Raw genomic sequence first — 113,114 nt, 5'->3', positions numbered from 1 at the left:
GCAGCGCCCGTTCCCCGCGCACGATCCCGACGCGCGTGGCGGGCGACGACCGTACGCCGGAGCGCTCCTTCACCCTCCCCGCGACCGACTACGGCGCCCACATGCTGAACACGCTGTACGAGGTGCTCACCGAGTACGGGCCCGTCGACGAGGTGTGGTTCGACGGCGCCCAGGGACACATCCCGCCCGACAAGGTGGAGAGCTACGACTGGGACAGCTGGTACACCCTGGTTCGGGCCCTCGCCCCGGACGCGGCGATCGCCGTCACCGGCCCCGACCTGCGCTGGGTCGGCAACGAGAGCGGCATCGCGCGTGAGGACGAGTGGAGCGTGATCCCGGTCAAGGAGAACCAGTACGGCCGCACCGACTGGGCGCTGTCGTACGACACCCCGGACGAGGGCAGCCGCGCGGCCCTGATGAAGGCGCGGCCGGCGACGGACTACCTCCAGTGGTGGCCCGCCGAGTGCGATGTCTCCATCCGGGACGGGTGGTTCTACCACGCCGACCAACAGCCCAAGTCCGTCGACTACTTGACGGAGATCTTCTTCGGGTCGGTGGGCCGCAACGCGGTACTGCTGCTCAACGTCCCGCCGGACACGGACGGCCTGCTGCACGACACGGACGTCGTCCGGCTGCGCGAGTTCCGTGAGCGCCTCGAACGTGAACTGCCTCGCGATCTGGCCCAGGGTGCCCCGAGGACCGTGACGCCGGACCGCGTCACGCTGGACCTGGGCCGTGAGCAGGAGGTGGACCGGATCCGCCTCGCGGAGGACATCCGGCACGGCCAACAGGTGGAAAGCTTCGTCGTCGAGGCCTTCCGCGACGGCGCCTGGACGCAGATCACGGCCGCGGGCACGATCGGCGCGAGCCGCATCCTCCTGCTCCCGGCTCCGGTACGGGCCCGGAGATGGCGGCTGCTGGTGACCCGGTCCCGAAGCGCCGTACGGGTGGCGGAGTTCGGGTTGTACCGGTCGCAAGTCTGAGGGGGCCGGGGCCCTGCCGTCGGTGAAGGGGACCGTGGCCGTCGTCGCGATCTTCGCCTTCATGGGCGCCTGGGACGATTTCCTGTGGCCGCTGGTCGTGCTGAGCGACCCGTCGAAGTTCACACTGACCATCGGCCTCAACTATCTGCACGGCACCTTCGCAGGCGACGAACGGCTCGTCGCCGCGGGCACGGTCATCGCCGTGGCCCCGCTGATCGCCCTCTTCGCCGGCCTCCAGCGGTACTTCTTCCGCGGGGTGGGCGAGGGGGCGGTGAAGGGCTGAATCCCCGCCCCGCGTCTGACAAGGACTCCGCATGTCCGCTGCCGTGCGCTTCGGCGTCAACTACACCCCGAGCGTCGGATGGTTCCACCACTGGCTCGACTTCGACCTGGACGCCGTCCGCGCCGACCTCGACTCGATCGCCGCCCTGGGCCTCGACCACATCCGGGTCTTCCCGCTGTGGCCGTACTTCCAGCCGAACCGCACCCTGATCCGGGAGCGTGCCGTCACGGATCTCGTACGGCTCGTCGACGCCGCCGCCGAGCGCGGTCTGGACGTCACCGCACGCGGCGCCGTCCGCCACTACACCCTGCACCGGCTCCTGCCCGACGGCACCCGGCGCTTCCTCGGCGGCACCTGCCAGCGGGCCTGGTTCGCCGCGGGCCTCCGGCCCGAACAGGGCGAGCGGCAGGCACGGTTGGAGCCGCGTGCCGTGGGGGAGCTGTACACGTCGTCGGACCCTGTGACCGTCACCCACCCCTGGTGACCCCGTGACCCACCCCTGGTAACCCCCGGACCCTTGGAGAGCACCCCGCATGCATGACGACCGCAGCCTGGTCGAAGCCCGCCTCAAGCGTGTCCTCGACGAGCGCATCCGCCCCGCCGTCTACCCCGAGTCCGTGCCGCTGGACGTGGCCGTGTGGCACGCGCCCGACGAGCCGGTGCCCGTCGCCGAGGGCCTGGCCGCCGAGCCGGGGCCCATCGCCGTGGGCGCCCGCTGGGGTGCTCCCTGGGGCACCAGCTGGTTCCGCGTCACCGGGACCGTCCCCGAGGAGTGGGCCGGGAGGACCGTGGAGGCACTCCTGGACCTCGGCTTCGACGAGAACATGCCCGGCTTCCAGTGCGAGGGCCTGGTCTACCGGCCCGACGGCACCCCGGTGAAGGGCCTCAACCCGCGCAACCAGTGGGTGCGGATCGGCGCGCCCGTCGGGGGCGGCGAGGAGGTGCGTCTGCACATCGAGGCCGCCTCCAACCCCGTCATCCTCGACTACCACCCCTTCCTGCCCACGCGGTTGGGCGACAAGGAGACCGCGGGCAGCGAACCGCAGTACCGGCTGGCACGCATGGACCTCGCCGTCCTGGACGAGACGGTGTGGCAGCTGGTGATCGACCTGGAAGTGCTCGGCGAGCTGATGGCCGAACTGCCGGTGGAGTCGGCGCGCCGCTGGGAGATCCTGCGGGCGGTGGAGAAGGCGCTGGACGCCCTGGACCTCCAGGACGTGGGCGGCACGGCGGCGCAGGCACGCGTACGGCTGGAGACGGTCCTGTCGGAGCCCGCCGTCCCCTCCGCCCACCGCATCAGTGCCGTGGGCCACGCGCACATCGACTCGGCGTGGCTGTGGCCGCTGCGCGAGACGGTCCGCAAGGTCGCCAGGACCACCTCCAACATGACCGCGCTGCTCGACGACGAGCCGGAGTTCGTGTTCGCCATGTCCCAGGCCCAGCAGTGGGCCTGGGTGCGCGACCACCGGCCCGAGGTGTGGGCGCGGGTGAAGAAGGCCGTCGCCGACGGGCGGTTCGTGCCCGCCGGCGGCATGTGGGTGGAGTCGGACACCAACATGCCCGGCTCGGAGGCGATGGCCCGCCAGTTCGTGCACGGCAAGCGGTTCTTCCTCGACGAGTTCGGCATCGAGAACGAGGAGGCGTGGCTGCCCGACACGTTCGGCTTCGCGGCCGGACTGCCCCAGATCATCAAGGCGGCGGGCTCCAAGTGGCTGCTGACGCAGAAGATCTCCTGGTCGCAGACGAACAAGTTCCCGCACCACACCTTCCGGTGGGAGGGCATCGACGGAACGCGGATCTTCACCCACTTCCCGCCCGTCGACACCTACAACTGCTCCATGAAGGGCAGCGAAATCGCCCACGCGGCAAGGAACTTCAAGGACAAGGGAGCCGCCCGGCACTCCCTCGCCCCCACCGGCTGGGGTGACGGGGGCGGCGGCACCACCCGGGAGATGATCGCCAAGGCGGCCCGGCTGCGCGACCTCGAAGGGTCGGCGACCGTGGCCTGGGAGACCCCGGCGGAGTTCTTCGCCAAGGCAGAGGCCGAGTACCCCGAACCGCCCGTCTGGGTCGGCGAGCTGTACCTCGAACTCCACCGCGCCACCCTCACCAGCCAGGCGAGGACCAAGCAGGGCAACCGCCGCAGCGAACACCTCCTGCGCGAGGCCGAGCTGTGGGCGGCGACGGCGGCCGTACGGACCGGATTCCCCTACCCGTACGAGGAGTTGGACCGCATCTGGAAGACCGTCCTGCTGCACCAGTTCCTGCTCGGCGACGCCGCCCACACCACCCACTACTCGGTCGGCGCCGGAACCACCCTCGCCCTGGAGGACGCCATCGCGCTGGCCGACGCCCTGCACGCGCACGGCGGGCTTCCGCAGGCACTCGCCCGCTACGAGCGCCGGCGCAAGTCGGAGCTGCTCTCCGTCCAGAGCGCGGCCCGCTACAGCGCCCAGGTCCTCCATCGCCTGGGTGCACCGGGAGGCGCGGCGCACGTACGAGCGGCTCGCGGACGAGCTGAACGGCATCATCGACGGGGCCCAGCGCGCGCTGGCGGGGGAGGGGACACGGGAACTGCTCTTCAACTCCGCACCCCACGGCCGGGGCGGAGTCGCGGCGGGCGGCGCCGGAACCGCGGTCGCCGAGGGTCGGACGACGGTGGCCGGGCGCCCCGGCGGCGGCCACGTCCTGGACAACGGCGTCCTGCGGGTCGAGATCGACGCGCGGGGCCTGGTCGTCTCCGCGTACGACATCGAGGCCGACCGGGAGACCATCGCACCGGGGCAGGCGGCCAACCTCCTCCAACTCCACCCGGACTTCCCGAACATGTGGGACGCCTGGGACGTGGACGAGTTCTACCGCAACACCGTCACGGATCTCACCGACGTGGACGAGATCGCCCCCGAGGGGCACGGGGTGCGGATCACTAGGACCTTCGGCGCCTCCCGCGTCAGCCAGCTGCTGTCGCTGGCGCCGGGGGAGCGGCGGTTGCTGGTGGACACGGAGGTCGACTGGCATGAGACGGAGAAGTTCCTGAAGCTCGCCTTCCCGCTCGACGTGCACGCCGAACGGTACGCGTCGGAGACGCAGTTCGGGCACTTCCACCGGCCCACGCACACCAACACGTCCTGGGAGGCGGCGAAGTTCGAGGCCTGCAACCACCGCTTCCTGCACCTGGAGGAACCCGGCTGGGGCGTGGCGATCGTCAACGACTCGACGTACGGCCACGACGTGACCCGAACCGTGCGCACGGACGGGGACCGGGGCACGACCACCACGGTCCGGGCGTCGCTGCTGCGCGCCCCGCGGTTCCCCGACCCGGAGACCGACCAGGGCGTCCACCGCTTCCGGCACGCGCTGGTGCCGGGGGCCGGCATCGCGGACGCGGTGCGCGAAGGCTGGCGGATCAACCTGCCTGAGCGCCGGGCGACCGGTGCGGGGGAGGTGGCGCCACTGGTGGGCGTCGACCGGGACGCGGTCGTCGTCACGGCGGTCAAGCTGGCCGACGACGGCAGCGGCGATGTGGTCGTGCGCCTGCACGAGGCCCACGGGTCCCGCACCAGGGCGACGCTCACCGCCGGTTTCCCGCTGGGCGATGTCACGGTGACCGACCTGCTGGAGCGCCCGCAGGCCGACGCGGCCGCACCGGAGCGGGACGGCTCGGCGATCCGTCTGGCCCTGCGTCCCTTCGAGCTGGTCACGCTCCGGCTGGCCAGGGCCTGACCCGGCGCAGTACACCGGTAGGACCAGAGCCGAGGAGGTGCGGTCCCGTGGGTGAAGTGCATGTGTCGGCGCAGGACGGCGAAGTACGGGTGGCGCTCGGCGACGACGTCGTGGTGCGCCTGCCCGAGAACGCCACGACCGGCTACCGGTGGCATGTCGAGGAGCTGCACGGCGCCCTGCGCGTAGTGGCCGGCAACTACGCCCCGCCGGGCAGGCTCCTGCCCGGTGCCGGCGGCACCCGCGAGCTGCGGCTGCGGCCTACCGGCACCGGTGAGGGGCGGCTGGAACTGGCACTCAGGCAGCCGTGGGGCGACGACGTGGCGGAGCGCTACGCCCTGCGTGTCACTGTCGAGTGACACAGAAGGGGGCCGTGCCCGGAGCACCGGGCACGGCCCCTCGCTCCCCCGGCAGGCGTCAGAACAGGTAGATCTCGTGGACCATGCCGTCGGCCTCCTCGCGGAAGGAGATCGGCTTGGCCGTCTGGCGGGCCTGGGAGGCCAGCGTCGTCAGCGCGGTGAACGCGTAGTCGCTGCCGTTGTAGATCTTCTTCCAGGCACCGCCCTTGACGTGCAGGAAGGCGTTTCGGGTCTGGTTGATGGACCACATGGCGTCGACGATCGCGTTCTGCGTCCAGGTGCCGGTGATCGCCCCGGCGGACTGGGCGGCCGCGAACGCCTGGAGGTCGCCGTGGAGTTCGGGCGTGATGGTCGGCCGGGCCTCGCCGGCCGCCGTCTGCTCGAAGCGGGCCACCATCACGTCACTGGACGGCTTGGCACCACCGAGGGCGCCGGCGCTCAGGCCGACGTCCACGCCCGGCGGCAGCAGGACGGGCCGGCCGGCCTCGTCCTGGTCGGCCGAGGAGCGGACCTTGTCCGTGCTGGGTGGCTGCTGCTGGGGCTGGTCCTTGGGACCGCTGCTCTTCTGCGGGCTCATCTCCTGCTCTCCTCTCCCCGGTCTCACCAGGCGTAGATCTGCTGGACGGTGCCGTTGTCCTCGTAGAGGCCGACCTTGGCCCCCGCCGACTTGGACGCGGCGAGTTCGGCGAGCATGGCCGCGTCGGTGGCGCCGACGGTGCCGTTCAGGCTGAGCCAGCCGCGCAGTTCGCCGTACGCCCAGACGTTGGCGTCGGCCTCGTTGCTCCACAGCGCGGTGATGCGCTGGTCGGGCAGCCAGTCGTGGATGACCGTGCCGAGCGCGGCCACGTTGTGCCAGGTCTCGATGCCGCACTCGCCGTAGCCGATGCGGAAGAAGCCCTGTTCGCCCCAGCCGGGGCCCCAGCTGTTCTTGGCGATCCAGCACTGCTGGGCGTCGTCGTAGCCGACGAGGTTGACGCAGTGGCCGCCCGCCAGGTCGCCCGCCCGGTGCCGGTAGACGCCGCTGGAGTAGCTGAAGAAGTCCTGGTAGACCAGGAAGCAGGCGGTGATGGAGCCGTAGGTGGCGATGTTCTCCTTCATCGCCGCGGGGTTGTTGGTGACCGACTGCCAACTGCGGATCTTCACCAGGCGGTTGGGCCAGTCGGCGTTGAGCTTCGAGGCGTCCTGGTCGCCCGCCGTGTAGGGGAAGTAGGCGTCGATGGTGATGCCGCTGTCGCGGGCCCTGTCGGCCAGCGGCTCGGGCAGCCAGCCGCTGCCGCAACTCGCCCCGGCCTGGCGGCCGTAGAGGTAGAACGCCTGGGCCTCGGACAGGTCGACGGGGAGCTGGGGCGCTCGGTAGCCGAAGCGCGTGACGTGCTCCATCATGCCGACGGTGCCGAAGGCCACGCAGGATCCGCACGCCCCCTGGTCCTTGACCGGGGTCGTGTAGTTGACACCGCCGATGTTGCGCAGGTCGAACGCGGCGGGCGCGCCCACCGAGTCGGCGGTCGCCGCGAGTGCGGCCGCGACACTGCTCTGACGCGCGTTCTCGATCGCGGTGCGGTCGCGCTCCTCGACGGGTACGCCGAGACGTACGACGCGCTGGTCCTCGGTGAGCGTGGTCATGCTGGTCGTGGTCATGTGCCACGGATTGCCCGCCTGGTCGAGTACCGACCTGAGGTGGTCGAGGTCGAGCGGGTCGTGGACAGGCATGTCGAACCCTTCTTCGTGCATGGTGCGTCGGGGAGCCCGGGCCGTCGGCCGCGGCGGGCGGCAGGGCGGGGCGGAGCGCCGTCGTGGCCCGGTGGGGCGCGGGCGCGTCCGTGACACCGTGCGGGCATGTCTCGCCGCACGGCGGGATCGGGTGAAGTGAGGCCGTCGAACCGTCAGGGGCGGGGCCTGAGTTGGGCTACGCGCCGGTGGCCGGACGAGTCGTCGGCGGGGTCACGCTCTCTGAGAGGCTTTCACAGCCGTACCCCCATAGCCGAGTGACAGCGGGGCACCTTTCGATGCTCCGCGGCTGTCGTGGGCAGCTAAGCAGAAAACCGGGGGGCCGGGAATAGGACGGAATGGGGGTGCCGCAAGGAGAAGACCCCCCTCCACTTGTCCACTTGCGCGTCGCGTGCGGCGCCCGGGCTCACGGGCCCAGTTGGGTCCTCAGCCATTGCTCGACCTCGCCCACATGCGCGGCGGCCGCCGCCCGGGCCGCCTCCGGGTCGTGCGCGAGCAGGGCCCGGTGGATCGCCGCGTGCTCGCGCCGGGTGCGCTCGAAGGCGCCCTCCTCCTGATAGCCGCGCCAGACCCGGGCCCGGAAGGTGCGGGAGGACAGGCCCTCCAGGATCGCCGCCATCGTCTCGTTGCCGGCGGCCCCCGCGATCTCCCGGTGGAAGGCCAGGTCGTGGGCGAGGATCACCTCCGGGTCGTCGGTGGCGTTCATCGCCGTGAGGTGTTTCTCCACCTCGGCCAGCTGGTCGGGGGTGATGCGGGCGGCGGCCAGCGCGGTCGCCGTCGACTCCAGGATGCGGCGCACCTCCAGAAGCTCCACCAGCCGCGGACCCCGGGACAGGTCGGCGACCACGCCGAAGGTCTCCAGCAGGTCGCCTGCCTCCAGCTGGGTGACGTAGATGCCCGAGCCGTGCCGCGCCTCCAGTACGCCGAGGACGGTCAGCGCGCGGATCGCCTCCCGCATCGAACTGCGGGAGATGCCCAGCTGCACCGCCAGATCACGCTCGGTCGGCAGCCGCTGGCCGGGCTCCAGCCGGCCCTCGCCGATCATCGCCTTGATCTGCTCGATGGCGCGCTGCGGCACGGTTCCCTTCTGCGGGGCTGTCTCGTCCACGCCACTCCTCCACATCACCGGGTGCGCCGCAGTCTAACCGTCGAGGTGGTCGGACCACTATGGCCGGAAGCCGGGAAAATCTGCCGTCAGAGGGTATTGCCAAGGCTGATTGGTCTGATAAATATGCCGTCATCTGCTCGAACACGCTCGTGCTCGATCATGCGAGAAGACGCTCAACGAGGAGCCACCAGATGCCCGGCAGGACAGTGGGGAAGCGGAACAGGATTCGGATCGTCGGTGCGGTGGCCGCGGCCGCGAGCGCCTCGCTCGTGCTCGCCGCGTGCGGCAGCACCAAGGACACCGGCAGCGCCGGAAGCGCGGGAGGTGACGGGACCGGCAAGGTGGGCGTGATCCTGCCGCTGCTGACCTCGCCCTTCTGGCAGTCGTACAACGACTACGTGCCCAGGATGGCCAAGTCCGAGGGGGTGGACACGCTGAAGACGGTCAACTCCAACAGCGATCCCTCCCAGCAGATCACCGACATCAACAACGAGCTCAACCAGGGCGTCAAGGGCCTGGTCGTCGCCCCGCTGGACAGCGCCGCCATCGAGGCCGGCCTCGACCAGGCCGAACGCAAGGGCGTCCCGGTCGTCGCGGTCGACGTGGCCCCCGACAAGGGCAAGGTCGCCATGGTCGTACGGGCGAACAACGTGTCGTACGGCGAGAAGGCATGCCAGTACCTCGGGGAGCAGATCCCCTCCGGCAAGGTCGTGCAGATCATGGGCGACCTGGCCTCCGTCAACGGCCGCGACCGCTCCGAGGCCTTCCGGGCCTGCGTGAAGAAGAACTTCCCGAAGCTGAAGGTGCTGGAGATCCCTGCCAAGTGGGAGTCCGACACGGCCGCCTCGCAGCTGAGCACCCTCCTGAACGCCAACCCCGACCTCAAGGGCATCTACATGCAGGCCGGCGGCGTCTACCTCGCGCCGACCCTGCAGACCCTGAAGTCCAAGGGGATGCTGAAGAAGGCCGGGCAGGCGGGCCACATCAGGATCGTCTCCAACGACGGCATCCCGCAGGAGTACGACGCCATCCGCAAGGGCGAGATCGACGCCACCGTCTCCCAGCCCGCCGACCTGTACGCCAAGTACGGCATGTACTACATCAAGGCGGCGATGGAGGGGAAGACCTTCAAGCCCGGACCGACGAACCACGACTCGACGATCGTCAAGCTGTCGAGCGGCATCCTGGAGGACCAGCTGCCCGCCCCCCTGGTCACCAAGGACAACGTCGACGACCCCAAGCTGTGGGGCAACACGGTCAAATGAGCACCCCACTGGTTGAAGCTCAGGGGGTCGTCAAGCGGTACGGCCCCACGACCGCCCTCGCCGACGGCCGCCTCACCGTCCTGCCCGGCGAGTCCCACGCGCTCGTCGGGCGCAACGGCGCGGGCAAGTCCACCCTGGTCACCGTTCTCACCGGCCTCCAGGCCCCCGACGAGGGCACCGTCCGCTTCGACGGCGAGCCGGCGCCCCCGCTCACCGACCGGGACGCCTGGCGCGGCAAGGTCGCCTGCGTCTACCAGAAGCCCACCGTCGTCCCCGAGTTGACGGTCGCCGAGAACCTCTTCATCAACCGGCAGCCGCTCCGGCGCGGGTTCATCAGCTGGCGCAGGCTGCAGAAGGAGGCCGCCGAACTCCTCGACACCTGGGACGTGAGCGTCGACCCGGAGGCGCGCACCGCCGACCTCAAGGTCGAGGACCGCCAAATGGTGGAGATCGCACGCGCGTTGAGTTTCGGCGCCCGCTTCATCGTCCTCGACGAGCCGACCGCACAGCTCGACAAGCGGGAGATCGAGCGGCTCTTCAGCAGGATGCGCGCGCTCCAGGACTCCGGTGTCACCTTCCTGTTCATCTCGCACCATCTCCAGGAGGTGTACGAGGTGTGCCAGACGGTGACGGTCCTCAGGGACGCCCGCTGGATCACCACCGCCCCGGTCGCCGACATGCCCCGGGCCGCCCTGATCGAGGCCATGGCCGGCGAGACCGTCGCCGAACAGGGACACGCCGTGCGTGCCGCAGAGGTGGACGCCCCCGTCCTCCTCGACGCCCGCGGCCTCACCTCCGACGCCTACGAGGACGTCGACCTCACCGTGCGCCGCGGTGAGGTCGTCGGACTCGCCGGCATCAGCGGCAGCGGCAAGACCGAGCTCGCCGAGACGTTCACGGGACTGCACACCCCGACAAACGGCACGGCACGGCTCGACGGCAGGCCGCTGCCGTTCGGCGACGTACAGGCCAGTCTGAAGGCGGGCGTCGGCTTCGTGCCGCGCGACCGGCACGCCCAGGGCCTGGTCTTCGGCATGACCATCGGCGACAACGCCACCCTCAGCGTCCTGGACCGGCTCGGCCGCCACGGCTTCGTCGGCACCGACCGCAGACGCGGCTTCGCCACCGAGCTGATCGACCGCCTCGACATCCACACCGAGGGCCCCGACCAGCCCGTCTCCGACCTCTCCGGAGGCAACGCGCAGAAAGTCGTCATGGCCCGCGCCCTCGCCTCCGACCCCCGTCTGCTGGTCCTCATCAACCCCACCGCGGGCGTCGACGTGAAGTCCAAGGAGTCCCTGCTCTCCCGCGTCGACACCGCCCGCGAGGACGGCACCGCGGTCCTCGTCGTCTCCGACGAACTCGACGACCTGCGCCGCTGCGACCGCGTCCTCGTCCTCTTCCACGGCCGCGTGGTCGCCGAGCACCCGGCCGGCTGGCGCGACCACGAGCTGATCGCCTCCATAGAAGGAGTGGACCATGGCTGACACCAAGGCCCGCCCGCTCGCGCCCGCCCGCGCCCGCACCCCGGGTTCGGCCCGGACGGTCCTGCTGCGCCGCGCCCGCGAACTCGCCCTCGTGCCCGCCCTGTTGCTGCTCATGGTGCTCGGCGCGTTCGTCAACGACTCGTTCCTCACCGAACGCAACCTGATCTCGATCCTCGGCGCCTCGGCCGCCCTCGCGATGGTGGTCCTTGCCGAGTCCCTCGTCCTGATCACCGGCAAGTTCGACCTCTCCCTGGAGTCGGTCGTCGGCATCGCGCCCGCGCCGTGGGAGCCCTCCTCGTCCTGCCCGCCGCCCAGTCCGGCTGGGGCACCGAACTCCCGGCCGTGCTCGCCCTGCTGGCGGTCCTCGCGGTCGGCGCGGTGGTCGGCGCCTTCAACGGCCTCCTGGTCGTGAAGTTCAAGCTCAACGCGTTCATCGTGACGCTCGCGATGCTGATCGTGCTGCGCGGACTGCTCGTCGGCGCGACCAAGGGCAAGACCCTCTTCGGCATGCCGGACAGCTTCTACTCCCTGGCCACCACGACCTTCCTGAACATCCCGATGTCCGTGTGGCTCGCCGCGGTCGCCTTCGCCGTCACCGGCTTCGTGCTGAAGTACCACCGCGTCGGCCGCTCCCTGTACGCCATCGGCGGCAACGCCGACGCGGCCCGCGCCGCCGGCATTCGCGTCGAACGCGTGATGCTCGGCGTGTTCGTCGTCGCCGGTGTCCTCGCCTCGGTCGGCGGCATCATGCAGACCGGCTACGTCGGCGCGATCAGCGCCAACCAGGGCCAGAACATGATCTTCACGGTGTTCGCGGCGGCGGTGATCGGCGGCATCAGCCTCGACGGCGGCAAGGGCACCATGTTCGGCGCCCTGACCGGTGTCCTGCTGCTGGGCGTCGTACAGAACCTGCTCACGCTCGCCCAGGTGCCGTCCTTCTGGATCCAGGCCATCTACGGCGGAATCATCCTGGTCGCCCTCATGATCGCCCGTGTCACCACGGGCCGCGCCCAGGACTGACCCCCGCCACCGACCGAAAGGCACTCCGTGTCCTCCACCCCCGCCCGTGTCACCGCGGTAGACACCTACGACATCCGCTTCCCCACCTCGCGCGAGCTCGACGGCTCCGACGCGATGAACCCGGACCCCGACTACTCGGCGGCCTACGTCGTGCTGCGCACGGACGCGGCCGACGGGCACGAGGGGCACGGTTTCACCTTCACCATCGGGCGGGGCAACGAGGTCCAGGTCGCCGCGATAGAGGCGCTGCGCGGGCATGTGGTCGGCCGGTCCGTCGACGAACTGTGCGCGGACCCGGGGACGCTGAACCGCGACCTGATCGGCGACAGCCAACTGCGCTGGCTCGGCCCCGAGAAGGGCGTGATGCACATGGCGATCGGCGCGGTCGTCAACGCCGTGTGGGACCTGGCCGCCAAGCGCGCCGACAAGCCGCTGTGGCGGCTGCTGGCCGAGGCCGACCCCGAGTGGCTGGTCGCGCAGATCGACTTCCGCTACCTCACGGACGCGCTCACCCCCGAGGAGGCGCTGGAGATCCTGCGCCGGGGACGGGAGGGGGCCGACGACCGGGCCGCGCGGCTCCTCGCGACCGGCTACCCGGCGTACACCACCTCCGCCGGCTGGCTCGGCTACGACGACGAGAAGCTCACCCGGCTCGCCGCCGAGGCCGTCGCCGACGGCTTCCGGCAGATCAAGCTCAAGGTCGGCGCCGATCTGGCGGACGACATACGGCGCTGCCGCGTCGCCCGCCAGGTCGTCGGCCCCGGCATCCGCATGGCGATCGACGCCAACCAGCGCTGGGACGTCGACGAGGCCATCCGCTGGACCAAGGCGCTCGCCGAGTTCGACCCGTACTGGATCGAGGAGCCCACCAGCCCCGACGACATCCTCGGCCACGCGGCGATCCGCACGGCGGTCGCCCCGGTGAAGGTGGCCACCGGTGAGCACGTCCAGAACCGGGTCGTCTTCAAGCAGCTTCTCCAGGCAGGCGCCCTCGACGTCGTCCAGATCGACGCGGCCCGCGTCGGCGGCGTCAACGAGAACCTCGCCATCCTCCTGCTCGCCGCCAAGTTCGGCGTGCCGGTCTGCCCGCACGCGGGCGGGGTCGGCCTGTGCGAACTCGTCCAGCACCTCTCGATGTTCGACTACGTGGCCGTCACCGGCACGACCGAGAACCGGGTCATCGAGTACGTCGACCATCTGCACGATCACTTCCTCGATCCCGTGGTGATCCGGGAAGGCCACTACCAGGCACCCGGCGGGCCGGGGTTCTCGGCCGCCATGCGCCCGGAGTCCATCGCGCGGTACACGTTCCCTGACGGCGCCTTCTGGGCAGAAGACCTCGCCGACGACACACGGAAGAAGGGGCAGGCGGCATGAGCGACTTCGAGGGCCTGAGGGCCCTGGTGACCGGCGGCGCCTCCGGTATCGGCCGGGCCACCGCGGAACTCCTCGCCGCGCGCGGCGCCCGGGTCGCCGTCCTCGACCTGGACCCGTCCTCGGTGGACAAGCCCCTGCTCGCCTACCGCGCCGACATCCGCGACGACGCCTCGGTGCGTGCGGCCGTCGCCGCGGCCGCCGCCGACCTCGGTGGACTGGACGTGCTGATCAACAACGCCGGCATCGGTGCCCAGGGCACCGTCGCGGACAACGACGACGAGGAATGGCACCGCGTCCTCGACGTCAACGTCGTCGGCATGGTCCGGGTGACCCGCGCCGCCCTGCCCCACCTGCGCGAGTCCGCGCACGCGGCGATCGTGAACACCTCGTCGATCGGGGCAACCGCCGGGCTTCCGCAGCGGGCGCTGTACTGCGCGAGCAAGGGCGCGGTGTACTCCCTGACCCTCGCCATGGCCGCCGACCACGTCCGCGAGGGCATCCGCGTGAACTGCGTCAACCCCGGCACCGCGGACACTCCGTGGATCGGCCGGCTCCTCGCGAAGGCCTCCGACCCGGCCGCCGAACGCGCTGCCCTGGAGGCCCGCCAGCCCACCGGCCGCCTCGTCTCGGCCGACGAGGTCGCGGGCGCCATCGCCTACTTGGCGAGCCCGCTCTCCGGCGCCACCACCGGCACCTCCCTCGCCGTCGACGGCGGCATGCAGGGCCTGCGCCTCAGGCCGGTGGGCCAGTGAACAACACCCTCGGCAGCAGCGGCGTCCGGGTCAGCGGACTGGCCTTCGGCGGCGCCGTCATCGGCAACCTCTTCACGGAGGTGACCGACGAACAGGCCCACGAGGCGGTCACCGCCGCCTGGCAGAGCGGCATCCGCTACTTCGACACCGCCCCCCACTACGGCCTCGGACTGTCGGAACGCCGGCTGGGCGAGGCCCTGAGCGCCTGTCCGCGCCCGGAGTTCACGGTCTCCACGAAGGTCGGCCGCCGGCTGGAGCCGTCCACGGACGGTGGCGACGACCTCGCCAACGGCTTCGCGGTTCCCGCCACCCGGCGCCGGGTCTGGGACTTCAGCGCGGACGGCGTACGACGCACCCTCGAAGCCAGCCTCGAACGGCTCGGTCTCGACCGCGTGGACGTCGTCTACCTCCACGACCCCGACGACCACGCCGAAGAAGCCTTCCGCGAGGGCTATCCGGCCCTGGAGAAGCTCCGCTCGGAGGGGGTCGTCGGGGCGATCGGCGCCGGCATGAACCAGGCCGGGATGCTCACCCGCTTCGTCCGCGAGACCGACGTCGACGTGGTGCTGTGCGCGGGGCGCTACACCCTGCTCGACCAGAGCGCGCTCACCGAACTGCTGCCCGCCGCCGTGGAGCGGGGCGTCTCCGTGGTGGTCGGCGGCGCCTTCAACTCCGGTCTGCTGGCGGACCCGAGGCCGGGGGTGACGTTCAACTACGCGCAGGCCCCGGGGGATCTGCTGGACCGAGCCCTGCGCATGCGGGAGGTCGCCGAACGGCACGGCATCAGCCTGCGGGCCGCCGCCCTCGCCTTCTGCGCCGCCCACCCGGCCGTCGCGAGCGTCCTGGTGGGCGCCCGCTCTGCGGCCGAAGTCCGGGACGCCGCCGAGCAGTTCGCGACGCCGGTACCCCCTGCCTTCTGGCAGGAGCTGCGCGACACCGGCCTCCTGACCACCGAGGAGCCGTCATGAGAGTCGCCCTGCACACCAAGGTCCGCGCGGACCGCGTCGAGGAGTACGAGGCCGCCCACCGCGAGGTGCCCGTCGAACTCACCGACGCGATCCGCGCCGCCGGGGCCACCTCCTGGACGATCTGGCGGTGGGGGTCCCCCCGCGCGAGCGCAGTCGAGCGTGGGGGAGGCACGCACCTCTTCCACGTCCTGGAGTGCGAGGACTACGGCCGCCTCCTCGCCGAACTGGAGAAGCTCCCGGTGAACGTCACCTGGCAGGCCCGCATGGCCGAACTCCTCGACGTGGTGCACGACTACTCCGGCGAGGGAGCCGACGCCGGCCTGCCCGTCGTGTGGGAGCTGCCGTGACGGTCGTGGACGCGCACCACCACGTGTGGGACCTGTCGGTGCGGGACCAGGACTGGATCGCCCCGGGCAGTCCGCTGCGCCGGACCTTCACGACGGCGGACCTCGCACCGCGGGCCCGCGCGGCGGGAGTCGACCGCACGGTCCTCGTCCAGACGGTCACCGTGCCCGAGGAGACCCCCGAGTTCCTCGCCCTCGCGGCCGGGCACGAGCTGATCGCGGGCGTGGTCGGCTGGACCGACCTGACCCGGCCCGACGTCGGCGACGAGCTGGCCCGCCTGCGTGAACTGCCCGGCGGTTCCTACCTCAAGGGCATCCGCCACCAGGTCCAGGGCGAGCCCGACCCCGAATGGCTGCTGCGGCCGGACGTGCACCGGGGCCTGACCGCCGTGGCCGACGCCGGCCTCGTCTACGACCTGGTGGTCCTCCCGCACCAACTGCCCGCCTGCGTCAGGGCGGCCCAGTCGTTGCCTCAACTCACCTTCGTCCTGGACCACCTGGGCAAGCCGCCCATCGCGTCCGGCACCCTGGAACCCTGGACGACCGACGTCCGCACCCTCGCCGGCCTCCCCAACACCGTCTGCAAGCTCTCCGGACTGGTCACCGAGGCGGACCTCGCGAGCTGGACGACCGACGACCTGCGCCCGTACGCCGACACCGTCCTGGACGCCTTCGGCCCGGACCGTCTGATGTTCGGCTCCGACTGGCCGGTGTGCACGCTGGCCGCGACCTACGGCGAGGTCCTGGACGTGGCGCGCGAATTGGTCGGTGCCTACGACAGCGGCCGGATCTTCGAGGGCACCGCCGTCCGCGTCTACGACCTCTGAACCGTCCCTGTCAGCCGTGTCGGTGGCAGATACTCCCGCACATATGTCCGCTCCCAGCACGCCCCCGTCTCCCGCAGCTCCCGCCAGGTCGTGTACCGGTACCGGAAGAGAACGGCGCGGACATAGCGGGGCGGCTCGTCCGCCGGGAACGGGGAGCGGCGCAACAGCCTCAGGGTGGCGGGATCGTTCTCCAGGAGCCGTTCGACCATCGCGCCGAACCACGCCCCGGCATAGGTGGGGGACAGCGCGGCGAACCACATCATCCAGTCCAGACGCAGATGGTAGGGCGCGAACTGGCGCGGCCAGCGCCGTGGATCACCCGGCTTGCCCTTGAACTCGTACTCCTTCCACTCGGACTCCCGGCGGGGCACGTCGTCCGCGGTGCCCTCGACCACCACCTCGTAGCGGATCCGGCTGACGCTGCCGAACGCGCCGTAGGTGTTGACGAGATGGAGCGGGTCGAAGGAACGGTTCATGATCTGGCTTCGGGAGATCATGTTGCGGACCGGGTGGTAGCTCAGGGCGAGGAGGAGCGCGGCGACGGCGAGGACCGTCACCTCGTACCAGAGCGGGGCGGCGGACGGGCCCGGCGTGTCGGCCGGGAGGCGCAGGGCCGACGCCGCCAGCACGATGGTGATCCAGTTCAGCCAGGCGAAGTTGCCGGAGAGCACCAGCCACAGCTGGGTCACGATCATCAGGGACGCGGCGGCCGTGGCGATCGGCTGCGGGGCGAACAGGAGGAAGGGAACCGCGAGTTGGGTGACGTGGTTGGCGGCCACCTCCACCCGGTGCACCGGCCGCGGCAGATGGTGGAAGAACCAGCTCAGCGGACCCGGCATCGGCTGGGTCTCGTGGTGGTGGTCCAGGCACGTGAGCTTGCGCCAGCAGGCGTCGCCGCGCATCTTGATGAGCCCCGCGCCGAACTCGACCCGGAACAGGACCCAGCGCAGCAGGAACAGCACCACGACCGGCGGGGCCACTTGGTCGTTGCCGAGGAACACCGCGAGGAAGCCGACCTCCAGCAGCAGGGACTCCCAGCCGAAGCCGTACCAGGTCTGGCCCACGTTGACGATCGACAGATACAGCAGCCACGGCACCAGCCACAGCAGCATCCCGCCCCACAGCGGCAGCAGGGAGTCCAGGCCCGCCGCCAGCGCGACCGCCACAGCGCAGCCCGTCCAGGCGCACAGGGCGAAGAACCGGTCCGAGTAGTGGAGGTGGAAGAGGCTCGGCGCCCGCCGGAAGGGCACCCGCGCCACGAAACGCGGGACCGGCAGCATCCCGCGCTCTCCGAGCAGCGCCCGGAACTGCAGGGCCGCCGCCAGGAACGCGACGAAGTACAGTCCCGCCAGAGCCCGCTGGAAGACCAGCCGGCTCAGCCAGTAGTCGGGTGCGGTGAACCAGTCCACGGCCGTGCTCTCCTGCCTCCAGTGTCCAGCCGGTCCTGTGTGACTCTCCGTGTACCTCTCTTCCGCTTGCGTAACCCAAGTGAGTGAAGCAGACAATAGTGGCGAATTGCTCGGAACGGACGGGAGAACGCGGTGCGGAGACCCACCAGAACCCTCGTCACGGCCTGCGCGCTCGCCGCGGCACTCCTCGTCGCCGGCTGCGGTGGTGCCGGGGACGAGAACAGCGCCGAGGCGACGGGTGAGCTCTTCCTCCAGTCGGCGCGGGCCCAGGGGCCGAGCCCCTTCACCCGCTCGGCGGCGATCGCGGCGGCACCCCTCACCCGGACGCCCCGACTCGACCCGACCGCCCCACGGACCCTCTCCGGCGGGACGCCCGGCCTCTACGGCGGCACCGAGCGCGTCGGCAGCTGCGACGTGCCACGGCAGATCGACGACCTGACCGCCGACCCGTCCAGGACGCGGGCGTTCGCGCAGGTCGCGGGCGTCTCCCCGGCCGCGGTCCCGGACTATCTGCGCGGACTCGCCCCGGTCGTCCTGCGCGCCGACACCCGGGTCACCGACCACGGCTACCGCGGCGGCAGGGCGAGCGGCTTCCAGTCGGTCCTCCAGGCGGGCACCGCCGTCCTCGTCGACAACCGAGGCGTCCCGCGCGTCCGCTGCGCCTGCGGCAACCCCCTGACGCCACCGGTGGCGATGCGGGGCGGCGCGGTCATCAGCGGGCAGCCGTGGTCCGGATACCGGCCCACCCAGGTGATCGTGGTGGCCCCCAGCGAACAGCTCGTCACCGACATCACGATCATCGACCTCGCCGACCACTCCTGGATCGAACGCCGGATCGACCACGACTGCCGGCACGACCACGCCGTGCCCCCGCCGACGCCGGAACCGCTGACCCCGACGGCGCCCCCGGGCGACAGCGCGTCCCCGGACACGCCCTTCGGCGCCGACCCGCAGCGGCCCGCGCCCGACTGCCCGACCCGGACCGCCACCGCCACGCCCGGCGCCACCGTCACGCCCGGCCCCACCGCGACGCCCACCGCGAAGCCGTACGACGAGGCCTGCCCCGCGCCCACCGGCACCCCACCTGCCCCGAAACGGCCCGGGACCCCCGTCCTCCCGCCGGACGGCACCCGGACGACCGTCCCCGTGGACCCCGGGACCGGGATCGGCCCCGAGACCGTCCCGGACACCCCCGATCTCCCCGACGGCGGCGGGCTGATCCCCGACGAGCCCGCCGCCCCGACCGGCACCGGCACCGTCTTCGGCAGCCCCACCGACGTCTTCGGCGCCTGACGGCCGCCGAAAGTACCCGCCTCCCGGTCGAAGAATCGGGCAAATCCTGGCAAGGTGGCTCCATGGTTGATCGGGGAGCGAGCGCCCTGTCACTCCCGGACGACTGGCCCGCCCACCCGGACCCGATCCTGGCGCTCAACCGCATGGGCAGTTTCGACTGGGACCTCGACAGCGGTCTGTTCCACATGGACGCCCAGGCCCACGAGGTCTTCGACCTGCGCCCCGACGAATACGACGACAACCCGATGAGCCTCGGCGTCCGGATCCCGAGGGCCGAGGCGCACCGGCTGGACGCCCTGGTCGCCCAGGCCATCAAGGACGGCAGCGAGAACTACGGCACCTACTTCCGGCTGCGCTGCCGTGACGGCACCCTGCGCTGGACCCACACCCAGGGCTACATCCGGCGCGACGAGACGGGCCGCCCCCGCCGGATCATCGGGATCCTCCGTGACGCCACCCAGGAGATGGACGAGCTGGAGGACCGCCGGGAGCAGGCCGCCCAGGACGAGGCCCGGCGCCAGCAGACCAACGTCGTCCAGCTCACCACGGCCGCCCTCGCCCACGCCCGGACCGTCCAGGACGTCATCGACGTCCTCAAGGACACCCACGGACTCACCCACCTCGGCGCCACCAGCCTGGTCATGGGCCTGGTCGAGGCGGGCCGCATCCGGCTGATCGCCGAGGGCCCCGCGGGCAGCTTCGTACCCGGTACCGACATCACCCGGATCGACGAGCCCTACCCGATGAGCGAGGCCGTGCGCACGCTCACCCCCCGGTTCATCGAGTCGCCGGAGGAGTTCGCGGACCGCTACCCCATCCTGTGGCCGCACATCACGGGCCTCAACATCACCTCCGCGGCCTACCTCCCGCTGATCGCCGAGGCCCGCCCGATCGGCGCCATGGGCCTGCTCTACAGCGACCGGCGCGGTTTCACCCCGGAGGACCGCAACGTCCTCATCGCCCTCGGCAGCAGCATCGCCCAGAGCCTCCAGCGGGCCATGCTCTACGAGCAGCAGAAGGACCTCGCCACCGGTCTCCAGCAGGCCATGCTGCCGCGCACCATCCCGAGCGTCCCCGGCGCCGACGTCGCCGTCCGCTACCGGGCCGCCGGCGCCGAGGGTTCGCTGCGCCGGGACATCGGCGGCGACTGGTACGACCTGATCCCGCTGCCCGGAGGTAACCCCTCCGGGGGAGGCCGCGTCGGTGCCGTCATCGGCGACGTCCAGGGCCACGACACCCACGCCGCCGCCGTCATGGGCCAGTTGCGGATCGTGCTGCGGGCCTACGCCGCCGAGGGCCACACCCCGGCCACCGTGATGGCCCGGGCCTCCGTCTTCCTCCACGAGCTCGACACCGACCGCTTCGCGACCTGCCTGTACGCCGAGGCGGACCTGGCCACCGGAGTCGTCCAGGTGGTCCGCGCGGGCCACATCGACCCGCTGGTCCGGCACCTCGACGGCAGCTGCCGCCGGGTGACCGTCGAGGGGGGACTGCCGCTCGGGCTGTCCGCCGAGTTCGGGCAGCTCGACTATCCGGTCGCCACTCTGGAGCTCGACCCCGGGGGGACTCTGCTGCTGTGCACCGACGGGCTGGTCGAACAGCCCGGTGTCGACCTCGACGAGGGCATGCAGACCCTCACGAGCCTCATCGCCGTGGGCCCCGCCGATGTGTGGGAGCTCGCCGACCGGCTCATCGACGTGGCCGAGGAACGCGCCGGCGACGACGACGTGGCACTGCTCCTGCTGCGCCGCCGCGCTCTGGACAGCCCGCAGTCCGGCGGCCGCCTCCAGCAGCACGTGGCGCCCGGCGACCCCGAGGCCCTCACCGGGGCCCGGCACATGATCCGGGCCGCGGTCGGCGCCTGGGGCGCGCGGGAGCGCTCCGACGAGATCGAACTGGTCGCCGACGAGCTGATCACCAACGCCCTGATGCACACCGAGGGCTCCGCGATCGTCACCCTGCGGGTCCTGACCGGCTCCGACCGGCGGATGCGCGTCGAGGTGGAGGACTCCTCCAGCGCCCTGCCCCGCCGCCGGGAGGCGGGCGAGTCGGGGGTCTCGGGCCGGGGCCTGCTCCTGGTGGACCTGCTGAGCGATGTGTGGGGCGTGGAGGCGCGGGGCGGCGGGAAGTGCGTGTGGTGCGAGTTCGTCGTGGGGGAGCGGACCTGAGCTGACCACAGCGGCCCCCGGTGGCACTCTGGACGTATGCCGGAACTGCCCGAGGTGGAAGCGCTCAAGGACTTCCTGACCGAGAACCTGGTCGGCCACGAGATGGTGCGGGTGCTGCCGGTGGCCATCAGCGTGCTGAAGACGTACGACCCTCCGCTCGGCGCCGTCGAGGGCCGCGAGGTGGTCGCCGTGCACCGCCACGGCAAGTTCCTCGACCTGGAGACGGACGGCGGCCCGCACCTCGTCACCCATCTGGCCCGCGCGGGCTGGCTGCACTGGAAGGACCGCCTCCCCGACGGCCCGCCCCGCCCCGGCAAGGGCCCGCTCGCCCTCCGGGTGGCGCTGGAGACCGGCGCCGGTTTCGACCTCACGGAGGCGGGTACGCAAAAGCGCCTCGCGGTGTACGTGGTGGCGGACCCCCAGGAGGTTCCCGGCGTCGCCCGCCTGGGGCCCGACCCGCTGGCCGAGGACTTCGACGGGGCGCGCTTCGCGGCCCTGCTGAAGGACGAACGCCGACAGCTGAAGGGCGCCCTGCGCGACCAGACCCTCATCGCCGGTGTGGGCAACGCCTACAGCGACGAGATCCTGCACGCGGCGCGCATGTCCCCCTTCAAACTGGCCGCGTCGCTGACCCCCGAGGAGACGGAGACCCTCTACCGGGCGCTGCGCACGACCCTCACCGAAGCGGTGGAACGCTCAAGGGGGGTGGCGGCGGGCCGCCTGAAGTCGGAGAAGAAGTCCGGCCTGCGGGTCCACGGCCGCACCGGCGAACCCTGCCCGGTCTGCGGCGACACCATCAGGGAGGTCTCCTTCAGCGACTCCTCCCTCCAGTACTGCCCCACCTGTCAGACGGGCGGCAAGCTTCTGGCGGACCGGCGGTTGTCGCGACTGCTCAAGTGACGGACGTCGTCAGCTCGGCTCCAGCGTCACCAGATGCTCCCCGCCGGACGTCCTGACCTCGTAGCGGTCGATCTGGTCGGCGTGGAAGGTGGAGCTGCCCATCATGGTGTTGTCGCCGGTGGCGTGCCCGGTGGCGTTCCAGCCGGTGACGGTCTCCTCCTTGCCGTCCTGGCTGATCGCGACGAGGTGACAGGCGCGGGGGCCGGACTCGTCCTTGACCTTGAGCTCCACCTGGGTGCCCCAGTCCTCGTCCTCGGTGGTGACCTGGGCCCACACGCCGGAGCGGGCGTCGGTGGCCTCGATGCTGCTGGTCCGAGCCGCGTCGCCGCCCGCCGTCATGGCGAGGCTGGAACCGCCCACGGTCAGGACCACCGAGGCGGCCACCGCGTACAACAGCCGCCTGCGGCGTGCCCGGTGGCGGGTGGCGACCTCGCCGAGAAGGCGGTTCAGGAGCTGGGGGCCCGGCTGCGCCATCGGGTGCACCACCCGCGGTGTCGCCCGGCGGTACAGCATCATCTGACGGGTCACTGGACCGAACTCGGTCACGTGTGCCGCGCACTTGGGGCACTCCATGAGGTGGTCCTCGAAGCGGAAGGCCTCCGCCTCGTCCAGCACGCCGAGCGCGTACGCGCCGACGTCGCGATGCCTCTCCAAGGACCTCATGCCGAAACCTCGTGCCGTTGGGTGTGGGTGGGGTTACTCCTTGCTCCCACCGGTACGCACCAGCCCGCCGAATCACTCAAGGCCTAGACAGAATCGTGACCAAGGGATTCGGAGCGGCCGGCCCCGCGGATTGGTCCGAATCGAAAGGAATCTAGAACAGGTGGATGGCGAGGTGGCCGAGCGGCAGACCGAGCTGCCAGGCCGGTGTCCACACCTTCGGCCCCTCGTCCTCCCCGGCCCCCGCCCCACCGCCCGGCACGGCGTTCAGGTCGGGTGCGAGCAGCTCCGTCTCCTCCAGCCAGCGCCAGGCGGCGGCCGCGAGTTCGAGGTCCGCGGCGGGCTCGCCGGTGGCGACCGCCTCCGCGGTCAGCGCGGCCATCCGCTCGCACACCCAGTCCTGCCACGGCTGGTCGTACGCCGTCAGGGACAGCCAGTTCTCCAGCTGCGAGACGACCTGGATGCCGGAGAGCTCTCCCTCGGTGTCGGCGAGGAAGACGGTGAGCGCCAGCGCGTCCCGTCCGGCACGGAACTCGAAGGACGTCGGCGGCATCAGATCGCCGGAACGCAGCAGCTCGTCGGCGATGTACTCGGCGTACAACCAGGCCATGGGGACGACGAGTTCGCCGCCACCGGTGCCCTCCGTGCTCTCTTGACCTCTGTGCAGCATCCCTTCCTGCCTTCCTCCGGTGCGTGCGCGTCGCCCGACCCCGGGCTCCCAGTCCGGAACACGGATAGGGACAGCCGATTACTCAACCGGGGTCCTCAGCAAGGCGCTTTACGGAGGTTTGACTTTCCCATTGGTTTCACCGCAGGTCGGCCGCGTATCCCGGAAGCACCCGGCGCAGGGCGCGCAGCGCGTAGTACGCGCGGGACTTCACGGTACCGGGCGGAATCCCCAGGATTTCGGCGGCCTCCGCCACACTCGCCCCCTGGAAATACACCAGCACCAGGACTTCACGGTGCTCCGGAGTGAGTGTCTTCACAGCCTCGCGTACGTCGAGGGCGGCGGCCGCCCGCTCGGCGTGGTCGGCGCACACCCGGGCGTTCTCCAGCACCGCGTCGCCGACCTCGGCGGGACGCGCCTGCCGGGCCCGCCGTGCGTCGATCGCGAGCCGCCGCCCCACGGTCAGCAGCCATGGCCGTACGGACTCGAAGTCGTCGGCACGCAGCGCCTCGGGATGCTGCCAGGCGCGAACGAGGGTCTCCTGCACGAGGTCCTCGGCGCGTTGCCGGTCGCCGTCGCTGAGCCGGAGGAGGAGCGCGAAGAGGGGCCGGCCGTGCTCCCGCTGCAGTGCGGCGAGCTCGTGCTCGGCGGTCGTCCCGTTCGTGAGGGTGGTTCCGGCCGTCATGGCCGTATGGCACCCCAGCGCGGGGCCGGGGGACAGGGCGCGCACAAGGATCTGCGGCGGACGGTCGATCGCGTCGACGAACGGTTCGGTGAACGGTCCCTTCCGCCCCGGACGGGTCAAGTAGTCGTCCGGACCGTTTGCGGACACGGACAAGCTCATACCTATTCGTCAGTAAATATGACCTCAGTGGGGTGAGCTGATGATTGCACGCAGACAGCAGGTTGCACTGGCCCTCACGGTCCTTCTCGCCGGAGGAGCGGCCTGCCAGGCGCACGACCACGCGACACCCGGGCGTCCCGCCCCGTCCGCCGCCGCACCGCGCGGTTTCACGCTCGTCGCCTCCGGTGACGTCCTGCCGCACAGTTCGATCATCGACCGGGCCCGCTTCGACGCGGGCGGGAGCGGCTACGACTTCCGTCCGATGCTGGCCGGAATCCGTTCCGTCGTCTCCCGCGCCGATCTGGCGCTGTGTCACATGGAGACCGTCTACGGCGCGAACGGCGACTACACCGGCTACCCGACCTTCAAGTCGCCGCCCGAGGTGGCCCAGGCCCTCGCCGTCACCGGCTACGACGGCTGCTCCACCGCCTCCAACCACAGCCTCGACGACGGCGGCGAAGGCATCCGCCGCACACTCGACGCCCTGGACCGCGCGGGCGTACGGCACGCCGGCTCGGCCCGCACCGAGGGCGAGGCACGCACGGTCACCGTCCTGCGCGCGGGCCCGGCGAAGGTCGCCCACCTCGCCTACACCTATGACACCAACGGCTTCCCGCTGCCCCAGGGGCAGCCCTGGGCGGTGAACCTGATGGACGAGACCAAGATCCTCGCGGACGCGCGGGCCGCCCGGAAGGCGGGCGCCGACGTGGTGGTCGTGTCGCTGCACTGGGGCACCGAATGGCAGGACGCGCCCGACGAGCAGCAGTTGGCCCTGGCCCGCGACCTGACCGCCGCCCGCACCGGCGGGCGTCCCGACGTCGACCTGATCCTCGGCACCCACGCCCATGTCCCGCAGGCGTACGAGAAGGTCAACGGCACCTGGGTGGTCTACGGCATGGGCGACCAGATCGCCGGCGAGATGTTCAACCACGAGGGCGCCCAGGACCCGCGCGGCAACCAGTCCACCCTCGGTCGCTTCACGTTCGCCCCGCCCGCCCGGCCGGGGGAGCGCTGGCGGGTCGCGAAGGCGGAGTTCGTGCCGCAGATGTTCGATGTGGACGCCGGCCGGGTGGTCAACCTCAACCAGGCGATCGCGCGGGGCGCCGACGTCGAGGGTGTCCGCGACCGGATCCGTGAGGTGGTGCTGAGCCGGGGCGCGGCCAAGGACGGGCTCACCATGGGTCAGTAGGTCAGTCCACGTCCACGTGGTCGAAGGTCCGCAGCATCTCCTTCAACACGCGTACGCACGCCCGGAGTTCGGCCTCGGTCAGCTCGCCGCCGCCCACTTGCCGGTTCAGGGCGTGCTCGCGCGCGAGGATCGCGGTGATGACGGCCACGCCCTCGTCCGTGATCCGGATCAGCGAGGACCGCTGGTGTGCGGGGTTGGGTGTGGCCTCGGCCCAGTCCCGGTCCATCGCCTCGTTGGTCATGCGCTGCACGAACTGGCGGGTCAGCGCCATGATCCGGGCCATCTGAGGAACCGTCATGGGCCCGTACCTGTGCAGCAGGACGAGGACGGAACGCACGCCGACGGACACCCCTCCGGCCGCCTCGTCCTGCTCCAGCTTGCGCAGTCCGCGCCGGTAGAGCGCGCCGACCAGGTCGAACACCTCGGACACGCGGTGGCCGAGTTCGTCGGGGGGAAGTGGCTTGTCCATGTCGCTCACCCGGCCATCATGACACCCCGGTTGTCAAAAACGGGAAATGATGACACCTTGGTTGTCATGACGACAGCAGTGACAGCTTCGGATCTGCGTTTCTTCACCTCCGCCGATGGGGACCTCGCCTATCGCGACACCGGAACCGGGGACCTCGTGGTCCTCGTGCACCCCGGCTACGTCGACCACCGGGTCTTCGACCACCAGATACCGGCACTGGTCTCCGCCGGTTACCGCGTGGTCGCGCCCGACGTGCGGGGCCACGGGTTCTCCGCCAACGCGAGCAGGCCGTTCCGCTGGGCCGACGACCTCGGCGACCTGCTGCGCCACCTCGACGCGGGGCCCGCGGTCCTCGTCGGTCTGTGCATGGGCGCCGCCGTCGCCACCGACACGGCGCTGGAACACCCCGGGCTGGTCCGCGCGCTGGCCGTCTGCGGGGGCGGGACCAGCGCGTTCGAGTACACCGACCCGTGGACGGTGGAACGCGCCGCCGAGTCGGCCCGCATGCTGGCCGCCGGTGATGTCACCGACTGGATCGAGGCCTTCGCCAAGAACGTGGCCGGACCGCACCGCACCGTGGACGACCTCGACCCCGACGTCGTACGGCATGTCCGGGAGATGGCGACGCACACCATCTCCAAGCACACCCTCGGCGAGACGAACTGGCACGTCCCGCTCGACGATCCCTGGAGCCGGGTGCCGAAGATCGACGTACCGGTTCTCGCCGTCCACGGTGCCCTCGACGCAGCCGACGGCATCGACATGCCCGAGCGGCTCGCGCGGACGGTCCAGGACGGGCGCTCGGTGACGATCGAGGAGGCCGGGCACTTTCCCAACCTGGAGAAGCCCGCGGAGTTCAACGCGATCGTGCTGGACTTCCTGCGCTCGCTCTGACGCTCCGCCAGTTCGAGAATCCGCTACGGCACCACGGTCACCGGCCACCGCCCCGCCTTGACCAGTCGCACCGCGACGGAACCGACGATCCGGTGGCCGGCCTGCTCCGAGGCGCCGACGACCACCGCGTCGGCCTTGAGCTCGTCCGCCGCCTTCGTCAGCCCGCCGTAGGGGTCGCCGCGAAAGGTGTGGAACTCCCAGCGCACATCGAATATCCCCTTGTTCTGCTCGGTGGCGCGCCGGATCTGGGCGACCAGGTCCTCGGCGATCTCGTCCGTGGTCTCGGCGACCGGAGCGCCGAGCGCGGCACCCGAGGCGATCACCGGCTGGACGTACACCACGGCGAGCAGGGCGTGCTGGCGCCGGGCCAGGCCTCCGGCGTAGGCCGCGGCGCGGAGCGAGGAGTCGGAGCCGTCCACGCCGACGACGATGACCTTGGGCCCGTCCGTGCCCCGCTCGAACTGGTGCGCATGCTGTTCCGTCACGGCTGCGAGGCTATCGGAAGCCGCAGGTCCGGGCGGCATTCGGGGACCTGTCGACCGGGGTGCGCAAACTTTGCGGAAATGGGGCACCCGTTGGGCGGGCCGTGAACGGGCAGCCACCGAAGCCCGCCGCGGCTCTCGGCACCCCGGCCTCGACGGAGGGGACGAGGCCGGGGCAGAAGCCGACCGACCCCGCACGGCGTCCTTCTGACGCCCCGCCAGGCCGCCCGGGCCCCTCCGCTGGGCCGGGCGGGTGCATTCGTGCCGCCGCCCCGGTGTTGCTGAGGTGCGTCGGCGCTCTGCCGGGCGACTGATGAGTCATGACGAAGGATCAGTTGCTCACACGGCTGTCGTCCAAGGCGGCGGTGATGCTCACGCGACGCAGGGCGTTGCTGGCCGGTGCCGCCGCGGTCGGGGCCGCCGGCACGGCCGGAGTGCTCGCGGCCCTCACGGGCGAGGACCCGGTCCGGCCGGCCCTCCCCGCCGCCGGCCCCCCGGCCCACCGCGCGGTCAGGCCCTCGGCCTACCGCCTCCAGCCCCTGACCGGATACGGCCCACCGCCCACCGCCCCCAGGAAGACGCTCGTACGCCACGAGCCGTTTCTGAAGGTGTCCGGACGCGGCCGGACCATGGTGCTGACCTTCGACGACGGACCCGATCCCCGCTACACCCCGCACATCCTGGACACCCTGGCCGAGTACGACGTCCGCGCGATGTTCTTCGTGTGCGGGGAGATGGCGGTCGACAACCAGGACCTGCTCGCCCGGATGGCCGACGAGGGACACGTCGTCGGCAACCACACCTGGTCCCACCCGCTGCTCACCCGGCTCAGCCGCTCCCGCATCCGCTCCGAGATGGAACGCACCAGCGACGTCATCGAGGACGCCTACGGCGAGCGTCCCGCATGGTTCCGCGCTCCCTACGGCGCCTGGAACCGGGCCGCGTTCCAGCTCGGCGCCGAACTCGGCATGGACCCCCTCGCCTGGAGCGTCGACACCCTCGACTGGACCACCCCGGGCACCCGACGCATCGTCGGCGCCGTGGAGCACGGCGCCGCCCCCGGCGTCGTGGTGCTCTCGCACGACGCCGGGGGCGACCGCTCCCAGAGTGTCCGGGCATTGCGCGACTATCTGCCGCACCTCATCGATTCCGGCTATCACATCACCGTCCCGCGACGGCAGTACGTATAGCCGGAATGCGTCCGCCGGGTCGGGGAACGCTCAGCGGACCTCGACCAGGCGGGCGAAGGCGACGACGTTTCCCGCGTAGCCGCTCTGCTTGGAGAAACCGCCCCCGCAGGTGATGACCCGCAATTCGGGGGTTCCCTTGGAGCCGTAGACACGGTCGCCGGGGAAATTGCTCTTCTCGAAGACCTCGATGCCGTAGATCTCGAAGACCGCGGTCTTTCCGTCCTTGCGCCTGACCTCGACGCGATTTCCCTTCTTCAGGGCCCCGAGTCCGTAGAACACCGCGGGGCCCTGTTTGTTGTCGACATGGCCGACGACGACCGCGGTGCCCTTCTCGCCGGGGGACACCGCGCCGGTGAACCAGCCGGCCAGGTTCGGATCCTCCGGCGGCGGCGCGCCGACCCAGCCGTCCGGGTCGAGCCCGACCGGCACCATCGGCGCGTCGACCCGGATCGCCGGGATGGAGACCCGGTCGGGCACCGCGAACGGCAGGGGAGCGGGGGCGTGGCCGAAGGCGGTGCCGTGCACCCGGCTGTCCGCGGCGGCCGCCGACGCGGGCTGCGGCGGCCCGACGTCGAACTCCCCCGAACCGTTCCGGATGAGCGCGAGACCGGTCAGCAGAACAAGCGCTATCACGCCCCAGGGAGCGCGCTTCTTCCGCTGCTCCTCCTCTTCGGCCAGCCCGGCCAGCTCGGACGCAGACATTGACTTCCCCTCTCGACGCGGCCGTCGCCGCGTCATTCGCGCATACGAGAACGCTAAGTCCCGAGCACGCAACCGGCGACGGGTCAGCGGCGAACGGGTGGCCCCCGAGCGCGGGTGGTGCGCCATCCGAGTTGCCGTGAACAGGAATTTTCTGACGGTCCGTGACCTGCGAAGATATCGGATTGTGTGCTTTTCGTTCGGCGTGTCCTCTCACCAGGACGGACCATTGTCGAAATGCGGGCCCGTGCAAGCCGTCTGAGGGTATTTCTGGGAGGCGTTTCCTCGCCGATCCACCGGGGACCGTTCCCGGGGCGTCTCCCGCGGAGGATTCACATGCGTACTACTCGTGCCCTGGCGGCCGCCGGCGCCGCGGTCGCCGTGCTCCAACTCGCCGCCCCCGCGGCCGTCGCGCGGGACGGTATGAACCTGAGCCCGAGCAATGTCGTCGCCCTTCCCAATGTCATCGCCCGGGGCGGCCAGCTGACCATCACCGTCAACAACTGCAACAGCAACGGCACCGCGAGCTCGGACGCGTTCCGGACGATCAGGCTGACGACGGGGTCCAACGGCCTGGCGACGGGGCGCGCCACGGTCAACCGGAACGCGGCCACGGGGTCGCACAGCATCAACGTGGTCTGCAGCAACGGCACCGTGATCAACCCCACGGCCTTCACGGTCATCGGCGGGGTCCGCGGAGGTCTCGGCGGCAGCAGCTCCAGCGGGGCCACTCCGGCCGACATGGCCATCGGCGGCGGTCTGGTGGCCCTGGCCGTCATCGGCGGCGGGGTGTTCTGGATGCGCCGACGGACCGAGAAGCACATCTGATCTCCGCCCCTTCGGAGACGCACCGCCCCACCTGACGCGGACCTCCGCCCCGGACTCCGAGAGGAACCGGGACGGAGGTCCGCGTCACGTAAGACCGCAAGCGCCGTCAGGCGCCGTCCTGGCGGGCGCGCCGACGGGAGAAGTAGTACGCCGCCCCGACCGAGCCCGTGATCAGCAGCGCGCCCATGCCGAGCTCCTTGACGTCGAACCCGGCGAGGCTGCCGCCCTCACCGGCCCGCACCCCCCGGTCGGGGTTGAGCGGCACCGGTGTGGGACCGACCGGGCGGCCGCCGGCGATGGTCAGGCCCGTCGAGCCGCTCACGCCGTCGCAGCTGAACGTCACCCGGTAGACCGCACCGGGTCTGGCGTCCCGGTCGACCACGACCGTCGCCTGGCTCTTGCGCGGCGGGATGGTGATGGTGTCGAACACCCCCGAGGTGACGGTCGCCGAGCCCGTGCAGCCGCCGTGGTCCCGTTCCAGCAGCAGCGCCACCTGTCCGCCCGGGGCGATGGTCGAGGGCAGGACGCTGAAGCCGAACGGCGTGATGTCGTTGTCGCCCTTCGCCACGGCGGCCGGTGCGGACAAGGCCAGGGCGGTCACGCCCAGCAGTGCGGCCGAAGCGACGCGTATCGCGCGCATGATGGTTCCTCCGGTCCCCGAGGAGCAGCTGCGGACCTGTTCCGCCTACGCGGGAAATGCACCTCGATGACCGAAACGCTAGGAACAGGTGTACGTCTGCGCGATCTCTGTCACTCCGAATGGGTCACGCGTGTGGGCCGCTCAGGGGACACCGGCGGCGTGTCGGACACCGGGCGTCCCCCTTGAGCGGTATCCGCGGTGAGCGGCCGTCAGCCCTTGACGCCCGGGAAGAGGGCGAGGAACGGCTCCGCCGACGCCGTGATGCCACGGCTGTAGGGGGCGTCGAAGTCCCAGATCAGGAAGAGCAGGAAGGCGATCAGCGCGGAGAACAGGCCGGCCAGGACCAGCTCGCGGGTCGTACGCCGGATCTGCAGCGCGAAGACCATCCCGATGGTGACGACGCCGCCGCCCAGCAGACCGAACCAGACCACCCCGGGCATGGTGGGCTCGACCGAGTCCGCGCGGGCGTTGCGGGCCTGGTCCACGGCGGCCACCTGGTCGACGAGCGGCTGGTAGGCCTGGGCCTCGAAGTCGTCCTTCGGTTCGTAGGAGGTGACGTCCGTGCGGATCCGGTCGAGGAGTTCGGTGCCTTTCTCGGTCATGCGGCGGTGGTCGGCCATCTCCTTCCACTCGGTCGTGACGACGTGTCCGACGTAGGCGTTGACATCGGCCCGAATGCGGTCACGGGCGTCGGCCGGGTAGACCTGGACCCGCTCCGAGATCTCGTGCAGCGCCTGGGCCTCCGCCTGGACGTGATCCTGGGCCGCGCTGCGGGCCTCCCACACGCCCGCGATGGCCAGACCCAGGACGATGGCGTACACGACCCCGATCCACATGGTCATGTACTCGATGACGTCCGGGGTCTCGCTGGGATCCTCGTCCACGGGCGCCGCCTTGTGGCGGATGAGAGTGATGGCGACCACCACCGCGCACGCGGCCAGCATCGCGAGGATGAGAACAAGCCATTCCGGCAAGGGATGCCTCCAGCATCGGCACTAGCGGGGCCGCAGGGCGGCCACGGCGACCACCGCGGGCGCGGTGATGAGCAGGACGTAGATCACGGGCGAGGTCGTGCTGTGGGTGCGCCGGTCGGGCGCCTTCGCGTGGTGGTAGGCCGGGTAGACCACCGGAGGTGCGGAGGGGGCCGGGGCGGGCTTGGGCGGCGGAGTCCGTGTCGGGGTCGGGGTGGGAGTAGGGGTAGGGGGCGGTGCGGGTGCGGGAGGGGGTGCCGGCCGCGCCCGCGGTGGCGCCGGCCGGGGTGCCGGTGCGGGCGGCGGGGGTCCGGGAGCCGGTGGCTTCGGCGTCGGGGTGGGCCTGGGCTTCGGCGGCTTGTGCGTCGGAGGCGGCTTCGGGGTCGGGTCGGGTGAGGGCGTCGGCGTGCAAGGGGGCTCTGGGGGAGTGGGGGTCGGTGTGGGCGTGGGTGTCGGCTTCGGGCAGGGCGGGAGAGTGGGCCACGTGAGGTTTCCGGCGACCGCCACCACCTCGGCGCCGCCGGGACCGACCGAGGCGTAGGCGCAGGCATCCGCCTCGGCCGCCCCCGCCGTGGGACCGATGAGCGCCCACGTCAAGGCCAGCAGGGCCAACGCGCGTATGGCGGTGGCGGATTGGGGTGATTCGGGTCGATGCACGACGGAGATCATGAGGCCTGTCGCGCCGTATCACGCGCGGGCGCGAAGAGATTGCTCCGAAGGAGGGATAAAAGGTCGCCCAGTGTTTGAATCCTGAGCGATCGCCCGTCCGGTGAGGCGTACCTCTGTGCGGTTTGAGGCGGGTGTGGTCACAGCCTCCGAAAAGAAATTTGCGGGACGGGTGAACACAACCCCTGGTCCGGTGCGTACTCATGGTCGTGCGGCGGCGCAGCAGGGCGCTGCAACACCCTTTTGAGTTATGGGGAGTTGACGATGAAGACCTCCTGGCGGAGCGCCTCACTCGTGGCAAGCGCCGCGGCGGTGCTGGCACTGACGACGGCGTGCGGTCAGGAAGGCGGCACCTCGTCGGTGGGCAGCCAGAACGTCGGCGCCACGGCGGCGGCGGGCGGTTACGGCGGTGTCGGCTCCGGTCTCGGCACCGATACCAGCCCCAGCCCCACCGCGAGCTCGACCGCGATCGGCCAGGGAAATCTGGGAGCCCAGTCCGCCTCGGCCGGCAAGTTGCAGGTGTCCGCGAACCCCGAGCTCGGGGACGTGCTGACCGATGCCACCGGTCTCAGCCTCTACCGCTTCGACGAGGACACCGCCGAGCCGCCGAAGTCGAACTGCAACGGCGACTGTGCGACGGCCTGGCCGCCGGTGCCCGCGGACGACGCCTCGGCCGGGGCCGGTATCGACAAGGCGCTGCTCGGTGAGGTGACCCGGGCCGACGGCACCAAGCAGCTGACCATCGGCGGCTGGCCGGCCTACCGCTACGCCAAGGACACCAAGGCCGGCGACCTGACCGGCCAGGGCGTGGGCGGCAAGTGGTACGCGCTGGCGCCCAACGGGAAGAAGGCGTCGGTCGCCAGCCTGCCGGGACTGTCGACGCGCAACGACCCCAAGCTGGGCGAGATCGTCGTCGACAAGAACGGCATGACGGTCTACCGCTTCGCCAAGGACAAGGCCTGGCCCAAGCCCGTCTCCAACTGCACCGGTGCCTGCCTGGAGAAGTGGCCGGCCGTCGCGCCCGTCTCGGCGAACGACACCAAGGGCGTCCAGAAGAAGGGCCTGATGAGCTTCACCCGTTCCGACGGCGTCGCGCAGCAGACGGTCAACTGCTCGCCCATCTACACCTTCGCGGCCGACAAGCAGCCCGGCGACACCAACGGCCAGGGCGTCGGCGGCACCTGGTACGCCGTCCGTCCCAACGGAGAGATGGTCGGCGTCTCCGACAAGTGACACCGGCCTCACCGCTCCACCGGTCCGACCCCTCCGCGCCGCACGGAGGGGTCGGACCGGTTTGCCGTCATTCCCCGCAACTCCCCGCGATTCGGCGCCCGTTCCGGAACTCTCCGGAGTGCGGCGCCTACGCTTCGTAGGCGATCCGCGGCAACCTCCCAGCGGCACGTGCCGAAGGCAGTGACCGGGAACGGATGGTCAATTTCCGTTTCTGCTCGCTCCATTGGCGGGCGATCAGTAGCCTCAGCTCGAACACCGGATCGCCTACGCCTTGGAGAGATACATGGAGCGTCCCGCCTGGGCTCCCCGGAGCATCGACATCTCGGTGCCGAGCGTCGCGCGCATCTACGACTTCTACCTGGGCGGTTCGCACAACTTCGAGGCCGACCGGGAGGCGGCCCGCAAGGCCATGGAGCACGTCCCGGGACTGCCGAAGATCATGCAGGCGAACCGGGCGTTCATGCGCCGTGCGGTGCGCTTCGCGGTCGGCCAGGGCATCACGCAGTTCCTCGACATCGGTTCCGGCATCCCCACCTTCGGCAACGTCCACGAGGTCGCCCAGAGCGCCGGCCCCGGCGCCCGTGTCGTCTACGTCGACCACGATCCGGTGGCGGTCGCGCACAGCCAGGCGGTCATCGCGGACAACCCGGACGTGGGCGTCGTCGCGGCCGACCTCCGCAAGCCCCGGGAGATCCTGGAGAGTTCCGAGGTCCGGCGGCTGATCGACCCGAACCGTCCGGTGGCGGTGCTTCTCGTTGCCATACTGCACTTCGTGGAAGACGCAGACGACCCCTACGATGCGGTGGCCGAGCTGCGCGACGCGTTCGCGCCCGGCAGCCTGCTGGTGCTCACGCATGCCGCCTTCGAGGGGATCCCGTTGTCGCAGGAGCAGGTCCAGGGCGCGATGGACGTGTACGAGGACATCCGCAACCCGCTGATCATGCGCTCGCGCAACCAGATCGCACGGTTCTTCGAGGGGTACGACATGGTGGAACCCGGACTGGTACCGATGCCGCGGTGGCGGCCGGAGTCGGAGAACTGGGACCCCGACGACGAGGACCCCTGGGCCTTCTCCCAGTTCGGCGGCGTGGGGCGTTCCGCGTGATCGCCGAGCCGGACGGGCCGGAGGACAGACTGCGCCGGTTCGCGACGATCTGGAGCCGGGCCGTGTTCCCGGTGACGTCGACGTCCGCGACCCGGCCGGAGTTCGAGGAGCAACTGCTGCCGCTGGCCCGCCGGTTGAGCGAGGCACTCGCGGCCAGGACCGTCGACACGGACGAGGGCCGGGCGGTGGGCGCCGCCCTCGTCGACGCGCACTGCACGGATCCGGAGGCGCTGTCCCGTTCCCTGGACTGCGTCGACGCCTATCTGGTGCTCTACTGCGGCGGCGACGGCGACCGCGAGGACCTGCGGTCCCGGTCCTCCCGTCTGCAGCACGCCATGGCCGCCGGGTTCGCCCACGCGCTGCGCGAGCGGACACTGACCGAGCAGGAGGCCATAGCGCAGGCCGCCCTGCAGGCGCAGGGCGTGGTGGCACAGGCGCTGCACGCGACCGAGGCGCGCTTCCGGGCGGTGTTCGAGGGCGCGGCCATAGGGATCGGCATCGCCGACCTGGACGGCAACGTCCTCCAGGTCAACGGCGCGCTGCTGCGCATGTTCGGCATCACCGACCAGACGATGCGCGGCCGCAAGGTCCAGGAGTGGACCCACGCCGAGGACGCGCCGCAGACCTGGACGCTCTACGACGAACTCGTCCGCGGCGAGCGCGAGCACTACCACCTCGAAAAGGCATTCTCCCGACCGGACGGCACGGTCCTGTGGACCAACCTGACGGTTTCCCTGCTGCGTGACGCCGACGGTGCGCCGCAGTACCAGCTGGCCCTCATGGAGGACACCACCGAGCGCCGGCTGCTCAACCTCCGGCTGCGCTACGAGGCCACCCACGACGCCCTCACCGGGCTGCCCAACCGCACCTTGTTCTTCGAGCGCCTGGAGAAGGCGCTCAGCGCGGGCGAGGGCCAGCGGTTCGGGCTGTGCTACCTCGACCTCGACGGCTTCAAGACCATCAACGACAGCCTCGGCCACGCGGCCGGCGACCGGCTGCTCGTCGAGGTCGCCGACCGGCTCCAGTCCTGCGCAACCGCGCCGGGCGAGATGGTCGCCCGCCTCGGCGGTGACGAGTTCGTGGCGCTGACCACCGGCCCCGACACCGAGAGCGAGGTCGACGACCTCGCGGCGCGCATCATGAACGTGCTGCTCGCCCCGGTCCGTATCGACGGCCGGGAGCTGACCGTGCGCGGCAGCATCGGCATCGTCGAGGGCCCGGCGGGGGAGCGGGGGCCCGCGGAGGTGCTGCGCAGCGCCGACATCACGATGTACCGGGCCAAGTCGGCGGGCGGCAACCGCTTCGAGCTGGCCGATCCGGAGGCCGACGCCCGCGCCATCACCCGGCACGGGCTGACCACCCAGCTGCCCGCGGCCCTGGACCGGGGCGAGTTCTTCATCGAGTACCAGCCGCTGGTGCACCTCGGGGACGGCAGCGTGCGGGGCGCCGAGGCGCTGGTGCGCTGGCTGCACCCGCAGCACGGCGTCCTCGGCCCCGACCGGTTCATTCCGCTCGCCGAGCACACCGGGCTGATCGTGCCGCTCGGCCGCTGGGTCCTGGAGCAGTCGGTGCGCCAGGCCCGCGAGTGGCGAGAACGCTACGGGCAGGACGTGGCGGGCGACCCGCTCCGCATCAACGTCAACCTCTCGCCCTGCCAGCTCACCCACCCCGGTCTGGTCCAGGACACGGTGGACATCCTGGAGCGCGCCGGCGTCGAACCGGACGCGCTCTGCCTCGAAGTCACGGAGTCGGCCCTCATCGGCGCCGACGACGACCTGCTCAAACCACTGCGCCGGCTCGCCGAGATGGGCGTGGACATCGCCCTGGACGACTTCGGCACCGGCTACTCGAACCTGGCGAACCTGCGCCGTCTCCCGGTCAGCGTCCTCAAGCTGGACCGCTCGTTCACGCAGAGCATGCAGCAGTTCCCCGCCGACCCGGTCGACCTCAAGATCGTCGAGGGGATCGTCTCGCTCGCCCACGGCCTGAACCTGGCGGTGACGGTCGAGGGCGTCGAAACCGGGGCCCAGGCCGAGCAGTTGCGGATACTGGGCTGCGACACGGCCCAGGGCTGGTACTACGCCCGCCCGGGCCCGCCGGACCGGCTCCACCAGCTGGCGCTGGTGGACGCGACGGGCTGAACGCCCCGCCCCCTCAGGGCAGCGGAAGCGACCGCAGCGAACCATGGGTACGGGCCATGACGACGACGTGGCCCGTGTCCCCGGCCGGCACGACGAGCGCGGGGTGTTCGCCGTCCCTGGTCTGCGAGTACGCCGCGGACATGCGGGGCGCGGCGGTTCCGGTCCCCTGCGGACCGGCGTGCAGGTCGATCGTGATCACGCGGCCCCGCCTGGCGCGGTCATTGCCGGGGGTGAAGCTCACGAACCGGCCGCCGGCCACGGTGGCGTCCGCCTCGGTGGCGTAAGTGCTCCACAGCCTGCGGTCGTTCTCCAGGTCGTACGCGTACCAGTCGCCCGCGCTGGTGTCTTCGGCGCCGGCCTCGTACAGCACCAGGATCCCGTCGTCGGAAATCACACCGTGCACGGGCTTGTTGATCGTGTTCCGCGGGGTCGGCAGCGGCCTCAGCGTCGCCGGATCCAGGCGGCGCATGGGCGGGAAGGCGTCCCCGGCGGAGAACGGGCTGCCGGTGCAGACCAGGTAGTGGCCGCCGGTGACGAGGTGCGGGCACTCTACGCCCGTCGGGCTGGTCGCCATGGTGGCGCCGGTGCGGGCGTCGCGGGCGGTGACCCGGGTGCCGTCGGCCGTGTAGACGCGGCCCCGGAAGGCGGCCAGGGGTTCGCCCGTGCTCCAGCCGACGGACCGGTGCCAGAGGGGCGTGCCGTCGGACGCGCGCACGGCGTCGAGGACGGCGGCGGTGCCGGTGAAGGGATCCGGCGCGTGGAGAGCGTAGACGATCCCGTCCGCGGCGCCGAGGGCCAAGTAGGCGCGGCCGGTGGGCAGTCGACGGGTCCACGCCTGCGCACCCGTGCGCAGGTTCGCCGCGCGGAGCCTGCCCGCGACCCCGGTCACGGCCCGTTCGTCGGCCGCGTCGACGAGCAGTCCGGCGCTTCTCCCGCGGTCGCCCGCGGGCACGCTCCAGGTGACACGGCCGTCGGCCCGCGAACGCCCCACGAATCCACCGGAGCCGGTCGCGCACACCACCTGGTGCGCCGTCGCGCCGCAACTGCCGTGGGCCTCCCGGCTGGAGAGGGACGCCGTCCACGCCCGCCACGGGCCCGAGACGGACGTCGAGGTCATCTCCACCGTCGGCCCCGACGCGCCGGACGGCGACGAGACCGCCGGGCTCTTCGGTCCGCCGGACCCGGTGTTCCCCGCGCACCCCACCAGTGCCAGCAGTGCCGCGCCGACCGAAAGGATCCGCCGCTTCATCCCCGCCCACCCCCGTCCGAGAAAACCTCATGCTACGACCGCTCAGCGCTCCAGCAGCATCCGCTGCAACTCCCGTGCCGCCCGCGGCGGAGCCACATCGCTGCGGTGCGCCAACGCGATCGTCCGGTGCAGTCCGGGCCGGGCCAGCGGGGTGACCCGCAGCCCCCGTCCCGAGCGCGTGGCGACCATCCGCGGTACGACGGCCACGCCAAGGCCCGCCCGCACGAAGCCGAGGACCGCGTCCATCTCCCCGCCCTCCACCGCGAAGTCCGGCTCGAACCCCTCTGCACGGCACGCGGCCACGGTCAGTTCGCGCAGGTCGTAGCCGTGCCGGAACATCACCAGCGGCTCGCTCTCCAGGTCGGCGACGCGTACCGTACGGCGGCCCGGACCGCCGGGGGCGGGCACGTCCGGCGAGGAGACGACGACCAGGTCCTCGCGCAGCAGCTCCACCGTCGTCAGCGCCGGGGACGGCGACGGCAGCGGGAGGACCACCAGGGCCAGGTCGAGGGCGCCGCGCGCGAGCAGCCGTACGAGATCGTGGGAGCCGCCCTCCTCGATCATCAGCCGGATGCCGGGATAGCGGTCGTGGAAGGCGCGCAGCACGTCCGGCAGGAGACCGGTGCACAGGCTCGGGGTCGCGCCCAGCCGGACCCGGCCGCTGCGCAGCTGCACCAGCTCCTGCACCTCGTGCCGGGCCGTGTCCGCGTCGGCCAGGATGCGACGGGCCAGCGGCAGCAGGGCCTCGCCCGCGTCGGTGAGGGTGATGTTGCCGCGCGCCCGCAGGAAGAGGTCCGCTCCGAGCTCCCGCTCCAGCGCCTTGATCTGCTGGGACAGGGACGGCTGCGCCACGTGGACCAGGTCGGCGGCGCGGGTGAAGTGCCGGGTCTCGGCGACCGCCACGAAGTACTGGAGCTGCTGGAACTGCATCCTCGTACGATAGCCGTTCCCTATGGAATCAAACCGGACCATGTCTTGGACCGATCGGGGGCCCGGGCTCTAGCGTCTTGACCCATGGCTCTGGCAACGCGGACGGACCGACGGCCGTCCCTCGCACGCACGGTCTGGGACAGCTCCGTCGGCAAGAAGACCGTGATGGCCGTCAGCGGACTGATCATGCTGCTGTACCTGGTCGTCCATATGATCGGCAACCTGAAGATCTTCTTCGGGGCGGGCGAGTTCAACCACTACGCGCACTGGCTGCGCATGGTCGGCGAACCCTTCATGCACTACGAGTGGACGCTCTGGCTCATCCGGATCGTGCTGGTGGTCGCCGTCGTCGCGCACGCCGTCTCAGCGTACCAGCTCAGCCGCCGCGACATCCGGGCGCGCCCCAGCAAGTACGTCCACAAGAAGCCGCGGGCGAGCTACGCGACCCGCACCATGCGCTGGGGCGGCATCGTCCTCGGCCTGTTCATCGTCTGGCACCTCCTCGACCTGACGACCGGGACCGTGCACTCCGGCGGCTTCCAGGAGGGCCACCCGTACCAGAACGTCGTGGACACCTTCTCCACCTGGTACGGCAACGTCATCTACATCGTCGCGATGCTCGCCCTCGGCCTGCACGTCCGGCACGGCTTCTGGAGCGCCGCGCAGACCCTCGGCGTCGGCAGCCGCACCCGCGACCGCGCCCTCAAGGCCGTCGCCAATGTCCTCGCACTGCTGCTCACGGCCGGCTTCATCGCCGTACCCGTGGGTGTCATGACCGGAGTGGTGAGCTGAACATGACCTACGTCGACTACACGACCGGTGCGCCGCTGACCGACGACAAGGCGCCCTCCGGACCCGTCAACGAGCGGTGGGACACCCGCAGGTTCGAGGCCAAGCTGGTCAACCCCGCCAACCGCCGCAAGCACACGGTGATCGTCGTGGGTACCGGCCTCGCGGGCGGTTCCGCGGGCGCCACGCTCGCCGAACAGGGCTACCACGTCGTCCAGTTCTGCTACCAGGACTCCCCGCGCCGCGCCCACTCCATCGCCGCGCAGGGCGGCATCAACGCGGCCAAGAACTACCGCAACGACGGCGACTCGATCCACCGCCTCTTCTACGACACCGTCAAGGGCGGCGACTTCAGGGCGCGCGAGTCCAACGTGCACCGCCTGGCGCAGATCTCGGTCGAGATCATCGACCAGTGCGTGGCGCAGGGCGTGCCCTTCGCGCGGGAGTACGGAGGCCTGCTCGACACCCGCTCCTTCGGCGGTGTGCAGGTCTCCCGGACCTTCTACGCCCGCGGACAGACGGGCCAGCAGCTGCTGCTCGGCGCCTACCAGGCCCTCAGCAGGCAGATCGCCGCCGGGAACATCGAGATGCACCCGCGCACCGAGATGCTCGACCTGATCGTCGTCGACGGACGGGCGCGCGGGATCGTGGCCCGGGACCTCGTCACCGGGCGCATCGACACCTACTTCGCGGACGCGGTGGTGCTGGCCTCGGGCGGCTACGGCAACGTCTTCTACCTGTCGACGAACGCAATGAACTCCAACGCGACGGCCATCTGGCGGGCCCATCGACGCGGTGCCCACTTCGCGAATCCCTGCTTCACCCAGATCCACCCGACCTGCATCCCGCGCACCGGCGACCACCAGTCCAAGCTCACGCTGATGAGCGAGTCACTGCGCAACGACGGCCGGATCTGGGTGCCGAAGGCCAAGGGCGACACCCGTCCGCCGAACCGGATCCCCGAGGACGAGCGCGACTACTACCTGGAGCGCATCTACCCGTCCTTCGGCAACCTGGTCCCGCGCGACATCGCCTCCCGCGCCGCGAAGAACGTCTGCGACGAGGGGCGCGGGGTCGGTCCCGGCGGACAGGGCGTCTACCTCGACTTCGCTGACGCCATCCAGCGCATGGGGCGGGGGGCCGTCGAGGCGAAGTACGGCAACCTCTTCGACATGTACCAGCGGATCACCGACGAGGATCCGTACGAGGTGCCTATGCGGATCTACCCCGCCGTGCACTACACGATGGGCGGACTGTGGGTCGACTACGACCTCCAGACCACCGTTCCCGGCCTGTTCGCGATCGGCGAGGCCAACTTCTCCGACCACGGGGCCAACCGGCTCGGCGCGTCCGCGCTGATGCAGGGCCTGGCCGACGGCTACTTCGTGCTGCCGGCAACCATCAACGACTACCTCGCCCGCAACCCGCACCAGGACGCGGTGACCGACGAACACCCCGCAGTCCAGGAGGTGCTGGCGGAGACCGAGGACCGGCTCCACCTGCTCCTCTCCGTCGACGGCGACCGTACGCCCGACTCCTTCCACCGTGAACTCGGCGAACTCATGTGGGAGTTCTGCGGGATGGCCCGCACCGACTCGGGACTGCGCAAGGCGCTGGAGCGCATCCCGCAGATCCGTGAGGAGTTCTGGCGGCGCATCAAGGTGCCGGGCACCGGCGAGGAGTTCAACCAGTCGCTGGAGAAGGCGAACCGCATCGTCGACTACCTGGAGCTCGCCGAGCTGATGTGCCTCGACGCGCTGCACCGCGCCGAGTCCTGCGGCGGCCACTTCCGCGAGGAGTCCCAGACCCCTGACGGTGAGGCCGCCCGCCGGGACGAGGAGTTCGCCTACGCGGCGGCCTGGGAGTTCACCGGCACCGGCGAGGCTCCCGTCCTGCACAAGGAAGACCTGGTCTTCGAGTACGTCCACCCCACTCAGCGGAGCTACGCATGAAGCTCACCCTGCGCGTCTGGCGGCAGAAGAACGCCGACGCCGACGGCGCCATGTCCACGTACGAGGTGGACGGCATCTCGGCCGACATGTCCTTCCTGGAGATGCTGGACACCCTCAACGAGGAGCTCATCCTGCGCGGCGAGGACCCGGTCGCCTTCGACCACGACTGCCGTGAGGGCATCTGCGGCGCGTGCTCGCTGGTCATCAACGGCGACGCGCACGGACCCGAGCGGACGACCACCTGTCAGCTGCACATGCGGTCCTTCTCGGACGGCGACACGATAGACATCGAGCCGTGGCGGGCCTCCGCCTTCCCGGTGATCAAGGACCTGGTCGTGGACCGGTCGGCCTTCGACCGGATCATCCAGGCCGGCGGGTACATCACGGCGCCCACGGGTGCGGCTCCCGAGGCCCACGCCACGCCGGTGCCCAAGCCCGACGCCGACTACGCCTTCGAGCACGCCGAGTGCATCGGCTGCGGGGCGTGTGTGGCCGCCTGCCCCAACGGGGCGGCGATGCTCTTCACCTCGGCCAAGGTGAACCACCTGAACGTGCTGCCGCAGGGCGCGCCCGAACGGGAGACCCGGGTGCTGGACATGGTGGAGCAGATGGACGAGGAGGGCTTCGGCGGCTGCACGCTGGCCGGTGAATGCGCGACCGCCTGTCCCAAGGGGATCCCGCTGGTCTCCATCACCAGCATGAACAAGGAGTGGCTGCGGGCGACCCGGAAGGCCGCCAGGCGCTGAGAGACGTTCGCCGACAAGGTGCGGACGGGTGGGGTCGGACGTGGTGCTCAGGTCCGGCCCCATCAGGGTTGCGTGAGGGTGTCCGCTCCCTCCGGCCACCGGCCCGACACCGGCCGGTCGGCGGAGTCGGAGGCCCCGGACACCTTGCCCGAGCCGTTCAGCCAGCGCACATCCGCACTCTGGGAACCGGTCACGTACACGCCAACCGGCGTCGGGAGAACAGGGACAGCGGCACCGCTCGCCGCCTCCGCCTGTGACCTGGAGAGTGCCATGACCGGCGTTTCCACCCTCGACCGCCCCCCGCAGAGCGTCGCCCCCACCCGGTACACCGTCACCCTGGCCCGCGACGAGGACGACGTACGGGCCGCGCAGCGGCTGCGGCACGACGTGTTCGCCGGCGAGATGGGTGCCCTCCTGTCCACCCCGGAACCCGGCCTCGACGTGGACGGCTTCGACGACCACTGCGACCACCTGCTCGTCCGCGACACCGTCACCGGCCAGGTCGTCGGCACCTACCGGCTGCTGCCCCCGGAGCGCGCCGCGGTGGCCGGACGCCTGTACTCCGAGGGCGAGTTCGACCTCACGCCGCTCGACGCGATCCGCCTGGGGCTCGTCGAGGTCGGCCGTTCCTGCGTGCACCCCGACCACCGCGACGGGGCCGTCATCGGGCTCATCTGGGCCGGGATCGCCCGCTACATGGTGGACCGCGGCCACGACTGGCTGGCCGGCTGCTGCTCCGTCCCGCTCGCCGACGGCGGCGCGCTCGCGGCCGGCACCTGGGACCGGGTGCGCACCAAGTACCTGGCTCCCGAGGAGTTCCGGGTACGGCCCCTGCTGCCCTGGGAGCCCGCGGAGGCGACGCCCGCCGCGCACACCGAACTCCCCCCGCTGCTGCGCGGCTACCTCCGCCTCGGCGCCTGGGTGTGCGGACAGCCCGCCCACGACCCGGACTTCGGGGTGGCCGACATGTACGTGCTGCTGTCGATGCGCCGGGTCAACGCCCGTTATCTGCGGCACTTCCTCTCGCTCGTCCCGGCCTGATGAGCGTCTGGCTGCCCACCGCGCCCTGCACCCCGGGGGCGTGCGTGGAGCGGGCGGGATCCGCCATGGCCGTACCCCGTGCCGTGCTGCGGTTCCTCGCGGTCGCGGCGGTCCTGCTCGCCGGGATCGCGCTGCTGCCGGCCGGTCGGCTGATCCCGGCCGGCGCGGTCAGGTGGTGGTGCCGGGCGGTGGTGCGGGTCTCGGGGGTCCGGGTCCGCCTGTCCGGCGCCGCCACGCCCACCGGCGGGGTGCTGCTGGTCGCCAACCACATCTCCTGGCTGGACATCCCGCTGCTGGCCGCCGTCCGACCCGCGCGGATGCTCGCCAAGTCCGAGATCCGGCGGTGGCCCGTGGCGGGTTGGCTGACCGCCCGCAGCGGCGCGCTGTTCATCGAAAGGGACCGGCTGCGGGCCCTTCCGGACACGGTCGCCCGGATCGCCGACGCGCTGCGCGCCGGCGCGGCGGTCGCCGTCTTCCCCGAGGGGAGCACCTGGTGCGGCCGCGCCCAGGGGCACTTCCGCCGGGCGGTGTTCCAGGCGGCTCTGGACGCCGGGGTGCCCGTCCAGCCGGTGAGCCTGCGCTACCGGCTCGTCGACGGCGGATCCAGCACGGCCCCCGCCTTCATCGGCGACGACTCACTTCTGACCTCGGTGTGGCGGGTGGTGTCGGCACGGGGACTGATGGCCGAGGTGGAGGCCCAGGACCCGATCCTCCCGGGCGGCCACCCGGACCGCCGCTCCCTGGCCCGGGCGGCGCAGTCGCGTGCGTGCCACGGCCGGACGGGGGAGCACGCGGGCGGGCTCTCTCGTTCGCCGGACCGGCGGAATCAGGAGTCCTTGCCCAGCGTCCGCGCCAGGTAGGGCGCCGTGGTGCTGCCGTCCGCCCCGGCCACGGCTCCCGGTACGCCCGTCGCCACGATCCGGCCGCCCGCGTCGCCGCCGCCCGGGCCCAGGTCGATCACCCGGTCCGCGCCCGCTACGACCGACATGTCGTGCTCGACGACGATCACCGTGTGGCCGGCGTCGACGAGACCGTGCAGTTGACGCATGAGGACCTCGACGTCGGCCGGGTGGAGACCGGTGGTGGGCTCGTCGAGGAGGTAGAGGGTGTGGGCGCCGCGTACGCGCTGGAGTTCGCTGGCGAGCTTGATGCGCTGGGCCTCGCCGCCGGAGAGCTCGGTGGCGGGCTGGCCGAGGCGGAGGTAGCCGAGGCCGACGTCGAGGAGGGTGGTGAGACTGCGGGCCACGAGCGGGGTGTCCGCGAAGAAGTCCGCCGCCGACTCCACCGTGAGGTCGAGCACCTGGGCGATGTTCCTTCCCCGGTACGTCACTTCGAGCGTCGCCGGGTTGTAGCGGGCCCCGCCGCAGTCGGGGCAGGGCGCGTAGGTGCTGGGCAGGAAGAGCAGCTCGACGCTGACGAACCCCTCGCCCTGGCAGGTCTCGCAGCGCCCACCCGCCACATTGAACGAGAACCGCCCCACGCCGTAGCCGCGTCGCCGTGCCTCGTCGGTGGCGGCGAAGACCTTGCGCACGACGTCGAAGAGACCCGTGTAGGTCGCCAGGTTGGAGCGCGGGGTCCGGCCGATCGGCTTCTGGTCGACCGAGACCAGACGTCCCACCCCCTCCAGCTCCTCCGTGATCTCGCCGACCAGCGTGGACTTGCCCGAGCCCGACACCCCGGTCACCGCGGTGAACACCCCTAGCGGGAACTCGGCCGTCACCCCGCGCAGGTTGTGCCGGTTGACCGGACCCACCTTCAACCAGCCGCGAGGCGACCGCACTTCACGCCGCACCGCGGGAGAGCGGTCGAACAGGAACCGGGCGGTGGCGGACTCCTCGACCTTCGCCAGCTCCGGCACCGGCCCGCTGTGCAGCACCCGTCCGCCGTGCTCACCCGCGCCCGGCCCGACGTCCACCAGCCAGTCCGCGCCGCGCATGACGTCCAGGTGGTGCTCCACCACGAACACCGAGTTGCCGGCCGCCTTCAACCGCGCAAGCACGGTGAGCAGCGCCTCGGTGTCCGCGGGGTGCAGTCCTGCGGAGGGTTCGTCGAGGACGTACACCACTCCGAACAGCCCGGACCGCAACTGGGTGGCGAGACGGAGCCGTTGGAGCTCGCCCGCGGACAGGGTGGGGGTCGCGCGGTCCAGGCTCAGATAGCCGAGGCCGAGCTCGACGACGGGCGCGATACGGGACTTGAGGTCGTCGGTGAGAACGCGCGCGGTCTCGCCGTCGGCGACCAGCGAGGCGGCCAGCTCGGTCAGCGGCAGTGCCGCGAGCTCGGCGATCGTGCGGCCCGCGAAGGTGACCGCCATCGCCTCCGGACGCAGCCTGCTGCCGCCGCAGACCGGGCACGGCGCGGAGACCAGGAACCGTTCCGCCTTCGCCCTGAGCGTCTGGCTCTTGGAGTCCGCGAACGTCTTCAGGACATAGCGGCGGGCGCTCATGTACGTGCCCTGGTACGGGCGCTGGATACGGTCCGCGTCCCGCACCGGGTGCACGGTGACCACCGGCTGCTCGTCGGTGAACAGGATCCACTCGCGCTCTTCGGCGGGCAGCTCACGCCACGGCCGGTCCACGTCGTGACCGAGCGCGCCGAGGATGTCCCGCAGGTTCTTGCCCTGCCAGGCGCCGGGCCACGCGGCGATGGCGCCCTCCCGGATCGACAGCGACGGGTCGGGCACCAGCGACTGCTCGGTCGTACGGTGGACGCGGCCCAGGCCGTGGCATTCCGGGCAGGCGCCGACCGCCGTGTTGGGGGAGAAGGAGTCCGAGTCGAGCCGTGCGGCCCCCGGCGGGTAGTCACCGGCCCGGGAGAACAGCATCCGCAGGGAGTTGGAGAGGTTGGTGACCGTGCCCACGGACGAGCGGGAGGTCGGTGCCGAACGCCGCTGTTCGAGCGAGACCGCGGGCGGCAGCCCGGTGATCTCCCCGACCTTCGGCGCCCCCACCTGGTGGATCAGCCGGCGCGCGTACGGAGCCACCGACTCGAAGTACCGCCGCTGGGCCTCCGCGTAGATCGTCCCGAACGCCAGCGACGACTTCCCCGACCCGGACACCCCCGTGAACACGGCCAGCACATCCCGTGGCACCTCGACGTCCACACCCTTGAGGTTGTGCTCACGGGCACCGCGGACGCGGACGTACGGGTCGTGGGGGCCGGGTGGGTCGTACATGGGAACGACTCTAACCGGAGGTGATCGTCGCCAGCCGCCGGTAGGACTCCAGCAGGGCCACGCGGTCGTAGGTGCTGGTCGTGACCAGCACCTCCTGCGCCCCCGTCTCCTTCAGGACCGTCTCCAGCTCGTGGGCGACCTGCTCCTCAGTGCCCGCGAGGTGGCCGGCCAGCCCGGCTTCGTAGAAGCCCCGCTCCTTGGCCGTCATCGGGAGCGACTCGACGCGCTCGGCGGGCGGCAGGGGCGGGAAGGTGCCGTGGGTCCGGGAGTACGCCATCGACCAGGCCTCCGGGATCAGCAGGCGCCGCGCCTCCTCGGGGGTGGCGGCCACCGCGACCGTCCCGGAGATGACGACGTACGGCTCCCGCGCCCAGGGCGAGGGCCGGAAACGCGCGCGGTAGTGGTCGATGCCGCGCTGCATCCTCTCGCGGTTCCTGAGGTCGCCGATGACCATCGGCAGGCCCGAGCGGGCCGCGATCGCGGCGCCCTCGCCCATGGCCAGCACGAAGGGCGGCACGGTCAGGCCCTCGGCCGGGCGGGCCCGCACTCCCGTCGGAGAGGTGCCGCCGAACCAGCCCAGCAGCTCCTCCAGTTGTACGGCGAAGTCGTCGGCGTCGTCCTTGCCGCGGCCCAGTGCTTTTCGCACACCGTCGGTGAAGCCGACCGAGCGGCCCAGGCCCATGTCGATCCGGCCCGGGAAGAGGGACTCCAGCACCCCGAACTGCTCGGCGACGACCAGGGGTTGGTGGTTCGGCAGCATCACGCCACCGGTGCCGACCCGGATCGTCTCCGTGGCCGAGGCCACGGCGGCCGCCAGCACCGTCGGCGCGGAGCCCGCGACTCCCGGCACGCCATGGTGCTCCGAGACCCAGAAGCGGTGGTATCCGAGCCCTTCCAGCTCCCGCGCCAGCCGGACCGTGTCCTGGAGCGCCTGCGCGCTCGTACCGCCCTCGCGGGTGCGGGAGCGGTCGAGGACGGAGAAGCGGGTGGCGGCGGTCAGGGAACTCACACGGGATTCAACGCGTGACCGGATGCGGTATTCCCCCCCACCGGGACCGCCACCGGGACCGTCACGAAAACCGGATGACCGTGATCCCCGCAGGTCAGCACAATGGCATCGTGACCGTCCAGAACATCCTGCTCTCCGGCGTCGTCGGCTCGACCGCGTACGGACTCGCCCGCGAGGGCTCCGACGTGGACCGGCTCGGCATGTTCGCCGCGCCCACCGAGACCCTGCTCGGCCTGCACACGCCGAAGCAGTCCCACGTCACCACGGCGCCGGACCGCACCCTGCACGAGGCGGCGAAGTGGTGCCGGCTCGCCCTCGGCGGCAATCCGACCGTCATGGAGCTGGTGTGGCTGCCCGACGAGCTGTACGAGGTCCGCACCGCGCTCGGCGACGAACTCATCGCCATCCGCGGGTCGTTCCTCAGCGCTCAGCGGGTCCGGGACGCCTATCTCGGGTACGCCACCCAGCAGTTCAGGAAACTGGAGAGCCGTGACGGCGACCGCCGCACCGCCAAGCACGCCCGGCATCTGAAGCGGCTCTGCCACCAGGGCCTGGAGCTGTACACCACCGGACGGCTCACGGTGCGGGTCGAGGACCCCGAGGAGTACCACCGCTTCGGGGACGCCGTCGCCGCCGACCCGGCCTCGGCCCGGTCGCTGCTCGCCCACTACGAGACCGCGTTCGCCGAGATGCGCAGCGCGCTGCCGGACCGGCCCGACGAGGCGCGGGCCGAGGCCTGGCTGCGGCGCGTCCGCGCGGAGTTCTACGACACGGCCGCGTGAGCGCGCGCTTCAGTGACCGTAGGAGTCAGCGGCGGCGTCGGGACCGCACCCTCGCCTCCCGCGGCGGCTCGATGAACTGCATCTCCAGCGTCAGCGGCGGCTCGGCGACCCCCGGACCGCCCGCCGCCGCCCACTGCACGACCTCCTCGGTGCCCGCGTCGTCCATGACGAACCCGATCCACGCGGCCCGCCCACCCGCCCGGCGCCCGGCCGCCGAGGGGCGCACGACGATGACGTTCGCCTGGTCGCAGGGGCCCAGGCAGTCGGTCGTACGGACCTGGAAGCCGTGTTCGGCGGCGCCGGCCCGGAGCAGCTCCAACTGCCAGGTGTGGTCGGTGCCGGGGTGCTTGCGGGCGTCGCCGCAGCAGCAGCCCCGGCAGACGACGAGCGTGCAGGAGCCGGAACCGGAGCCGGTCAGGAACGTGCGGGGCGTCGGAGGCATGGGAGAAGCATGCAACCTGCACTGATCGCGGAGTACGGGCGGGGTGCCTCTGGAGTCAGAAGCGCGAGGCGGTTGCCGGGGCTAGGGTGGCTGGGGTGACCGACAGTGACAAGCTCCCGCTCGCCGTGTTCGACCTGGACAACACCCTGGCCGACACGGGCCACCGACAGCGGTTCCTGGAGCGCAGTCCGCGCGACTGGGACGGGTTCTTCGCGGCCGCTCCCGAGGATCCGCCGATCCCCGAAGGTATCGCGCTGGTGCTGGAGAGCGCCGAGGAGTGCGAGATCGTCTATCTCACCGGCCGCCCCGAGCGCTGCCGACGCGACACCCTCGCCTGGCTCGCCGCTCAGGGCCTCCCCGAGGGGCGCGTGTACATGCGCCGCAACGACGACCGGCGGCCCGCCCGGCGCACCAAGGTGGAGATCCTGAAGCGACTCGCCGGGACCCGGGAGATCCGAGTCCTGGTGGACGACGACGAGTTGGTCTGCGAGAACGCCCGACGGGCCGGATTCACCGTCGTACGGGCGCGCTGGACCGCCCCTTCCGCGACCCTGGAGGTGGCGCAGGAGCGGGAGGGGCGGACCTGACAGCCGTCAGTCGGACTCGTCGAGGCGGAAGCCGACCTTCAGCCCCACCTGCCAGTGCAGGATCTGTCCGTCCTCGATCTGGCCCCGCACTTGGGTCACCTCGAACCAGTCGAGATTGCGAAGGGTCTGCGAGGCGCGGGAGATGCCGTTGCGGATCGCCTGGTCGACGCCGTCCGGCGAGGTGCCGACGATCTCGGTCACCCGGTAGGTGTGGTTCGTCATGGTTCCACCGTGCCTCAGGCGGCTGCGGAGCGCGAGCCGTCCGCCCCTATCTTGGGTGCATGGACGGTATGCCTCGTGACATCCCCGCGCCCACGATCGTGAACCCCCTGCGCCAACTCTCCCTGGAACAGCTCCGACGGCGGACGAGCATGAAGTGGCGGACCTACCCCGAGGACGTGCTGCCGCTGTGGGTCGCCGAGATGGACGTGCCCCTGGCCGAACCGGTCGCGCGGGCCGTCCGGGACGCGGTGGCGCTGGGAGACACCGGGTACCCGTACGGGACGGCGTACGCCGAGGTGCTGGCCGACTTCGCGGGCAAGCGGTGGGGCTGGGACGGGCTCGCGGTGGAGCGGACGGCGATCGTCCCGGACGTGATGCTGGGCATCGTCGAGATGCTGAAGCTGGTCTCCGGGCCGGGCGACCCGGTGGTCGTCAACTCACCCGTGTATCCGCCCTTTTACCAGTTCGTCGGGAACATGGACCGGCAGGTCGTCGAGGCTTCGCTCGGCGCGGACGGCCGGATCGACCTCGGGGTCCTGGAGGACGTCTTCGGGAGGGTCGGAAGGGGCGCGGCACGGCCGGCGTATCTGCTGTGCAGCCCGCACAACCCGACCGGCACGGTGCACTCGGCCGAGGAGCTGGCGCAGGTGGCCGGGCTGGCGGAGCGGTACGGGGTGCGGGTGGTGGCCGACGAGATCCACGCCCCGGTCGTGGCGGCGGGCGCGCGGTTCGTCCCCTACCTGAGCGTGCCCGGCGGGGGAAACGGGCTGTCCCTGATGTCGGCCTCCAAGGGGTGGAACCTGGCCGGGCTCAAAGCCGCCGTGGCCGTCGCCGGGCCCGACGCGGCCGACGACCTCGCGCGTCTTCCCGAGGAGGTCGGCCACGGTCCCAGCCATGTCGGTGTCCTCGCCCACACCGCCGCGCTGCGGGACGGCGGCGCCTGGCTCGACGCGCTGCTCGCCGGCCTCGACGACAACCGCCGGCTGCTGGCCGACCTCCTCGCCGGGTCACTGCCCGCCGTGCGCTACGAACCCGCCGAGGCCACCTTCCTCGCCTGGCTGGACTGCCGGGCGCTGGAGCTGGGCGACGATCCGGCGGCCGTGTTCCTGGAGCGCGGCCGGGTCGCCCTGAACTCCGGCATCCCGTTCGGCACGGGCGGTGCCGGCTTCGTGCGGCTGAACCTCGCGACCTCTCCCGAGCTGATCACCGAGGCGGTACGGCGGATGGCCGCCGCGCTCGGCTGACCGCGGGGGCCGGGACGGGCCGGCCCCCGCGGCCCGGGCTACCGCACCACGCTCAGCGACAGCGCGAACCGGCCCTCGCTGTCCGTCCACCAGTGTGCCAACTCAAGTCCGGCGGCAGCCAGTTCGCCGCGGACACCCTCCTTGCGGAACTTCGCCGAGATCTCGGTGTGCAGTTCCTCGCCCGCCGCGAAGTCGACGGCCAGGTCCAACGCCGGAACCTTCACGGTCTGTTCCGTACGGGAACGCAGGCGCATCTCGATCCACTCGTTCTCGGCGTCCCAGAGGGCCACATGGTCGAAGGCGCCCGGATCGAAGTCGGCACCGAGCTCGCGGTTGACGACGGTCAGGACGTTCTTGTTGAAGGCCGCCGTCACCCCGGCCGCGTCGTCGTACGCCCTGACCAGCACGTTCTCGTCCTTGACCAGATCCGTGCCGAGCAGCAGCGCGTCGCCGGGGGACAGCAGGGAGCGGACGGAGGAGAGGAACGCGGCGCGCTCGACCGGCAGCAGGTTGCCGATCGTGCCGCCGAGGAAGGCCACCAGACGGGGGCCCGGCGTCCCGGGCAGGGACAGGCCGCCGGTGAAGTCGGCGATCAGCGCGTGCACGCTCAGCTCCGGCCGCTGGGCGATGAGCGCGTGCCCGGCCTGGGTCAGGGCGCTCTCGCTGACGTCGACCGGGACGTACGTGTGCAGCCCCGTCAGCGCGTCGAGCAGGTACCGGGTCTTCTCCGACGAGCCGGAACCCAGCTCGACCAGCGTGCGGGCCCCGGTCGCGGCGGCGATCTCGCCGGAGCGTGCGACGAGGATCTCCCGTTCGGCGCGGGTGGGGTAGTACTCGGGCAACTCGGTGATCTGCTCGAAGAGTTCGCTGCCGTGGGCGTCGTAGAACCACTTCGGCGGCAGTGTCTTGGGCGTGTGCGTCAGGCCCTTGAGGACGTCGGCGCGCAGGGCGGCCTCGGTGGCGTCCTCGGGCAGGGTGCGGGTCAGCAGGAACGGACTCACGTGCGGGGCTCCTTGAGTGGTTCCAAAGACTTCAGTGGTGTCAGCAGGACATCGGTGCGGCTCGCCGTGAGCAGCGTGCGGTCGGGCACCTCCCGCCAGTGCGGATCGTCGTCGTAGGGCTCGGAGGCCACGACCGTGCCGGTGCCGGGGCGCCGGAGGTACCAGAGGGTGTCGCCCCAGGCGGTCGCCGCGATGGACTCCCCGTTGGTCAGCAGGAGGTTGAGCCGGGAGTCGGGGGCCGCCTCGGCGACCTCCAGGACCGTGTCGGCCAGCGCCTGGCCCTGCTCGTCGCCGCCGCGCAGCCGGTTCAGGACCAGGGCCCACACGAACGCCGAGTCGTTGCGGGCCTCCATGGACAGCAGCTCCGCCGCGGGAAGCGAGGCGGCCAGGGGGGCCAGTGAGCCGGGCCAGCCCTTGACCGCGCCGTTGTGGCTGAACAACCAGGGCCCGGAGGCGTACGGCGCCGCGGCGGCCTCGGCGTCGGCTCCCGCCAAGGTGGCGTCCCGTACGGCGGCCAGGATCGCGGTGCTCCTCACCACCCGGGCCAGGTCCGCGAAGGAAAGGTCGGCCCAGATGGGTCCGGCCCGCCGGTACCGTGCCGGCGCGGGGTCGCCCTCGGCGTACCAACCGACCCCGAAACCATCGGCGTTGACGGTGCCGTGCCGCTGCCGGCGCGGTGCCCAGGACTGGCGGTACAGGCTGTGCGCGGGCTCCGTGAGGAGCCGGCCGAGCGGCTCCTCGGGCCCCAGATAGGCCAGATGACGGCACATCAGACGGCTCCCGCGGAACGGGCCGTGCGGAAGCCGGAGAAGATCTGCCGCCGGATCGGATAGTCCCAGTTGCGGAACGTGCCCCGGCAGGCCACCGCGTCCACGGCGAACGAACCGCCGCGCAACACCTTGTGGTCGGGACCGAAGAACACCTCCGAGTACTCCTTGTACGGAAACGCCTGGAAACCCGGGTACGGCTCGAAGTCGCTCGCCGTCCACTCCCACACGTCACCGATCAACTGCCGTACGCCGAGCGGGGACTCGCCCTCCGGGTAACTGCCGGCGGGGGCGGGGCGCAGGTGCCGTTGGCCCAGGTTGGCGTGCTCGGGGGCCGGGTCGGCGTCGCCCCACGGGTAGCGCGTCGAGCGGTCGCCGGCCGGGTCGTGACGGGCCGCCTTCTCCCACTCCGCCTCCGTGGGCAGCCGCCGGCCGGCCCAGCGGGCGTAGGCGTCGGCCTCGTACCAGCACACGTGGACCACCGGCTCGTCGGGCGGCACGACCTCGGTGACGCCGAAGCGCCTGCGCAGCCACTGCTTGCCGTCGCGGCTCCAGAACAGCGGGGCGTGGATGGAGTGCCCGCGGATGTGCGCCCACCCGGCCGGGGCCCACCAGCGCTCGTCGTCGTAACCGCCGTCCGCGATGAAGGCCTGGTACTCGGCGTTGGTCACCGGAGTGGTGTCGATGTAGAAGGCGTCCACCTCACGCCGGTGCGCGGGGCGTTCGTTGTCAAGCGCCCACGGCTCGTCGGAGGTGCCCATGGTGAACGGGCCGCCGGGGACGAGGACTTCGGCCGGGCCGGTGAACAGCGGGGCCGGGTCCGGGTCGGGGGCGGTCAGGGCCTGGGGGCCCTTGCGGAGCTGATGGGTGATCAGCATCGTCTCGTCGTGCTGCTGTTCGTGCTGTGCGATCATCCCGAAGGCGAACCCGGCCTCGGTGAGCCGGGTTCCGTGCAGCGCGCTTCCCTCAAGGACGTCCAGGACCCGTCCGCGCACCTCCGACGCGTAGCGCCGGGACTCGGCGGGCGTCAGCAGGGGCAGCGTGGGGCGTTCGGAGCGCGGGTGCTCGAAGGCGTCGTAGATGCCGTCTATCTCGGGCCGTATCGCCTCCTGCCCGGCGACGGTCCGCAGCAGCCACTGCTCCTCCTGGTTGCCGATGTGGGCGAGGTCCCACACGAGCGGCGACATCAGCGGCGAGTGCTGGGCGGTCAGATCGGGGTCCTCCACACAGCTGGTGAGCAGGGTCGTACGGTCCCGCGCGGTGACCAGGGTGGTGACGGCCCGCTCGCGGAAGGCCTCGGGGTCGACGGAGGGGGCGACGGTGGGGTCGACGGACGGGTTGGTCATGTGCGGATTTCCTTCCCGAGCGAACCGTGCGTCCGGTCCAGCAGATCGTCGGCGGGGCAGCGGCCCCGGATCACATAGCGGTGCAGATAGGCCCCGACGAGGTCGGTGACCTCGGTCGTGGCGCCGAGCCGGGGCAGGGCCTCCAGAGCCGCCGCGAAGCACGCGATCGCGGCCTCGTGCAGCTCCGGGTCGGCCAGACCGTGGCGGGCCGCGTCGATCCACAGCGGATTGTGCGGGGCGGGCATCGACACGGTGCGCTCGGCCAGCGGCTTCACCACCCGGTAGGCGGTCTCGGCGGCCTCCGGGTCGTCGAAGAGCGCCGCCGTCACCGCGAGCGGGACGATCCAGCCGTCCTCGCCGGGCTGGGCGTCGATCATGCGCAGTTCCAGATGGCCGCGCGGCCTGACCGGCGGGAACAGGGTCGAGACGTGGTAGTCGAGATCCTCCCGCGTCGGCTGCCGCGGCACCCCTGACCTGGCCCACTCCCGGAAGGAGAGCCCCTCCGGGACGTCCCAGGGGCCGCTGTCCCGCCGTATGCACATCACGGGCGCGTCCAGGACGTGCTGGACCCAGGCGCTGCGGGGGTCGGTGTCCAGGGACGGGCCGCCCGCCCGGCCCTTGCCGATCTCCGTCCAGCGCAGCTGGCGGGTGGAGAGCCAGCCGGTCGGCTCGGAACCGGCGAGCGGGGAGTTGGCGAAGGCGGCCACCAGGACCGGTCCCAGCTGGTGCGCCAGCCACCAGCGGCGCCCCAGGCCCAGGGGGCCGGGCTCCTCGTGGCCGGCGTCCACGCACACCTGCACGGAGGCCGAGGTGCACATCATGGCGCGCCCTGCCGGACCGGTGCGGTCCAGACAGGCCTCCATGGCGTCGTAGCGCGGCTCCCGCAGGTATCTGCGGGGCGGATGCCAGGGGTCGTGGCCGAGGCCGACGAGGCCGAGACCCTGCTCGGCGAGGGCCGCCCGGACGGCGGCCAGATCGGCGGAGACGGTACCGATGCACTCCATCAGGGAGTCGGCGGGCTGCGAGCTCAGCTCCAGCTGGCCGCCCGGTTCGACGGTGAGCGCCGACTTCAGGGGCACGGTCCGCAGTGCGGCGTAGGCCGCCGCGAGTCGTTCGGATGTCACGGGGAGCCGCGGGCTGCGCAGCTCGTGGACGAGCCATTCCACTTCCACCCCGATGCGGCGGGGCGGTCCGGTCTTGAAGCAGATGCCGCGGACCAGGGCCTCGAGCTCTGCTTCGGGGAGCGAGGTACGCGGCTTCGTACAGTCGGCCGGCGTACAGTCGCTGGGGGTGTCGGACATGTCGGGATCCTCCTGAGATTCCACCATGCCACCGGTCCGGGGATCAGGTGGGTCGGACCGGCAACGCTCGTCCCACCCAAGACCCTCATCTCGTTCCGCACAAGGGGGCACATCCTTGCATTAGGGGCTGTGGATCTCCGTTTACCCAGGATTTTCGAGGTGTTTTCGGTTGTACCGGGCGCAGGAAAACTCTGTTGCGCGGCCGCACCGGTATCGCCCACGATTCCAGCATGAGCACGACGGGGGAGACCGCGCGGCGTGCGGTCATGGCGTCCACGGGGGTGGCGCCATGAGCGCGCGTCTGCGCGGGATCGCGCAGGAGACGGAACGGATCGTCGCGGCGGGGCACTATCGCGCGCCGGACGGACGCCAGGTCTCCGTCGCCGCCGAGATCGAGGCGGCGCGGACGGGGACACGGGTGTACGGACCGGGGCCCCTGGAGGTGCCGGACTTCGCCGCCGTGGACACGTTCGTCGAGGTCACCGCGGAGAGCAGCCTGGAAGCGGCGCGTCGGCTCGGCGGCCGCCCTGCCGTGCTCAACTTCGCCTCGGCCCGCAATCCGGGCGGCGGCTACCTGAACGGCGCCCAGGCCCAGGAAGAGGCCCTGTGCCGCGCCTCCGCGCTGTACACCTGCCAGCTCCGGGCCCGCGAGTTCTACGACCACCACCGGACCCACCGCGACCCGTTCTACACAGACCGGGTCATCCACTCACCGGCCGTACCGGTGTTCCGTGACGATCGCGGCGCCCTGCTGGACTCGGCGCACCTCGTGGGCTTCCTGACGGCGGCCGCCCCGAACGCCGGGGTGGTGCGGCGCACGGCACCCGAGCGGGCCGCCGAGCTGCCGAGGGCCCTCGCGGTGCGCGCCGAGCAGGTCCTGTCGGTGGCCGTGACGGAGGGCTACCGGCGGCTGGTTCTTGGCGCCTGGGGCTGCGGGGTCTTCCAGAACGACCCCGCCCAGGTGGCGGGGGCGTTCCGGACGCTTCTCGGGCCCGGCGGACGGTTCGGCGGTGCCTTCGAGCACGTGGTGTTCGGGGTGCTGGACCGGACACCGGGTGCGGGGGTGCGCGCGGCGTTCGTCCGGGCGTTTCCCACGGAGCGGTTGCTCCGAACGGGCTAGCCGTCAGGTCCAGCCGTACCGCTCGTGCAGCCGCTGCCTGACCAGGTTGAAGCGGCCCCGGTCCAGCGCGCACGCCTCCCGGCGCATGCCCTCCTCGTGGAGGCGCAGGACGCGGTCGACGTCCACCCAGGAGTCCCGGCCGGTCCGGTCCCAGGGCCCGCTGCCGATCGGCACCCACTCCCGGTCCCCGTCGTGCCGCTTGCTCGACAGCTGCACGGCGAGGACGGTGCCGGCCGCCTCCCGGGCGACCACGAGCACGGGACGGTCCTTGCCGCGTCCGTCGTTCTCCTCGAAGGGCACCCAGGTCCACACGATCTCCCCGGGGTCGGGGTCGCCGTCGTGCGCCGGGGAGTACTCGGTGCGCACCCGGCCGACCTCGCGCGGGTCGGCCTCGGTGGTGGCGGTGGCGCCGAAGCGGCCGGGGACGTTCTCATCGGTAAACGCAGTCACGGGGGCACCTTATGGCGTCCGCCGAACCAGGGGAGCAGTACGGTCGGTCCTGGCCGCCGTGGTGGTCGTGCTGGTGGTCCTCGGCGAGGCACCGGCTCGGGCCATCGCGTGGACCCTGGCTCCGGCGGTGCTGCTCTCCGGTCAACTCGCCCTGGTCCACCCCCGGTTGGACCTCCGCTGCGACCGAGATCAGGAAGGTCCTCGCCCTCGTCGGCTCGGGTGCCACGCTGCTCGCACGGTGAAGCGGCCGGTCCGGGAGCGGGCGGTGAACGCGGGCGGTCCGGGGCCCTTTTCTCCAAAGGCCCCGGACCGCCTGCCCTCTACTCCTGGACAGGCACCTTCTGGGCAGGCGGCGGTGCGGCGACTCCATTGAGCGAAGTCCCGTTCTGCGTATGCCCGTTCTGGTTCATCGACGCCAGCAGCTGACGGGCCAGACCCAGCCCGGTGCCGCCCATGGTGAGCGCCTTGGCGAGCATGTCCGCCATGCCGTCGGCGCCGTTGAGGACCACCATGTTGTCGACGTTGCCGAACGCGGACGCGCCCGCCTTGACGATCTCCGGCCAGTTCTCGGCGAGTTGCTGGGCGACGACCGCCTCCTGGTTCTCGGCGAGGGCGGCGGCGCGGGCCTTGATGGCCTCCGCCTCCGCGAGACCCTTCGCCTTGGCCGCCGCGGCCTCGGCGAGACCCCTGGCCTGGGCCGCCGCGGCCTCGGCCTCACCGGTGGCCCGGGTCGACGCCGCCACGGCCGTACCTCGGGCCTTGGTCGCCTCGGCCTCGGCACTCGCGGCCGTCTTGACCCGCGTCGCCTCGGCCGCCGCCGCGAGCTCCGTCTCCTTCGCCTTGGCCTCGGCCCCGGAGATCCGCGCGTCGCGCTCGGCCTCGGCGAGCGTGCGCTTCTCGTAGGCCTTGGCATCCGCCGGCTTGCGGACGTCGGCCTGGAGCTGCTGTTCGCGTCGGTGCGCCTCGAGTTCGGCGACCCTGGTCTCCTGGACGACGACCTCCTGCCGGGCGGCGGCGTCGGCGAGCGGACCTGCCTGGCGCGCCTTGGCGCCCGCCTTGTCCCGCTCGGCCTGGTAGCCGGCCTGGAGGATCTCGCTGTCCCGGGTGGCCTGCGCCATCCGAGCGAACGACTGCTGCTCGGCCTCGGTGGCCAGCCGGTTCGCCTCCGCCTGCGCGATGCGCGCGTCCCGTTGGACGGCGGCCGCGTGCGGCATCGCCAGGTTCTGGATGTACCCGGTCGGGTCCTCGATCTCATGGATCTGCAGGGAGTCGACGATGAGCCCCAGCTTCTCCATCTCGGTCCCGCAGGCGGCCCGGGTCTGCCCGGTGAGCTTCTCCCGGTCGCGGATCATGTCCTCGACGGTCAACCCGCCGACGATGGACCTGAGATGACCGGCGAACACGTTGTGCACCCGCTCCGACATCAGCTTCTGCTGGTCGAGGAAGCGGCGCCCCGCGTTGGCGATCGACACGAAGTCGTCGCCGACCTTGAAGATGACCACGCCCCGCACCTTGAGCGGAATGCCCTGGTGGGTCACGCAGTCCACGTGCAGTTCGGTCTCGTTCAGATCGAGCGAGAGCTTGCGCACCGCCTGCACACCGGGCAGCACCAGCGTGCCCCGCCCGGTGACGATGCGGAATCCCATGCCCGCTTCGAGCCCCTCGGTCTTGTGGTTGGAGCCCGAGATGATCAGTGCTTCGTTGGGTTCCGCGACACGCCACATCAGTTTGAACAGACCGATCAGAACGGCGATGGCAGCTACGGCCACCCCCGCAACGACGCCGACGATCATCGGCATACGCCCCCTTTGGATGGTGCCCTTTCGGCACCGAACGAAGGGAGTGTGCGCCTGTTCGAGGCCGGGGTGAAGACGCCGGCGAATCCTTGTCGAAACCTTGATACACGCCTCTCACCTGCGCGTGAGCAGGCTCAACTGTCGTACGCCGCCTGCACGTAGACCGTCCTCGGCGGCAGGTACTCCACCACCATTACGACCGTGCCCCGCTCGATCCGGTCCGTGCCGGTGGCGGGGTAGGCGAGGAAGTGCTCGGCGCCGCCCCGCACCCGGACGATCACCTCGCCGACGAGCCCCGGACCGATCGTCCCCGTGACCCGCCCCATGAGCCCGACCATCGCCGCATCGTCCATGGTCACAGGGTACGGGCCGGGCTGTTCAGGCGGCCGGTGAATCCGCGGTGGCGCGGGGCCGCGGCCAGAGCTCGTGCCAGCGCAGTTCGGCCTCCAACTGCGCGGCGAGCGACAGCAGCAGCGGCTCGCTGTTCGCGGGACCGAGCAACTGGGCGCCGACTGGCAGCCCGCCGACGAACCCGGCGGGCACATTGACCCCGGGCCACCCCAGCACGTTCCAGGGCCAGGCGTACGGACAGGCGGCGATCATCGCGCGGTCCGTGGCCAGTCCGCCCAGCCGGAGCATGGCCCCGATGGCCGGTGGGGGAGCGGCCGTCGTCGGGGCGAGGACGACGTCGTACGACGTGAAGAACGCGCCGATACGGCGGTGCAGGACCGCCTCCGCCCGCCGCGCCGCCCGCAGCGGGACCCCGCCGAGCAGTCCGCCGAGCCGGGCCGAGTCCCGGGTGCGGCGGTCCAGGAGCGCGGGGAAGGGCGCCTCGCGGACCCGCTCGGCGATGCCGGCCGTGGCGCGCGGGATGAAGGTGAGCCCGATCTGCCCGTACGGCGGATCGGCCTCCTCGACGGTGTGCCCCAAGTCGCCCAGTCTCCCGGCGAGTTCGACGACCCGCGCCCGTACTTCCGGCTGGAGCCGGGCGGGCAGCGCGGTGAACGGCGGCTTCAGGGCGAGCGCGATGCGCAGCCGCCCGGGATCGCGGCCGACCGCCGCGAAGGCGTCGACGGCGGGCGGCCGATGCGGGTCCAGTGGGTGGTTTCCGGCGGCCGCGTCGAGGAGGAGGGCCGCGTCGGCGACCGTGCGGGCCAGCGTGCCGTTGACGGTGATGCCCTGGAAGGACTCGCCGCGCGGCCAGGTGGAGATACGGCCGCGCTGCGGCTTGATGCCGACGAGGTGGGTCCAGGAGGCGGGGATCCGTACCGAACCGGCCCCGTCCGAGCCGAGCGCGGCGGGTACGAGACCGGCGGCGACGGCCGCGGCGGACCCGCCGGACGAGCCGCCCGGCGTGTGCTCGGGGCTCCAGGGGTTGCGGGTCGCGCCGAAGGCCGGCCCCTCGGTGAACGGCCACTGCCCGAACTCGCAGGTGTTCGTCTTGCCGACGATCACGGCCCCGGCCGCGCGCAGCCGCCGTACCGCCTCACCGTCCCTGACGACCGCCGGGAACTCCCCCTGGCAGCCGAAGGCGGTGGGTTCACCGGCCACATCCATGTCGTCCTTCACGGCGACGGGCACCCCGAGCAACGGTTTGCGCACTCCTGCGGCCAGTTGGGCGTCCGCGGCGTCCGCCTCGGCGAGGGCGGACTGCGTCCGTACGATCCGGAAGGCGTTGAGCGTGCCCTGGCTGCCGTGGATCCGCTCCAGGGTCTGCTCGACGAGCGCCCGGGAGGTGATCGTGCCGTCGGCCAGCGCGCGGGCGGTCTCCACCAGGCCTGCGGAGCGGTCGTACGTCATGCGGGGCACCTCCGGGACTCCGGGACGACGTTGCCTACTGAACGGTAACGTCGGAAAGCGCTTCGCCGGAACGACATCGGAGCGGGAGTCGCGGTTTCGCGGACGCCACAGCGGCCTCACAGCTGTCGCCAGGCCATGCACAAAGCATTGACGCGTCCTGGTCACAGCCCTACCTTCTGATCGACTTCCCGAACCCTGTTCGGCAGGTCGGACGTCTGGCCGCTCGGACGTCCAGAGCCGCGCTGTGTCCTTGCCCCAGGGAGAGCCGCCGTGACCACACGACCCCCCACGCCGTCCCGCCGCACCCTGCTGCGCGCGATGGCGGCCCTGCCCGCCTCCGCCGTCCTGCTGGGCGAACTGCCCGGCGCGGCCTTCGCCGCCGCCCCGCCGAGCGGTTCCGCGACCCGCTACACGATCGTGCCGTTCCTCAACAGCAACGACGGCACGGTCAACGTCTACCAGTCCGACGACGCCACGGACTTCCGGCTGCTCAAGTCCTCCGCCTACACACCGCCCAGCAACAGGATCCGCGACGCGAGCGTCTTCAAGCACACCGACGGCTACTACTACCTCACGTACACCACCCACACCTGGCAGGACGTCAGCACCACGATCGGCTTCGCACGGAGCTCCGACCGGGCCGACTGGACCTTCCTGTACGACTACACGGTTCCGATCGCCAACCTGTCCCGCGCGTGGGCGCCGGAGTGGTTCGTCGACAGCGACGGCAGTGTGAACGTCATCGTGTCATGCTCGGTGACCAGCAACGAGTGGATCTTCACGCCGTACCGGCTGAAGGCGACCAACTCGGCGCTGACTGCGTGGAGCTCACCGGTGGCCCTGGCCGGGATCGGCTCGAACCACATCGACACGTACATCGTGAGGACCGGCTCGACGTACCACGCCTTCACCAAGAACGAGACGACGAAGTACATCGAGTACGCGACGGCGTCGTCCCTGACGGGCCCCTACACGATCACCAGGACCGGCGACTGGGCCGGCTGGGGCAGCTACCGCGAGGGCCCGTCCGTGATCCAGCTCGACAACGGCGCCTGGCGGATCTTCTTCGACGGCTACGGAGACGGGAACTACTACTGCAGCGACAGCTACGACACCTTCGCGACCTGGTCGGCCCCGACCGCGCTGCCGGGGGTCTCCGGTACGGCACGCCACTTCACGGTCATCAAGGAGACGGTGTCCGGCGGCCCTTCGCTCGCGAAGAACGTCACACGCTCCTTCCAGTCGGCCAACTACCCGACCCGGTACTGGCAGACCCAGTCCTCGCTGCTCAACCTCCCGGTGGTGACCGGCTCCAGCACGGCCGCCGAGAAGTCGGCGTCCACCTTCACGGTCGTCGCCGGCCTCGCCGACGCGGGCGGCCACTCCTTCCGCGACTCCGCCGGCAACTACCTGCGCCACTGGGACTTCCGCGCCCGCTTCGACGCCAACGACGGCACCTCGACCTTCGCCAGGGACGCGACGTTCATCGCCCGCACGGGTTCGTCCTCGGGAGCGATCCGCTGGGAGTCGTACAACTATCCCGGGTACTACCTGCGCCACTACGACTACCAGCTCCGGGTGGAGCGGACGGCGGGGACGGATCTGTTCCGGCAGGACAGTTCCTTCGTGCCCGTGGCTGCCTTGGGCTGAGCTGAACGGCTGGATCCGGGTGCCGTTTCGGTGCGGCCCCGGCGTACTGGGTCACGAAAGCCCCGACGCCTTGAGTACCGACCGCACGGTCTCCTCGTCGATGGCGTGGCCGAGCCGGTTCAGGACGTCCGTGCCTTGCAGCAGCGTGCCGCGCTCGACGGAACGTCGTACACCGGTGTCGAGTTCGTGCCAGATCAGAGGGTTGGCGGCGAGGACACGGGGGTCCAGTTCCAGGCGGTGTCCGTAGGTGTCGTGCAGGACCAGGTGGGACGAGACGCCGTCGTATCGCCATACGGTCGTGAGCGCGTCCGTGCGTACCATCTGCCGGCGCCATGGACCCCGCACCGCCAGCCAGCCGGTGCCCGCCGTGACCCGGGCCGGGAGCAGGATGGTGAAGAGGACGGCCGACAGGCCGAGCCACAGCAGGGCGCGCGGGAGGGACAGGCTGCCGGCGTCCCAGTCGACCAGCAGCGACATGGCGCCGAACAGCGCGGCGCAGCTGGTCGCGAGCCGGGCGCTGCCAGGCCAGTGGCGGTCACCGGCCCGGACCCACCGGTCGTCGGAACGTCGCATGTCGCCGACGCTAGGCGCCTGTGCGGGGTCCGGCGTCCGCCACTGACGAAGCTCTGACGCGGTACGAGCGAATCCTGACGGGATCCTTACGCGGGTACCGGATTCAGCCGGTGTGGACGCGGGGGCGGCGCGCGGGGTCCGGTTCCGCCTCGCGCAGGACCTCTCGGGTGACGGGGGCGACCTCGCCCTGACCGAAGAGGAAGAAGCGCAGGAAGTTGGCGAACGGGCCGCCCTCGGTCCACTCGAAGTAGATGTGCGGGGTGCAGCCCGTCTCGTCGCGGACGTGGAGCAGGAGGGCGGCGAGCGCGTTGGGGATGGAGGAGGACTCCAGGGCGAGGACGCGGTAGCGGTTGTGCAGGACCTCACCCCGGACCGTCAGGCCCGCCTCGAACTCGGAGGGGTCCGTCACGGTCACCTCGACGAAGACGAAGTCCTCCTGCTCGGGCATGTCGTTGTCGGCCCGGATCTGCTCGATCTTGTCCCGGTACTCGGCCTTGTCGCGCTGGTCGGGTTCGTTGGCGATGAAGCGGATTTTGCGGCTGGCGATGTCCCGGATGAAACGTTCCGCCATCGGGTCGAGCGTCACGCTGGTCACGCGCAGCTCGAAGGCGCGGGCAAGGCGGGAGAGGAGGGAGACGAGGATGATGCCGGCGATGAAGCAGGCGCCGATCTTGACGCCGTCGGGGCGTTCGATGATGTTCGCGACGGTGACGTAGAGGAAGACCGTCGAGATGACCGCGAAGCCGATCGTCCAGCCCCGCTGGACGGCCTTGTGCGCGGCGATGGTCACGGCGATCGCCGCTGAGCTGATGAGGACCAGGACGCCGGTGGCGTAGGCGCCGCCCTGGGCGTCGACGCTCGCGTCGAAGGTCCAGGTGACCAGGAAGCCGATCAGGGTGAAGACGATGACCATGGGGCGCACGGCGCGGGCCCAGTGCGGGGCCATGCCGTAGCGGGGCAGGTAGCGGGGCATCAGGTTGAGCAGGCCGGCCATCGCGGAGGCGCCGGCGAACCACAGGATGGCGATCGTGGAGACGTCGTAGACCGTGCCGAAGGCGCCGCCGAGGTATTCGTGGGCGAGGTAGGCCAGGGCGCGGCCGTTGGCCGGGCCGCCGGACTCGAAGTCCTTCTCCGGGATCAGGAGGGTGGTGATGAAGCTGGTGGCGATCAGGAAGACGCTCATGATCAGGGCGGCGGTGGTGAGCAGCTTCCTGGTGTCGCGGATCCGGCCGGTGGGGCGCTCCTCGGTGTCGCCGGCGTCGCCCTTGACGTGCGGCATGACGGCGACGCCGGTCTCGAAGCCGGACAGGCCGAGTGCGAGCTTGGGGAAGACCAGCAGGGCCACGCCGACCATGGCGAAGACGTTGCCGTGCTCGGCGGTCAGGGCGCTGGACCAGTCGGTGACGACGTGCCCTGCGGTGACGACGTGCCACAGACCGACGACCACCACGACCACATTGAGGGCGAGGTAGATGCCGACCAGGGCGACCGCGACGCCCACGGCCTCCAGGAAGCCCTTGAGGAAGACCGCGCCGAGCAGGGCCACCAGGACGAGGGTGATCAGCATCTGCTTGTCGTGCAGGGCGCTGGTCAGGTGGGGGTTCTCGACCAGGTGGGTGGAGGCGTCCGCCGCCGAGAGGGTGATGGTGATCAGGAAGTCGGTGGCGGCGAAGCCGAGCAGGGTCAGGACGAAGAGCTTGCCCTGCCAGAAGGAGAGGAGGCGTTCCAGCATGGCGATGGAGCCCTCGCCGTGCGGGCTTTCCTCGGCGACCCGGCGGTAGACGGGCAGGGCGCCGGCCAGGGTGACGAGGACGAGCACGATGGTCGCGATGGGGGAGAGCAGGCCGGCGGCGAGGGCGGCGATGCCGGGCTGGTAGCCGAGGGTGGAGAAGTAGTCGACGCCGGTCAGGCACATCACCCGCCACCAGGGCTGACCCTTGTGCGGCGGTTCGGGTTCGGCATGGGGACCCGTGTGCCCGCCGGCCTTGCCCATGTCGGACAGGCCTTCCAGCATCCAGGTCCGCAGACGGCTCGGCGGAGGGTGTTCGGTGGTGGCCATCGGCGTGCTCTCCTGAGGTGCGGCTCAGCTGGGGAGGGCCATCGGGCGGACGGCGACATCAGCGTATGCAGAGGGTGACGCCGGGGCCGAGGGGTGGATCACACCTGGGCGTCAAGCTTGCGTTAAGACCGCCGGGGGAGCGCCGGTGGCACATCAAAAGGCGGCTGATCCGGTTGGGCAGGTGAGGAGGGGCCGTACGAGGGAGGTCCGCCGTATGACGCGGGCTCACGCACCAGGCTCGCGATGCGGACGCCATCAACTCCCGACAAACCCATCCGGTAACCCATCAGGAAAGCGTCAACACCGGCTGTGAGGGCTGTGGAGGCGGGGCCGTAAGAGCTCCGTCAAAGGTGTGGGGGCCGCCGTAAGGGACTCGTCAACGGCCGGCCGAATCCGGCCAGGGACGGGGTTTCCTCTAGCTGTCCGTTTCTCTTCCGAACCTCTTCTAGGAGTTCGCGATGGCCGATCTGGCCTTCGTCGTCACCACGATCGCGCTGTTCGCGCTGGTGGCTCTCGTCGCCAAGGGGGTGACGAAGCTGTGACCGCCGAGAACATCGTCGGCCTGATCGTGGCCGTCGCCCTGCTGGGCTATCTCGTCCTCGCCCTGATCTTCCCGGAGAGGTTCTGAGAGCTGACATGGGTTCCGTACTCGCAGGCATCCTCCAGCTGCTCGCCCTCATAGGAGCGCTGGCGCTCGCCTACATCCCCCTCGGCAACTACATGGCCAAGGTCTACTCCTCCGACCAGCACTGGCGCGTCGAGAAGTGGACCTACCGGGCCATCGGTGCCAACCCCGACACCGAGATGACCTGGACCGCGTATCTGCGCGGTGTCCTCGCCTTCTCGGCCGTCGGCGTCCTCTTCCTCTACCTGCTCCAGCGGCTCCAGGGCGTCCTGCCCGGCTCGCTCGGCTTCGACTCGGTGAACCCGGCGCAGTCGTTCAACACGGCCGTGTCCTTCGTGACCAACACCAACTGGCAGTCGTACTCCGGCGAGCAGACCATGGGGCACGTCGTGCAGACGGCCGGTCTGGCCGTGCAGAACTTCGTGTCGGCGGCCGTGGGTATCGCCGTAGCGGTGGCGTTGGTGCGCGGGTTCGCGCGGTCCCGGACCGGTGAGCTCGGGAACTTCTGGGCCGACCTGGTGCGGGGCACCATCCGGATCCTGGTGCCGGGCGCCTTCATCGCGGCCGTCGTGCTGGTGGCCTGTGGTGTGATCCAGAACTTCTCCGGCATCCATGAGGTCGGTCAGTTCATGGGCGGGTCGCAGCAGTGGAACGGCGGGGCCGTCGCCTCCCAGGAGGCGATCAAGGAGTTCGGGACCAACGGGGGCGGGTACTTCAACGCCAACTCGGCCCACCCGTTCGAGAACTCCACTCCGTTCACGAACCTCTTCGAGATCTTCCTGCTGCTGGTGATCCCGTTCTCGCTGACGCGCGCCTTCGGCGTCATGGTCGGTTCGGTGAAGCAGGGGTACGCGATCCTCGCGACCATGGCGACCATCTGGGTCGGCTTCGTCGCCCTGATGATGTGGACCGAATTCGCCCACCACGGACCGGCGTTGCAGATCGCGGGCGGTGCGATGGAGGGCAAGGAGGTCCGCTTCGGGGTCGGTTCCTCGTCGATCTTCGCGGTGTCGACCACACTCACGTCGACCGGTGCCGTGGACTCCTTCCACTCCTCGTTCACCGGGCTCGGCGGCGGGATCAACATCCTGGGCATGCAGTTGGGTGAGATCGCGCCCGGCGGTACCGGCTCGGGCCTGTACGGCATGCTGATCATGGCGGTCATCGCGGTGTTCATCGCCGGGCTGATGGTCGGCCGGACGCCCGAGTACCTGGGCAAGAAGATCGGCACCCGTGAGGTCAAGCTGGCGGCCTGCTACATCCTGATCACGCCGGCCCTGGTGCTGGTCCTCGCCGCGATCTCCATGGCGCTGCCGACCCCGCCGCACTCCATGCTCAACTCCGGTGCGCACGGCTTCTCCGAGGTGCTGTACGCGTTCACCTCCGCCGCCAACAACAACGGCTCGGCCTTCGCCGGCCTGAACGCGAACACCGACTGGTACAACACCATGCTCGGCGTGGCGATGCTGCTCGGCCGCTTCCTGCCGATGGTGTTCGTGCTGGCGCTGGCCGGCTCGCTCGCCGAGCAGCGGCCTGTCCCTGAGACCGCGGGCACCCTGCGCACCAACAAGCCGCTGTTCGTGGGCCTGTTGGTGGGCGCGATCCTGATCATCACCGGTCTGACGTACTTCCCGGCGCTCGCGCTGGGCCCGCTGGCCGAGGGGCTGGCGTCATGACCACTCGTACCGAAGGCGAAGAGATGTCCACAGCCACTCCGACCCGGGCGCCGCACAGCGACGTACCGACCGGGCACAAGTCCCCCGAGGGCCGTGTCGGTGCGGGCCTCTTCGACCCGAAGCAGCTGCTGAAATCGTTGCCGGACGCGTTCCGCAAGCTCGATCCGCAGGTGATGGTCAAGTCGCCCGTGATGTTCGTGGTGTGGATCGGGTCCGTGCTGACCACGGTGTTCTCCTTCAAGGACCCGGGGGACTGGTTCGGCTGGACCATCAGTGCCTGGCTGTGGCTGACGGTGGTGTTCGCCAACCTCGCGGAGGCGGTCGCCGAGGGGCGCGGGAAGGCGCAGGCCGACACGCTCAGGAAGGCCAAGACCGACACGGTGGCTCGGCGGCTCACCGGCTCTGTCGAGGAACAGGTCCCCGGCACCGAGCTGAGGATCGGTGACCTGGTGGTCTGCGAGGCCGGCGACATCATCCCCGGCGACGGTGACGTCGTCGAGGGCGTGGCCTCCGTGGACGAGTCGGCGATCACCGGTGAGTCGGCGCCCGTCATCCGGGAGTCCGGTGGCGACCGCAGTGCCGTCACCGGCGGCACGAAGGTCCTCTCCGACCGGATCGTCATCAAGATCACGACGAAGCCGGGTGAGACCTTCATCGACCGGATGATCGCCTTGGTGGAGGGCGCGGCCCGGCAGAAGACGCCCAACGAGATCGCGCTGAACATCCTGCTGGCCTCGCTGACGATCGTCTTCCTGCTCGCGGTGGCGACGCTGCCGCCGTTCGCCGACTACGCGGGCACCCACCTCACGATGGTCGTGCTGGTGGCCCTGCTGGTCTGCCTGATCCCGACCACCATCGGGGCCCTGCTCTCCGCGATCGGCATCGCGGGCATGGACCGCCTCGTCCAGCGCAACGTCCTGGCCATGTCCGGCAGGGCGGTCGAGGCCGCCGGTGACGTCTCGACCCTGCTGCTCGACAAGACCGGCACCATCACGCTCGGCAACCGCCAGGCGTCGGAGTTCGTGCCGGTGGCCGGGGTGACCGAGGCGGTGGTGGCGGACGCCGCCCAACTGTCCTCGTTGGCCGACGAGACACCGGAGGGCCGCTCCATCGTCGTACTGGCGAAGGAGAGGTACGGGCTGCGCGAGCGTGTGCTGACCGGGGCCGAGTGGATCGAGTTCACCGCGCAGACCCGCATGTCGGGTGTGGACGTGGACGGGCGCAGGATCCGCAAGGGTGCGGCTGGTTCGGTCGTCAAGTGGGTCGAGGAGCGCGGCGGCACGGTCGCCGAGGACGCGGACACCCTCGCGAGCACCATCTCGCAGGCCGGCGGCACCCCGCTGCTGGTCGCAGTGGAAGACGCCGATGGGGCCCGGGTGTTGGGGGTCATCCATCTCAAGGACGTCGTCAAGGAGGGCATGCGGGAGCGGTTCGACGAGCTGCGCCGCATGGGCATCAAGACCGTGATGATCACGGGTGACAACCCGCTGACCGCGAAGGCGATCGCCGCGGAGGCGGGCGTCGACGACTTCCTCGCGGAGGCCACGCCCGAGGACAAGATGGCCCTCATCAAGCGGGAGCAGGCGGGCGGCAAGCTCGTCGCGATGACCGGCGACGGTACCAACGACGCGCCCGCGCTGGCCCAGGCGGACGTCGGCGTGGCCATGAACACCGGTACGTCGGCCGCCAAGGAGGCCGGCAACATGGTCGACCTCGACTCCAACCCGACCAAGCTGATCGAGATCGTCGAGATCGGCAAGCAACTCCTCATCACCCGGGGTGCGTTGACGACGTTCTCCATCGCCAACGACGTCGCCAAGTACTTCGCGATCATCCCCGCGCTGTTCGCCGCGGTCTACCCCGGCCTGGACAAGCTCAACATCATGGGCCTGTCCTCACCGGACTCCGCGATCCTGTCGGCCGTCATCTTCAACGCGCTGATCATCATCGCGCTGGTGCCGCTGTCCCTGCGGGGCGTGCAGTACCGGCCGGTCAGCGCCGACAAGCTGCTGCGCCGCAACCTCACCGTCTACGGCATCGGCGGACTCATCGCCCCCTTCATCGGCATCAAGATCATCGACCTGCTCATCTCCCTCATCCCCGGGATCGGCTGAAGGCCATGAACAACTCCGTATCGAATACCGGCCGGTTGCTGTGGGCCGGGCTGCGTGCCCTGCTGGTGCTGACCCTGGTGACCGGCGTCATCTACCCGCTCGCCGTCACCGGCGTCGCCCAGGCCCTCTTCCACGACAAGGCGAACGGCTCGGAGATCAAGGCCGACGGCAGGGTTGTCGGGTCCTCGCTGATCGGCCAGGCGTACAACCTGCCGCTGAAGAAGGGCCAGGAAACTCCGGAGCCGGACCTGAAGTGGTTCCAGGGCCGTCCGCAGAACGGTCTCGGCGCCAACAGTGTCAACACCCAGTACAAGCTGATCCTGTCCGGGGCCACCAACCTGTCCGCCGACAGCAAGGTCCTCGTCCAGCAGGTCAAGGACGCCCAGGCCGCCGTCATCAAGGACAACTCGGTGCCCGGCTACACCCCCAAGGCGTCCGAGGTCCCCGCCGACGCGGTCACCTCCTCCGGCTCCGGCCTCGACCCGAACATCTCGCCAAGGTACGCGAACCTCCAGGTCCACCGGGTCGCCGAGAAGAACGGCCTGACCGTCGCCCAGGTGCAGAAGCTGGTCGACGAGCACACCGAGGGCCGCACCCTCGGCTTCATCGGGGAGCCCCGGGTGAACGTCCTGGAGCTCAACATCGCGCTCAAGGCCCTCGTGGTCAAGGGCTGATGGCGTTACCCGACCCACAGGGGGAGTCGGCGGCCCGGACGCGATCCGGGTGCGCCGACTCCCGCGGTCATAAGCAAGTACGTCACGACGACGTACGACAGGAAGGCGCACGCCGATGACACGGGTGCTGGTGGTGGAGGACGACCCGCAGCTGGTACGGGCCCTCATCATCAATCTCCAGGCACGGAAGTACGGGGTCGACGCGGCCCCCGACGGCGCCACCGCGCTGCGGCTCGCGGCCGCCCGGCAACCCGATGTCGTGATGCTCGACCTGGGTCTGCCCGACATGGACGGTGTCGACGTCATCAAGGGCCTGCGCGGCTGGACCCGGGTGCCGATCCTGGTGCTGTCCGCCCGGCAGGGGTCGGACGAGAAGGTCGCCGCGCTCGACGCCGGCGCCGACGACTACGTCACCAAGCCGTTCAGCATGGAGGAACTCCTGGCCCGGCTGCGGGCCGCCGTCCGGCGCACCGAGGAGACCCCGCTCGCCACCGGGGCGACGCTCGTCGAGACGGCGGACTTCACCATCGACCTGCTGGCCAAGAAGCTGCACCGGAACGGCCGCGACGTACGCCTCACACCCACCGAATGGCATCTGCTGGAGATCCTGGTGACCAGCCCGGGACGACTGATCACCCAGAAACACCTCCTCCAGGAGGTCTGGGGCGTCACCCAGAGCAACAAGACCAACTACCTGCGGGTCTACATGGCCCAACTGCGCCGAAAACTGGAAGCGGATCCGTCCCACCCCCGCTACCTCATCACCGAGCCCGGCATGGGCTACCGCTTCGAAGGATGAACATGGCACGCGGCAAGCTCCGGATCTACCTCGGCGCGGCCCCCGGCGTGGGCAAGACCTACGCCATGCTCTCCGAGGCACACCGCCGTGTGGAGCGGGGCACCGACTGCGTGGTCGCCTTCGTGGAACACCACCGCAGGCCGCGCACCGAGGTGATGCTGCACGGCCTGGAGGAGATCCCGCGCAGGGAACTGGCGTACCGGGACTCGGTGTTCACGGAGATGGACGTGGACGCGGTCCTCGCGCGCCGCCCCGATGTGGCGCTCGTCGACGAACTCGCCCACACCAACGTGCCCGGCTCGCGCAACACCAAGCGCTGGCAGGACGTCGAGGAACTGCTGGCGGCCGGGATCGACATCGTCTCCACGGTCAACATCCAGCACCTGGAGTCCCTCGGCGACGTCGTGGAGTCGATCACGGGCGTCCGCCAGAGGGAGACCGTGCCGGACGAGGTCGTCCGGCGTGCCGACCAGATCGAGCTGGTCGACATGTCCCCGCAGGCCCTGCGCCGCCGCATGGCGCACGGCAACATCTACAAGCCCGACAAGGTCGACGCGGCACTTTCCAACTACTTCCGCCCCGGAAACCTCACCGCCCTGCGGGAGTTGGCGCTGCTGTGGGTGGCCGACCGGGTCGACGCCTATCTGACCGAGTACCGCAACGAGCACCAGGTTTCCACCATCTGGGGTTCGCGGGAGCGGATCGTGGTCGGCCTGACAGGCGGCCCGGAGGGGCGGACACTGATACGCCGGGCCGCCCGGCTCGCGGAGAAGGGCGCCGGCGGGGAGGTCCTCGCGGTCTACATCTCCCGCACCGACGGCCTGACCGCGGCCTCCCCGAAGGAACTGGCCGACCAGCGCACCCTCGTCGAGGACCTCGGCGGCACCTTCCACCATGTCGTGGGCGACGACATCCCGGTCGCCCTGCTCGACTTCTCCCGCGGGGTCAACGCCACCCAGATCGTGCTCGGCGTCTCCCGCCGCAAGGGCTGGCAGTACGTCTTCGGCCCCGGGGTCGGTGCCACGGTCGCCCGGGACTCCGGCCCCGACCTCGACGTCCACCTGATCACCCACGACGAGGCCGGCAAGGGGCGCGGGTTGCCGGTCAACCGGGGCGCACGGCTCGGCCGTTCCCGCGTGATCTGGGGGTGGCTGGTCGGCGTCGGCGGACCCCTGCTGCTGACCTGGTCGCTGAGCGGCGCGGCCACGGACGTCGGGCTCGCCAACGACATGCTGCTGTACCTGACCCTGACGGTGGCGGCAGCCCTCCTCGGCGGACTCTTCCCCGCCCTGGCCTCCGCGGCGGCCGGCTCCCTGCTGCTGAACTGGTACTTCACCCCGCCCGTCCACACCTTCACCATCGCCGACCCGAAGAACATCGTCGCCATCGCGATCTTCGTCGGTGTGGCCGTCTCCGTCGCCTCCGTCGTCGACCTGGCGGCCCGCCGCACCCACCAGGCCGCCCGGCTGCGTGCCGAGTCGGAGATCCTCTCCCTCCTGGCGGGCAACGTCCTGCGCGGCGAGACGGGTCTGGAGGAACTGCTCGAACGGGTCCGTGAGACCTTCGGCATGGCGTCCGTCGCGCTGCTGGAACGCGAGAGCGAGGTACTGCCCTGGAGCTGCGCCGGGAGCGTGGGCGCGCATCCCTGCGCCGTTCCCGACGACGCGGATGTCGAGGTGCCCGTCGGCGACAACATGGCGCTCGCGCTGACGGGACGGGTGCTGCCGGCCGAGGACCGCCGGGTGCTCGCGGCCTTCGCAGCGCAGGCCGTGGTCGTCCTGGACCGCCGGCGGCTTCAGGAGGAGGCCGACCGGTCCCGCGCGCTCGCCGAGGGCAATCGCATCCGCACCGCGCTGCTGGCCGCCGTATCGCATGAGCTGCGCACCCCGCTGGCCGGGATCAAGGCCGCGGTGACCTCCTTGCGCTCCGATGACGTCGAGTGGTCCGAGGAGGACCGGGCGGAACTGCTGGAGGCCATCGAGGAGGGCGCGGACCGCCTCGACAACCTGGTCGGCAACCTCCTCGACATGTCCCGCCTCCAGACCGGCACCGTCACCCCGATCATCCGGGAGACCGATCTCGACGAGGTGATCCCTATGGCGCTCGGCGGTGTCCCCGAGGACAGCGTCGAACTGGACATCCCGGAGACCCTGCCGATGGTCGACGTCGACCGGGGGCTGCTGGAGCGGGCCGTCGCCAACGTCGTGGAGAACGCCGTCAAATACAGCCCGCCGGGGGAGAGGGTCCTGGTGTCCGCGAGCGCCCTGGCCGACCGCGTCGAGGTGCGCGTCGTCGACCGCGGCCCCGGCGTCCCCGACGCCGCCAAGGACCGCATCTTCGAACCCTTCCAGCGCTACGGCGACTCACCGCGCGGCGCCGGCGTCGGCCTCGGCCTCGCGGTCGCACGCGGTTTCACCGAAGCAATGGCCGGCACGATCCACGCCGAGGACACCCCGGGCGGCGGCCTCACCATGGTGCTGGCGGTACGGACGGCTCCCCAACGCCACTTGGGTGACCAAGAGGTGTCAGCAGGCCGTTAGAGATTGACGCCGAGTATCAAAAGTCCATCTATAAGCAGAAGTTGACAGGTATTTCCGTCGTAGCGTCGTCGCACAGCCCCTGATCGGGGCGCCCCCCACAGCGGGTCGCACAAGGCCCGCACGAGGAGACGACGACCGATGACCACCACAGTTCCCGGGCCTGTCGACACCCGTGTCGCGGATGCCCGGGAGAAGGACATCATGCGGTTCCGCACCGTGTCCGGACCGGACGCTGATGCACCGCCGGGACCACATCCTCCTGGACAGGCTCTCCCATGACTCGCTGCGTCAGGGCGCCGCAGCAAGCGGAGCCGCGGTCGAGTTCTTCCGCCACCTCGACAACGATGCCGTCCGCCGCCACCTCGCCGGAATTCGGGCAACCGACACCAAGAACGCCGTCCTCGTCGTCACCGAGGGCATCTTCTCCATGGACTCCGACACCCCGCAGCTGGCCGAACTCCTCAATCTCTGCCGGGAGTTCGGTGCCCAGCTGATGGTCGACGTGGCCCACGACTTCGGCGCCATGGGCGCGGGTGGCGGCGGTCAGCCGGAGGTCCACGGGATCCTCGGCCAGGTCGACTTCGTTGTCGGCGCGTTCTCCAAGACCTTTGCGACCACGGGCGGGTTCATGGCCACGCCGTCCGCGTCCGCGCGGGAGTACGTGCGGATGTTCGGCGGCCCGCAGACCTTCTCCAGCGCCATCACCCCCGTGCAGACGGCGGTGGCCCTGGCGGCACTCGGCGTCGTCACCTCACCGGAGGGAGCCGAGCGCCGGGCGGCGGTCCGGTCCGTCGCGATCCGCCTGCGCGAGGGCCTCACGGCCGTGGTCTGGAGGTCATGGGCGACGTCGTCTGCCCGGTCGTCCCGGTCCTCATCGGCGACACCCCCACCGGCCGCACCGCCTCGGGCCTCATCGCCCGCGCGGGCCTGGTCGCCCACCTCGCGGAACAGCCCGCGGTCGCCTCGGACGCGTCCCGCTTCCGGATGCAGGCGATGGCGGACCACACCGACAGGGACATCGCCACCGCGATCGACATCCTCGACCGCTGCATCCGCGAGGCCCGCCTGACGGTGCACTGAAGCTGACCAGCTGGCACCTCGTGGCACTGGATGGCATCACATGGTGCCATCCGGTGCCAATCATCGTTTGTGCAGGTGAGAAGCCTCTAGACCTCTTTCGTCTCTGTCTGGAGCTCCATAGGGTTGCGGGTGGCGCCAATATGGTGCCATCATGGCGTCATGGACCTCACCCCGTATGTCGACAACCTCCGCCGCGAACTCGCGGTGGCTGCCGAAGCCGGAGGCGACGAAGCCCGTGAGCTGGCCGAGAGGCTGACCGCTCCTCTGGAGTCGGCGACCCGGCTGGTCATGCTCCACGTGCTCTCCGCGGCAATGGACGAGATCACCCGTGAACTCGCCCCCGGTTCGGTCGACGTACGACTGCGCGGACTCGACCCCGACTTCGTGGTGACCCTGCCGTCCACCGAGGACGCCGCCCCGGTGGCGCCGGCCGCACCCTTCGAACCGGTCAGGACCCCGGCCGCCGACGCGGACGAGGGCGGTACCGCCCGCGTCAACCTGCGACTGCCCGCCCACCTCAAGACGCGCGCCGAGGAGGCCGCGAGCAGCGAGGGCCTGTCGGTCAACGCGTGGCTGGTGCGTGCCGTGTCCGCCGCGGTGGACGGCGGAACCAGGCCGCGCGCGTCGGGCAAGGTCCAGAACGTCGGACAGAACTTCACGGGCTGGGTGCGCTAGACCCCGGCCCGCACGAAAAGGCACACGAAAAGGCGCTTCACCCACACCACGTCCCACCAGCGGGGACGCTCCCACGACTCACGAGGACGGGACAGCCATGCCTTCTTTCGACACCCCCGAACCGATCTCGGTCAACGCCCACGTGGCCGCCGGCTCCCTCCGGCTCACCGCGGGCGACCGCCCCGACACCGTCGTCGAGGTGCGCCCCCGCGATCCGCAGCGGGACAAGGACGTACGGGCCGCCGAGCAGACCGAGGTCACCTTCGCCGGCGGAGTGCTGACCGTCAGGACGAAGGAGCGCCGCATGATCGGGCCCTCCGGCGTTGCCGACGTGACGGTCGAACTGCCCACCGGGTCACGCGTCGAGGTGACCGGCGCCTGGGCCCAGGTGCTCGGTGAAGGGCGGCTCGGCGAGGTCAGGGTGAAGACCTCCGTCGGTGATGTCCGCCTCGACACGACCGGACCCGTCGAGCTGACGACGTCGCACGGCTCGGTGGTGGTCGACCGGATCGAGGGCAGGGCCGAGATCACCACCAGCTCCGGCAACCTGCGCATCGGCACCGTCGACGGCTCCGCAGTCCTGAAGAACTCCAACGGCAACACGAACGTGGGCGCGGTCTGCGGCGAGCTGCGGGTGAGCGGCGCCAACGGTGCCATCGACATCGCGCGTGCCGAGGCGTCGGTCACCGGAACGTCCACCAACGGCGTCCTCCGGATCGCCGAAGTCGTGTGCGGCGAGGTCCAGTTGGAGACCTCCAACGGCCCCATCGAGATCGGCGTCCGCGAGGGCACCGCCGCCTGGCTCGACGTCAGCTCCCACCGCGGGCTGGTACGCAACACCCTCACCGCCTCCGAGGCCCCGGAGCACACCGAGGACACGGTCAAGGTCCGCGCCCGGACCAACTGGGGCAACATCGACGTCTTCCGCGCCAAGCCCTGAGCGCCGCGCCCTTGGTCCTGCTGCATCTCCTCGTCCCCCAGCCACGTCAGCCTTCGAACGGGAGGGCCACATGCCTTCTTCTGTCATGCTCACGTCCAAAGGAAAGGGAAACGGCTCTACGACGGCCGTGTCCGCCCTTGGTCTGCGCAAGTCCTACGGTGACAAGACCGTCCTCGACGGCATCGACCTTCGCATCCCGACCGGGTCGGTGTTCGCCCTGCTGGGACCCAACGGTGCCGGCAAGACCACCGCCGTGAAGATCCTCTCTACGCTCATCGGCGCCGACGACGGCCAGGCCCAGGTCGCGGGACATGACCTTGCAACCGACCCGCAGGCCGTGCGGGCCGCGATCGGGGTCACCGGGCAGTTCTCCGCCGTGGACGGTCTGATCACCGGCGAGGAGAACATGCTCCTGATGGCCGACCTGCACCACCTCACCAGGAGCGAAGGGCGGCGGGTGGCCGCTGAACTGCTGGAACGCTTCGACCTCACGGAGGCAGCGAAGAAGCCCGCCTCCACCTACTCCGGCGGAATGAAGCGCCGCCTCGACATCGCCATGACCCTGGTCGGCGCGCCGCGGATCATCTTCCTCGACGAGCCCACCACCGGCCTCGACCCCCGCGCCCGCCACAACATGTGGCAGATCATCCGCGAACTGGTCTCCGGCGGTACGACCGTCTTCCTCACCACGCAGTACCTGGACGAGGCAGACGAACTCGCCGACCGTATCGCGGTGCTGAACGACGGCAGGATCGTGGCCGAGGGCACGGCCGAGGAACTCAAGCGGCTCATCCCCGGAGGACACGTCCGGCTCCGCTTCACCGACCCGGCCGCCTACCGCAGCGCCGCCTGCACCCTGGGCGAAGCCGTCCGCGACGACGAGGCGCTCACCCTCCAGCTCCCCAGCGACGGCAGCCAGCGCGAACTGCGCTCGATCCTCGACTGGCTGGACGCGGCCGGAGTCGAGGCGGACGAGCTGACCGTGCACACCCCCGACCTCGACGACGTGTTCTTCGCCCTGACCAGCGGCACCGACCAGCCGCACCAGCCCAAGGAGTCTGCCCGATGAGCACCCTCGCCCTCGCGGTACGCGACTCGTCCACGATGCTGCGCCGCAACCTCCTGCACGCCCGGCGCTACCCGTCCATGACGCTGAACCTGCTGCTCACCCCCGTCGTCCTGTTGCTGCTCTTCGTCTACATCTTCGGCGACACCATGAGCGCCGGCCTCGGAGACGGCGGTGGCGGCAGGTCCGAGTACCTCAGGTACCTGGTCCCGGGCATCCTGATGCTGACCATCGGCGGCACCACGATCGGCACCGCGGTGTCCGTCTCCATGGACATGACCGAGGGCATCATCGCCCGCTTCCGCACGATGGCGATCCACCGCGGTTCGGTGCTCATCGGGCACGTCATCGGCAGCGTGCTGCAGTGCGTGATGAGCGTGGTCCTCGTCGGGGCCGTCGCCGCGGCCATCGGATTCCGCTCCACGAACGCCACCGTCCTGGAGTGGATCCTGGCGCTCGGACTGCTGGCCCTCGTCGCCCTGGCCCTGACCTGGATCGCGGTCGGCATGGGCCTGTCCAGTCCGAACCCGGAGGCGGCCAGCAACAACGCCATGCCGCTGATGATCCTGCCCCTCCTCTCCAGCGCCTTCGTCCCGGTCGACGCCATGCCGGGCTGGTTCCAGCCGATCGCCGAATACCAGCCCTTCACGCCCGCTGTCGAGACCCTGCGCGGACTGCTCCTGGGCACGGAGATCGGCAACAACGGCTGGATCGCCGTCGCCTGGTGCCTCGGCCTGACCACGCTCGGCTACCTCTGGTCCAAGTCGCTCTTCGACCGCGACGCGAAGCAGTGACCGGCCGGGTTCAGAGCCGGCCGTTGCGCTTGAACCCGCGGTAAACGACGAAGCAGGCGGTCGCGATCACGGCGAGGGCCATCGGGTAGCCGAAGCGGACCATGGTGGGGACGGCGATGATCGCAGCCCATGCGGTGATCTGCCGCATGTCCTCGTTCTTGGCCAGGGTCACCCGGGCGAGGTGGCCCTGGAGGACCGAGTCGAGGAAGCCGTCGAAGGCGATGTCGGTCTGAACGGCCTCGGTGACGGCCAGTCGTCGACGACGCGGCCGGCGATCGCGTGCAGGACGGTGGAGGGGCCCTTGGCCGGCTGCCGCGGCCCGGCCTCCAAGTCCTCGCGCAGCGGGCCGGGGGAGCCGTGTCGGCCGTGGCGGACGGTGACGGTGAAGGCGTGGCCGGTGAACACCATCATCTCGCCGGTGTCGAAGACCCCGCTGGCGGTGAGTTCGGTGTGCTCGACGTACGTGACCGTCGTGAAGACCGCGAACAGGATGCGCCGTACCCCTCGACCTCGGACCGCTGATGGGCCTGGACGGCGCCCTCGCCGGATCTTCTCAGGGGCCGAACGTTCGTGTTCTCGTGCGAGCCAAGGCGCCGACGACGCGGCCGGCGTTCTTGGCACCCGCCGCCTCGATCCCGGAGCCGCTGGCAGCCGTCCTGGCCCCGCCATTCCTCGTTACGGAAGGCCGGCAGTCATACGGCGCCGACGTACGGCTTGGAGTACGACGTTCTGGCGCTCCGTCCGGCCATGGAATGCCATCGGTTCACTGAACGGTCCACTCCGAGCGTCCGGTTGCCGGATGTCACGGCTGTGTGGACCTGGCGTCCGAGGAGTCGACCCGGTTTCCGTGCTCCTCCGGTTCGAAGTCCACGTCCACCACACCCTCGACGGCGCGCACCAGGCGGGCGGCCACGGGGATCAGAGACGTGTCGCGGACCCGTCCGACGAGCTTGACGGTTCCGTCGTGCACCTCGACGCGGATCGCCGACGAAGGCGCGGGGAACAGGTAGGCCACCACTTCGCGGCGGACCTCCTCGGCGATCTCCTCATCGTCGCGCAGGAACACCTTGAGCAGGTCGGCCCTGCTGACGATGCCTTGCAGCAAGCCCAGCTCGTCGACCACGGGCAGCCGCTTGACCCTGGCGTGGGCCATGGTGCGAGCGGCCTGGGCGAGAGTCGCGTCCGGGCGGACGGTGAGGGCCGGGGCGGTCATCAGCTCTGCCGCGGTGACGGCGCCGGCCTTGGCCAGGTCGGCAAGGCGGCGCAGCTGGGTGTACCGGTCGGGGTCGTTGTCGCGGAACTCCTCCTTGGGCAGCAGGTCGGCCTCGGAGACGATGCCGACGACCTGGCCCTCGCCCTCGATGACGGGCAGGGCGCTCACCTTCCGGTCCTGCATGAGCCGCACGATCTCTTTGAAGGGGGCGTCGCGGTCGAGGGAGGCGACGGTGTGGGTCATGACGTCGCTGACGATGTGCGGGGTGCCGTGCATGGTGACTCCTCGCGTTCACATGCGGCTGCCGGAGCCGTAAGGGGCGTAGAGGTCCAGGAGCCGGGTCCGGGCCGAGCGGAGGCGGTGGGCGAGGACGTCACCCACCCACTGGGACACGGCGCTGCCCAGGACCGGATCCTCCTGGCACATCAGACGGACGGCCGTGGCGTCGAACTCGTAGGCCCGTACCGGGGTCGTGGCCTCGGCGCCCAGGTGATAGGTGTGCGGCGCGAACAGCCACGACCACCCGACGAGTTCGTTGTGCCGCAAAGTCTCGATGACGGCCGGACGGCGCCCGGGCACACGCATGTCGAGTTCGATGGTGCCCGTACGGATGATCCAGAACCGGTCTGCCCGGCCGCCCTCCTCGAACAGTCGTGCCCCTTCCGGAAAGGACACCTCACGGGAGCAGCGCATCAGACGCTCCTGGTGCTCGGGAGGCAGGGCACGCAGCATGCTGGGAGTGGAAGTGGGGATCATGGCGTGCCTCCTGACGGGTGTGGGACCTGCCAGTACCAGCCTGTGCCCGCCGGTGGTGCCGGCGCATGGGCCACTCGGTCCATCGGATGGACCACTCGGCTCCGCCGCGACGACCTTCGGCACCCTGCGGCACCGCCGCCACGGCTGTTGCATGAAGAGGTGAGACGACCCGCCCGACGGAGGGGGGTGAGTTCTGTGGGTACCTCACTGACTCCCGACTTCTGGAGGCTGTTCGCCGTGCTGCTGGTGATCTTCGCCGCCGTGACCGTGGTGATGAGCGCCCTGCTCGACGCGCTGATCGTGCGGATGCTGCGGCACCGGCGGTCCACAGGCCACAGGAGCGCGACCGCTGACCGGTTCGAACGGCCTCTGGCGCACCACTGAGCCTGCGCCGACGCGCAGAACGAGAAGGAGCGGCGATGACCGCCACCGTGACAGCAGGCGTGCATTTGGACGGGGCCTGGCGTGGGTTCGCCGGGTCCCGCTGGCGGGAGCGCGTCGACGTGCGCGACTTCATCCAGGCCAACTACACGCCGTACGAAGGCGACGCGTCGTTCCTGACCGGTGCCACCGACCGTACCCGCGAGGTGTGGGGGAAGGTCGGCGCACTGTTTCCGGAGGAACGGAGGCGGGGCGTCCTGGACGTCGACACCGCCACTGCTGCTGACAGGGAAGCCGTGCAGGACGCCCGCGCGCGGTGAGGATGAAGTCTGTGTAGGCGACGATGAGCACGCCGAGGGCGGGCAGTACGAGACGCGGCAGCTCGCTCAGGTCCGGCCAGGCGAAGGCGCGCAGGCCGGAGGGGATCTCGCCGATCACCTTCACCGAGTACCGGTCGTCGAGGTCGAACACGATCACGGTGGCGGTCGCGAGGACGAAAGCCAGCAACGGGCCGGGGACGTACTTCGGCACGGTGAAGAGGAAGACGAGCACGACGGCGGAGAGCAGCACGGTCGGCGTGTGAGCATCGGCCAACTGCGCGGCGAAGAACCACAGTTGGGGGAAGAACTCCCCACCGGTCGTGTCGACCCCGGTGAGCTCGGGCAACTGGTCCACGACCATGTTCAGCGCCACCCCCCCCGCCAGGTATCCGATCAGGACGGTCCGCGAGAGCAGGTCCGCGAGGAAGCCCAGCCGCACCGTCCGTGCCACCAGGCACAGGAGGCCGACCGTGACCGCGAGGGCGGCGGCCAGGGTGGCGTAGCGTCCGGGGTCGCCGGCGGCGAGCGGGCCGACCGCGGTGGCCGTCATCAGCGCGGTCGTGGACTCCGGGCCGACCGACAGCAGGCGGGAGGAGCCCAGCAACGCGTACAGGGCGAGGGCGGGCAGGATCGCCCACAGCCCGGCGACCGGTGGCAGACCGGCTACTCCCGCGTACGCCATGACCTGCGGCACCAGATAGGCGGCCACGGTGACCCCGGCCAGCAGGTCGCCCCGCACCCGGGCGCGCCGGTGGCCGAGGAGCGTGACGGCTCGGGGGGCGAGGCGGCGCCACCCCGGAAAGCTCCCAACCGGCCCTTCGGAGAGGGCCGTTCAGCCCAGTAGGACCGACCTTCGGCATCCGGCGGCCTCGGTCGCAGGTCGGGAGAGTGGGGGGACGTCAAGCACTGATCGAAGCCCTTCGAAGGGATCACCGCCATGGCCGTCCACGAGCAACCGCACCGGAGTTCGGGCTTCCGCCTGCCGTCGTTCCGCAGGAACCGGAGTGCCTCCACCTCCGCCGAGTCGGCAGAGCCCCTCGCGCACACCGTGCGGGCCTACGCCTTCGCGTCCCTGCGGCTGCTGACCGGGTTCGTCTTCCTGTGGGCCTTCCTCGACAAGACCTTCGGGCTCGGTTACGCCACCCAGTCGGGCCGCGGCTGGATCGACGGCGGCTCGCCTGCCAAGGGCTTCCTCGGCTCGGTGGCCGCCGGGCCGATGGAGTCCACCTTCCACTCCTGGGCCGGCGACGCATGGGCCGACTGGCTGTTCATGCTCGGTCTGCTCGGGATCGGTGTCGCGCTGATCACCGGTGTGGCGCTGCGGCTCACGGCCCTCGCGGGCGCCGTGATGATGGCGCTGATGTGGATTGCGGAGTGGCCACCGGCCAAGCACCTGCCGGACGGCTCGCCGAGCATGTCGACGAACCCCTTCGTCGACTACCACCTCGTCTACGCGGTCGTCCTGGTCGCCCTCGCCGCCGCCTCCGCCGGGGACGCCCTCGGCCTCGGCAGGCTCTGGGCCGGGCTCCCGTTCGTCGGCCGCAACCGCTGGCTGCGCTGACCGCGGGAGGCGCGGCCGGCCTCACGAGGGGAAGCGGGCCGCCGCGCCGAAGACCGGCATGGGGGGCCGGTCGGCCACTGGCAGGGACCTGCGGCCCCTGCCAGTGGCCTCATCCGAAGACGACGCTCGAATCGGGACCCCCGATTCAGGAGGTGGAGAACATGACCCGCACCGTCACCGTCGGTCTGGACGGCTCGCACGAGAGCCGCGCCGCGGCCGAGTGGGCGGCCCGCGAGGCACAACTGCTCGGCCTGCCGCTCAAGCTGCTCCAGGTCTGGGAGCCGGTACCGGCTCCCATGGCTCAGGCGCCGCTCCTCGGCGCCGAGACGCAAGCGCACTGGACCGAGCGCGTACCCCGCGAGGCGGCCGAAGGCATCCGGCTGCGCCATCCCGGCCTCGACGTGAGCACCGAGCAGTTGTCCGGGCGGCCCGCCGAGATGCTGACCGGCGCGGCGAAGGACGCCGAACTGCTGGTGCTGGGTTCGCGCGGCCTGAGCGGCCTCGGCGGCTTCCTGGTCGGCTCGGTGGGGCTGTCCGTTGTGGCGCACGCCGAGCGGCCGGTCGTCCTGGTCCGGGCCGGGGAGCAGGCCGCCGACGAGCACGAGATGGACCCGGTCGGCATCCCGTCCGCCGCGACCTCGTTCCGGCCCGTCGTGCTGGGCCTGGACATCGAGAGTCCGGACGAGGGGCTGATCGAGTTCGCCTTCGCGGCAGCGGCCCGCCGCGGCACCTGCCTGCGGGTCGTGCACGGCTGGAACCCGCCGCCGTACTACGCCTACGGCCTCGCCGCCGACCTCGAACTCCACGGCGCCCTGGCCCGACGCGAGTCCGTCGCCCTGACCGAACTCCTGCGCCCGTGGCGGGAGAAGCACCCGGACGTCGAGGTCACCGAGGAGTCCTCCTACGGCACCCCCGGCAACCATCTCGCCGATGCCTCCCGCGAGGCCTCCCTGGTCGTGGTGGGCCGCCGGATCCGGCGCGGCGCGCTCGGTGCCCACATCGGGCCCGTCACCCACGCCGTCCTGCACCACTGCGTCGCCCCCGTCGCCGTCGTCCCGCACAACTGACCCGAGAACCCTGAGGAGTTGAACCATGAAGGCAGCGGTCGTACGAGCCTTCGGCGAGCCCTTGGTCATCGAGGAGCGCCCCGACCCCGAGCCCGGCCCCGGCCAGGTCCGGATCCGCGTCGAGGCGTCCGGGCTGTGCCACACAGACATCCACGCCGCCCGCGGTGACTGGCCCGTCAAGCCGAACCCGCCCTTCGTGCCCGGCCACGAGGGCGTCGGCCTGGTCGAGAAGCTCGGCGAGGGCGTCACGCACCTCGACGTCGGGCAGCGGGTCGCCGTGCCCTGGCTCGGCAAGGCCTGCGGGCGGTGCGAGCACTGCCTGTCCGGCTGGGAGACCCTGTGCGAGCAACAGGTCAACACCGGTTACGGCTGCGACGGCGGTTACGCGGAGAAGATGCTGGCCTGGGCCGACTTCGCCCAGCCGGTGCCGCACGGCGTCAGCGCCGTCGACGCCGCCCCGCTGACCTGCGCGGGCGTGACGACGTACAAGGCCCTCAAGGTCGCGGGCGTGGGGCCCACGCAGCTCGTCGCGATCTCCGGCGTCGGCGGGCTCGGCCATCTGGCCGTGCAGTACGCGAAGATCGCCGGCGCCCAGGTCGCCGCGATCGACGTCACCGACGACAAGCTCGAACTCGCCGCCGAACTCGGCGCGGATCTCGTCATCGACGCCCGCAAGGACGATGTGGGCGCGGTCCTGAAGCGGTTCGGCGGGGCGCACGCGGCGATCGCCCTCGCGGTGAACGAGGACGCCTTCGCCGCCGTCAACTCCGGGCTGCGGCGCGGCGGCAAGCTCGTCATGGTCGCCCTGCCCGCGCACGGCACGATCCAGGTTCCGATCTTCGACACCGTCCTGAACGGGACGAGCGTGATCGGCTCGATCGTCGGCACCCGGCAGGACCTCGCCGAGGTGTTCCAGCTGCACGCGGCAGGGCGTACCCGGGTGATCTCCGAGACCCGCCCGCTCGACACGGTCAACGAGTCCATCGACGACGTGCTGCGCGGCCAGGTCAGGGCACGGATCGTCTTCGAGACGGGAGCGGGACGATGAGTGCGATACCGAAGGAACTTCCGGTCGTGGTCGGGGTCGACGGCTCGGAGCCCAGTCTGCGCGCCGTCGACTGGGCCTCGGACGAGGCTGCCCTGCGCGGACTGCCGTTGCGCCTGGTGTACGCGTCGCTGTGGGAGCGGTACGAGGGCGACTCGCTCGCCGCGGATCTGGGCAAGCCGTCCGAGGAGGTGTCGGCCGACGACATCGTGGACGCCGCCGAGCGCCGCGCCCGCAGCCGCCACCCGGACCTGACGACGGCTGTGGACGTGTTGCCGGAGGAACCCGAGTACGCACTGGTCCGGGAGAGCCGCAGCGCTACCTTGCTGGTCACGGGCACCCGCGGCCGCAGTGGCCTGGCCGATGCACTGCTGGGTTCCGTGAGCCTGGCGGTGGCCGGACACGCGTACTGTCCGACGATCGTCGTGCGCGGCAACCATGACAACCAGGCCGGGGCCGGGCAGCACGGCCGCATCGTTGTGGGTGTCGGGGAGAGGGCGACCGTGATGTTCGCCTTCGAGGAGGCCCGACGCCGCGGAGTGCCGCTGGAGGCGGTACGGGCCTGGCGGTGCCCGGCGCACGAGACCACCGACCACCCGCTGCTGGCGGGGGAGCCCGCCCGGCTGCACGCACAACAGGCGGTCGAGGTCCTGGACAAGGCCCTCCAGGACGTCCCGGCCGGCGTCGAGACGCAACGGCGTACGGTCGAGGGTCGCACCCGGACCGTGCTCGTGGGCGCCTCGCACGAGGCTGATCTCCTGGTCGTCGGCGCCAAGCGCCGTCAAGGCCACTTCGGGCTCCAGCTGGGCCGGATCGTCCATGGGGTGCTGCACCATTCCGCCTGCCCGGTCGTCATCGTGCCCGAGCAGCATTGACGGCGGGGATCGGTGCGCAGAGACCCGCCGCGCGGTCCGGGACGTAGGTCGCGCGGCGGACGACAAGGCCGTCGGGAGCAACTCCGAGGCAGACTCGATGAGGCGCGAGTCGGAGGTCCCGGATCCCTATGGGCTTCCGCGCCGATTCCGGGTCGCACTGACCCGCAGGCCTGGCGGCGGGTGGCGAATTTCAAGGCCCGCACCGCCGGTCAGGCTGGTGACCGAGCCCCCGGTCAGCGCGCAGTCCGACGACCGACCGTCGAGGCGGCCCGGACCATGGTGCAGCACCGCGTTGAGCGGCTGCCGGTGCTCGACGAGGCGGATCGGCGTTGTCACCCGGCGCGACCCTCAGGTCTTCCTGCGCTCCGACGCCGAGATCCGCAGGACGTGATGGACGAGGTGCTGGTGCGAGACCTGCGGCTGTTTCCCCGCACGATCAGGGGTCCGCGACGGGAGGGGGCGCCACGCCCGGGGCCGGATGGAGCCCAGGAGGGGCATGGCCATCGCCGTCTCGCCTGACCCGCCAGACGGACAGTGCGGTTGCCATCGTCGAGTAACTGGCCTGGCGCCTGGACGACCCCTGGATCCAGACGTGATCGAAACGGAAACAGGACGCCCGGCAGCCGATCCGACGGGATGAGCATCGCGCTGTCCGGCCCTGGCTAGGCGGGGACCACGGTCACGGGCCCCAGGCTGTCCCGCAGGACTTCCATTGCCACTGTGCCCAGCTCACCGTCCCGGTGTCGGCCCACGACCACCAGGCCCGCGTCGGCGGACTGCCGGACCAGGGCGTTGGCGGGAGGGAACAGTCTCGCGTCCTCCAGCACCTGGACGTCGGGATACTTCTCCCGCCACGGCCGGAGTGCGTCGGACAGCAGCTGCACCTCGTGGTCCTCCCAGGCTGCGCGGTCCTCTTCCGGTATTCCGAAGGGCAGTTCGGCCGCGCAGGAGGGGAACCGCCAGGCATGCACGACACGCAGACGTACGCCCCGCAGCAGGGCGCAGTCGAAGGCGAAACGCAGCGGGCCCTCGGCGGGGTCGCGGGCGTCCATACCGAGCACGATCTCGGTGATGCGATTCGGAGAGTTCCTCATGTGGTGCCCCCTTCGGGTTGTGTCGGACGACCGGAGTGCGCCAGGTGCGCCTCATCCGGTCCGGTGACTCCACTGCGGGCCCACCAGGTCCCACTCCGGGCCCCATGCGTCGATACGCCGCTGGTCCAGCCGCCAGCGTGCGACGGCTCCGGCGGCGTGGACGGCGCCTGTGAAGGCGAGTCCGGCGAGAGCACCGAGGACACCTGCCTCGACGCCGGCCTTAGCGGTGTCCGGAGGTGCCGTGACCAGCCTGCCGTAGCTGTCCTGCCACACGACGAGGCCGGTTCCGGCGCTGAGTCCCGAGTCCACCAGAGTGTGGTCGGTGTGTATCGAGCCGTCGGGGGCCGTCCAGCGGACCCGGACCAGAGCCTTGTCGCTCGACGAGCGGATCGTCGACGTGCGCTTCGACGCGTCGCTGACCAGAACGGCGTGGACGGGGCGCCGCTCGGCGCGCTGCTGTGCGAACACCTCGTCGGCGGCGTGAGCCGTCACAAGACCGGCGATCGTGCCCCCCACGGCGACGACCGCCCAGACCGTCAGCACGATCCAGGCCTCGAGGATGTCGTCGCGGCGTCGCAACGGGTTGCTCCGCCGGCGCCAGCACCGCGTCCTTCGCGGCTTGTCGTCCATGACCGCGCACCTCCTCGAGTCGTCGCACCTCTGACGGTGGCAGTCCATGGCGCTCGACGGCATGGGCCGAGGAGACGGGGTCGCAGGGCCGCTCGGGACTGGTTCACGGCCGGAGACGGGCCGTTCAGCCCATGGCGGCGGGGGCGGCTCTGGCCCGTCGATGCGGGAGCTTTCGTCGCCAAGAGGGCAGGGAGGCCGAGCTCACCATCGAGCGCCACGGTTGGTCTCCTGTCGACCGTGCGGACGGTGCCCCTCACTGGTCCACCGCCGACGTTCCCCGGCACCGGCCCCCCCCGGCGGCATGCGGGCACCGAAACCCCACGGACGCCGGGCAGCATGACCAGCGCGCCGGGCGGCGGCCGATGGGGCCGAAGGTCCCTCCGCAAGGGCCACCCGCCCCTCGTGCCGCCCGCCCGCGAATGCGACGGTGGTAAGAGACCCCCGGCTGACCGAAGGCGGTGAGGACGATGGCGCTCCCCCTGATCGTGGGCGTCGACGGATCGGACGCCTGCCTGGCCGCCGTCGACTGGGCAGCTGACGAGGCCACACGCCACGGTCTGCCGCTGCGGGTGGTGTACGCCTGCTTGTGGGAGCGCTACGAGGGAGCCCTGCCGACCGCCCTGGCGCGCCCGTCCGAGCGCCTGCTGGCCGAACACATCGTCGCCTCGGCCGCGGAGCGTGCCGCTCGGAGTGACCCGCGCCTCAAGGTGACCACCGACGTTCTGCCGGCCGAGGCGGCGGACGCCCTGCTGCACGAGGGCAACAACGCCTTCGCCCTGGTGATCGGATCACGGGGCCGCGGTCAGCTGAAGGGACTGCTCCTGGGATCGGTCGGCCTGGCCGTCGCGGCCCGCGCGCACTGCCCCGTCGTCGTGGTCCGCGGCGCGACGGCCGCCCTGGACGGCACCCATGAGCGGATCCTGCTCGGCGTGGGCGAACCGGCGGCCGGCGGCGAGGCCGTCCGCTTCGCCTTCCGTGAGGCCGAGGTCCGCGGCTGCACCCTCGACGCGGTGCGCGCCTGGCGCTGCCCCGCCCAGGAGAGCACCGACCACCCCGCCCTCACCACGCAACAGGGCCACCAGCACGAGGAACACGCGTCGGCCCAGCTCGACGAGGCACTGCGCGACGCCATGGCAGAGCACCCGGGTGTCCGGGTACGTCGTACCACCGTCGAAGGCCCGGCCCGCACCGTCCTCGTGAACCGCTCGGCCGCCGCCGACCTCGTCGTCGTCGGCGCGCGACGCCGTTCCGGCCACTTCGGGCTGCAGCTCGGCCGGGTGAGTCACACCTTGCTGCATCACGCGGAGTGCCCGGTGGCTGTTGTTCCGCAACTCGTGTGAACGCTTCGGGAAGCACTCGTACGGTCGCTGAAGGGGGATCGCAGAGGTGACGTCCTGGACATGGGAGTACGACGGCTACGAGCCCGCCGACCAGCGACTGCGGGAGGCGCTGTGCACGCTCGGCAACGGCTATCTCGCCACCCGTGGAGCTCTGCCGGAATGTTCGGCGGACGGCGTCCACTACCCGGGTACCTACGTGGCCGGCTGCTATGACCGCCTCACCTCGGAGGTGGCAGGACGCCGGGTCGAGAACGAGGACATGGTCAACCTCCCGAACTGGCTGCCGCTGCGCTTCCGCCTCGCCGGAGGCGAGTGGCTCACCCCGGACACCGCGCCGCTGCTCGACCACCGTCACGTCCTGCACCTGGCCTGCGGTTCACTGGAGCGCCGCTCGCGGTACGGGCTGGGGCCGGGCAAGGCGCTGTCGGTCCGTCAACTGCACCTGGTGCACATGGCCGACCCCCATCTCGCGGCCCTGCGCACCGAGTTCACCGCCGAGGGCTTCACCGGCGAACTGGAGGTCGAGGCCGCGCTGGACGGGACCGTCACCAACGCGGGTGTGCCGCGCTACCGGGACCTGGAAAGCCGCCATCTGACCCACGTGCACACGGGCACCACCGCCCCCGACACGATGTGGCTGCGCTGCCGGACGGTCACCTCCGACATCCGCGTCGCGATGGCGGCCCGCCTGACCGCCGACGAGCCGCCGACGGACCCGCACGAACCCGCGCGTGCCGTCCTGCGGACCCGTGTCCGGCTGAGCCCGGACCACACCGTGACCGTCGACAAGATCGTCGCCGTGCACACCTCCCGCGACCCCGCGATCAGCGACCCGCTCCAGGCGGCCGTCGACCGCGTGGGCGCCGCACCCGGATTCGACGAACTCCTCGACTCCCACCTCACGGCGTGGGACCAGCTGTGGCGGCGGGCCGACCTCGATGTCCCGGGAGAGGCCGGCCGCATCCTGCGCCTGCACCTCTTCCACGTCCTGATGACCCTCTCCCCGCACACCGCCGACCTCGACGTCGGCGTACCGGCCCGCGGCCTGCACGGCGAGGCCTACCGCGGTCACGTCTTCTGGGACGAGCTGTTCGTCCTGCCGTACCTGAACCTGCACTTCCCCGAGGTGTCCCGCGCCCTGCTGCGCTACCGCCACCGGCGCCTGGACCGGGCCCTTGCCGCCGCCCGCGCGATCGGCCGACGCGGCGCCCTGTACCCGTGGCAGAGCGGCAGCGACGGCCGCGAGGAGACGCAGGAACTGCACCTCAACCCGCGCTCGGGACGCTGGCTTCCCGACCACTCCCGGCTCCAGCGCCATGTCGGCTCGGCGATCGCGTACAACGTGTGGCGGTACTGCGAGGCCAGCGGCGACCTGGAGTTCCTGCACACCAAGGGCGCCGAGATGCTGCTCCAGATCGCCCGTTTCTGGGCCGACTCGGCGGTCTGGGACGAGAACCTGGGACGCCACCGCATACGCGGTGTCGTCGGCCCCGACGAATACCACGAGGCCTACCCGGACGCCTCGGAGCCCGGCCTCGACGACAACGCGTACACCAACGTCACCGCCGCCTGGGTACTCACCCGCACCCTTGAGCTGCTGGACACCCTGCCCGCACCGCGCCGCCGCGAACTCGTGGAGCGCACAGGCCTGGACGGCGGCGAGCTCGAACAGTGGGAGGACGTCTCCCGCACCCTCCACGTGCCCTTCCACCAGCGCGTCATCAGCCAGTTCGAGGGCTACGGCGACCTCGCCGAACTCGACTGGGACGGCTACCGCAAGCGCTACGACGACATCCGCCGCCTGGACCGGATCCTGGAGGCCGAGGGCGACACCGTCAACCGCTACCAGGCGTCCAAGCAGGCCGACGTCCTGATGCTCGGGTATCTCTTCGCGCCGGCCGAACTCAAGGAGATCCTGGCCCGGCTGGGCCATCGGCTGGACGACGAGGCCTGGCGGCGCACGGTCGACTATTACCTGCGCCGCACCAGCCACGGCTCCACCCTCAGCGGCCTGGTGCACGGCTGGGTCCTGGCGCGGGCCCGGCGCGCGGACGCCTGGACCTACTGCCAGGAGGCCCTGCGCGGCGACATCGCCGACCTCCAGGGGGGCACCACCGCGGAGGGCATTCACCTGGGCGCCATGGCGGGCACCCTCGATCTCGTCCAGCGCGGACTGACCGGCCTTCAGACCCGGGGCGGCGCGCTGTGGCTCGACCCGGTACCGCTGCCCGAACTGTCGTCGTACGGCATCTCGCTCCGCTACCAGGAGCACTGGGGCGTACAGCTGCGGCTGGAGCGCGGACGTCTCGACGTCATGGTCCCGCCGTCCGACGCGGACCCGATCGACATCCGGCTGCCGGACCGCGCGGTCGTAGTGGCGCCGGGAGAGAGCGTGCGACTGATCTTGGAGGACTGACCAACCGCCGCGTTGTGCCGCCCGCCGGGGCGCAAGACCCCCTCCAGCCCTCATGGGGAGCCGTTCGCCTCTCTCGCACCGGGACATCAGGAGGCAATCCTGGAATCAGGCGGGGACGCAGGCCAAGGCTCCGCGAGGGGCTCTCTCCTCACCAGAGAGAGCCGCGTCCGCGCCCAGGAAGGCGGCTCCGGGAGGGGCTGCGACCGCACGTGGGTCGTCGGTCGCAGGCCGGTGCGCGAGTAGACACGCGCCGACCCGCCTTCCGTCCGGCTCCTTGGGCGCCGATCAGGCAAGGGGCCGGGTCCGTCCCATTCCCTCGTGTCCGCGCGTGCAGGGCCGCTTACTCGTGCGCCACCACGGCAACCGGGCAACGAGCGTGATGGATCGCCGCGTGTGCGACGGACCCGGTGTGCGCGCCGAGACGGCCGGAGCGGATCCGGCGTCCGACGACCAGCAGTCCCGCCTCCTGCGCGGCAGCCGTCAGGGCCTGCGAGGCCCGGCCCTCCAGCACCAGCTCGTGAACCTCCACGGCCGGGAACTTCTCCCGCCACGGCTCGACGGCCGCGGCCAGCGACCGCGCGGCCGACGCGGCCACCGCTCTGCGGGCCCTCGCCACGGCGGCGGCCTGCACATACGGCGGACGCCACGTGTGGACGACCCGCAGTGGCGCGTCACGCAGCGCCGCGCTCTCGAAGGCGAACGCGAGCAACTCCTCGCTCGCGTGCCCCGGATCGACGCCGACGACGACGTCACGGTAGAGCGTATGCGTCGATGGCAGCCCCTCGGCGTCCGGGAGGTGCTCGTCCTCCAACGTCCCACGGTCGCGCACGAGTACGACGGGCCTGGACACGTGGCCCGCGACGACTTGAGCCACCGAACCCGCGATGAACCCGCCGACTCCGCCGACCGCGCGGCTGCCCAGTACCAACAGCTCGGCCCCTGCACCGACGGCGATCAGGACGTCGGTGGCGGAGCCGGCGATATGCCGGGTGCACACGGAGAGCTTCGGGTAGGTTGCGCGCAGCCGGTCGGCGGCGTCGGTCAGCGCGTGCCGTGCCAGGCAGCGCGGTTCGTTGAGCTCCGGACGCTCCCTGTCACAGGGCGACGTCACGCCCTCCCACGCCTGCACCACCTGCAGGGACAGACCGCGCCTCAAGGCTTCCCGGGCCGCCCAGTCGGCGGCGGCGCAGCTTCGGCTCGAACCGTCCAACCCCACGACAACAGGCCGCAACACGGTCAACACCTCCTCTGACCGGCGCCCGCACGTCCCCTGTGCGGACCGCTGCTGCTTCAGCATCGCCGCCGGGTGGCATGGCCGTCAGGGGCCGGTACGTCCAAGGCCTGATGCCGAACGGCCCTTTCGGCGCATGGGGACACGATGCTCAGGTCCCGGACCCGGCCGCGGACACGGTGGCCGCGGACCGGCCGGCACTGGCACCCGCTTTTGCCCGGGTGGCACCACCGAAGGTCCTGCGCCGTCTGCTGCCACGGTTGTGAGGGTGCGTCCCTGTGCGTCGGCCGCCACGTCCCGCACTGCGACCTCCTCAACGACCGGAAGTGGGAGGTGCACGCCCTGGAGTCGTCCCTGCCGTTGGCGGCCGACCGGGTCCTGTTCCTGCTCGCGTGGTTCTTCATCGGTGGAGCCGTCCTGTCGGGCTGGGGCGAGGATGTGCCGGCCCGCCGAAGACCCGGCCCCTGCCCCGGCCGGCCCGCGCACCTGATCCCGAGTCAGTGGGAGTATCGCTCCCGCGACGAGTGCCGTACGGCCCATGTGCCCTGACCCGTACGGCACTTGGAGTGCCCACGTACGAGGAGTTGGCTGGAGGCGTCGGAGGAGCATGCCATGCCTACCACCAAACCCACCCCGCGAACGTCCCCCTGGCTGCGGCGGCCCGTGATCATCACCATGACAGCCTTGCTCGTGACGCCGGCGGCGAGCGCGTGCGGCAGCGACACCGGCGCCGGGGGTACCTCACCCGGCACCGGACGGCCGAGCGCTGCGACCACGCCGAGCACACCAGGAACATCGAGCACGCCGGGAATGCCGAGCACAGGGGGTACTGGCGGCACCGGGACACCGTCCGGCCCCAACGGCCGCGGCACGTCCGGGACTTCCACACCGCCGGTGCCGCCCTCCCCGCCGCGCGGCACCCAGCGCCAGGTACGCGCGTCCGTCTACTTCCTGCACGGAGAGAAGATCTCGCCCGCCCCCCGCACGGTGACCCCGCCCGCCACCGCGGCGGGCGCGCTGCGTGCCCTCCTGGCAGGGCCGAACCGCTACGAACGCGGCCAGCGGCGTACCACGGCCATCCCCTCGGGCACCACGCTCCGCTCGATCGCCGTGCACCGTCACGTGGCCACGGTGGACCTGTCCGGCCGCTACGACGACGGCGGCGGCAGCCTGTCCATGCGGGCCCGGCTCGCCCAGATTGTGTTCACCGCCACCCGCTTCCCGGCCATCGAGAAGGTGCGCTTCGAGGTGGACGGCAAGCCGGTGACGTCGTTCGGAGGCGAGGGCATCGTCCTCAACGGGCCGGTGGGCCGCGCCGACTTCGAGGAGCTTGCGCCTCTCGTCCTCGTCGAGTCCCCACTGATCGGTGACACCGTCCGCACGCCCGTCCGGGTCTGGGGCAGCGCCAACACCTTCGAGGCCACCTTCCGCCTGAAGATCACCGACGCCGCCGGCCACACCGCGGCCGACGTCTACGCCACGGCGACCTCCGGAACCGGAACCCGGGGCACCTTCGACGTGACGATCCCCTACCGAGCGACCCGCTCGGGGGCCGGCCTGCTCACCGCGTACTGGAACTCGCTGGAGGACGGTCACGCGGTGACAGAGGACACGGTGCCTGTGACGGTCACGCGATGACGCAGCCCCACGACGGGCGCCGGCGCTGCCGGGGCGTTGGCTTTCCTGCGGGTAGGCGCCATCCGTTCGAGAGTGCTGACTGAGCTCATCTCACACGACCGCGAACTGACCGAGCAGCGGCGCGACGCAGGAGGCGACGGCGGGTGTGCGATGTCGACGACGGATGTCCGCGGCGCCGGACCCCGTCGACGGGCGTGCCTGCCAGTTGCCGTCCCGCGGTGGCAGGACCCGGCGCCACTCGCCCGCTGGACGGAGGTGACGTTCCGGACTCGCGGGTGCACAGTCCACCATGCTGGTCGGCGTGGTCGGGGGCCAGAGTCGGGACGGACCTGCTTCAGGTCTGCCCGGCCCCATGCGGAAAGGTGTGCGATGTGCTGTCTCGCCGCGACGGGCGGGGTCGCTCGCGCGGTGTCGACGAGATTGTTCCGGACGACGGGCCACGGGCCGGGGACGCCTTCCGTGGAGAGGGCCCTGGGCCCTCTAGAGCCGCCCGCGGCCGGAATCGTCCACCAGGTGCTCACCGTTCGGACAGGGGGCGCGAGGTGGCGGGTGGTCGGTGGGGTGACGCGGTGCGGACTGCCTGCGCCAGCAGGGCGGTCACCTCGGTGTCCGAGGTCTGGGTGAAGTCGTGGTACCACGCACCGACCGTGCCGAGGAAGGGCAGGGCCTGCAGACAGACCACCTCGTCGGCGAGCCCTCGCAGGCGCGCGACGATGGAAGTGGGGCCGACGGGCACGGCAAGCACGATGCGGGCGGCGCCCCGGCCTCGTACGACCTGGCAGGCCGCCTCGGCGGTGGCGCCGGTGGCCAGTCCATCGTCGACGATCACGACCGTCCGCCCGGTCAGCGCCACAGGGTCTCGTCCTTGTCGACAGCGGCTGACGCGCCGTTCCAGTTCGGTCCGCTCGGCAGCTTCCACGACCGCCTGTTCCGCGAGACTGACCCCGCTCTCTTCGAGCACGTCGTCGTTGAGGACGCGGACGCCGTTCTCCCCGAGCGCGCCGAAGCCGAGCTCCGGCGACCGGGGCACCCCCAGTTTGCGCACCACGAGCACGTCCAGTGGCGCGTCCAGCGCGCAGGCCACCTCGTAGGCCACCGGCACCCCGCCTCGGGGCAGGCCGAGCACCACCGGATCCCGATCCCGCAGAGACTCCAGGCGCCAGGCCAACTGCCGCCCGGCCGCCCGGCGGTCGTCGAATCGCATCGGTCGCCTCCCTGGAGGGACGCCACGGCCCGACAGCTCTTGTCTGCGGACGTGGCACCTGGACGTGGCTCTTCCTTCCTCTCCCGTCATTCCACTGCCGGACCACGAGGGATGGCAGGGCCGATCGCCCCCTGTTCTGGTCCCTTAGGCCCTCCCGCCCCGCCCGGAGCGCCAGGACACTGGTAGGGCAGGGGCGGATTCCGGCGCCCGACCGGCGCCGGGCCGCTCGCGCCGTCGCACCACCGGGGAGGCGAACATGCCGCACATCGACGAGTCCGTGGAGAGCGGACCCGCCCCCTCCGGCCGGACGCCGAAGCCACTGGAGCGACGGGTGCGAGCCCTGGAGGAGCGGGTGGACACCCTCACCCTGGCTGTGCAGGCGCTGGTCGAGGGACTGGAGCGTGCACCGGGTCGAGCGGGTGGCGGCGGCCGTGCCGCCCACGGGGCAGGACTGGCCCACGACATCTTGATGTCCCGGCGCCCGTAGCGGGCCCACGGGGCCGCGCCGTGTTCCGCGCGGACTCCTGCGCCCGCTCTTCACCGGCACCGTGCCGATCACCGCGGCGGAGGAAACCCGGTGTACCGGCTTCTCACCCCAGCCTGAGGGCGAAAGGGAGGATCTGATGTCCGAGCAGCGAACATGCCGACGAACGGGAGCCCTGTCGCTCCCCCTGCTGACCTGGGGAGCCGTCACGCTGTACGCGCTGCGGTACCGGTCGAGGCTGCTCACCTGGGGCGCGACCCAGGAGGAGGTCGACACCGACTACCCCGGCGACGAACTGATGCCGGACGCCGACGGAACCTCGACGATGGCCACCACGCTGCCGGCGCCACCAGAGGAGGTCTGGTCCTGGTTGGTGCAGATGGGCGGTGACCGTGCGGGCTGGTACAGCTGGGACTTCCTGGACCACTTCGGGGAACCCAGCGCCGACCGCATCGTCCCCGAGTGGCAGCGGTTGGAGGAGGGTCAGCTTCTGCCCGCGACACCGGACGGCAGGTCCTGGTTCACGGTGTCCCGACTGGAGCCGCACCGCACTCTTGTGCTTCGTTCCGACCTGAACCTGGCGTCCGGCCGCTCCTTCGACCCGAGCTCGGGTCGCATGCCGTCAGCCCGTCTGGACGGGATCTGGAGCTTCCATCTGAGGCCTGCGCCCTTCGGGGAGTGCCGCATGGTGGTCCGCACCCGCGGCCAGGGACGGCCCCGTTGGCTGGTCGCCCCGTTCGACCTGCTGTGCGGGGAACCCGCACACTTCGTGATGCAGACGCGCCAGTTCCACAACCTGCGCACCCGTCTCGACGCGCACTCCGTGAAACGTGCCGAGCCACCGGTGACCGGAGGCACCCAAGAGTCTTCGGGACGGGACGGCGGGTTGGCCGGATGAGCAGGAGAGACGGCAAGAACCTCTGGGAGTACGGCGCCCACGCACCCGGACCACCCATGAGCGGGCACGTCCTGGTAGGTGTGGACGGATCGGACCAGGCGCGGCGGGCGCTCGACAGCGCGGCGGAGGAGGCACGGGTCCGTCTCGCGCCGCTGGAGATCCTGCACGCCTGGCCCTGGGCCGGGCACGGGTGCGGTGCGCGCGATCAGCACGCGTCCATCGATACGGCTCTGGACGTTCTGGACGCCGCCGCCGGCCATGTGCGCGAGCGCGCACCCGAGCTGGACATCGTTCTGACACTCAGCCCGCAACCGGCGGCGGCCGAGCTGGTGCGGCGCGGGGACCGGGCCGCGCTGACCGTGCTGGGCAGTCGTGGTGCGGGCCGCTCCGCCGAAGTGCTGGGGACTTCGGTGAGTCTGGGGGTCGCCGCCGGCTGCGGCAGCCCGTTGCTTGTCGTGCGCGGCGAGTGGCTGTCCGGCGAGCCGGAGCACAGCAGGGTGCTCGTGGGAGTGGCGGACGACGTCGATGCCGGTGCCGCGCTGTTCGCTTTCGAGGAGGCACGCCGGCGAGGCGGCGAGATGTGGGCTCTGCACGTGTCGGCCGTGCCGGAGCCGTCGGGCGGTCTGCGCGTGTCTCCCGCCGAGCGGAAGACCCTGGCCGACAGCGAGGCTGCCGTGCCCCGGATGACGGTGGCCGCGGCGCGTGGGAAGTTCCCGGACGTCGGAGTCCGCGTCGACACGGTGTGGACGGGAGGCGCCGGGGCACTGGTGGAGGCCTCTCGTGCGGCCGACCTTGTCGTGATCACGGCACGCCATCGGCACGGTCGGGGCCTCGGCCCGCACACCGGTTCGTTCACCCATGCCCTGCTGCACCGGGCACACTGCCCGGTCGCACTCGTACCGGTCGGCTGAGAGCGACCGGAACCGGGACGAGGAGGTTGCTGTGTCGCACACTGCTGAATGGACGGTCCGCCTTTACCTCTTCGAGGACGAGGGCACGACGAAGGCGCGGGTGGTGCTGGAATCCGGAACCACTTCGCTGACCGGTCATGGAGCCGCACGCTGCAATCCCGTGGACACCGATGTACCGGAGATCGGTGACGAGCCGGCCGCAGGCAGGGCCCTGCACGACCTCGCCCGGCAGTTGGTGAACGCGGCTGAGGGCGACATCGAGGCCCTGGGCGCCTCGGCGACGAGCCGTGAGGCGCCTTCGGCGGCGGCCGGTTGGCCGATGTGATCCGCTCGGTCAGCGGCGGACGACGAGCGCGACGATGTTCAGAAGCAGCAGGGCGGCGGCCACGGTCCCTCCGGCCAGGCCGGGGGCCGTGCCGGCCGGGTCACTGTGCCGTCGTGCGCGCAGACCGTAGAAGAGTGCGCTGACCCCCGGGGCGATCAGTACGAGCAGTGCCGATCCGCCGGCCACGAGTGTCGCGCGCAGGGGCACGGCGCTGTCCCCGGCGTCGTAGCCCTGAAGGCTCAGCAGCTCCTTGTCCACGAGTGCTGCCAGGACGAAGGCCGGGAGGATCAACAGGAGGAACAGCCAGGCGCGGCGTACGTCGCGCCTGGCGCGCGCCGAGCCCGGTGCCATGGGGCGACCGGCGCCGTTTCCGTGGGAAGCGTGTGCCATTCTGTCTCACCGCCTCGGTCGTGGGGCGGGCAGGGGAGGGCGGGGCTTGCCCTGCCGCCCGCCGTGCGTGGGGGCCGGCGTCACCGGGCACGCAGCTCGGCGCCCACATCCGGCGCGCGGCCCAGCAGGTGCGCCGCCTTCGTGAGGGACTCCTCGACGCCATCGAGGCGCATGACGCCACGCGACCCGTGTGACCCGCCCCGTTTCGTCAGGCGATGGTGATGCTGTCGTCGAGGTAGACGTCCTGGACGGCATGGAGGAGTTGGATGCCTTCGGGAGTGGGACGTTGGAAGGCTTTGCGGCCTGTGATGAGGCCGGTGCCGCCTGCGCGCTTGTTGATGACGGCGGTGCGTACGGCCTGGGCGAGGTCGTCGTGGCCGGTGGAGGCGCCGCCGCTGTTGATGAGGCCGGTGCGGCCCATGTAGCAGTTGGCGACCTGCCAGCGGGTGAGGTCGATGGGGTGGTCGGTGGTGAGCCGGTCGTACACCAGGTCGTGGGTTTTGCCGAAGTCGAGGGCGCGGTAGCCGCCGTTGTTCTCGGCCTGTTTCTGCTTGACGATGTCGGCCTCGATGGTCACGCCGAGATGGTTGGCCTGGCCCGTGAGGTCGGCGGAGACCGCGTAGTCGATGCCGTCCTTCTTGAAGGCCGGATTGCGCAGGTAGCACCACAGGACGGTGAACATGCCCAGTTGGTGGGCGCGGGCAAAGGCCTCGGTGACTTCCCGCAGCTGGCGGTCGGAGTGTTCGGAGCCGAAGTAGACGGTGGCACCGACGCCGGCCGCGCCCAGGTCGAAGCACTGCTGGACGGTGCCGAACATGATCTGGTCGTAGTGGTTGGGGTGGGTCAGCAGTTCGTTGTGGTTGAGCTTGACGATGAACGGGATGCGGTGGGCGTAGCGCCGTGACACCGCTCCGAGGGCGCCGAGGGTGCTGGCCACGGCGTTGCAGCCGCCGTCGAGGGCGAGTTCGGCGATGTTCTCGGGGTCGAGGTAGCGGGGGTTGGGGGCGAACGCGGAGGCTGCGGAGTGCTCGATGCCCTGGTCGACCGGAAGGATCGACAGGTATCCGGTGCCGGCCAGGCGGCCGTGGTCGAAGACGGACTGCAGGTTGCGCAGCACCCGAGGCGAGCGGTCGGTCGTGGTCAGTACCCGCTCGACGAAGTCGGGTCCGGGGAGATGCAGGTCCTCTTTGGGGATGCCCTGGGCGGTGTGCGTCAGCAGGTCCTTCGCCTCGTCGCCCAGCAGGCTGTGAACGTCGGTCATCGCTCCACCTCCGCGAGGTTCGAACGCCTCATGGCCCCACCGTGCGGCGCGGCGTGGTCGTGCGACAGGGCCGTTCGGTCCCGTGACAAGCGCCGAACGGCCCTGGGAACACCTCAGCCGAAGAACACTCCGAACTCGTCGTACAGTGACGGGTCCACCACCTTGGTCCTGCCGCGGGTCTCGGCGAGGGGGATGCGGACGATGTCCGTGCCGCGCAGGGCGACCATCGTGCCGAAGTCGCCGTCCCTGACCGCGTCGACCGCATGCAGTCCGAAGCGTGTGGCCGGCCACCGGTCGAAGGCGCTGGGCGTGCCGCCGCGCTGGACGTGGCCGAGAACCGTGGTGCGGGCCTCTGTTCCGGTGCGCCCTTCGATCTCCTGAGCCAGCCACTCACCGATCGACACGCGGCGGCGGGTGCGCGCCCCGCGGTGGCACTGGACTCCGCGGCTGCAGACGGCGCTCGCCCGCGTCGATGCGGGACTCGAGCAGAAGGGACACGAGGACGCGGTGCGCAGGAAATGGGTGGCGGACAGGCAGGAACTGGACCGTTGACCCCAGATGACGCGGCCACGGTTCCGGACCGGGCGGCACAGGGCGGGAAGGGCCCATCCGCTTCTCGCGGATCCTGATTGCGCGGTGCGCGCCCCGAAGGCGCTTCCCCGCGTCTCCCGGCGAGCCCTTCCCGCCACATCCAGCACATCACTTCGACCACTTGCCCGCCAGGGCCGACCGGCCCCACTTGAGTGGCAGGGCGGTGGCCCCTCCGCCCTCAGTAGGGGAGGGGACGCCCGGACGGCGTGCGCAGGTCCTGGGGTTCCGGCCGACGGGGAGCGCGGGGGTACTTGGTCTGCTGTATCCGCCTCATGATCGCCGCCTCCTTGGACGTCGTCCGCGGTGCCCCGATCGATTCGGTGGCGCGTGCACCAAGGAGTCTTCTCCGCGCTGGCTTTCTCCGCTTGAGGCCGACGACCCCCCGAGACGCGGGCCGTGCCACCCTGCCGTCAGGGCCGACCGGCCCCCTCGTACCTCCAGCCGCCTGCGTGCCGCACGGCCGGGCCGGCGACGAGGGGCGAAGGGTCCGTGACGCGACCGAACGTCTCCTTCAGCCCATGGGGTGGTCTCCGGTCTCCGGTTGTTCCAGCTGGGTGGCGAGGACGGCGGCTTGGACGCGGCGTTGGACGCCGAGTTTGGACAGGAGGCGGGAGATGTGGTTTTTGACGGTTTTCTCGGAGAGGTAGAGCTGTTTGCCGATCTCGCGGTTGGTGAGGCCGTCGCCGATGAGGGTGAGGATGTCGCGTTCGCGGGGGGAGAGGCTTGCGAGTTCGGGGGCGAGGGTGGGTGTTTCGGTGGGTTCGGTGCGTAGTGATCGCATGAGGCGGGCGGTGGTGGCGGGGTCGAGCATGGACTGGCCGGAGGCGACGGTGCGGACGGCGGAGACCAGGTCGGTGCCTTTGATCTGTTTGAGGACGTATCCGGAGGCGCCGGCCATGATGGCGTCGAGGAGGGCGTCCTCGTCGTCGAACGAGGTGAGCATCAGGACGGCCAGGTCCGGCATGCGGCTGCGTAGTTCGCGGCAGACGGTGATGCCGTCGCCGTCGGGCAGGCGGACGTCGAGGACGGCGACGTGGGGGCGTACGGCGGGTGCGCGCAGGAGTGCGTGTTCGGCGTTGGCGGCGTCGCCGACGACGCTGATGTCGTCCTCGGCGTCCAGGAGGTCCATCACGCCGCGGCGGACGACTTCGTGGTCGTCGAGCAGGAAGACCCGGATGGGGTCCTGCGTGGTGAAGGTGCGTGCCTCGGTCATCTCGACTCCCTCGCTCCCGGTCACGTCCCCGTCTGCGGGTGGTCCTGCTCATGTCCAGTGTGCCCTTCACCGTGCGCGCGGCATGCGCGAAGCCGCGACGCGAAGGGGTGGTGGAGCCCCGGTGAGCGCTGCGGCCGGGAGCTGGTGGCCAGGCGGGCCGGTGCCCGAACTCTCGGGGTCCCGGGGTCCCGGCCCGCCTCGTGGCATCGGATGCGCGGTCACGGAGAACCTGGCCCGGCCGCCGTCGTCGGACCGGCCGGCGGCCCTCTGCGAGGTCGCGCGTCCCCGACCGGTAGGCGGCGGAGTCGGTCCGGCCGTCAGACGCCTTGCCACCAGCCGCTTCTCGGCCTTCTCCGGCTTCCGGTCCCGCCGGAGCCGCGAGGCTTCGCGGACAGTGCCCGGCGCGCACATGCGGGCGGCGTCGTACAACGCATCCACAAGGACGAGCAGTTGGAGGAACACGACGAGGACAACCATGTGGAAGGGGCCGACCAGACCCCTTCCCAGGCCGAAAGACCCTGGACTTCGACTGGACAGTGCACTCGGCGAGAGCGGCGAGCGGATCAACCGGTGCGGTGTCCGCAGCGGGGTCCCACCATGCCCCATTCCACGTCCCACTGGGCGAGGCGGCGACGGTCGAGTCCCCTGCGCACGACGCTCCCGGCTCCGAACGCGACGCCCGAGAGGGCGAGGGCGGACGCCGCGCCCAGCAGGCCGGACTCCACGGATGCCTCGGTCCGGCTCGGCGGTGCGGTGACCAGGTCGCCTCGGGCGTCGGTCCACACCTCTACCTCGGCACCGGCCGGGCGGCCCGATTCGACCAGGGTCTCGTCGGTGTGCACGGACCCGTCCGGTGCCGTCCAGCGGACCGCGGCCGGCGACCGGAAGCTGTGCGCAGTGGCCCGTGGGGTGTCCACGAGGAGCACTGCCCGCACCGGCGTCCGCGCGGCGCGCTGCCGGGCGAAGACACCGTCCGCCCCCTGGGCCGTCACCACACCGATCACCGTGCCGCCCACGGCGACGAGCACCCAGACGGCCAACACGAGCCACGACTCCAGCACGTCCTCGCGCCGCCGGAGCGGATTGCCACGCCACCGCCACAACCACTTCCTCGTACGCCCGGCCATCGGTCCGCACCTCCCCATCCACCGTCACTGTCGTTGTTCAGGAACGTGACAGTCGTGACCGAGCCACGGCAGGGGCCTGTCAGGGGCCGGAGCAGGGACCGTCGGGGTCAAGTCCCGGACAGAGCAGGGCCGTTCGGCCCGGTACTGGTCGCCGGGCCGGCCGTCCGGGCGTGCCGGGTGCTTGGGCCGTACCCCGGTCGGCCCCGGACAAGGGACCATCGACCCCCTCACCGCGCCATCCCACGGCCCCACCCTCGAAGGCACGGGACCCGTCCGACGCTCGTGCGGGAGGAGAGCATCATGCGCATCGCATCTCTCGACGCCGCGACCCTGGAGGCCTGTCTGTCGGCCGCTGTGGCGGCGCCTTCGTTCTTCAACAGTCAGCCGTGGCGCTACCGTCTCGACCCCGACACCGTCACCCTGGAGGTGCGGGCCGCCCCGGAGCGGAGCCTGCGCCACGCCGACCCCGTCGGCCGCGCCCTGCACCTCTCGGTGGGCGCATCCGTCTTCAACCTCCGCGTCGCCGCGCTCCACTTCGGCTGGTCACCCGTCGTACGCCTGCTGCCCAGCCCCGAGGACCCCGGCCTGCTCGCCACGGTCCGGCTGACGGCTCCCATCCACCGCAACACGATCACGTTCCGCGCCGACCTCTACCCTGCGGTCTGGCGCAGGCACAGCAGCCGTATGCCCTTCTCCAGCCGTCAGGTCCCGCCGCCGGTCCGCGCCGAACTCGCCGAGGCCGCGCACATGGAAGGTGCCCTGCTCGCCTTCCCCGCGCCCGCCGAGACGGCCCGTATGCTCCGAGTGGTCTCCGAGGCCGAGCACCGCAACCGCGCCGACACGGACCGCGGCATGGAGAGCCGCCGCTGGCTGCACCCGGACGGGGTAGGGGCCACGGACATCGGCCTGCCGCGGACGACCCTCGGACCGCAGGACGCGCGCGAGCAGATCCCGATGCGGGACTTCACCGCCCAGCGGCATTCCGAACGGCTGCCCGCCCAGGACTTCGAGCCCACCCCGCTCATCGCCCTGCTCACGACCGAGCACGACCGGCGCACCGACTGGCTGCGCACCGGGCAAGCGCTCGAACACGTATTGCTGGTGGCCACGGCCCACAGCCTGCGTGCCTCCCTGCTGCACCAGCCGATGGAGTGGCCCGACCTGCGGACCGAACTGAACCCCGTGCCCGACCACACCGGGCACGCCCAGATGCTGATCCGCCTCGGCTACGGCCCCGAAGGCCCCGCCACCCCGCGGCGCGCCCCACACGCGGTGAGCGACCCGGACACGATCAGGTGACAACGGTCTGCGGACCGGAGGGCGCCGTCCCGCGCGCGGGGGGACCGGTCGGCCCATGCGGACGCCGGTCACTCGGTCCACGCTGGAACTGTGGGGTGCTCCCGGTGCCCCGGAGCGAAGGAGGAACGGTCATGAAGGGCTTCGTTTTCCACGGCCCCGGACAGTCCGCCTGGGAAAATGTGCCGGACCCGGCCGTCCAGGACCCCACCGACGCCGTCGTACGGGTCAAGGCCGTCACCATCTGCGGGACGGATCTCCACATCCTCAAGGGCGACGTGCCCGAGGTGGAGCCTGGCACCGTGCTGGGGCACGAGGCGGTCGGCGAGATCGTCGAGGTCGGCAGCGACGTGCGCACCGTCCGCCCGGGGGACGAGGTCCTGGTCTCCTGCATCACCGCCTGCGGCCGCTGCCGCTTCTGCCGGCAGGGCATGTACGGCCAGTGCCTGGGCGGCGGGGGCTGGATCCTGGGCCACCGCATCCACGGCACGCAGGCCGAGTACGTGCGGGTGCCCTTCGCCGACCTGTCCGTGCATCCGCTGCCCGGCGGGCTGAGCGGACAGGACGCGGTCCTGTTCGCCGACATCTTCCCGACCGCCTACGAGGTGGGCGTGCTCAACGGTGCGGTGCGGCCCGGGGACACCGTCGCCGTCGTCGGCGCCGGTCCCATCGGACTGGCCGCGATCCGCACCGCGCAGCTGTTCACCCCCGAGCGGATCATCGCAGTGGACCTCGCCGACTCCCGGCTGGACGCCGCCAAGCGGCTCGGCGCCGACGTCGTCGTGGCCGTGCGCGACGACCCCGGGCAGCTGGTCGCCGACCTCACCGGCGATCTGGGCGCCGATGTCGTCATCGAGGCCGTGGGCGTGCCAGAGAGCTTCGAGCTGTGCACGCGCATGGTGCGGCCCGGAGGGCACGTGGCGAACGTCGGGGTGCACGGCAAGCCCGCCACCCTGCACCTCGAAGACCTGTGGATCAAGAACGTGACCGTGACGACCGGGCTGGTCGACACCTCGTCGACCCCCACGCTGCTGCGGATGGCGGCAGCCGGCCGACTGCCCACCGCGTCGATGGTGACCCACACGTTCCCGCTGGACAGCATGGAGGAGGCGTACGACGTCTTCGGGCGCGCGTCCGAGACCGGCGCCCTCAAGGTCGTGCTGGGCGAGCCGCGGCACGACGCACTCGCCGTTCCTGCGGCCTCGTGACGGAAGAGGAGAGAGCCGTGCGTGAACACGCGTCGGCCGGTGCGGCCCAGCCCGCGACCGGCCTCGGTACGAGTGACCTGGGCCGCCGCCTCGCCGGCAGGCGTGGAGAGCTTGGCCTGACCCGGCAGGAAGTGGCCGACCGCGCTGGCATGGACACCGGCTACCTCCGCTACCTGGAAGAGACCCCCACTGCCGCCCCGGGCGTCGGCACCCTCCTGCGGCTCGCCGACGCGCTGGACACCGGGGTCACGGTCCTCACGGGCGGTGAGGTCGATCTGCCGCAGGGGCGGGGCCGGGCGAGCAGAACAGCGGAGTCGGTGGAACTCGGCACGGACGAGTGCTGGGAGCGGCTGTCGACGCACGGGGTGGGCAGGCTCGGCATGAACACCGCCGAGGGCGTGACGATCCTTCCCGTGAACTACACCGTCGTCGACGGTGCCATCGTCTTCAGGACCGCCCCGGACTCCCTCCCGGGCGCGGTCCCCGGCGAGCAGGTCGCCTTCGAGGCCGACCACGTCGACGAGGTGTTCCGGCACGGCTGGAGCGTGCTGGTGCGCGGCCTGGCCCGTGAGGTGACGCGGTCCGACGAGGTACGGCGGCTGACCGAGCGGGCGTACAGCGAACCCTGGGCCGGCGGGCGGCGCGACCTGTGGGTCCGCCTCGACCCGGTCGAGATCACCGGCCGGCTGATCAGGGAGCGTTCGCCGGGCGGCGGGTGAACCAACCGCGCAGGGCCGCCCCGCGCGTGGGCAGGGACCAATGGCCCCTCATGCTCCGGCAAGGCCGGGTAGACGCTGGAGCAGACGACTCACCACGCGGCGAAGGTTGGACCGCCCATGTATCCGAGCGACGGCTTCCGTGAACTGGACAGGCAGGAGTGTCTGCGCCTGATGGCGAGGGCGCCTATGGGTCGCATCGTCCACACCCGGCACGCCCTGCCCGCGGTGCTGCCGGTCAACTTCTCCCTGGACTACGACGGGGGCGTGCTGCGGACAGCAGCGGCGTCGGAACTGGTCCGAGCGGTCGACGGCGTGGTCGTCGCCTTCGAGGCGGACGAGGTCGACGCGGCCGCACAGTCCGGCTGGAGCGTCGTCGTCACGGGCCAGGCCACGGTGGTGACCGATCGGGTCGAGCACACGCGGCTGTTCCGGGGCGGGCCGCGCTCCTGGGCACCCTCGCCCGACGAGGTGTTCGTGCGGATCGCACCCGAGCTGATCACGGGCCGTGCACTCGTCGGCGGGCGCTCCGTGTACGGCACCCGGCTCGCTTTCTGAGCACAGCTCACCCCGGCCCGCGCGGGACCGAACGTCCCGGAGCGAAAGGGCCGCACGGCGCCCGCGCCGTCCCACGCGGTCCCTGCCCCTTTCCTCGCTCGTGGACGAGCATCGTCGCGAGAGCCCGGTGGACCGACCGCCGGGGAGGGACGTGCACGGAAGGGGCCGGGACATGACTGGACAACGCGTGGTCGTCGGAGTGGACGGCACACTGATCGCCGTACGAGCACTGGACTGGGCGGCTGAGGAGGCCGAACGGCGTGGCGCCACCCTGCACATCCTCTACGCCGTGCCCGATCACGACGAGGCGGGGCCGGTGCTGGCAGCCGCTGCCGCTCGGATCCGCGACCACCATCCGGGGCTGCCGGTCGTGACCGGGGCCGCCGAAGGCACCGTGGTACAGGTACTCGTACGGGAGAGCGAGGGCGCCGCCCTCACCGTCGTCGGCACCCGGGGCCTCGGACGGGTCACCGGCACGCTGTTCGGATCGGTGAGCCTGCGGCTGGCCGGGCACACCCACAGCCCCCTCCTGGTCGTCCGCGGCGACCACCGGTGCGACGGCGGGCGCGAGGTACTGCTCGGCCTGGAGAGCGACACCGACGTGGACGCGGCCGCCTATGCCTTCCAGGAGGCGGAGCGACGCGGCGCCCGGCTCACGGTCCTGCACGCCTGGAGCCACCGGCACGAGACCCCCGAGCTCCCGTCGCTGATCCCGGGGACGAGCCCTGGACAGCGGGAGGCCGCCCGGCGCGAGGCGGGCGAGGAGGCGGTCGGACGCTTCGACGTGGCCGAACTGCGGCAGCGGTACACCGGGGTCGGCGTCGAGACCGTGACGGTCCGTACCGACCCGGCGCACGCCCTGCTGGAGAAGACACGGGAGGCCGGGCTCGTGGTGATCGGGGCCCGCCGCCACGGTCACGGCGGCACGCCGCGGCTGGGCACGGTCGGACACGCCCTGCTGCACCGCTCCCACTGCCCTGTGGCGGTGGTACCGGCCCGATAGGGGGCACCCGGGCCGCCAGGGGTGGCCCGAACGGCCCTGTCGAGGACCCGGCAGACGCACGGAAGCTGGTCGGGTGCGAAACCGCGCGCACGTCCGCCCCGAGACCCGCCACGGAAGGGAATCCCGATGTCCGTCGACACGCAGCAGGCGCCCGCCGAGCTCACGGACGACGAGTTGAAAGCCCTGGACGCCCACTGGCGCGCCGCGAACTACCTGTCCGTCGGCCAGATCTACCTCCTGGCGAATCCCCTGCTCACAGAGCCCCTGCGCCCGGAGCACGTCAAGCCGAGGCTGCTGGGGCACTGGGGCACCTCCCCAGGCCTGAACCTCGTGCACACCCACCTCAACCGGATCGTCAGGTCCCGCGGCCGGGACGCCCTGTGCGTCTGGGGCCCGGGGCACGGCGGACCGGCCGTCCTCGCCAACTCCTGGCTGGAGGGCACCTACTCGGAGACGTATCCCGACGTCAGCAGGGACGCGGCCGGGATGGAGCGGCTGTTCCGGCAGTTCTCGTTCCCCGGCGGAGTGCCCAGCCATGTGGCGCCGGAGACGCCCGGGTCGATCCACGAGGGCGGCGAGCTGGGCTACTCCCTGTCGCACGCCTACGGAGCCGCCTTCGACAACCCGGATCTGCTGGTCGCCTGCGTGATCGGGGACGGCGAGGCGGAGACCGGCCCGCTGGCCGCCTCCTGGCACTCCAACAAGTTCCTCGACCCCGTCCACGACGGCGCGGTCCTGCCGATCCTCCACTTGAACGGATACAAGATCGCCAACCCGACCGTGCTCGCCCGGCTCCCCGAGGCCGAACTCGACGAACTGCTGCGCGGCTATGGCCACGCGCCGATCCATGTCACCGGCGACGATCCCATGACTGTGCACCGGGCCATGGCCGCGGCCATGGACGACGCTCTGGAGCGCATCGACGCGATCCAGCGCAGCGCCCGCGAGGACGGTGTCCCCGAGCGGGCCCACTGGCCGGTGATCGTGCTGCGCACCCCGAAGGGCTGGACCGGCCCCGCCGAGGTCGACGGCCTCCCGGTCGAGGGCACCTGGCGTGCCCACCAGGTGCCGCTGTCCGCCGTCCGGGACAACCCCGAGCACCTGCGGCAGCTGGAGGCGTGGCTGCACTCCTATCGCCCGAGGGAACTGTTCGACGAGGACGGACGCCCGTCCGAGCAGGTGCTGTCCTGCGTGCCCGAGGGCACCCGCAGGCTCGGCGCGACCCCGCACGCCAACGGCGGACTGCTGACGCGCGAACTGCCGCTGCCGGACCTGGAGGCGTACGCCGTCGAGGTCGACAAACCGGGCGCGACAATGCACGAACCCACCCGCGTCCTGGGCGACATGCTGGAGTACGTCATGCGCCGCACCGGTGGGCGCCGCGACTTCAGGATCGTGGGCCCGGACGAGACCGCCTCCAACCGGCTCCAGGCCGTGTACGGGGCGAGCGGCAAGGCGTGGCAGGCGCAGATGCTTCCGGTCGACGAACATCTGGAGCGGCACGGCCGGGTGATGGAGATCCTCTCCGAACACACCTGCCAGGGCTGGCTGGAGGGCTATCTCCTGACCGGCCGGCACGGACTGTTCTCCTGCTACGAGGCCTTCGTGCACATCGTCGACTCGATGGTCAACCAGCACATCAAGTGGCTGCGCACCACCCGCCGGCTGACCTGGCGCGCGCCCATCGCCTCCCTCAACTACCTGCTCACCTCGCACGTCTGGCGCCAGGACCACAACGGCTTCTCCCACCAGGACCCCGGCTTCGTCGACCACATCCTCAACAAGAGCCCCGAAGTTGTCCGGGTCTACCTGCCGCCGGACACCAACACCCTGTTGTCCGTCGCCGACCACGTGCTGCGCAGCCGCGACTACGTCAACGTCGTGGTCGCCGGCAAACAGCCCTGCTTCGACTGGCTGTCCATGGACCAGGCCCGTGCGCACTGTGCGCGCGGCGCCGGGATCTGGGACTGGGCCGGGACCGAGGACGGCGGCCGGGAGCCCGACGTGGTCCTCGGCTGCGCGGGTGACGTGCCCACCCAGGAGGTCCTGGCCGCCGCGCAGTTGCTGCGCCGGCACCTGCCGGACCTGACCGTCCGGGTGGTGAACGTCGTCGACCTGGCCCGGCTGCTGCCGCAGGAGGAGCATCCGCACGGCATGCCGGACGCGGAGTACGACGCGCTGTTCACCCGCGACAAGCCGGTGATCTTCGCCTACCACGGTTACCCGTGGCTGATCCACCGGCTGGCCTACCGCCGCGCCGGCCATCCGCACCTGCACGTACGCGGCTACAAGGAGATCGGCACGACCACGACTCCGTTCGACATGGTCGTCAGCAACGACCTCGACCGGTACCGGCTGGTCATGGACGTCATCGACCGCGTGCCCGGCCTCGCGGTGCGGGCCGCCGCCGTACGGCAGCGGATGGAGGACACCCGGCTGCGGCACCACGACTGGATCCGCGCCCACGGCACCGACCTGCCCGAGGTCGCGGACTGGACCTGGGACGGCTGAACGGCAGCGAAGGGTAATGCGTAGGTCCCGACCGGATTCCGTGTCGGTCCCTGGTCCCGGACCATTACCTTGACAGGTGACGGCAAGAAGGCCGGTCGAGGGTCTGGAGGATCGCCGGTGGGTGGCTCGGAGGGGACCGGGGAGGCCCGCGTCAGGCTGCCGCAGCTGAGGCTGGACGAGCTGTTGGAGGAGCTGCAGGCCCGCCTCGACACGGCCCGCGGCACCCGCGACCGGGTGCACAGCCTGCTGGGGGCCGTGCTCTCGGTTGGCCGGGAACTGGACCTGGAACAGGCGCTGCACAGCATCGTCGAGGCGGCCGCCGCGCTGGTCGACGCCCAGTACGCGGCCCTCGGCGTGATCGGCCCCGACGGCAGGAAGCTGTCCGCCTTCCACACCGTCGGGGTCAGCGACGAGCAGATCGCGAGGATCGGACCCTACCCGGAGGGCCACAGCATCCTCGGGAGCTCATCCGCCACCCCCGGTTCACCGGTCCGGCTTCGGCCCACGATCACCAGGCCGGCGTCCGCGGACCGCAGGACCCGGGCCTCGACGTCGTCGGCGGACCGACCGGCGTCCACACCGAGCGCGATCTAGCGGACCCGGTGCGAGGGCTGCTGCATGAGCCAGTCTCCTTGCGGGTGAACGCGGGCCGTGGGCCTCACGCCGTGGTGTCCGGGAGCCACAGGTCGGGGCCGAAGACCTCGTAACGGATGTTCCGCGGCGGGACGCCCCGCCGCAGCAGTTGGGTTCGGATCACGCGCATGAAGGGCAGCGGGCCGCACAGATACACGGTGGCGTCGGCGGGCACGTCCAGCCCGTCGAGGTCCATCAGGCCCACGCGGGCGTCGGGTTCGGCGGACCCGGGACGGTCGTACCAGAACACGCTCCGCGCCCCGGGCAGTCGGCCCGTCAGCTCGCGTGTCTCGGTGCGCAGGGCGTGCTCGTCCGGGGAGCCGTCCGCGTGCAGGACCAGGACGGGGCGGGTGCATCCGGTCGCCGCGAGCCGGGCGAGCATGCCGACCATAGGGGTGCAGCCGATGCCTGCGGAGGCGAGGACCAGCGGGGTGTCGGACTCGTCGAGGACGACATCGCCGAAGGGCGCGGACAGGGTGAGTTCGTCCCCCGGCCGCACCATGCCGTGAAGCAGCTCGGACACCTCGCCGTCGGGGCCGCCATCGGTGCCGGTGACCCGCTTGACCGTGATGCGGCGCAGGTCACCGCCCAGGTCGCCGGACAGGCTGTACTGGCGCAACTGGTGCACGCCGTCCGGCATCCGGGTGCGGACGCTGACGTACTGTCCGGCCTTCGCCGCCGGGGCGGGCCGGCCATCGGCGGGACGCAGCAGGAAGGAGACGACGTCGGGCGTCTCCTCCCGGCGTTCGACCACGGTCCACGGCCGCCAGATCTCACCGGGGGCCACTCCGGCCTCCTGGTAGATACGGGCCTCCTGGGCGATGAGCGCGCCTGCCATCAGCCAGTAGACCTCGTCCCAGGCGGCGGCCACCTCGGCGGTGACCGCTTCGCCGAGGACCTCGGCGATCGCCCCGAACAGGTACTTGTGGACGATCGTGTACTGGTCTTCGGTCACCCCGACCGCCGTGTGCTTGTGGGCGATCCGCGCCAGCAGGGCGTCCGGCCGGGCCCCGGGGTCGGCGAGGAGGGCGGTCGCGAAGCCGGCGATCGAACCGGCCAGCGCCCGTCGCTGGTCGCCGCTCGCCTGGTTGCCGCGGTTGAACATCCCGTCCAGCAGCTCGGGCCGGTCGCGGAACATGGCGGCGTAGAACCGGGCGGTGATCTCGTCGAGGGCCCCGGCCACGGCGGGCAGCGTGGCCTTCACGAGGGCGGCGGACTCGGCGGACAGCATGAAGCCTCCAGGGGTGACAAGTCGATGACCGCTGATCGCTTGGCGGCAGACCCTGTATAGCAACGGGATTTCCGGCATTCCGGGGCGTTTCGTGCCCCGGTGGAGAGACGCGGGACCATCGGCGCCGAGGTCGGGACCAAGGTCCCGATCCATCCCGCCGGGCCGGGACCGACCGGGCCGCGATCAGGGCCGTTCGGCCCACGGCGGACGGATAGGCCGGTGGGGGCGTGCCGTGGCCGGCGCGACGCGACCGGGGCGGCCACACAGCGCCGAGGTCCGGCCCGGGCCGACAGGTGCCGACCCGGCCCATGCGCTCCGCGCGCTCGTGGCGGATCCTGAAGACAGGCGCCTTTCCTCAGCTCCACCGGAGGCCGTCATGCCCGGCACCCCGCACACGGTCAGTGACGTGATGACCCGCACCGTCGTCGCCCTGAGCAGCGACACGCCGTTCAAGGACATCGTGAAGGCCATGGAACGGTGGAAGGTCAGCGCCCTCCCCGTCGTGGACGGCGAGCACCGGGTCGTCGGTGTGGTGTCCGAGTCCGACCTGCTGCCCAAGGAGGAGTTCCGCGACGGCGATCCGGACCGGTACGCCCGGTTGCGGCGACTCCCCGACCTGGCCAAGGCGGGGGCACGCATCGCCGAGGAGCTGATGACGGCCCCCGCCGTCACGGCGCGGGCCGACGAGACGCTCGCGCGGGCCGCGCGGACCATGGCGCGGTTCAGCGTCAAACGGCTGCCGGTGCTGGACGCCGACGGCGTGCTGCAGGGCATCGTGAGCCGTTCCGACCTGCTCAAGGTGTTCCTGCGGGACGACGAGGACATTGCCCGTGAGGTGCGCAGTGAGGTCGTCGCGCTTCTCTTCCCCGACCCCGCCGAACCGATCGGGGTGGAGGTGCGGGACGGGCTCGTGACCCTGACCGGCCGGGTTCCGGACACCTCGATCGTGCCCGTCGCCACGCGCCTCGTCCGGGCGGTCGAGGGAGTGGTGGACGTGGACTGCGCGCTCCTGGGCGCGCCGCGCAGGCCGAACCTCGACCCAGACCTGCCCGCCGTCGCCCCCGTCGGCGGGGCCCGCGAGGACCGTACGGACCGATCCGGCGAACGGCCGGCCTGAGGGCCGCACCCGGCGGCCCCCGGACGCCCGCCCGTAGAGGAGATGGGGTGACGGCTCATGATGAGGACGGGTCGTACGCGCGTGCGGAAGGTGTGGTGGTGGCGGTGGCGGCGCAATCCGCTGCGCAGGCGCAGCGACAGGCTGGAGGCGTGGCTCGTCCTGGCCACCTGGACCCTCGCCCTGCTCGGCGGCCTGCTCGCCGGAGCGGGGGCGGCCGCCGGAATGGACGACGACCTCGCCGCCCGCCGTGCCGCCCTGCACACCGTGTCGGCCGTCCTCGTCGGGAAAGGGGAACGCACGGCATCCGATACGGCGGACGGAAGCGACGAGACGGTGTGGGCGAAGGTGCGCTGGACGGCACCCGACGGATCCACGCACACAGGGCTGACCCGGGTGGCACCGGGCACCGCGGCGGGCACCTCGGTCACCGTGTGGACCGACCGCCGGGGCGGCCTCGTGCGCGCACCCCTCACCGCGGCGGAGGCGCGCCTGCAGTCGGTGCTGACGGGCGTCCTGGTCGCCGCGGGCACCGGCGCCGTCGTTTTCGGAGGCGGACATTGGGCTCGGCTGCGGCTGGACCGTCGGCGGCTGCGGGACTGGGAGGCGGAATGGGCTCGCGTCGCCCCGAGCGGCGGACGAACATAATCGCTGGACCGCTCACTCGACTGCCCGCTCATGACTCTCCCCCTGCGTGTGTTGATGTCCCGACACCGTCAATCGGTCAGGCCCGCAGCGCCTGTTGCGGGCCCGAGCCGGTCGAGGTCGACGACAACCTCGGCTCGCCCGGTACGCCGCGGACGAGCGCGACACGCTGCCCGCCGAGGCCGTCGCAGCCTCCCTCGGCTGCGGCAACCCGACCGCGGTGGCCGAACTGCGCGAGGGCGAGCGAGTCCTCGACCTCGGCTCCGGCGGCGGTATCGACGTCCTGCTCTCCGCCCGCCGTGTCGGCCCGACGGGCCGGGCGTACGGGCTGGACATGACCGAGGAGATGCTCGCCCTCGCACCGGCCAACGCGGCGAAGGCGGGCGCCACGAACGTGGAGTTCCTCAAGGGCTCCATCGAGGCGATCCCGCTGCCCGCGAACACGATCGACGTCGTGATCTCGAACTGTGTGATCAATCTGTCCGTCGACAAGCCCGCCGTCTTCGCGGAGACCTTCCGCGTCCTCAAGCCCGGCGGCCGCCTCG

At 71.3% G+C, this 113,114-nt stretch carries 101 protein-coding genes and 12 pseudogenes (2 of these 113 running past the window's edge); 70 read left to right on the top strand and 43 right to left on the bottom strand.

The window, feature by feature from the left end; all coding sequences use genetic code 11:
• The 6 genes and pseudogenes from RKD20_RS04990 to RKD20_RS04965 form a co-directional block, all read left to right on the top strand.
• A protein-coding gene (locus RKD20_RS04990; RefSeq protein WP_424876584.1) for an alpha-L-fucosidase crosses the window boundary here: on the top strand, positions 1-983 show its 3' portion. It extends 550 nt beyond the left edge of the window; 983 of the gene's 1,533 nt are visible here — the last part of the coding sequence; its start codon lies off the left edge, out of view; the stop codon is at positions 981-983.
• Positions 984-993: 10 nt separating this feature from the next.
• A pseudogene (locus RKD20_RS04985) lies at positions 994-1,266 on the top strand (carbohydrate ABC transporter permease); the annotation flags it as partial.
• A 31-nt stretch (positions 1,267-1,297) separates the two neighbouring features.
• Positions 1,298-1,603: pseudogene (locus tag RKD20_RS04980) on the top strand (glycosyl hydrolase); the annotation flags it as partial.
• A gap of 196 nt (positions 1,604-1,799) precedes the next feature.
• Positions 1,800-3,530: pseudogene (locus RKD20_RS04975) on the top strand (alpha-mannosidase); the annotation flags it as partial.
• A 193-nt stretch (positions 3,531-3,723) separates the two neighbouring features.
• A pseudogene (locus tag RKD20_RS04970) lies at positions 3,724-4,989 on the top strand (glycoside hydrolase family 38 C-terminal domain-containing protein); the annotation flags it as partial.
• Between the two features lie 47 nt (positions 4,990-5,036).
• The gene (locus RKD20_RS04965; RefSeq protein ID WP_424876583.1) at positions 5,037-5,345 is read left to right on the top strand and encodes a protease inhibitor I42 family protein; all 309 of its coding nucleotides are present in this window, start codon (positions 5,037-5,039) and stop codon (positions 5,343-5,345) included.
• Between the two features lie 58 nt (positions 5,346-5,403).
• On the opposite strand, the gene RKD20_RS04960 is transcribed toward RKD20_RS04965, so the two are convergent.
• The 3 genes from RKD20_RS04960 to RKD20_RS04950 all read right to left on the bottom strand — a co-directional run bounded on the left by RKD20_RS04960 (position 5,404) and on the right by RKD20_RS04950 (position 8,181).
• Positions 5,404-5,922, bottom strand: a complete 519-nt coding sequence (locus RKD20_RS04960; protein ID WP_424876582.1) for a hypothetical protein — start codon at positions 5,920-5,922, stop codon at positions 5,404-5,406.
• 23 nt (positions 5,923-5,945) lie between these two features.
• Positions 5,946-7,055 carry a C1 family peptidase gene (locus tag RKD20_RS04955; RefSeq protein WP_424876581.1) on the bottom strand — a complete coding sequence of 370 codons (1,110 nt, stop codon included), beginning with the start codon at positions 7,053-7,055 and terminating at the stop codon, positions 5,946-5,948.
• Positions 7,056-7,479: 424 nt separating this feature from the next.
• A complete protein-coding gene (locus tag RKD20_RS04950; protein ID WP_424876580.1) occupies positions 7,480-8,181 on the bottom strand; it encodes a FadR/GntR family transcriptional regulator in 702 nt (233 codons plus the stop codon).
• A 191-nt stretch (positions 8,182-8,372) separates the two neighbouring features.
• On the opposite strand from RKD20_RS04950, the gene RKD20_RS04945 reads away from it, so the two are divergent.
• The 8 genes and pseudogenes from RKD20_RS04945 (at position 8,373) to RKD20_RS04910 (ending at position 16,221) form a co-directional block, all read left to right on the top strand.
• A complete protein-coding gene (locus RKD20_RS04945; protein ID WP_424876579.1) occupies positions 8,373-9,446 on the top strand; it encodes a sugar ABC transporter substrate-binding protein in 1,074 nt (357 codons plus the stop codon).
• Positions 9,443-10,933 (top strand): sugar ABC transporter ATP-binding protein, encoded by a 1,491-nt coding sequence (locus RKD20_RS04940; RefSeq protein WP_424876578.1) that lies wholly within the window; start codon positions 9,443-9,445, stop codon positions 10,931-10,933. Before RKD20_RS04945 ends, RKD20_RS04940 begins: the two co-directional genes overlap by 4 nt.
• Positions 10,926-11,953 (top strand): annotated as a pseudogene (locus RKD20_RS04935) (ABC transporter permease). Before RKD20_RS04940 ends, RKD20_RS04935 begins: the two are co-directional and overlap by 8 nt.
• 27 nt (positions 11,954-11,980) lie before the next feature.
• Positions 11,981-13,330 carry an L-fuconate dehydratase gene (locus RKD20_RS04930; RefSeq protein WP_424876577.1) on the top strand — a complete coding sequence of 450 codons (1,350 nt, stop codon included), beginning with the start codon at positions 11,981-11,983 and terminating at the stop codon, positions 13,328-13,330.
• Positions 13,327-14,082 (top strand): SDR family NAD(P)-dependent oxidoreductase, encoded by a 756-nt coding sequence (locus RKD20_RS04925; RefSeq protein WP_424876576.1) that lies wholly within the window; start codon positions 13,327-13,329, stop codon positions 14,080-14,082. Before RKD20_RS04930 ends, RKD20_RS04925 begins: the two co-directional genes overlap by 4 nt.
• Positions 14,079-15,050 carry an aldo/keto reductase gene (locus RKD20_RS04920; RefSeq protein ID WP_424876575.1) on the top strand — a complete coding sequence of 324 codons (972 nt, stop codon included), beginning with the start codon at positions 14,079-14,081 and terminating at the stop codon, positions 15,048-15,050. Before RKD20_RS04925 ends, RKD20_RS04920 begins: the two co-directional genes overlap by 4 nt.
• The gene (locus RKD20_RS04915) at positions 15,047-15,397 is read left to right on the top strand and encodes an L-rhamnose mutarotase (RefSeq protein WP_424876574.1); all 351 of its coding nucleotides are present in this window, start codon (positions 15,047-15,049) and stop codon (positions 15,395-15,397) included. The genes RKD20_RS04920 and RKD20_RS04915 overlap by 4 nt, the downstream gene beginning before the upstream one ends.
• The gene (locus tag RKD20_RS04910) at positions 15,394-16,221 is read left to right on the top strand and encodes an amidohydrolase family protein (protein ID WP_424876573.1); all 828 of its coding nucleotides are present in this window, start codon (positions 15,394-15,396) and stop codon (positions 16,219-16,221) included. Before RKD20_RS04915 ends, RKD20_RS04910 begins: the two co-directional genes overlap by 4 nt.
• Here the strand turns inward: RKD20_RS04910 and RKD20_RS04905 are convergent.
• A complete protein-coding gene (locus tag RKD20_RS04905) occupies positions 16,209-17,630 on the bottom strand; it encodes a lipase maturation factor family protein (protein WP_424876572.1) in 1,422 nt (473 codons plus the stop codon). The genes RKD20_RS04910 and RKD20_RS04905 overlap by 13 nt on opposite strands.
• A gap of 132 nt (positions 17,631-17,762) precedes the next feature.
• Here RKD20_RS04905 and RKD20_RS04900 point away from each other — a divergent pair, with 132 nt between their 5' ends.
• The 3 genes from RKD20_RS04900 (at position 17,763) to RKD20_RS04890 (ending at position 21,991) form a co-directional block, all read left to right on the top strand.
• Positions 17,763-18,923, top strand: coding sequence for a DUF6777 domain-containing protein (locus tag RKD20_RS04900; RefSeq protein WP_424876571.1), 1,161 nt, complete (start codon positions 17,763-17,765; stop codon positions 18,921-18,923).
• Positions 18,924-18,985: 62 nt separating this feature from the next.
• A complete protein-coding gene (locus RKD20_RS04895) occupies positions 18,986-21,091 on the top strand; it encodes a SpoIIE family protein phosphatase (protein ID WP_424876570.1) in 2,106 nt (701 codons plus the stop codon).
• A gap of 36 nt (positions 21,092-21,127) precedes the next feature.
• Positions 21,128-21,991, top strand: a complete 864-nt coding sequence (locus tag RKD20_RS04890; RefSeq protein ID WP_424876569.1) for an Fpg/Nei family DNA glycosylase — start codon at positions 21,128-21,130, stop codon at positions 21,989-21,991.
• Positions 21,992-22,000: 9 nt separating this feature from the next.
• On the opposite strand, the gene RKD20_RS04885 is transcribed toward RKD20_RS04890, so the two are convergent.
• From RKD20_RS04885 to RKD20_RS04875, 3 genes are all read right to left on the bottom strand, one after another.
• A complete protein-coding gene (locus RKD20_RS04885; RefSeq protein WP_424876568.1) occupies positions 22,001-22,654 on the bottom strand; it encodes a zf-HC2 domain-containing protein in 654 nt (217 codons plus the stop codon).
• A 151-nt stretch (positions 22,655-22,805) separates the two neighbouring features.
• A complete protein-coding gene (locus RKD20_RS04880) occupies positions 22,806-23,321 on the bottom strand; it encodes a hypothetical protein (protein ID WP_390101363.1) in 516 nt (171 codons plus the stop codon).
• Between the two features lie 136 nt (positions 23,322-23,457).
• Positions 23,458-24,003: a sigma-70 family RNA polymerase sigma factor gene (locus RKD20_RS04875; protein WP_028807581.1), complete on the bottom strand. Its 546-nt coding sequence runs from the start codon at positions 24,001-24,003 to the stop codon at positions 23,458-23,460.
• Between the two features lie 199 nt (positions 24,004-24,202).
• Between RKD20_RS04875 and RKD20_RS04870 the strand changes: the two genes are divergently transcribed.
• The gene (locus RKD20_RS04870) at positions 24,203-25,351 is read left to right on the top strand and encodes a CapA family protein (protein WP_424876567.1); all 1,149 of its coding nucleotides are present in this window, start codon (positions 24,203-24,205) and stop codon (positions 25,349-25,351) included.
• Between the two features lies 1 nt (position 25,352).
• Here the strand turns inward: RKD20_RS04870 and RKD20_RS04865 are convergent, their stop codons facing one another.
• A complete protein-coding gene (locus tag RKD20_RS04865; RefSeq protein ID WP_424876566.1) occupies positions 25,353-25,829 on the bottom strand; it encodes a MarR family winged helix-turn-helix transcriptional regulator in 477 nt (158 codons plus the stop codon).
• A gap of 57 nt (positions 25,830-25,886) precedes the next feature.
• Between RKD20_RS04865 and RKD20_RS04860 the strand changes: the two genes are divergently transcribed.
• Entirely contained in the window at positions 25,887-26,714 is an 828-nt protein-coding gene (locus RKD20_RS04860; RefSeq protein ID WP_424876565.1) for an alpha/beta fold hydrolase, read from the top strand.
• 23 nt (positions 26,715-26,737) lie between these two features.
• Here RKD20_RS04860 and RKD20_RS04855 read toward each other — a convergent pair whose 3' ends face one another.
• Positions 26,738-27,199, bottom strand: a complete 462-nt coding sequence (locus RKD20_RS04855; RefSeq protein WP_424876564.1) for a universal stress protein — start codon at positions 27,197-27,199, stop codon at positions 26,738-26,740.
• A gap of 317 nt (positions 27,200-27,516) precedes the next feature.
• On the opposite strand from RKD20_RS04855, the gene RKD20_RS04850 reads away from it, so the two are divergent.
• Complete coding sequence (locus RKD20_RS04850) at positions 27,517-28,386, top strand: polysaccharide deacetylase family protein (protein WP_424876563.1); 870 nt, start codon at positions 27,517-27,519, stop codon at positions 28,384-28,386.
• Between the two features lie 30 nt (positions 28,387-28,416).
• Here RKD20_RS04850 and RKD20_RS04845 read toward each other — a convergent pair whose 3' ends face one another.
• Entirely contained in the window at positions 28,417-29,088 is a 672-nt protein-coding gene (locus tag RKD20_RS04845; RefSeq protein WP_424876562.1) for a class F sortase, read from the bottom strand.
• Between the two features lie 333 nt (positions 29,089-29,421).
• Here RKD20_RS04845 and RKD20_RS04840 point away from each other — a divergent pair, with 333 nt between their 5' ends.
• Positions 29,422-29,913 (top strand): hypothetical protein, encoded by a 492-nt coding sequence (locus tag RKD20_RS04840; protein ID WP_424876561.1) that lies wholly within the window; start codon positions 29,422-29,424, stop codon positions 29,911-29,913.
• A gap of 106 nt (positions 29,914-30,019) precedes the next feature.
• Here the strand turns inward: RKD20_RS04840 and RKD20_RS04835 are convergent, their stop codons facing one another.
• The 3 genes from RKD20_RS04835 to RKD20_RS04825 form a co-directional block, all read right to left on the bottom strand.
• Complete coding sequence (locus RKD20_RS04835) at positions 30,020-30,553, bottom strand: hypothetical protein (protein WP_424876560.1); 534 nt, start codon at positions 30,551-30,553, stop codon at positions 30,020-30,022.
• Between the two features lie 209 nt (positions 30,554-30,762).
• On the bottom strand, positions 30,763-31,527 hold the full coding sequence (locus RKD20_RS04830; protein ID WP_424876559.1) for a DUF4239 domain-containing protein: 765 nt from the start codon (positions 31,525-31,527) through the stop codon (positions 30,763-30,765).
• Between the two features lie 21 nt (positions 31,528-31,548).
• Complete coding sequence (locus RKD20_RS04825) at positions 31,549-31,680, bottom strand: hypothetical protein (protein ID WP_424876558.1); 132 nt, start codon at positions 31,678-31,680, stop codon at positions 31,549-31,551.
• 774 nt (positions 31,681-32,454) lie between these two features.
• On the opposite strand from RKD20_RS04825, the gene RKD20_RS04820 reads away from it, so the two are divergent.
• From RKD20_RS04820 to RKD20_RS04810, 3 genes are all read left to right on the top strand, one after another.
• Positions 32,455-33,423 (top strand): SCO0930 family lipoprotein, encoded by a 969-nt coding sequence (locus tag RKD20_RS04820; protein ID WP_020116937.1) that lies wholly within the window; start codon positions 32,455-32,457, stop codon positions 33,421-33,423.
• A 283-nt stretch (positions 33,424-33,706) separates the two neighbouring features.
• Positions 33,707-34,528: an SAM-dependent methyltransferase gene (locus RKD20_RS04815; protein WP_424876557.1), complete on the top strand. Its 822-nt coding sequence runs from the start codon at positions 33,707-33,709 to the stop codon at positions 34,526-34,528.
• Positions 34,525-36,669: a putative bifunctional diguanylate cyclase/phosphodiesterase gene (locus RKD20_RS04810; RefSeq protein ID WP_424876556.1), complete on the top strand. Its 2,145-nt coding sequence runs from the start codon at positions 34,525-34,527 to the stop codon at positions 36,667-36,669. Before RKD20_RS04815 ends, RKD20_RS04810 begins: the two co-directional genes overlap by 4 nt.
• A 13-nt stretch (positions 36,670-36,682) precedes the next feature.
• Here the strand turns inward: RKD20_RS04810 and RKD20_RS04805 are convergent, their stop codons facing one another.
• Positions 36,683-37,918 (bottom strand): PQQ-binding-like beta-propeller repeat protein, encoded by a 1,236-nt coding sequence (locus RKD20_RS04805; RefSeq protein WP_424876555.1) that lies wholly within the window; start codon positions 37,916-37,918, stop codon positions 36,683-36,685.
• A 42-nt stretch (positions 37,919-37,960) separates the two neighbouring features.
• Positions 37,961-38,848: a LysR family transcriptional regulator gene (locus RKD20_RS04800; protein ID WP_424876554.1), complete on the bottom strand. Its 888-nt coding sequence runs from the start codon at positions 38,846-38,848 to the stop codon at positions 37,961-37,963.
• 84 nt (positions 38,849-38,932) lie between these two features.
• Between RKD20_RS04800 and RKD20_RS04795 the strand changes: the two genes are divergently transcribed.
• The 5 genes from RKD20_RS04795 to RKD20_RS04775 all read left to right on the top strand — a co-directional run bounded on the left by RKD20_RS04795 (position 38,933) and on the right by RKD20_RS04775 (position 44,236).
• The gene (locus RKD20_RS04795; protein WP_424876553.1) at positions 38,933-39,640 is read left to right on the top strand and encodes a succinate dehydrogenase; all 708 of its coding nucleotides are present in this window, start codon (positions 38,933-38,935) and stop codon (positions 39,638-39,640) included.
• 2 nt (positions 39,641-39,642) lie between these two features.
• Complete coding sequence (locus tag RKD20_RS04790) at positions 39,643-41,589, top strand: fumarate reductase/succinate dehydrogenase flavoprotein subunit (protein ID WP_424876552.1); 1,947 nt, start codon at positions 39,643-39,645, stop codon at positions 41,587-41,589.
• On the top strand, positions 41,586-42,335 hold the full coding sequence (locus RKD20_RS04785) for a succinate dehydrogenase/fumarate reductase iron-sulfur subunit (protein ID WP_424876551.1): 750 nt from the start codon (positions 41,586-41,588) through the stop codon (positions 42,333-42,335). Before RKD20_RS04790 ends, RKD20_RS04785 begins: the two co-directional genes overlap by 4 nt.
• Before the next feature lie 270 nt (positions 42,336-42,605).
• Complete coding sequence (locus tag RKD20_RS04780; protein WP_424876550.1) at positions 42,606-43,376, top strand: GNAT family N-acetyltransferase; 771 nt, start codon at positions 42,606-42,608, stop codon at positions 43,374-43,376.
• On the top strand, positions 43,376-44,236 hold the full coding sequence (locus RKD20_RS04775) for a lysophospholipid acyltransferase family protein (RefSeq protein WP_424876549.1): 861 nt from the start codon (positions 43,376-43,378) through the stop codon (positions 44,234-44,236). The genes RKD20_RS04780 and RKD20_RS04775 overlap by 1 nt, the downstream gene beginning before the upstream one ends.
• Here the strand turns inward: RKD20_RS04775 and RKD20_RS04770 are convergent.
• Complete coding sequence (locus RKD20_RS04770) at positions 44,203-46,551, bottom strand: ATP-binding cassette domain-containing protein (protein WP_424876548.1); 2,349 nt, start codon at positions 46,549-46,551, stop codon at positions 44,203-44,205. The genes RKD20_RS04775 and RKD20_RS04770 overlap by 34 nt on opposite strands.
• A 10-nt stretch (positions 46,552-46,561) precedes the next feature.
• Complete coding sequence (locus RKD20_RS04765; RefSeq protein ID WP_424876547.1) at positions 46,562-47,560, bottom strand: LLM class flavin-dependent oxidoreductase; 999 nt, start codon at positions 47,558-47,560, stop codon at positions 46,562-46,564.
• Positions 47,561-47,634: 74 nt separating this feature from the next.
• On the opposite strand from RKD20_RS04765, the gene RKD20_RS04760 reads away from it, so the two are divergent.
• The gene (locus tag RKD20_RS04760) at positions 47,635-48,342 is read left to right on the top strand and encodes a nucleotidyltransferase domain-containing protein (RefSeq protein WP_424876546.1); all 708 of its coding nucleotides are present in this window, start codon (positions 47,635-47,637) and stop codon (positions 48,340-48,342) included.
• A 25-nt stretch (positions 48,343-48,367) separates the two neighbouring features.
• On the opposite strand, the gene RKD20_RS04755 is transcribed toward RKD20_RS04760, so the two are convergent.
• Positions 48,368-48,784, bottom strand: coding sequence for a (2Fe-2S) ferredoxin domain-containing protein (locus tag RKD20_RS04755; protein ID WP_020116950.1), 417 nt, complete (start codon positions 48,782-48,784; stop codon positions 48,368-48,370).
• Between the two features lie 95 nt (positions 48,785-48,879).
• On the opposite strand from RKD20_RS04755, the gene RKD20_RS04750 reads away from it, so the two are divergent.
• Entirely contained in the window at positions 48,880-49,371 is a 492-nt protein-coding gene (locus RKD20_RS04750) for an LNS2 domain-containing protein (protein ID WP_424876545.1), read from the top strand.
• A 6-nt stretch (positions 49,372-49,377) separates the two neighbouring features.
• Here the strand turns inward: RKD20_RS04750 and RKD20_RS04745 are convergent, their stop codons facing one another.
• Positions 49,378-49,593, bottom strand: coding sequence for a dodecin (locus tag RKD20_RS04745; RefSeq protein ID WP_037902226.1), 216 nt, complete (start codon positions 49,591-49,593; stop codon positions 49,378-49,380).
• A 68-nt stretch (positions 49,594-49,661) separates the two neighbouring features.
• Between RKD20_RS04745 and RKD20_RS04740 the strand changes: the two genes are divergently transcribed.
• Positions 49,662-50,837: a MalY/PatB family protein gene (locus RKD20_RS04740; RefSeq protein WP_424883145.1), complete on the top strand. Its 1,176-nt coding sequence runs from the start codon at positions 49,662-49,664 to the stop codon at positions 50,835-50,837.
• A gap of 38 nt (positions 50,838-50,875) precedes the next feature.
• Here the strand turns inward: RKD20_RS04740 and egtD are convergent, their stop codons facing one another.
• The 4 genes from egtD to egtA are packed head-to-tail and all read right to left on the bottom strand — an operon-like array spanning position 50,876 to position 55,252.
• Positions 50,876-51,838, bottom strand: a complete 963-nt coding sequence (gene egtD, locus RKD20_RS04735; protein ID WP_424876544.1) for an L-histidine N(alpha)-methyltransferase — start codon at positions 51,836-51,838, stop codon at positions 50,876-50,878.
• Positions 51,835-52,608 (bottom strand): ergothioneine biosynthesis protein EgtC, encoded by a 774-nt coding sequence (egtC, locus tag RKD20_RS04730; RefSeq protein WP_424876543.1) that lies wholly within the window; start codon positions 52,606-52,608, stop codon positions 51,835-51,837. Before egtC ends, egtD begins: the two co-directional genes overlap by 4 nt.
• Positions 52,608-53,951, bottom strand: a complete 1,344-nt coding sequence (gene egtB / locus RKD20_RS04725) for an ergothioneine biosynthesis protein EgtB (RefSeq protein ID WP_424876542.1) — start codon at positions 53,949-53,951, stop codon at positions 52,608-52,610. The genes egtC and egtB overlap by 1 nt, the downstream gene beginning before the upstream one ends.
• Positions 53,948-55,252 carry an ergothioneine biosynthesis glutamate--cysteine ligase EgtA gene (egtA, locus tag RKD20_RS04720; protein WP_424876541.1) on the bottom strand — a complete coding sequence of 435 codons (1,305 nt, stop codon included), beginning with the start codon at positions 55,250-55,252 and terminating at the stop codon, positions 53,948-53,950. Before egtA ends, egtB begins: the two co-directional genes overlap by 4 nt.
• A gap of 289 nt (positions 55,253-55,541) precedes the next feature.
• Between egtA and RKD20_RS04715 the strand changes: the two genes are divergently transcribed.
• Positions 55,542-56,372 (top strand): TIGR02452 family protein, encoded by an 831-nt coding sequence (locus RKD20_RS04715; protein ID WP_424876540.1) that lies wholly within the window; start codon positions 55,542-55,544, stop codon positions 56,370-56,372.
• 3 nt (positions 56,373-56,375) lie between these two features.
• Here the strand turns inward: RKD20_RS04715 and RKD20_RS04710 are convergent, their stop codons facing one another.
• The 4 genes from RKD20_RS04710 to RKD20_RS04695 form a co-directional block, all read right to left on the bottom strand.
• Positions 56,376-56,822, bottom strand: a complete 447-nt coding sequence (locus RKD20_RS04710) for a type II toxin-antitoxin system PemK/MazF family toxin (RefSeq protein WP_381333163.1) — start codon at positions 56,820-56,822, stop codon at positions 56,376-56,378.
• 320 nt (positions 56,823-57,142) lie between these two features.
• The gene (locus RKD20_RS04705; protein ID WP_424876539.1) at positions 57,143-58,621 is read right to left on the bottom strand and encodes an SPFH domain-containing protein; all 1,479 of its coding nucleotides are present in this window, start codon (positions 58,619-58,621) and stop codon (positions 57,143-57,145) included.
• 131 nt (positions 58,622-58,752) lie between these two features.
• Entirely contained in the window at positions 58,753-58,971 is a 219-nt protein-coding gene (locus RKD20_RS04700) for a hypothetical protein (protein WP_020116961.1), read from the bottom strand.
• A 25-nt stretch (positions 58,972-58,996) separates the two neighbouring features.
• Entirely contained in the window at positions 58,997-60,418 is a 1,422-nt protein-coding gene (locus tag RKD20_RS04695; RefSeq protein ID WP_424876538.1) for an amidase, read from the bottom strand.
• Between the two features lie 270 nt (positions 60,419-60,688).
• Between RKD20_RS04695 and RKD20_RS04690 the strand changes: the two genes are divergently transcribed.
• Positions 60,689-62,068, top strand: a complete 1,380-nt coding sequence (locus tag RKD20_RS04690; RefSeq protein WP_424876537.1) for a glycoside hydrolase family 43 protein — start codon at positions 60,689-60,691, stop codon at positions 62,066-62,068.
• A 51-nt stretch (positions 62,069-62,119) separates the two neighbouring features.
• Here RKD20_RS04690 and RKD20_RS04685 read toward each other — a convergent pair whose 3' ends face one another.
• Together RKD20_RS04685 and RKD20_RS04680 are read right to left on the bottom strand one after the other, a co-directional pair.
• The gene (locus tag RKD20_RS04685) at positions 62,120-62,641 is read right to left on the bottom strand and encodes a hypothetical protein (protein WP_424876536.1); all 522 of its coding nucleotides are present in this window, start codon (positions 62,639-62,641) and stop codon (positions 62,120-62,122) included.
• Between the two features lie 103 nt (positions 62,642-62,744).
• Entirely contained in the window at positions 62,745-64,700 is a 1,956-nt protein-coding gene (locus RKD20_RS04680; RefSeq protein WP_424876535.1) for an amino acid transporter, read from the bottom strand.
• 538 nt (positions 64,701-65,238) lie between these two features.
• Between RKD20_RS04680 and kdpF the strand changes: the two genes are divergently transcribed.
• From kdpF to RKD20_RS04620, 12 genes and pseudogenes are all read left to right on the top strand, one after another.
• The gene (gene kdpF / locus RKD20_RS04675) at positions 65,239-65,328 is read left to right on the top strand and encodes a K(+)-transporting ATPase subunit F (protein ID WP_037659531.1); all 90 of its coding nucleotides are present in this window, start codon (positions 65,239-65,241) and stop codon (positions 65,326-65,328) included.
• A gap of 8 nt (positions 65,329-65,336) precedes the next feature.
• A complete protein-coding gene (gene kdpA, locus RKD20_RS04670) occupies positions 65,337-67,001 on the top strand; it encodes a potassium-transporting ATPase subunit KdpA (protein ID WP_424876534.1) in 1,665 nt (554 codons plus the stop codon).
• 23 nt (positions 67,002-67,024) lie between these two features.
• On the top strand, positions 67,025-69,115 hold the full coding sequence (gene kdpB, locus RKD20_RS04665) for a potassium-transporting ATPase subunit KdpB (RefSeq protein WP_424883144.1): 2,091 nt from the start codon (positions 67,025-67,027) through the stop codon (positions 69,113-69,115).
• Positions 69,116-69,120: 5 nt separating this feature from the next.
• Positions 69,121-69,789 carry a potassium-transporting ATPase subunit C gene (locus RKD20_RS04660; protein ID WP_424876533.1) on the top strand — a complete coding sequence of 223 codons (669 nt, stop codon included), beginning with the start codon at positions 69,121-69,123 and terminating at the stop codon, positions 69,787-69,789.
• A gap of 115 nt (positions 69,790-69,904) precedes the next feature.
• Positions 69,905-70,588: a response regulator gene (locus tag RKD20_RS04655; protein WP_424876532.1), complete on the top strand. Its 684-nt coding sequence runs from the start codon at positions 69,905-69,907 to the stop codon at positions 70,586-70,588.
• Between the two features lie 2 nt (positions 70,589-70,590).
• Complete coding sequence (locus tag RKD20_RS04650; RefSeq protein WP_424876531.1) at positions 70,591-73,128, top strand: ATP-binding protein; 2,538 nt, start codon at positions 70,591-70,593, stop codon at positions 73,126-73,128.
• Between the two features lie 181 nt (positions 73,129-73,309).
• Positions 73,310-73,903: pseudogene (locus RKD20_RS04645) on the top strand (aminotransferase class I/II-fold pyridoxal phosphate-dependent enzyme); the annotation flags it as partial.
• Positions 73,904-73,965: 62 nt separating this feature from the next.
• Positions 73,966-74,208: a hypothetical protein gene (locus RKD20_RS04640; protein WP_424883500.1), complete on the top strand. Its 243-nt coding sequence runs from the start codon at positions 73,966-73,968 to the stop codon at positions 74,206-74,208.
• A 159-nt stretch (positions 74,209-74,367) separates the two neighbouring features.
• Entirely contained in the window at positions 74,368-74,883 is a 516-nt protein-coding gene (locus RKD20_RS04635) for a toxin-antitoxin system HicB family antitoxin (protein ID WP_424876530.1), read from the top strand.
• A gap of 97 nt (positions 74,884-74,980) precedes the next feature.
• Positions 74,981-75,823, top strand: a complete 843-nt coding sequence (locus tag RKD20_RS04630; protein ID WP_424876529.1) for a DUF4097 family beta strand repeat-containing protein — start codon at positions 74,981-74,983, stop codon at positions 75,821-75,823.
• A 70-nt stretch (positions 75,824-75,893) separates the two neighbouring features.
• Complete coding sequence (locus RKD20_RS04625) at positions 75,894-76,892, top strand: ATP-binding cassette domain-containing protein (protein WP_424876528.1); 999 nt, start codon at positions 75,894-75,896, stop codon at positions 76,890-76,892.
• A complete protein-coding gene (locus RKD20_RS04620) occupies positions 76,889-77,683 on the top strand; it encodes an ABC transporter permease (RefSeq protein WP_424876527.1) in 795 nt (264 codons plus the stop codon). The genes RKD20_RS04625 and RKD20_RS04620 overlap by 4 nt, the downstream gene beginning before the upstream one ends.
• A gap of 10 nt (positions 77,684-77,693) precedes the next feature.
• Here the strand turns inward: RKD20_RS04620 and RKD20_RS04615 are convergent.
• The 3 genes and pseudogenes from RKD20_RS04615 to RKD20_RS04605 all read right to left on the bottom strand — a co-directional run.
• Positions 77,694-78,282: pseudogene (locus RKD20_RS04615) on the bottom strand (magnesium transporter CorA); the annotation flags it as partial.
• A gap of 203 nt (positions 78,283-78,485) precedes the next feature.
• Positions 78,486-79,172 (bottom strand): CBS domain-containing protein, encoded by a 687-nt coding sequence (locus RKD20_RS04610; protein WP_424876526.1) that lies wholly within the window; start codon positions 79,170-79,172, stop codon positions 78,486-78,488.
• Positions 79,173-79,187: 15 nt separating this feature from the next.
• Positions 79,188-79,652 carry a cyclic nucleotide-binding domain-containing protein gene (locus RKD20_RS04605; RefSeq protein WP_424876525.1) on the bottom strand — a complete coding sequence of 155 codons (465 nt, stop codon included), beginning with the start codon at positions 79,650-79,652 and terminating at the stop codon, positions 79,188-79,190.
• 195 nt (positions 79,653-79,847) lie between these two features.
• Here RKD20_RS04605 and RKD20_RS04600 point away from each other — a divergent pair, with 195 nt between their 5' ends.
• A complete protein-coding gene (locus RKD20_RS04600; protein ID WP_424876524.1) occupies positions 79,848-80,036 on the top strand; it encodes a hypothetical protein in 189 nt (62 codons plus the stop codon).
• 35 nt (positions 80,037-80,071) lie between these two features.
• A pseudogene (locus tag RKD20_RS04595) lies at positions 80,072-80,311 on the top strand (formate acetyltransferase); the annotation flags it as partial.
• A 31-nt stretch (positions 80,312-80,342) separates the two neighbouring features.
• Here RKD20_RS04595 and RKD20_RS04590 read toward each other — a convergent pair.
• Positions 80,343-81,092: pseudogene (locus RKD20_RS04590) on the bottom strand (SulP family inorganic anion transporter); the annotation flags it as partial.
• A gap of 198 nt (positions 81,093-81,290) precedes the next feature.
• Here RKD20_RS04590 and RKD20_RS04585 point away from each other — a divergent pair.
• From RKD20_RS04585 to RKD20_RS04570, 4 genes are all read left to right on the top strand, one after another.
• Entirely contained in the window at positions 81,291-81,914 is a 624-nt protein-coding gene (locus RKD20_RS04585) for a hypothetical protein (RefSeq protein ID WP_424876523.1), read from the top strand.
• 161 nt (positions 81,915-82,075) lie between these two features.
• Positions 82,076-82,981, top strand: a complete 906-nt coding sequence (locus RKD20_RS04580) for a universal stress protein (protein WP_424876522.1) — start codon at positions 82,076-82,078, stop codon at positions 82,979-82,981.
• A 25-nt stretch (positions 82,982-83,006) separates the two neighbouring features.
• Positions 83,007-84,029, top strand: a complete 1,023-nt coding sequence (locus RKD20_RS04575) for a zinc-dependent alcohol dehydrogenase (protein WP_424876521.1) — start codon at positions 83,007-83,009, stop codon at positions 84,027-84,029.
• A complete protein-coding gene (locus RKD20_RS04570; protein ID WP_424876520.1) occupies positions 84,026-84,901 on the top strand; it encodes a universal stress protein in 876 nt (291 codons plus the stop codon). The genes RKD20_RS04575 and RKD20_RS04570 overlap by 4 nt, the downstream gene beginning before the upstream one ends.
• A 662-nt stretch (positions 84,902-85,563) precedes the next feature.
• Here the strand turns inward: RKD20_RS04570 and RKD20_RS04565 are convergent.
• Positions 85,564-85,995 (bottom strand): universal stress protein, encoded by a 432-nt coding sequence (locus RKD20_RS04565; RefSeq protein ID WP_424876519.1) that lies wholly within the window; start codon positions 85,993-85,995, stop codon positions 85,564-85,566.
• A gap of 51 nt (positions 85,996-86,046) precedes the next feature.
• Positions 86,047-86,625, bottom strand: coding sequence for an Rv1733c family protein (locus tag RKD20_RS04560; RefSeq protein WP_424876518.1), 579 nt, complete (start codon positions 86,623-86,625; stop codon positions 86,047-86,049).
• 467 nt (positions 86,626-87,092) lie between these two features.
• Between RKD20_RS04560 and RKD20_RS04555 the strand changes: the two genes are divergently transcribed.
• Both RKD20_RS04555 and RKD20_RS04550 read left to right on the top strand, forming a co-directional pair.
• Complete coding sequence (locus RKD20_RS04555; protein WP_424876517.1) at positions 87,093-87,965, top strand: universal stress protein; 873 nt, start codon at positions 87,093-87,095, stop codon at positions 87,963-87,965.
• A gap of 46 nt (positions 87,966-88,011) precedes the next feature.
• The gene (locus tag RKD20_RS04550) at positions 88,012-90,381 is read left to right on the top strand and encodes a glycoside hydrolase family 65 protein (RefSeq protein ID WP_424876516.1); all 2,370 of its coding nucleotides are present in this window, start codon (positions 88,012-88,014) and stop codon (positions 90,379-90,381) included.
• Between the two features lie 340 nt (positions 90,382-90,721).
• Here the strand turns inward: RKD20_RS04550 and RKD20_RS04545 are convergent, their stop codons facing one another.
• On the bottom strand, positions 90,722-91,615 hold the full coding sequence (locus RKD20_RS04545; protein WP_424876515.1) for a universal stress protein: 894 nt from the start codon (positions 91,613-91,615) through the stop codon (positions 90,722-90,724).
• A gap of 330 nt (positions 91,616-91,945) precedes the next feature.
• Between RKD20_RS04545 and RKD20_RS04540 the strand changes: the two genes are divergently transcribed.
• Positions 91,946-92,161 (top strand): hypothetical protein, encoded by a 216-nt coding sequence (locus RKD20_RS04540; protein ID WP_424876514.1) that lies wholly within the window; start codon positions 91,946-91,948, stop codon positions 92,159-92,161.
• 63 nt (positions 92,162-92,224) lie between these two features.
• The gene (locus RKD20_RS04535) at positions 92,225-93,250 is read left to right on the top strand and encodes a GerMN domain-containing protein (protein WP_424876513.1); all 1,026 of its coding nucleotides are present in this window, start codon (positions 92,225-92,227) and stop codon (positions 93,248-93,250) included.
• Positions 93,251-93,767: 517 nt separating this feature from the next.
• Here RKD20_RS04535 and RKD20_RS04530 read toward each other — a convergent pair.
• Positions 93,768-94,454 carry a phosphoribosyltransferase gene (locus RKD20_RS04530; RefSeq protein WP_424876512.1) on the bottom strand — a complete coding sequence of 229 codons (687 nt, stop codon included), beginning with the start codon at positions 94,452-94,454 and terminating at the stop codon, positions 93,768-93,770.
• 256 nt (positions 94,455-94,710) lie between these two features.
• On the opposite strand from RKD20_RS04530, the gene RKD20_RS04525 reads away from it, so the two are divergent.
• The 4 genes from RKD20_RS04525 (at position 94,711) to RKD20_RS04510 (ending at position 97,072) form a co-directional block, all read left to right on the top strand.
• Entirely contained in the window at positions 94,711-94,941 is a 231-nt protein-coding gene (locus RKD20_RS04525; RefSeq protein ID WP_424876511.1) for a hypothetical protein, read from the top strand.
• Between the two features lie 136 nt (positions 94,942-95,077).
• Positions 95,078-95,836: a hypothetical protein gene (locus RKD20_RS04520; protein WP_424876510.1), complete on the top strand. Its 759-nt coding sequence runs from the start codon at positions 95,078-95,080 to the stop codon at positions 95,834-95,836.
• Positions 95,833-96,747, top strand: a complete 915-nt coding sequence (locus RKD20_RS04515) for a universal stress protein (RefSeq protein ID WP_424876509.1) — start codon at positions 95,833-95,835, stop codon at positions 96,745-96,747. The genes RKD20_RS04520 and RKD20_RS04515 overlap by 4 nt, the downstream gene beginning before the upstream one ends.
• A 31-nt stretch (positions 96,748-96,778) precedes the next feature.
• Positions 96,779-97,072, top strand: a complete 294-nt coding sequence (locus RKD20_RS04510; RefSeq protein WP_424876508.1) for a DUF1876 domain-containing protein — start codon at positions 96,779-96,781, stop codon at positions 97,070-97,072.
• Positions 97,073-97,081: 9 nt separating this feature from the next.
• On the opposite strand, the gene RKD20_RS04505 is transcribed toward RKD20_RS04510, so the two are convergent.
• From RKD20_RS04505 to RKD20_RS04485, 5 genes and pseudogenes are all read right to left on the bottom strand, one after another.
• Positions 97,082-97,423: a hypothetical protein gene (locus tag RKD20_RS04505; RefSeq protein ID WP_424876507.1), complete on the bottom strand. Its 342-nt coding sequence runs from the start codon at positions 97,421-97,423 to the stop codon at positions 97,082-97,084.
• A gap of 247 nt (positions 97,424-97,670) precedes the next feature.
• Positions 97,671-98,723 carry a class I fructose-bisphosphate aldolase gene (locus tag RKD20_RS04500; protein ID WP_424876506.1) on the bottom strand — a complete coding sequence of 351 codons (1,053 nt, stop codon included), beginning with the start codon at positions 98,721-98,723 and terminating at the stop codon, positions 97,671-97,673.
• Positions 98,724-98,836: 113 nt separating this feature from the next.
• Positions 98,837-99,133: pseudogene (locus RKD20_RS04495) on the bottom strand (6-phosphofructokinase); the annotation flags it as partial.
• 692 nt (positions 99,134-99,825) lie between these two features.
• Complete coding sequence (locus RKD20_RS04490) at positions 99,826-100,527, bottom strand: response regulator (protein ID WP_424876505.1); 702 nt, start codon at positions 100,525-100,527, stop codon at positions 99,826-99,828.
• A gap of 563 nt (positions 100,528-101,090) precedes the next feature.
• A complete protein-coding gene (locus tag RKD20_RS04485) occupies positions 101,091-101,654 on the bottom strand; it encodes an Rv1733c family protein (RefSeq protein WP_424876504.1) in 564 nt (187 codons plus the stop codon).
• 300 nt (positions 101,655-101,954) lie between these two features.
• On the opposite strand from RKD20_RS04485, the gene RKD20_RS04480 reads away from it, so the two are divergent.
• The 7 genes and pseudogenes from RKD20_RS04480 to RKD20_RS04450 all read left to right on the top strand — a co-directional run.
• Positions 101,955-102,953 carry an Acg family FMN-binding oxidoreductase gene (locus tag RKD20_RS04480; protein ID WP_424876503.1) on the top strand — a complete coding sequence of 333 codons (999 nt, stop codon included), beginning with the start codon at positions 101,955-101,957 and terminating at the stop codon, positions 102,951-102,953.
• A gap of 131 nt (positions 102,954-103,084) precedes the next feature.
• Positions 103,085-104,158, top strand: coding sequence for a zinc-dependent alcohol dehydrogenase family protein (locus tag RKD20_RS04475; RefSeq protein ID WP_424876502.1), 1,074 nt, complete (start codon positions 103,085-103,087; stop codon positions 104,156-104,158).
• Between the two features lie 17 nt (positions 104,159-104,175).
• A complete protein-coding gene (locus RKD20_RS04470) occupies positions 104,176-104,877 on the top strand; it encodes a helix-turn-helix domain-containing protein (protein ID WP_424876501.1) in 702 nt (233 codons plus the stop codon).
• Positions 104,878-104,994: 117 nt separating this feature from the next.
• Positions 104,995-105,432 (top strand): pyridoxamine 5'-phosphate oxidase family protein, encoded by a 438-nt coding sequence (locus RKD20_RS04465; RefSeq protein WP_424876500.1) that lies wholly within the window; start codon positions 104,995-104,997, stop codon positions 105,430-105,432.
• Positions 105,433-105,604: 172 nt separating this feature from the next.
• Positions 105,605-106,435 carry a universal stress protein gene (locus RKD20_RS04460; protein WP_424876499.1) on the top strand — a complete coding sequence of 277 codons (831 nt, stop codon included), beginning with the start codon at positions 105,605-105,607 and terminating at the stop codon, positions 106,433-106,435.
• Between the two features lie 126 nt (positions 106,436-106,561).
• The gene (locus RKD20_RS04455; RefSeq protein ID WP_424876498.1) at positions 106,562-108,946 is read left to right on the top strand and encodes a phosphoketolase family protein; all 2,385 of its coding nucleotides are present in this window, start codon (positions 106,562-106,564) and stop codon (positions 108,944-108,946) included.
• Between the two features lie 117 nt (positions 108,947-109,063).
• Positions 109,064-109,471, top strand: a pseudogene (locus RKD20_RS04450) (histidine kinase); the annotation flags it as partial.
• Between the two features lie 133 nt (positions 109,472-109,604).
• Here RKD20_RS04450 and RKD20_RS04445 read toward each other — a convergent pair.
• Positions 109,605-110,810: a globin domain-containing protein gene (locus tag RKD20_RS04445; RefSeq protein ID WP_424876497.1), complete on the bottom strand. Its 1,206-nt coding sequence runs from the start codon at positions 110,808-110,810 to the stop codon at positions 109,605-109,607.
• Positions 110,811-111,186: 376 nt separating this feature from the next.
• On the opposite strand from RKD20_RS04445, the gene RKD20_RS04440 reads away from it, so the two are divergent.
• From RKD20_RS04440 to RKD20_RS04430, 3 genes and pseudogenes are all read left to right on the top strand, one after another.
• A complete protein-coding gene (locus RKD20_RS04440) occupies positions 111,187-111,927 on the top strand; it encodes a CBS domain-containing protein (RefSeq protein WP_424876496.1) in 741 nt (246 codons plus the stop codon).
• A 57-nt stretch (positions 111,928-111,984) separates the two neighbouring features.
• The gene (locus RKD20_RS04435; protein ID WP_424876495.1) at positions 111,985-112,572 is read left to right on the top strand and encodes an Rv1733c family protein; all 588 of its coding nucleotides are present in this window, start codon (positions 111,985-111,987) and stop codon (positions 112,570-112,572) included.
• 86 nt (positions 112,573-112,658) lie between these two features.
• Positions 112,659-113,114 (top strand): annotated as a pseudogene (locus RKD20_RS04430) (methyltransferase domain-containing protein) (its annotated part continues 113 nt past the right edge of the window); the annotation flags it as partial.

Origin of the sequence: Streptomyces sp. SLBN-8D4 (genome assembly GCF_049739545.1) — a bacterium.
In the GTDB taxonomy this organism is placed as follows: domain Bacteria; phylum Actinomycetota; class Actinomycetes; order Streptomycetales; family Streptomycetaceae; genus Streptomyces; species Streptomyces canus_C.
The sequence above is the reverse complement of the archived record's forward strand: the minus strand, read 5'-3'. Positions and strand labels throughout refer to the sequence as shown.

What these genes read in the sequence shown, in the direction of transcription:
- RKD20_RS04960 (WP_424876582.1), bottom strand. Translation starts at nt 5,922, where the DNA reads ATGAGCCCGCAGAAGAGCAGCGGTCCCAAGGACCAGCCCCAGCAGCAG.
- RKD20_RS04955 (WP_424876581.1), bottom strand. Translation starts at nt 7,055, where the DNA reads ATGCCTGTCCACGACCCGCTCGACCTCGACCACCTCAGGTCGGTACTC.
- RKD20_RS04945 (WP_424876579.1), top strand. Translation starts at nt 8,373, where the DNA reads ATGCCCGGCAGGACAGTGGGGAAGCGGAACAGGATTCGGATCGTCGGT.
- RKD20_RS04940 (WP_424876578.1), top strand. Translation starts at nt 9,443, where the DNA reads ATGAGCACCCCACTGGTTGAAGCTCAGGGGGTCGTCAAGCGGTACGGC.
- RKD20_RS04925 (WP_424876576.1), top strand. Translation starts at nt 13,327, where the DNA reads ATGAGCGACTTCGAGGGCCTGAGGGCCCTGGTGACCGGCGGCGCCTCC.
- RKD20_RS04915 (WP_424876574.1), top strand. Translation starts at nt 15,047, where the DNA reads ATGAGAGTCGCCCTGCACACCAAGGTCCGCGCGGACCGCGTCGAGGAG.
- RKD20_RS04895 (WP_424876570.1), top strand. Translation starts at nt 18,986, where the DNA reads ATGGTTGATCGGGGAGCGAGCGCCCTGTCACTCCCGGACGACTGGCCC.
- RKD20_RS04890 (WP_424876569.1), top strand. Translation starts at nt 21,128, where the DNA reads ATGCCGGAACTGCCCGAGGTGGAAGCGCTCAAGGACTTCCTGACCGAG.
- RKD20_RS04885 (WP_424876568.1), bottom strand. Translation starts at nt 22,654, where the DNA reads ATGAGGTCCTTGGAGAGGCATCGCGACGTCGGCGCGTACGCGCTCGGC.
- RKD20_RS04880 (WP_390101363.1), bottom strand. Translation starts at nt 23,321, where the DNA reads ATGCTGCACAGAGGTCAAGAGAGCACGGAGGGCACCGGTGGCGGCGAA.
- RKD20_RS04875 (WP_028807581.1), bottom strand. Translation starts at nt 24,003, where the DNA reads ATGACGGCCGGAACCACCCTCACGAACGGGACGACCGCCGAGCACGAG.
- RKD20_RS04870 (WP_424876567.1), top strand. Translation starts at nt 24,203, where the DNA reads ATGATTGCACGCAGACAGCAGGTTGCACTGGCCCTCACGGTCCTTCTC.
- RKD20_RS04860 (WP_424876565.1), top strand. Translation starts at nt 25,887, where the DNA reads ATGACGACAGCAGTGACAGCTTCGGATCTGCGTTTCTTCACCTCCGCC.
- RKD20_RS04850 (WP_424876563.1), top strand. Translation starts at nt 27,517, where the DNA reads ATGACGAAGGATCAGTTGCTCACACGGCTGTCGTCCAAGGCGGCGGTG.
- RKD20_RS04845 (WP_424876562.1), bottom strand. Translation starts at nt 29,088, where the DNA reads ATGTCTGCGTCCGAGCTGGCCGGGCTGGCCGAAGAGGAGGAGCAGCGG.
- RKD20_RS04840 (WP_424876561.1), top strand. Translation starts at nt 29,422, where the DNA reads ATGCGTACTACTCGTGCCCTGGCGGCCGCCGGCGCCGCGGTCGCCGTG.
- RKD20_RS04835 (WP_424876560.1), bottom strand. Translation starts at nt 30,553, where the DNA reads ATGCGCGCGATACGCGTCGCTTCGGCCGCACTGCTGGGCGTGACCGCC.
- RKD20_RS04820 (WP_020116937.1), top strand. Translation starts at nt 32,455, where the DNA reads ATGAAGACCTCCTGGCGGAGCGCCTCACTCGTGGCAAGCGCCGCGGCG.
- RKD20_RS04815 (WP_424876557.1), top strand. Translation starts at nt 33,707, where the DNA reads ATGGAGCGTCCCGCCTGGGCTCCCCGGAGCATCGACATCTCGGTGCCG.
- RKD20_RS04805 (WP_424876555.1), bottom strand. Translation starts at nt 37,918, where the DNA reads ATGAAGCGGCGGATCCTTTCGGTCGGCGCGGCACTGCTGGCACTGGTG.
- RKD20_RS04800 (WP_424876554.1), bottom strand. Translation starts at nt 38,848, where the DNA reads ATGCAGTTCCAGCAGCTCCAGTACTTCGTGGCGGTCGCCGAGACCCGG.
- RKD20_RS04795 (WP_424876553.1), top strand. Translation starts at nt 38,933, where the DNA reads ATGGCTCTGGCAACGCGGACGGACCGACGGCCGTCCCTCGCACGCACG.
- RKD20_RS04790 (WP_424876552.1), top strand. Translation starts at nt 39,643, where the DNA reads ATGACCTACGTCGACTACACGACCGGTGCGCCGCTGACCGACGACAAG.
- RKD20_RS04785 (WP_424876551.1), top strand. Translation starts at nt 41,586, where the DNA reads ATGAAGCTCACCCTGCGCGTCTGGCGGCAGAAGAACGCCGACGCCGAC.
- RKD20_RS04780 (WP_424876550.1), top strand. Translation starts at nt 42,606, where the DNA reads ATGACCGGCGTTTCCACCCTCGACCGCCCCCCGCAGAGCGTCGCCCCC.
- RKD20_RS04775 (WP_424876549.1), top strand. Translation starts at nt 43,376, where the DNA reads ATGAGCGTCTGGCTGCCCACCGCGCCCTGCACCCCGGGGGCGTGCGTG.
- RKD20_RS04770 (WP_424876548.1), bottom strand. Translation starts at nt 46,551, where the DNA reads ATGTACGACCCACCCGGCCCCCACGACCCGTACGTCCGCGTCCGCGGT.
- RKD20_RS04760 (WP_424876546.1), top strand. Translation starts at nt 47,635, where the DNA reads ATGACCGTGATCCCCGCAGGTCAGCACAATGGCATCGTGACCGTCCAG.
- RKD20_RS04755 (WP_020116950.1), bottom strand. Translation starts at nt 48,784, where the DNA reads ATGCCTCCGACGCCCCGCACGTTCCTGACCGGCTCCGGTTCCGGCTCC.
- RKD20_RS04745 (WP_037902226.1), bottom strand. Translation starts at nt 49,593, where the DNA reads ATGACGAACCACACCTACCGGGTGACCGAGATCGTCGGCACCTCGCCG.
- RKD20_RS04740 (WP_424883145.1), top strand. Translation starts at nt 49,662, where the DNA reads ATGCCTCGTGACATCCCCGCGCCCACGATCGTGAACCCCCTGCGCCAA.
- egtC (WP_424876543.1), bottom strand. Translation starts at nt 52,608, where the DNA reads ATGTGCCGTCATCTGGCCTATCTGGGGCCCGAGGAGCCGCTCGGCCGG.
- egtB (WP_424876542.1), bottom strand. Translation starts at nt 53,951, where the DNA reads ATGACCAACCCGTCCGTCGACCCCACCGTCGCCCCCTCCGTCGACCCC.
- egtA (WP_424876541.1), bottom strand. Translation starts at nt 55,252, where the DNA reads ATGTCCGACACCCCCAGCGACTGTACGCCGGCCGACTGTACGAAGCCG.
- RKD20_RS04715 (WP_424876540.1), top strand. Translation starts at nt 55,542, where the DNA reads ATGAGCGCGCGTCTGCGCGGGATCGCGCAGGAGACGGAACGGATCGTC.
- RKD20_RS04705 (WP_424876539.1), bottom strand. Translation starts at nt 58,621, where the DNA reads ATGCCGATGATCGTCGGCGTCGTTGCGGGGGTGGCCGTAGCTGCCATC.
- RKD20_RS04700 (WP_020116961.1), bottom strand. Translation starts at nt 58,971, where the DNA reads ATGGACGATGCGGCGATGGTCGGGCTCATGGGGCGGGTCACGGGGACG.
- RKD20_RS04695 (WP_424876538.1), bottom strand. Translation starts at nt 60,418, where the DNA reads ATGACGTACGACCGCTCCGCAGGCCTGGTGGAGACCGCCCGCGCGCTG.
- RKD20_RS04685 (WP_424876536.1), bottom strand. Translation starts at nt 62,641, where the DNA reads ATGCGACGTTCCGACGACCGGTGGGTCCGGGCCGGTGACCGCCACTGG.
- RKD20_RS04680 (WP_424876535.1), bottom strand. Translation starts at nt 64,700, where the DNA reads ATGGCCACCACCGAACACCCTCCGCCGAGCCGTCTGCGGACCTGGATG.
- kdpA (WP_424876534.1), top strand. Translation starts at nt 65,337, where the DNA reads ATGGGTTCCGTACTCGCAGGCATCCTCCAGCTGCTCGCCCTCATAGGA.
- kdpB (WP_424883144.1), top strand. Translation starts at nt 67,025, where the DNA reads ATGTCCACAGCCACTCCGACCCGGGCGCCGCACAGCGACGTACCGACC.
- RKD20_RS04660 (WP_424876533.1), top strand. Translation starts at nt 69,121, where the DNA reads ATGAACAACTCCGTATCGAATACCGGCCGGTTGCTGTGGGCCGGGCTG.
- RKD20_RS04655 (WP_424876532.1), top strand. Translation starts at nt 69,905, where the DNA reads ATGACACGGGTGCTGGTGGTGGAGGACGACCCGCAGCTGGTACGGGCC.
- RKD20_RS04650 (WP_424876531.1), top strand. Translation starts at nt 70,591, where the DNA reads ATGGCACGCGGCAAGCTCCGGATCTACCTCGGCGCGGCCCCCGGCGTG.
- RKD20_RS04640 (WP_424883500.1), top strand. Translation starts at nt 73,966, where the DNA reads ATGGGCGACGTCGTCTGCCCGGTCGTCCCGGTCCTCATCGGCGACACC.
- RKD20_RS04635 (WP_424876530.1), top strand. Translation starts at nt 74,368, where the DNA reads ATGGACCTCACCCCGTATGTCGACAACCTCCGCCGCGAACTCGCGGTG.
- RKD20_RS04630 (WP_424876529.1), top strand. Translation starts at nt 74,981, where the DNA reads ATGCCTTCTTTCGACACCCCCGAACCGATCTCGGTCAACGCCCACGTG.
- RKD20_RS04625 (WP_424876528.1), top strand. Translation starts at nt 75,894, where the DNA reads ATGCCTTCTTCTGTCATGCTCACGTCCAAAGGAAAGGGAAACGGCTCT.
- RKD20_RS04620 (WP_424876527.1), top strand. Translation starts at nt 76,889, where the DNA reads ATGAGCACCCTCGCCCTCGCGGTACGCGACTCGTCCACGATGCTGCGC.
- RKD20_RS04610 (WP_424876526.1), bottom strand. Translation starts at nt 79,172, where the DNA reads ATGCACGGCACCCCGCACATCGTCAGCGACGTCATGACCCACACCGTC.
- RKD20_RS04605 (WP_424876525.1), bottom strand. Translation starts at nt 79,652, where the DNA reads ATGATCCCCACTTCCACTCCCAGCATGCTGCGTGCCCTGCCTCCCGAG.
- RKD20_RS04585 (WP_424876523.1), top strand. Translation starts at nt 81,291, where the DNA reads ATGGCCGTCCACGAGCAACCGCACCGGAGTTCGGGCTTCCGCCTGCCG.
- RKD20_RS04580 (WP_424876522.1), top strand. Translation starts at nt 82,076, where the DNA reads ATGACCCGCACCGTCACCGTCGGTCTGGACGGCTCGCACGAGAGCCGC.
- RKD20_RS04575 (WP_424876521.1), top strand. Translation starts at nt 83,007, where the DNA reads ATGAAGGCAGCGGTCGTACGAGCCTTCGGCGAGCCCTTGGTCATCGAG.
- RKD20_RS04570 (WP_424876520.1), top strand. Translation starts at nt 84,026, where the DNA reads ATGAGTGCGATACCGAAGGAACTTCCGGTCGTGGTCGGGGTCGACGGC.
- RKD20_RS04565 (WP_424876519.1), bottom strand. Translation starts at nt 85,995, where the DNA reads ATGAGGAACTCTCCGAATCGCATCACCGAGATCGTGCTCGGTATGGAC.
- RKD20_RS04560 (WP_424876518.1), bottom strand. Translation starts at nt 86,625, where the DNA reads ATGGACGACAAGCCGCGAAGGACGCGGTGCTGGCGCCGGCGGAGCAAC.
- RKD20_RS04555 (WP_424876517.1), top strand. Translation starts at nt 87,093, where the DNA reads ATGGCGCTCCCCCTGATCGTGGGCGTCGACGGATCGGACGCCTGCCTG.
- RKD20_RS04535 (WP_424876513.1), top strand. Translation starts at nt 92,225, where the DNA reads ATGCCTACCACCAAACCCACCCCGCGAACGTCCCCCTGGCTGCGGCGG.
- RKD20_RS04530 (WP_424876512.1), bottom strand. Translation starts at nt 94,454, where the DNA reads ATGCGATTCGACGACCGCCGGGCGGCCGGGCGGCAGTTGGCCTGGCGC.
- RKD20_RS04525 (WP_424876511.1), top strand. Translation starts at nt 94,711, where the DNA reads ATGCCGCACATCGACGAGTCCGTGGAGAGCGGACCCGCCCCCTCCGGC.
- RKD20_RS04520 (WP_424876510.1), top strand. Translation starts at nt 95,078, where the DNA reads ATGTCCGAGCAGCGAACATGCCGACGAACGGGAGCCCTGTCGCTCCCC.
- RKD20_RS04515 (WP_424876509.1), top strand. Translation starts at nt 95,833, where the DNA reads ATGAGCAGGAGAGACGGCAAGAACCTCTGGGAGTACGGCGCCCACGCA.
- RKD20_RS04505 (WP_424876507.1), bottom strand. Translation starts at nt 97,423, where the DNA reads ATGGCACCGGGCTCGGCGCGCGCCAGGCGCGACGTACGCCGCGCCTGG.
- RKD20_RS04500 (WP_424876506.1), bottom strand. Translation starts at nt 98,723, where the DNA reads ATGACCGACGTTCACAGCCTGCTGGGCGACGAGGCGAAGGACCTGCTG.
- RKD20_RS04490 (WP_424876505.1), bottom strand. Translation starts at nt 100,527, where the DNA reads ATGACCGAGGCACGCACCTTCACCACGCAGGACCCCATCCGGGTCTTC.
- RKD20_RS04485 (WP_424876504.1), bottom strand. Translation starts at nt 101,654, where the DNA reads ATGGCCGGGCGTACGAGGAAGTGGTTGTGGCGGTGGCGTGGCAATCCG.
- RKD20_RS04480 (WP_424876503.1), top strand. Translation starts at nt 101,955, where the DNA reads ATGCGCATCGCATCTCTCGACGCCGCGACCCTGGAGGCCTGTCTGTCG.
- RKD20_RS04475 (WP_424876502.1), top strand. Translation starts at nt 103,085, where the DNA reads ATGAAGGGCTTCGTTTTCCACGGCCCCGGACAGTCCGCCTGGGAAAAT.
- RKD20_RS04465 (WP_424876500.1), top strand. Translation starts at nt 104,995, where the DNA reads ATGTATCCGAGCGACGGCTTCCGTGAACTGGACAGGCAGGAGTGTCTG.
- RKD20_RS04460 (WP_424876499.1), top strand. Translation starts at nt 105,605, where the DNA reads ATGACTGGACAACGCGTGGTCGTCGGAGTGGACGGCACACTGATCGCC.
- RKD20_RS04455 (WP_424876498.1), top strand. Translation starts at nt 106,562, where the DNA reads ATGTCCGTCGACACGCAGCAGGCGCCCGCCGAGCTCACGGACGACGAG.
- RKD20_RS04445 (WP_424876497.1), bottom strand. Translation starts at nt 110,810, where the DNA reads ATGCTGTCCGCCGAGTCCGCCGCCCTCGTGAAGGCCACGCTGCCCGCC.
- RKD20_RS04440 (WP_424876496.1), top strand. Translation starts at nt 111,187, where the DNA reads ATGCCCGGCACCCCGCACACGGTCAGTGACGTGATGACCCGCACCGTC.
- RKD20_RS04435 (WP_424876495.1), top strand. Translation starts at nt 111,985, where the DNA reads ATGATGAGGACGGGTCGTACGCGCGTGCGGAAGGTGTGGTGGTGGCGG.